The sequence below is a fragment of the Micromonospora sp. II genome (assembly GCF_001709195.1).
Lineage (GTDB): Bacteria > Actinomycetota > Actinomycetes > Mycobacteriales > Micromonosporaceae > Micromonospora > Micromonospora chalcea.
Window position 1 is genome coordinate 1 of record NZ_LYXF01000012.1, and the last position, 113,085, is coordinate 113,085.

At 73.1% G+C, this 113,085-nt stretch carries 114 protein-coding genes, 3 pseudogenes and 1 riboswitch (1 of these 118 only partly in view); of the genes and pseudogenes, 75 read left to right on the forward strand and 42 right to left on the reverse strand.

Annotated features, from left to right (window positions below):
* A partial coding sequence (locus tag A8711_RS07610; protein ID WP_141707650.1) for a DUF397 domain-containing protein occupies positions 1-110 on the forward strand: 110 nt, incomplete at its 5' end.
* Between the two features lie 16 nt (positions 111-126).
* Here the strand turns inward: A8711_RS07610 and A8711_RS32730 are convergent.
* On the reverse strand, positions 127-552 hold the full coding sequence (locus A8711_RS32730) for a nuclear transport factor 2 family protein (RefSeq protein WP_316250074.1): 426 nt from the start codon (positions 550-552) through the stop codon (positions 127-129).
* A pseudogene (locus A8711_RS32735) lies at positions 538-1,239 on the reverse strand (hypothetical protein); the annotation flags it as partial. The gene A8711_RS32730 and the pseudogene A8711_RS32735, both read right to left, overlap by 15 nt.
* On the opposite strand from A8711_RS32735, the gene A8711_RS07620 reads away from it, so the two are divergent.
* On the forward strand, positions 1,238-2,194 hold the full coding sequence (locus tag A8711_RS07620; protein ID WP_233607868.1) for a sulfotransferase: 957 nt from the start codon (positions 1,238-1,240) through the stop codon (positions 2,192-2,194). The pseudogene A8711_RS32735 and the gene A8711_RS07620 overlap by 2 nt on opposite strands.
* A gap of 70 nt (positions 2,195-2,264) precedes the next feature.
* On the opposite strand, the gene A8711_RS07625 is transcribed toward A8711_RS07620, so the two are convergent.
* Complete coding sequence (locus A8711_RS07625; RefSeq protein ID WP_069087827.1) at positions 2,265-2,789, reverse strand: hypothetical protein; 525 nt, start codon at positions 2,787-2,789, stop codon at positions 2,265-2,267.
* Positions 2,790-2,856: 67 nt separating this feature from the next.
* A complete protein-coding gene (locus tag A8711_RS07630) occupies positions 2,857-4,035 on the reverse strand; it encodes a Fic family protein (RefSeq protein WP_043327113.1) in 1,179 nt (392 codons plus the stop codon).
* A gap of 131 nt (positions 4,036-4,166) precedes the next feature.
* Here A8711_RS07630 and A8711_RS07635 point away from each other — a divergent pair, with 131 nt between their 5' ends.
* The 3 genes and pseudogenes from A8711_RS07635 to A8711_RS07645 all read left to right on the forward strand — a co-directional run bounded on the left by A8711_RS07635 (position 4,167) and on the right by A8711_RS07645 (position 7,800).
* Positions 4,167-4,634, forward strand: coding sequence for a DUF4442 domain-containing protein (locus A8711_RS07635; protein WP_030503534.1), 468 nt, complete (start codon positions 4,167-4,169; stop codon positions 4,632-4,634).
* Between the two features lie 46 nt (positions 4,635-4,680).
* On the forward strand, positions 4,681-5,433 hold the full coding sequence (locus tag A8711_RS07640) for an HAD family phosphatase (protein ID WP_043327111.1): 753 nt from the start codon (positions 4,681-4,683) through the stop codon (positions 5,431-5,433).
* Positions 5,430-7,800 (forward strand): annotated as a pseudogene (locus A8711_RS07645) (glycoside hydrolase family 65 protein). The gene A8711_RS07640 and the pseudogene A8711_RS07645 overlap by 4 nt, the downstream one beginning before the upstream one ends.
* A gap of 42 nt (positions 7,801-7,842) precedes the next feature.
* On the opposite strand, the gene A8711_RS07650 reads toward A8711_RS07645, so the two are convergent.
* From A8711_RS07650 to A8711_RS07660, 3 genes are all read right to left on the reverse strand, one after another.
* Entirely contained in the window at positions 7,843-8,022 is a 180-nt protein-coding gene (locus A8711_RS07650) for a hypothetical protein (RefSeq protein WP_030503531.1), read from the reverse strand.
* A gap of 61 nt (positions 8,023-8,083) precedes the next feature.
* Positions 8,084-8,431 (reverse strand): co-chaperone YbbN, encoded by a 348-nt coding sequence (locus A8711_RS07655; protein ID WP_064448789.1) that lies wholly within the window; start codon positions 8,429-8,431, stop codon positions 8,084-8,086.
* Positions 8,401-8,793, reverse strand: a complete 393-nt coding sequence (locus tag A8711_RS07660; protein ID WP_043327105.1) for a MerR family transcriptional regulator — start codon at positions 8,791-8,793, stop codon at positions 8,401-8,403. The genes A8711_RS07655 and A8711_RS07660 overlap by 31 nt, the downstream gene beginning before the upstream one ends.
* A 181-nt stretch (positions 8,794-8,974) precedes the next feature.
* Here A8711_RS07660 and A8711_RS07665 point away from each other — a divergent pair, with 181 nt between their 5' ends.
* Entirely contained in the window at positions 8,975-9,628 is a 654-nt protein-coding gene (locus A8711_RS07665; protein WP_043327103.1) for a dienelactone hydrolase family protein, read from the forward strand.
* An 11-nt stretch (positions 9,629-9,639) separates the two neighbouring features.
* Here the strand turns inward: A8711_RS07665 and A8711_RS07670 are convergent, their stop codons facing one another.
* Positions 9,640-10,773 carry an AI-2E family transporter gene (locus tag A8711_RS07670; protein WP_069087828.1) on the reverse strand — a complete coding sequence of 378 codons (1,134 nt, stop codon included), beginning with the start codon at positions 10,771-10,773 and terminating at the stop codon, positions 9,640-9,642.
* Between the two features lie 129 nt (positions 10,774-10,902).
* On the opposite strand from A8711_RS07670, the gene A8711_RS07675 reads away from it, so the two are divergent.
* A complete protein-coding gene (locus tag A8711_RS07675; RefSeq protein ID WP_069087829.1) occupies positions 10,903-11,085 on the forward strand; it encodes an antitoxin in 183 nt (60 codons plus the stop codon).
* Positions 11,086-11,162: 77 nt separating this feature from the next.
* Here A8711_RS07675 and A8711_RS07680 read toward each other — a convergent pair whose 3' ends face one another.
* The 8 genes from A8711_RS07680 to eccB all read right to left on the reverse strand — a co-directional run bounded on the left by A8711_RS07680 (position 11,163) and on the right by eccB (position 17,482).
* Positions 11,163-11,771, reverse strand: a complete 609-nt coding sequence (locus A8711_RS07680) for a C39 family peptidase (RefSeq protein WP_064448614.1) — start codon at positions 11,769-11,771, stop codon at positions 11,163-11,165.
* 146 nt (positions 11,772-11,917) lie between these two features.
* On the reverse strand, positions 11,918-12,331 hold the full coding sequence (locus tag A8711_RS07685; RefSeq protein ID WP_069087830.1) for a pyridoxamine 5'-phosphate oxidase family protein: 414 nt from the start codon (positions 12,329-12,331) through the stop codon (positions 11,918-11,920).
* Between the two features lie 22 nt (positions 12,332-12,353).
* Complete coding sequence (locus A8711_RS07690; protein WP_043327093.1) at positions 12,354-12,692, reverse strand: YkvA family protein; 339 nt, start codon at positions 12,690-12,692, stop codon at positions 12,354-12,356.
* 77 nt (positions 12,693-12,769) lie between these two features.
* Positions 12,770-13,603, reverse strand: a complete 834-nt coding sequence (locus tag A8711_RS07695) for a hypothetical protein (RefSeq protein ID WP_064448627.1) — start codon at positions 13,601-13,603, stop codon at positions 12,770-12,772.
* Positions 13,604-13,749: 146 nt separating this feature from the next.
* Entirely contained in the window at positions 13,750-14,145 is a 396-nt protein-coding gene (locus A8711_RS07700; RefSeq protein ID WP_064448612.1) for a hypothetical protein, read from the reverse strand.
* Between the two features lie 107 nt (positions 14,146-14,252).
* The gene (locus A8711_RS07705) at positions 14,253-15,533 is read right to left on the reverse strand and encodes a WXG100 family type VII secretion target (protein WP_069087831.1); all 1,281 of its coding nucleotides are present in this window, start codon (positions 15,531-15,533) and stop codon (positions 14,253-14,255) included.
* Entirely contained in the window at positions 15,526-15,897 is a 372-nt protein-coding gene (locus A8711_RS07710) for a hypothetical protein (protein WP_030503518.1), read from the reverse strand. The genes A8711_RS07705 and A8711_RS07710 overlap by 8 nt, the downstream gene beginning before the upstream one ends.
* Before the next feature lie 115 nt (positions 15,898-16,012).
* Positions 16,013-17,482, reverse strand: coding sequence for a type VII secretion protein EccB (eccB, locus tag A8711_RS07715; RefSeq protein ID WP_069087832.1), 1,470 nt, complete (start codon positions 17,480-17,482; stop codon positions 16,013-16,015).
* Positions 17,483-17,643: 161 nt separating this feature from the next.
* Here eccB and A8711_RS07720 point away from each other — a divergent pair, with 161 nt between their 5' ends.
* The gene (locus A8711_RS07720) at positions 17,644-18,816 is read left to right on the forward strand and encodes a type VII secretion protein EccE (protein ID WP_064448609.1); all 1,173 of its coding nucleotides are present in this window, start codon (positions 17,644-17,646) and stop codon (positions 18,814-18,816) included.
* Here the strand turns inward: A8711_RS07720 and eccD are convergent.
* A complete protein-coding gene (gene eccD / locus A8711_RS07725; protein ID WP_064448608.1) occupies positions 18,800-20,197 on the reverse strand; it encodes a type VII secretion integral membrane protein EccD in 1,398 nt (465 codons plus the stop codon). The genes A8711_RS07720 and eccD overlap by 17 nt on opposite strands.
* Before the next feature lie 170 nt (positions 20,198-20,367).
* Here eccD and eccCa point away from each other — a divergent pair, with 170 nt between their 5' ends.
* The 7 genes from eccCa (at position 20,368) to A8711_RS07760 (ending at position 27,000) form a co-directional block, all read left to right on the forward strand.
* On the forward strand, positions 20,368-24,333 hold the full coding sequence (eccCa, locus tag A8711_RS07730) for a type VII secretion protein EccCa (RefSeq protein ID WP_069087833.1): 3,966 nt from the start codon (positions 20,368-20,370) through the stop codon (positions 24,331-24,333).
* A gap of 73 nt (positions 24,334-24,406) precedes the next feature.
* On the forward strand, positions 24,407-24,817 hold the full coding sequence (locus A8711_RS07735; protein WP_069087834.1) for a YbaB/EbfC family nucleoid-associated protein: 411 nt from the start codon (positions 24,407-24,409) through the stop codon (positions 24,815-24,817).
* Positions 24,818-24,833: 16 nt separating this feature from the next.
* Complete coding sequence (locus A8711_RS07740) at positions 24,834-25,127, forward strand: hypothetical protein (protein ID WP_043327083.1); 294 nt, start codon at positions 24,834-24,836, stop codon at positions 25,125-25,127.
* Positions 25,128-25,158: 31 nt separating this feature from the next.
* A complete protein-coding gene (locus A8711_RS07745; protein WP_043327081.1) occupies positions 25,159-25,887 on the forward strand; it encodes a hypothetical protein in 729 nt (242 codons plus the stop codon).
* A 12-nt stretch (positions 25,888-25,899) separates the two neighbouring features.
* Positions 25,900-26,169 carry a hypothetical protein gene (locus A8711_RS07750; protein ID WP_043327079.1) on the forward strand — a complete coding sequence of 90 codons (270 nt, stop codon included), beginning with the start codon at positions 25,900-25,902 and terminating at the stop codon, positions 26,167-26,169.
* A gap of 212 nt (positions 26,170-26,381) precedes the next feature.
* Positions 26,382-26,690: a WXG100 family type VII secretion target gene (locus A8711_RS07755; RefSeq protein ID WP_043327078.1), complete on the forward strand. Its 309-nt coding sequence runs from the start codon at positions 26,382-26,384 to the stop codon at positions 26,688-26,690.
* Between the two features lie 28 nt (positions 26,691-26,718).
* Positions 26,719-27,000 (forward strand): WXG100 family type VII secretion target, encoded by a 282-nt coding sequence (locus A8711_RS07760; RefSeq protein ID WP_043327076.1) that lies wholly within the window; start codon positions 26,719-26,721, stop codon positions 26,998-27,000.
* A gap of 112 nt (positions 27,001-27,112) precedes the next feature.
* On the opposite strand, the gene mycP is transcribed toward A8711_RS07760, so the two are convergent.
* Together mycP and A8711_RS07770 are read right to left on the reverse strand one after the other, a co-directional pair.
* Positions 27,113-28,351 (reverse strand): type VII secretion-associated serine protease mycosin, encoded by a 1,239-nt coding sequence (gene mycP, locus A8711_RS07765; RefSeq protein ID WP_233607771.1) that lies wholly within the window; start codon positions 28,349-28,351, stop codon positions 27,113-27,115.
* 56 nt (positions 28,352-28,407) lie between these two features.
* Entirely contained in the window at positions 28,408-28,749 is a 342-nt protein-coding gene (locus A8711_RS07770) for a MarR family winged helix-turn-helix transcriptional regulator (RefSeq protein WP_043327074.1), read from the reverse strand.
* 159 nt (positions 28,750-28,908) lie between these two features.
* Here A8711_RS07770 and A8711_RS07775 point away from each other — a divergent pair, with 159 nt between their 5' ends.
* Positions 28,909-29,568: a carbonic anhydrase gene (locus A8711_RS07775; protein WP_043327072.1), complete on the forward strand. Its 660-nt coding sequence runs from the start codon at positions 28,909-28,911 to the stop codon at positions 29,566-29,568.
* 61 nt (positions 29,569-29,629) lie between these two features.
* Here the strand turns inward: A8711_RS07775 and A8711_RS07780 are convergent, their stop codons facing one another.
* The 4 genes from A8711_RS07780 to A8711_RS07795 form a co-directional block, all read right to left on the reverse strand.
* On the reverse strand, positions 29,630-30,655 hold the full coding sequence (locus A8711_RS07780) for a hypothetical protein (RefSeq protein WP_043327069.1): 1,026 nt from the start codon (positions 30,653-30,655) through the stop codon (positions 29,630-29,632).
* 3 nt (positions 30,656-30,658) lie between these two features.
* A riboswitch (cyclic di-AMP (ydaO/yuaA leader) is annotated at positions 30,659-30,790 on the reverse strand.
* A gap of 154 nt (positions 30,791-30,944) precedes the next feature.
* Positions 30,945-32,228, reverse strand: a complete 1,284-nt coding sequence (locus A8711_RS07785; protein WP_069087835.1) for a YibE/F family protein — start codon at positions 32,226-32,228, stop codon at positions 30,945-30,947.
* 164 nt (positions 32,229-32,392) lie between these two features.
* Positions 32,393-32,602, reverse strand: a complete 210-nt coding sequence (locus A8711_RS07790; protein WP_043327065.1) for an SHOCT domain-containing protein — start codon at positions 32,600-32,602, stop codon at positions 32,393-32,395.
* Between the two features lie 125 nt (positions 32,603-32,727).
* Positions 32,728-33,027 carry a metal-sensitive transcriptional regulator gene (locus A8711_RS07795; protein ID WP_013283780.1) on the reverse strand — a complete coding sequence of 100 codons (300 nt, stop codon included), beginning with the start codon at positions 33,025-33,027 and terminating at the stop codon, positions 32,728-32,730.
* 80 nt (positions 33,028-33,107) lie between these two features.
* Here A8711_RS07795 and A8711_RS07800 point away from each other — a divergent pair, with 80 nt between their 5' ends.
* The 4 genes from A8711_RS07800 to A8711_RS07815 all read left to right on the forward strand — a co-directional run bounded on the left by A8711_RS07800 (position 33,108) and on the right by A8711_RS07815 (position 36,817).
* Entirely contained in the window at positions 33,108-33,314 is a 207-nt protein-coding gene (locus tag A8711_RS07800) for a heavy-metal-associated domain-containing protein (RefSeq protein WP_064448625.1), read from the forward strand.
* 35 nt (positions 33,315-33,349) lie between these two features.
* Positions 33,350-34,306: a hypothetical protein gene (locus A8711_RS07805; RefSeq protein WP_043327063.1), complete on the forward strand. Its 957-nt coding sequence runs from the start codon at positions 33,350-33,352 to the stop codon at positions 34,304-34,306.
* Between the two features lie 17 nt (positions 34,307-34,323).
* Positions 34,324-36,576 (forward strand): cation-translocating P-type ATPase, encoded by a 2,253-nt coding sequence (locus tag A8711_RS07810; RefSeq protein ID WP_069087836.1) that lies wholly within the window; start codon positions 34,324-34,326, stop codon positions 36,574-36,576.
* A 67-nt stretch (positions 36,577-36,643) separates the two neighbouring features.
* Positions 36,644-36,817 (forward strand): CsbD family protein, encoded by a 174-nt coding sequence (locus A8711_RS07815; protein WP_043330702.1) that lies wholly within the window; start codon positions 36,644-36,646, stop codon positions 36,815-36,817.
* A gap of 64 nt (positions 36,818-36,881) precedes the next feature.
* Here A8711_RS07815 and A8711_RS07820 read toward each other — a convergent pair whose 3' ends face one another.
* The 3 genes from A8711_RS07820 to A8711_RS07830 all read right to left on the reverse strand — a co-directional run bounded on the left by A8711_RS07820 (position 36,882) and on the right by A8711_RS07830 (position 39,781).
* Positions 36,882-38,132, reverse strand: a complete 1,251-nt coding sequence (locus A8711_RS07820; RefSeq protein WP_064448603.1) for an RNA polymerase sigma factor — start codon at positions 38,130-38,132, stop codon at positions 36,882-36,884.
* Entirely contained in the window at positions 38,129-38,491 is a 363-nt protein-coding gene (locus A8711_RS07825) for a YciI family protein (protein ID WP_205796229.1), read from the reverse strand. The genes A8711_RS07820 and A8711_RS07825 overlap by 4 nt, the downstream gene beginning before the upstream one ends.
* Before the next feature lie 99 nt (positions 38,492-38,590).
* The gene (locus tag A8711_RS07830) at positions 38,591-39,781 is read right to left on the reverse strand and encodes a DUF2786 domain-containing protein (RefSeq protein WP_069087837.1); all 1,191 of its coding nucleotides are present in this window, start codon (positions 39,779-39,781) and stop codon (positions 38,591-38,593) included.
* A 138-nt stretch (positions 39,782-39,919) separates the two neighbouring features.
* On the opposite strand from A8711_RS07830, the gene A8711_RS07835 reads away from it, so the two are divergent.
* The gene (locus tag A8711_RS07835) at positions 39,920-40,762 is read left to right on the forward strand and encodes a DUF3152 domain-containing protein (RefSeq protein ID WP_051611270.1); all 843 of its coding nucleotides are present in this window, start codon (positions 39,920-39,922) and stop codon (positions 40,760-40,762) included.
* 15 nt (positions 40,763-40,777) lie between these two features.
* Here the strand turns inward: A8711_RS07835 and A8711_RS07840 are convergent, their stop codons facing one another.
* Positions 40,778-41,203: an ATP-binding protein gene (locus A8711_RS07840; protein ID WP_043327055.1), complete on the reverse strand. Its 426-nt coding sequence runs from the start codon at positions 41,201-41,203 to the stop codon at positions 40,778-40,780.
* 38 nt (positions 41,204-41,241) lie between these two features.
* Positions 41,242-41,997 carry a cyclopropane-fatty-acyl-phospholipid synthase family protein gene (locus A8711_RS07845; protein ID WP_064448601.1) on the reverse strand — a complete coding sequence of 252 codons (756 nt, stop codon included), beginning with the start codon at positions 41,995-41,997 and terminating at the stop codon, positions 41,242-41,244.
* 84 nt (positions 41,998-42,081) lie between these two features.
* Between A8711_RS07845 and A8711_RS07850 the strand changes: the two genes are divergently transcribed.
* Positions 42,082-42,300 carry a hypothetical protein gene (locus A8711_RS07850; protein ID WP_030503492.1) on the forward strand — a complete coding sequence of 73 codons (219 nt, stop codon included), beginning with the start codon at positions 42,082-42,084 and terminating at the stop codon, positions 42,298-42,300.
* 12 nt (positions 42,301-42,312) lie between these two features.
* Here the strand turns inward: A8711_RS07850 and A8711_RS07855 are convergent, their stop codons facing one another.
* A complete protein-coding gene (locus A8711_RS07855) occupies positions 42,313-42,564 on the reverse strand; it encodes a hypothetical protein (protein WP_124778899.1) in 252 nt (83 codons plus the stop codon).
* Between the two features lie 172 nt (positions 42,565-42,736).
* On the opposite strand from A8711_RS07855, the gene A8711_RS32740 reads away from it, so the two are divergent.
* The 10 genes from A8711_RS32740 (at position 42,737) to A8711_RS07905 (ending at position 54,069) form a co-directional block, all read left to right on the forward strand.
* The gene (locus tag A8711_RS32740; RefSeq protein WP_223201253.1) at positions 42,737-43,156 is read left to right on the forward strand and encodes a hypothetical protein; all 420 of its coding nucleotides are present in this window, start codon (positions 42,737-42,739) and stop codon (positions 43,154-43,156) included.
* A gap of 184 nt (positions 43,157-43,340) precedes the next feature.
* A complete protein-coding gene (gene kdpF / locus A8711_RS07865; RefSeq protein ID WP_036343797.1) occupies positions 43,341-43,430 on the forward strand; it encodes a K(+)-transporting ATPase subunit F in 90 nt (29 codons plus the stop codon).
* Complete coding sequence (gene kdpA / locus A8711_RS07870; protein ID WP_069087839.1) at positions 43,430-45,085, forward strand: potassium-transporting ATPase subunit KdpA; 1,656 nt, start codon at positions 43,430-43,432, stop codon at positions 45,083-45,085. The genes kdpF and kdpA overlap by 1 nt, the downstream gene beginning before the upstream one ends.
* 20 nt (positions 45,086-45,105) lie before the next feature.
* On the forward strand, positions 45,106-47,280 hold the full coding sequence (gene kdpB / locus A8711_RS07875; protein ID WP_069087840.1) for a potassium-transporting ATPase subunit KdpB: 2,175 nt from the start codon (positions 45,106-45,108) through the stop codon (positions 47,278-47,280).
* Positions 47,280-48,161 (forward strand): potassium-transporting ATPase subunit C, encoded by an 882-nt coding sequence (locus A8711_RS07880; RefSeq protein WP_069087841.1) that lies wholly within the window; start codon positions 47,280-47,282, stop codon positions 48,159-48,161. Before kdpB ends, A8711_RS07880 begins: the two co-directional genes overlap by 1 nt.
* A gap of 80 nt (positions 48,162-48,241) precedes the next feature.
* A complete protein-coding gene (locus tag A8711_RS07885; protein ID WP_069087842.1) occupies positions 48,242-50,788 on the forward strand; it encodes a DUF4118 domain-containing protein in 2,547 nt (848 codons plus the stop codon).
* Complete coding sequence (locus A8711_RS07890) at positions 50,785-51,465, forward strand: response regulator (RefSeq protein WP_064448596.1); 681 nt, start codon at positions 50,785-50,787, stop codon at positions 51,463-51,465. Before A8711_RS07885 ends, A8711_RS07890 begins: the two co-directional genes overlap by 4 nt.
* Before the next feature lie 58 nt (positions 51,466-51,523).
* On the forward strand, positions 51,524-52,630 hold the full coding sequence (locus A8711_RS07895) for a magnesium and cobalt transport protein CorA (RefSeq protein WP_064448595.1): 1,107 nt from the start codon (positions 51,524-51,526) through the stop codon (positions 52,628-52,630).
* A 132-nt stretch (positions 52,631-52,762) separates the two neighbouring features.
* The gene (locus A8711_RS07900; protein WP_043327039.1) at positions 52,763-53,689 is read left to right on the forward strand and encodes an ion transporter; all 927 of its coding nucleotides are present in this window, start codon (positions 52,763-52,765) and stop codon (positions 53,687-53,689) included.
* A gap of 110 nt (positions 53,690-53,799) precedes the next feature.
* Entirely contained in the window at positions 53,800-54,069 is a 270-nt protein-coding gene (locus A8711_RS07905) for a GlsB/YeaQ/YmgE family stress response membrane protein (RefSeq protein WP_043327037.1), read from the forward strand.
* A gap of 72 nt (positions 54,070-54,141) precedes the next feature.
* Here A8711_RS07905 and A8711_RS07910 read toward each other — a convergent pair whose 3' ends face one another.
* The 4 genes from A8711_RS07910 to A8711_RS07925 form a co-directional block, all read right to left on the reverse strand.
* Complete coding sequence (locus A8711_RS07910; protein ID WP_069087843.1) at positions 54,142-55,737, reverse strand: DUF4139 domain-containing protein; 1,596 nt, start codon at positions 55,735-55,737, stop codon at positions 54,142-54,144.
* 36 nt (positions 55,738-55,773) lie between these two features.
* The gene (locus A8711_RS07915; RefSeq protein ID WP_043327035.1) at positions 55,774-56,613 is read right to left on the reverse strand and encodes a hypothetical protein; all 840 of its coding nucleotides are present in this window, start codon (positions 56,611-56,613) and stop codon (positions 55,774-55,776) included.
* Positions 56,610-57,119, reverse strand: coding sequence for a SigE family RNA polymerase sigma factor (locus A8711_RS07920; RefSeq protein ID WP_043327033.1), 510 nt, complete (start codon positions 57,117-57,119; stop codon positions 56,610-56,612). The genes A8711_RS07915 and A8711_RS07920 overlap by 4 nt, the downstream gene beginning before the upstream one ends.
* Positions 57,120-57,206: 87 nt before the next feature.
* A complete protein-coding gene (locus A8711_RS07925) occupies positions 57,207-58,625 on the reverse strand; it encodes a PLP-dependent aminotransferase family protein (RefSeq protein WP_069087844.1) in 1,419 nt (472 codons plus the stop codon).
* 108 nt (positions 58,626-58,733) lie between these two features.
* On the opposite strand from A8711_RS07925, the gene A8711_RS07930 reads away from it, so the two are divergent.
* Complete coding sequence (locus tag A8711_RS07930) at positions 58,734-60,014, forward strand: MFS transporter (protein WP_069087845.1); 1,281 nt, start codon at positions 58,734-58,736, stop codon at positions 60,012-60,014.
* Positions 60,015-60,118: 104 nt separating this feature from the next.
* Positions 60,119-60,460: an STAS domain-containing protein gene (locus A8711_RS07935; protein ID WP_233607691.1), complete on the forward strand. Its 342-nt coding sequence runs from the start codon at positions 60,119-60,121 to the stop codon at positions 60,458-60,460.
* Positions 60,461-60,660: 200 nt separating this feature from the next.
* Here A8711_RS07935 and A8711_RS33125 read toward each other — a convergent pair.
* Positions 60,661-61,884, reverse strand: a pseudogene (locus A8711_RS33125) (PP2C family protein-serine/threonine phosphatase); the annotation flags it as partial.
* A 28-nt stretch (positions 61,885-61,912) separates the two neighbouring features.
* Here A8711_RS33125 and A8711_RS07945 point away from each other — a divergent pair.
* From A8711_RS07945 to A8711_RS07965, 5 genes are read left to right on the forward strand one after another with little or no spacing between them, the layout of a single operon-like run.
* A complete protein-coding gene (locus tag A8711_RS07945) occupies positions 61,913-63,511 on the forward strand; it encodes an ABC transporter substrate-binding protein (RefSeq protein ID WP_069087868.1) in 1,599 nt (532 codons plus the stop codon).
* A complete protein-coding gene (locus A8711_RS07950; protein ID WP_043327026.1) occupies positions 63,508-64,500 on the forward strand; it encodes an ABC transporter permease in 993 nt (330 codons plus the stop codon). The genes A8711_RS07945 and A8711_RS07950 overlap by 4 nt, the downstream gene beginning before the upstream one ends.
* Complete coding sequence (locus tag A8711_RS07955; RefSeq protein WP_043327024.1) at positions 64,493-65,359, forward strand: ABC transporter permease; 867 nt, start codon at positions 64,493-64,495, stop codon at positions 65,357-65,359. Before A8711_RS07950 ends, A8711_RS07955 begins: the two co-directional genes overlap by 8 nt.
* Positions 65,356-66,324 (forward strand): ABC transporter ATP-binding protein, encoded by a 969-nt coding sequence (locus A8711_RS07960; RefSeq protein ID WP_069087847.1) that lies wholly within the window; start codon positions 65,356-65,358, stop codon positions 66,322-66,324. Before A8711_RS07955 ends, A8711_RS07960 begins: the two co-directional genes overlap by 4 nt.
* Positions 66,321-67,031 carry an ABC transporter ATP-binding protein gene (locus A8711_RS07965; RefSeq protein WP_069087848.1) on the forward strand — a complete coding sequence of 237 codons (711 nt, stop codon included), beginning with the start codon at positions 66,321-66,323 and terminating at the stop codon, positions 67,029-67,031. Before A8711_RS07960 ends, A8711_RS07965 begins: the two co-directional genes overlap by 4 nt.
* A 7-nt stretch (positions 67,032-67,038) precedes the next feature.
* On the opposite strand, the gene A8711_RS07970 is transcribed toward A8711_RS07965, so the two are convergent.
* Together A8711_RS07970 and A8711_RS07975 are read right to left on the reverse strand one after the other, a co-directional pair.
* A complete protein-coding gene (locus tag A8711_RS07970; RefSeq protein ID WP_069087849.1) occupies positions 67,039-67,479 on the reverse strand; it encodes a hypothetical protein in 441 nt (146 codons plus the stop codon).
* A 39-nt stretch (positions 67,480-67,518) separates the two neighbouring features.
* Entirely contained in the window at positions 67,519-68,679 is a 1,161-nt protein-coding gene (locus tag A8711_RS07975) for a peptidoglycan DD-metalloendopeptidase family protein (RefSeq protein WP_069087850.1), read from the reverse strand.
* 493 nt (positions 68,680-69,172) lie between these two features.
* Here A8711_RS07975 and A8711_RS07980 point away from each other — a divergent pair, with 493 nt between their 5' ends.
* The 7 genes from A8711_RS07980 (at position 69,173) to A8711_RS32595 (ending at position 83,215) form a co-directional block, all read left to right on the forward strand.
* A complete protein-coding gene (locus A8711_RS07980; protein WP_083296949.1) occupies positions 69,173-72,037 on the forward strand; it encodes a LuxR family transcriptional regulator in 2,865 nt (954 codons plus the stop codon).
* Positions 72,038-72,188: 151 nt separating this feature from the next.
* The gene (locus A8711_RS07985; RefSeq protein WP_124778776.1) at positions 72,189-73,214 is read left to right on the forward strand and encodes a hypothetical protein; all 1,026 of its coding nucleotides are present in this window, start codon (positions 72,189-72,191) and stop codon (positions 73,212-73,214) included.
* Positions 73,215-73,354: 140 nt separating this feature from the next.
* On the forward strand, positions 73,355-75,631 hold the full coding sequence (locus A8711_RS07990; protein ID WP_069087853.1) for a TOMM precursor leader peptide-binding protein: 2,277 nt from the start codon (positions 73,355-73,357) through the stop codon (positions 75,629-75,631).
* 35 nt (positions 75,632-75,666) lie between these two features.
* Positions 75,667-77,172, forward strand: coding sequence for a SagB family peptide dehydrogenase (locus A8711_RS07995; RefSeq protein ID WP_069087854.1), 1,506 nt, complete (start codon positions 75,667-75,669; stop codon positions 77,170-77,172).
* Positions 77,169-77,978, forward strand: coding sequence for an HlyD family efflux transporter periplasmic adaptor subunit (locus A8711_RS08000; protein ID WP_069087855.1), 810 nt, complete (start codon positions 77,169-77,171; stop codon positions 77,976-77,978). Before A8711_RS07995 ends, A8711_RS08000 begins: the two co-directional genes overlap by 4 nt.
* Positions 77,975-80,158: an NHLP family bacteriocin export ABC transporter peptidase/permease/ATPase subunit gene (locus tag A8711_RS08005; protein ID WP_064448580.1), complete on the forward strand. Its 2,184-nt coding sequence runs from the start codon at positions 77,975-77,977 to the stop codon at positions 80,156-80,158. Before A8711_RS08000 ends, A8711_RS08005 begins: the two co-directional genes overlap by 4 nt.
* 24 nt (positions 80,159-80,182) lie before the next feature.
* The gene (locus A8711_RS32595; protein WP_218062392.1) at positions 80,183-83,215 is read left to right on the forward strand and encodes an ATP-binding cassette domain-containing protein; all 3,033 of its coding nucleotides are present in this window, start codon (positions 80,183-80,185) and stop codon (positions 83,213-83,215) included.
* Positions 83,216-83,222: 7 nt separating this feature from the next.
* Here the strand turns inward: A8711_RS32595 and A8711_RS08015 are convergent, their stop codons facing one another.
* A complete protein-coding gene (locus tag A8711_RS08015; protein WP_158629852.1) occupies positions 83,223-84,002 on the reverse strand; it encodes a MerR family transcriptional regulator in 780 nt (259 codons plus the stop codon).
* 334 nt (positions 84,003-84,336) lie between these two features.
* Between A8711_RS08015 and A8711_RS08020 the strand changes: the two genes are divergently transcribed.
* From A8711_RS08020 to A8711_RS08045, 6 genes are all read left to right on the forward strand, one after another.
* A complete protein-coding gene (locus A8711_RS08020; protein ID WP_124778775.1) occupies positions 84,337-84,699 on the forward strand; it encodes a hypothetical protein in 363 nt (120 codons plus the stop codon).
* A 144-nt stretch (positions 84,700-84,843) separates the two neighbouring features.
* Positions 84,844-85,218, forward strand: coding sequence for a hypothetical protein (locus tag A8711_RS08025; RefSeq protein ID WP_043327003.1), 375 nt, complete (start codon positions 84,844-84,846; stop codon positions 85,216-85,218).
* A 30-nt stretch (positions 85,219-85,248) separates the two neighbouring features.
* A complete protein-coding gene (locus tag A8711_RS08030) occupies positions 85,249-86,415 on the forward strand; it encodes a YcaO-like family protein (protein ID WP_043327001.1) in 1,167 nt (388 codons plus the stop codon).
* The gene (locus tag A8711_RS08035; RefSeq protein ID WP_069087856.1) at positions 86,408-87,805 is read left to right on the forward strand and encodes a TfuA-like protein; all 1,398 of its coding nucleotides are present in this window, start codon (positions 86,408-86,410) and stop codon (positions 87,803-87,805) included. The genes A8711_RS08030 and A8711_RS08035 overlap by 8 nt, the downstream gene beginning before the upstream one ends.
* Positions 87,806-87,815: 10 nt before the next feature.
* Positions 87,816-89,948, forward strand: coding sequence for a radical SAM protein (locus A8711_RS08040; RefSeq protein ID WP_083296950.1), 2,133 nt, complete (start codon positions 87,816-87,818; stop codon positions 89,946-89,948).
* Between the two features lie 94 nt (positions 89,949-90,042).
* Complete coding sequence (locus tag A8711_RS08045) at positions 90,043-91,110, forward strand: DUF2855 family protein (protein ID WP_069087858.1); 1,068 nt, start codon at positions 90,043-90,045, stop codon at positions 91,108-91,110.
* Positions 91,111-91,115: 5 nt separating this feature from the next.
* On the opposite strand, the gene A8711_RS08050 is transcribed toward A8711_RS08045, so the two are convergent.
* Positions 91,116-92,384: a GAF domain-containing protein gene (locus A8711_RS08050; RefSeq protein ID WP_064448575.1), complete on the reverse strand. Its 1,269-nt coding sequence runs from the start codon at positions 92,382-92,384 to the stop codon at positions 91,116-91,118.
* A gap of 154 nt (positions 92,385-92,538) precedes the next feature.
* Between A8711_RS08050 and A8711_RS08055 the strand changes: the two genes are divergently transcribed.
* Together A8711_RS08055 and A8711_RS08060 are read left to right on the forward strand one after the other, a co-directional pair.
* A complete protein-coding gene (locus A8711_RS08055; protein ID WP_069087859.1) occupies positions 92,539-93,924 on the forward strand; it encodes a glycoside hydrolase family 6 protein in 1,386 nt (461 codons plus the stop codon).
* 194 nt (positions 93,925-94,118) lie between these two features.
* Complete coding sequence (locus A8711_RS08060; protein WP_069087860.1) at positions 94,119-94,316, forward strand: hypothetical protein; 198 nt, start codon at positions 94,119-94,121, stop codon at positions 94,314-94,316.
* Between the two features lie 9 nt (positions 94,317-94,325).
* Here A8711_RS08060 and A8711_RS08065 read toward each other — a convergent pair whose 3' ends face one another.
* Together A8711_RS08065 and A8711_RS08070 are read right to left on the reverse strand one after the other, a co-directional pair.
* Positions 94,326-94,979: an NADPH-dependent F420 reductase gene (locus A8711_RS08065; RefSeq protein ID WP_069087861.1), complete on the reverse strand. Its 654-nt coding sequence runs from the start codon at positions 94,977-94,979 to the stop codon at positions 94,326-94,328.
* Positions 94,980-95,007: 28 nt separating this feature from the next.
* Positions 95,008-95,694, reverse strand: a complete 687-nt coding sequence (locus tag A8711_RS08070; protein ID WP_069087862.1) for an SDR family NAD(P)-dependent oxidoreductase — start codon at positions 95,692-95,694, stop codon at positions 95,008-95,010.
* A gap of 111 nt (positions 95,695-95,805) precedes the next feature.
* On the opposite strand from A8711_RS08070, the gene A8711_RS08075 reads away from it, so the two are divergent.
* Entirely contained in the window at positions 95,806-96,426 is a 621-nt protein-coding gene (locus A8711_RS08075; RefSeq protein ID WP_069087863.1) for a TetR/AcrR family transcriptional regulator, read from the forward strand.
* 14 nt (positions 96,427-96,440) lie between these two features.
* On the forward strand, positions 96,441-97,010 hold the full coding sequence (locus A8711_RS08080) for a nucleotidyltransferase family protein (RefSeq protein ID WP_069087864.1): 570 nt from the start codon (positions 96,441-96,443) through the stop codon (positions 97,008-97,010).
* Between the two features lie 17 nt (positions 97,011-97,027).
* Here A8711_RS08080 and A8711_RS08085 read toward each other — a convergent pair whose 3' ends face one another.
* A complete protein-coding gene (locus A8711_RS08085; RefSeq protein WP_199744079.1) occupies positions 97,028-97,519 on the reverse strand; it encodes a DinB family protein in 492 nt (163 codons plus the stop codon).
* 700 nt (positions 97,520-98,219) lie between these two features.
* On the opposite strand from A8711_RS08085, the gene A8711_RS08090 reads away from it, so the two are divergent.
* From A8711_RS08090 to A8711_RS08125, 9 genes are all read left to right on the forward strand, one after another.
* Entirely contained in the window at positions 98,220-98,516 is a 297-nt protein-coding gene (locus A8711_RS08090; protein ID WP_043326983.1) for a helix-turn-helix domain-containing protein, read from the forward strand.
* A gap of 394 nt (positions 98,517-98,910) precedes the next feature.
* A complete protein-coding gene (locus A8711_RS08095; RefSeq protein WP_043326981.1) occupies positions 98,911-99,114 on the forward strand; it encodes a cold-shock protein in 204 nt (67 codons plus the stop codon).
* Positions 99,115-99,340: 226 nt separating this feature from the next.
* Entirely contained in the window at positions 99,341-99,622 is a 282-nt protein-coding gene (locus A8711_RS08100; protein WP_043326979.1) for a hypothetical protein, read from the forward strand.
* An 84-nt stretch (positions 99,623-99,706) separates the two neighbouring features.
* Positions 99,707-99,841, forward strand: a complete 135-nt coding sequence (locus tag A8711_RS32750; RefSeq protein ID WP_255358612.1) for a hypothetical protein — start codon at positions 99,707-99,709, stop codon at positions 99,839-99,841.
* Complete coding sequence (locus A8711_RS32600) at positions 99,825-99,962, forward strand: hypothetical protein (protein ID WP_197494984.1); 138 nt, start codon at positions 99,825-99,827, stop codon at positions 99,960-99,962. The genes A8711_RS32750 and A8711_RS32600 overlap by 17 nt, the downstream gene beginning before the upstream one ends.
* 347 nt (positions 99,963-100,309) lie before the next feature.
* Positions 100,310-100,501: a hypothetical protein gene (locus A8711_RS08105; protein ID WP_043326977.1), complete on the forward strand. Its 192-nt coding sequence runs from the start codon at positions 100,310-100,312 to the stop codon at positions 100,499-100,501.
* 281 nt (positions 100,502-100,782) lie between these two features.
* Positions 100,783-101,340, forward strand: a complete 558-nt coding sequence (locus A8711_RS08115) for a DUF5994 family protein (protein WP_051611247.1) — start codon at positions 100,783-100,785, stop codon at positions 101,338-101,340.
* A gap of 360 nt (positions 101,341-101,700) precedes the next feature.
* On the forward strand, positions 101,701-102,762 hold the full coding sequence (locus A8711_RS08120) for an acyl-CoA desaturase (protein WP_043326973.1): 1,062 nt from the start codon (positions 101,701-101,703) through the stop codon (positions 102,760-102,762).
* A gap of 135 nt (positions 102,763-102,897) precedes the next feature.
* Entirely contained in the window at positions 102,898-103,326 is a 429-nt protein-coding gene (locus A8711_RS08125; protein WP_043326971.1) for an STAS domain-containing protein, read from the forward strand.
* Between the two features lie 80 nt (positions 103,327-103,406).
* Here the strand turns inward: A8711_RS08125 and A8711_RS08130 are convergent, their stop codons facing one another.
* Positions 103,407-103,709, reverse strand: coding sequence for a lipopolysaccharide assembly protein LapA domain-containing protein (locus tag A8711_RS08130; protein WP_197494980.1), 303 nt, complete (start codon positions 103,707-103,709; stop codon positions 103,407-103,409).
* Positions 103,710-103,989: 280 nt separating this feature from the next.
* On the opposite strand from A8711_RS08130, the gene A8711_RS08135 reads away from it, so the two are divergent.
* From A8711_RS08135 to A8711_RS08175, 10 genes are all read left to right on the forward strand, one after another.
* Positions 103,990-104,970, forward strand: coding sequence for a GAF and ANTAR domain-containing protein (locus A8711_RS08135; RefSeq protein WP_158629851.1), 981 nt, complete (start codon positions 103,990-103,992; stop codon positions 104,968-104,970).
* A gap of 97 nt (positions 104,971-105,067) precedes the next feature.
* Positions 105,068-105,799 carry a GAF and ANTAR domain-containing protein gene (locus A8711_RS08140; RefSeq protein WP_043330684.1) on the forward strand — a complete coding sequence of 244 codons (732 nt, stop codon included), beginning with the start codon at positions 105,068-105,070 and terminating at the stop codon, positions 105,797-105,799.
* A 128-nt stretch (positions 105,800-105,927) separates the two neighbouring features.
* Positions 105,928-106,728 (forward strand): SigB/SigF/SigG family RNA polymerase sigma factor, encoded by an 801-nt coding sequence (locus A8711_RS08145; protein WP_082931161.1) that lies wholly within the window; start codon positions 105,928-105,930, stop codon positions 106,726-106,728.
* Positions 106,729-106,779: 51 nt separating this feature from the next.
* On the forward strand, positions 106,780-106,953 hold the full coding sequence (locus A8711_RS32405; protein WP_176722769.1) for a hypothetical protein: 174 nt from the start codon (positions 106,780-106,782) through the stop codon (positions 106,951-106,953).
* Positions 106,950-107,963: a glycosyltransferase family 4 protein gene (locus A8711_RS08150; RefSeq protein WP_064448566.1), complete on the forward strand. Its 1,014-nt coding sequence runs from the start codon at positions 106,950-106,952 to the stop codon at positions 107,961-107,963. The genes A8711_RS32405 and A8711_RS08150 overlap by 4 nt, the downstream gene beginning before the upstream one ends.
* Before the next feature lie 119 nt (positions 107,964-108,082).
* Positions 108,083-109,219 (forward strand): glycosyltransferase, encoded by a 1,137-nt coding sequence (locus A8711_RS08155; RefSeq protein ID WP_064448565.1) that lies wholly within the window; start codon positions 108,083-108,085, stop codon positions 109,217-109,219.
* Between the two features lie 23 nt (positions 109,220-109,242).
* Positions 109,243-110,268, forward strand: coding sequence for a hypothetical protein (locus A8711_RS08160; RefSeq protein WP_043330681.1), 1,026 nt, complete (start codon positions 109,243-109,245; stop codon positions 110,266-110,268).
* Complete coding sequence (locus A8711_RS08165; RefSeq protein WP_064448617.1) at positions 110,265-111,752, forward strand: glycosylase; 1,488 nt, start codon at positions 110,265-110,267, stop codon at positions 111,750-111,752. Before A8711_RS08160 ends, A8711_RS08165 begins: the two co-directional genes overlap by 4 nt.
* Positions 111,753-111,989: 237 nt before the next feature.
* A complete protein-coding gene (locus tag A8711_RS08170; RefSeq protein ID WP_043330679.1) occupies positions 111,990-112,523 on the forward strand; it encodes a SigE family RNA polymerase sigma factor in 534 nt (177 codons plus the stop codon).
* Positions 112,510-113,085 carry the 5' portion of a hypothetical protein gene (locus tag A8711_RS08175; protein WP_064448564.1) on the forward strand. Its footprint extends 657 nt past the window's final position, so 576 of the gene's 1,233 nt are visible here — the first part of the coding sequence; the start codon lies at positions 112,510-112,512; its stop codon lies beyond the right edge, outside the window. Before A8711_RS08170 ends, A8711_RS08175 begins: the two co-directional genes overlap by 14 nt.

Sequence of the window (113,085 nt, forward strand, 5' to 3'; positions counted from 1 at the left end):
ATCTGCCCGGCGTGGTGGGGGTGCGGGACAGCAAGGACCGGCAGGGGCCGGCGCTGACGTTCACGTCGTCGAGCTGGGCGGCGTTCGTCGCGTACACGAAGCGGGGTTAGGCAGCGACCGCCGTCGTCACCCGGCGGCGGTGGTCCGCCGTTCCGGCGCGAACGGCCACTCCTCGAACGACTGGCAGCGGCCGTCCTCGGCGAACCGCATGATCCAGAGGTCGCGCCACTCCTGGTGGACCGGGTCGCCGTACCGGACCTGCACCCGGGCCACAGCGGTGTCGCCGTCGACCGCGACGACCTCCGAGGTCATCTGGAAGACCTCGTCGGGTCCGTCGCGTTCGCTGTCCCACATGCGGACGATGGCGGGCAGGCCGACCACCGGATCCCGGTACGGCCCCTGCTGGTAGGTCGCGTCGGGCGTGAACATCGTGCCGAGCGCCGCAGTGCCCGGTGTGCGCCACGCCTGCTCGTACGCCGCGATCCAGGCGGCCACCCGATTCCTGTCCATGGCTGCCAGCCTGCCATCCAAGGCCGCCCGGATCGCCCACATCGGCCGCCCGGGGTCGTCGTTGTGCACCACGACGTCGGCGTGCTCGGCCGGGCGGGCAGTGGCGAAGTAGAGCCGCTGGGCGGGAAGGTACCGCTCGTGCCAGCGCCGCTCGACGTCGGCTCTCGTTGACACGCGGCTCTCGCGGATCACGGCCCGGTCCACCGTCTTGTCGAGCGCGGTGGACACGAAGACGCGCAGCTCCCACCGGTCGACCAGTTCCGGGCGCAGCAGGAAGACGCCGTCGAAGACCAGCACGGCGTCGGCGGGAGCGGTCGTGGGCGGCGGGGACAGAACCGCGTCGGTGGCGTGGTCGTAGACCGTCGGCCGGAAGCGTCGATCTCCGCCCGGGCCGAGCGGATCGAGCAGCACCCGGTTCAGCGACCCGTGATCGTGGGTGTCGATGTAGCAGCCCTCGGCCGAGAACTCGCCGCGCCGGTAACGCCGGGCGCGGGGGAAGAGGAAGTCGTCCACCGTCGCGCGGATGACGTACCGGCCCCGGGCGCGCAGGACGGCGGCCAGCTCGTCGGCGAGCGTGGTCTTGCCGGCGGCGGGCGGCCCGTCGACCGCGACCCGGGTCGGGTGCGGCACGGTGACGGACCCGACCGCGTCGGCCAGGAGGCCGATCAGCTCCCGGCGGGGATAAATGGATTGCCCCTGCGCCCGGCCCGGAGTTTCACTGCCGCCCATGCCGTCCCCCTCACCGGTCTTCGTCGCGGGCACAGGTCGTTCGGGCACCTCGCGGATCGCCGACGTCATCGGCCAGCACCCGCTGATCCACCGGATCCCGATGGAAACCAAGTTCATCGTCGAACCCGGCGGCCTGCGGGACCTGGCCGACGCGCTCACCGAACGGTACGACCCCATCGTCGGCGAGGACGCCCTGCAGCGGCTCAGCGACTTCCTGACCGTACGGGTGCCCGGACGGCGTGACGATCGTGGCAAGACCGTGCCCGAGCTGGTCGGCGAACGGCGCTACCGGGACGCCGTACACCAGCTCTGGCCGCTGTTGATCGCGGACGCCTTCGAGGAGCCCGCGCCCGCGGCGGGCTTCGGCGACGGCGACCGGCCCGCCGGGCCGTTCGGGCCGACGGGCCGACGACGGGTCGTGCCGAGGTACTTCCGCGACCGGGCCGAGCTGATCGCCGTCCTGCGCGGTCTGGTCGAGACGCTGTTCGGCGGCGCGGCGGCCGACGCGGGCAAGCCGACGTGGTGCGAGAAGACGCCGTTCAACCTCTTCGCCATGGACTTCCTCTGGGAGCTGTTTCCCGAGGCGACGATCGTGCACATCACACGGCACCCGGTCTCCGTGCTCGCCTCCCACCTGGCCCAGCCGTGGGCGCCGTCCACAGTCGACGGGGCGCTCGCCTACCTCGTGCCGGTCTATCAACGATGGCTGGCCTGGAGGAACGCCGCCGACCTGACGACCCGGCGGTACGTCGAGGTGAAGGCGGAAGACCTCGCGGCCGACTGGGCCGGGCAGCGGCGCGCCCTGTTCGAACGGCTCGGCGTCGAGGACGCCGTCACCGCGTCGACGTTCCAGGCGGGCAGGCTCGCGCACCGCGACGACCAGTTCGACGCCGGCACCCGCGCGTACGTCGAGCGGGAACTGGGCGAGATCATCCCCGCCATGGGCTACGAGTGACGGCCGAGCTGTCGAGGGCCGGCCCCGCTGTGCGGAGCTGACCGGCCCGATCAGGTGATGCGGCTCCGGATCACGCCTTGCGGCGCAGTTCGCGGAGCACGCCGTGCCGGCGGAGCGCCCACGCCAGTCGCCGCGCGCTCGGGTGCCGGACGAACAGCACCGCCGCCCGGCGGACCAGCCCGAACCGGTTGTCGCTCACCTGGTCGTCGGCCGCCCGCCAGATCAGCTCGCGGACGCCGGGGCTGTCCAGCATCGCCCTTACCTCGTGGCGTACCCGGGGGTCCTCGGCCGCGGACGTGACGGCGGTGACCAGGCCGGGACGGTCGGCGAGCGGCTCCACCGCCGCGGCGACGAGCGGCCGGCGTACGGTGTCCCGCTCCAGCAGCAGCAACACCGCCTCCCGGACCTCGGTGCTGTCGAGCCCGGACCGCAGCAGGCCCAGCGCGCTGCGCTCGACCTCGCGGTCGCGGTCCGGAAGGGACAGTGCGGCCAGCAGCACTGTCACCTCGTCGAGGTCGACGAGGTGACGCAGCCCGTCGCGGAACTCCGGGAGCGCCCACGCCACCGTCAGCCCGCGCGCGAGATCGCGGTTCATGGGCCATTCGCTACCCGGAGTCGACAGCCGCCGAAACGCCGCGACAGCGCCGTGAAATAAGCCGTGGTTACAACCGTTCACCTGACCCGGTCGTATTGGCAGCCTCGGTTGCGAGAACGACCGGCATGGCCGGATAGGGGTCGCTGATCGGTTTGCGCTGAGCATGGACTCTTTCCCGCACCGTCACCAGCGTGGGGCCGGCGACGTAATGCCTGCCCCGCCGCTCACCTCGTGCTTCCAGAAGGCCCTGCTCGACAAGGCTGGCCAGATCCCGAGATGCGGTCCTGTCCTCGACATCGGCAAGTTTGACGTACCCGGAGCGACGGATGCGATAGCCCAGGACTGCCTCGTAGAGGAGATCGGTCACCCGCTCAGGGAGCCTGTTCTCGGCAACGATCGCGTCCAACTCCGACCAGATGCCGGACGCCTCCTCGAAGCGGCGAGCGACGGTCTGCGCCTGCATGTGATGGGCGCGCAGGTTGAACGACACCCAGAGGTGCGCCGAACCTTCGGGGTTCCAGCGGCCACGTCCGGTAACCGCCAACACCCGGTAGTAGTCCTCGGTGTTGCTGCCCAGCCATTCCTCGATGCTGGAGAAAGCAGGCTCGACGATCGCGCGTCGGGAGAGCACCAACGTCTGAAGGGCGCGTGCCATTCGCCCGTTGCCATCACGGAACGGATGGATCATCACCAGGTTCAGATGCGCCATGGCTGCTTTGACGAGCGGAGAGGCGGTGACATCCGACCGTAGATCTTCGGTTAGCTCCTCCATGAGGTGAGGCACGTGGTCGGCGTCCGCGCCCTCGTACACCCGCTCATCGGTTCGCTCATCGTGGACGTAGATCGGGCCCTTGCGATATTGCCCCGGGCTCTTGCCCAGATCGTGCGAGAGCATCATGTAGTGCATGCTGCGGATCACCGACGTGTCGAACCGGAAGTGCGGATCCCCGGCGGTTTGCAGCACGTACCCCAGAGCCTGTCGATAGCCCCGAATCTCGGCGAAGGTTCGGTCGTCGGCGCTCAGCGGCTCCTCGCCGTCCAGCGCGGCGGCGGCGTCGTCCTCGGCGACCACGTAGCCCTCGATGCTGTTGGAGCCGAGAATCGCGCGGGCCAACATCGTGCGCCGGAGGCCACCGGTCCACCGGCGAGGAGTGCGCAGGACATCAGCGAGCACGCGGCGCATGTCATGCACCTCGTCCAGCACGGTCTCGTCGTGATCGCTGAGTTCAGGGGTGGAGTAGATCATCTCATGTCCTAATGTCTCTTAATAAGAGACAAAGCTAGCTCCTTGTGGTGTGGATGTCACTTACTTAGTGACATTGGGTCGGCGCGTTCCGGCGTCTTGCCGGGTTGGTTACCGGCGAGTAGCGTTCGGGCATGAGCATCGACTCTCGCCAGGTCGCGGCCGGTCTCCTCGACGCCGTGCCGTTCGCCCGCACGCTCGGGATCGAGTTCGTCGAGGTGGCGCCCGAGGCCGAGGGCGGGGTCCGGGCCGTGGTCCGGCTCCCCGACGACCCGGCGCACCACAACCACGTGGGCGGCCCGCATGCCGGGGCCATGTTCACGCTGGGGGAGAGCGCCTCGGGCGCGGTTGTCCTGGCCGCGTTCGGGCAGGTGCTCGACCGGGCCGTACCCCTGGCCGTGACCGCGACCATCCGCTACCTCAAGGTGGCGGTGGGGCCGGTGCTGGCGACGGCGCGGCTCGGCGGTGTCCCCGCCGAGGTGCTGGCCGAGCTGGACGCCGGGCGACGGCCCGAGTTCCCGGTCGAGGTGGAGGTGCGCACCGAGGACGGCACGCTCACCTCCTCGCTCACCGTGATCTGGACGCTGCGCCCGAACCGCTGAGCCCTGAACGGGTTTGCCCGGGGCGAGCGCCGGATAGATTCAAGCGATGCTGGGCCTCCCCGCGCACGTGAGCGCGTGTCTCTTCGATCTGGACGGTGTGCTGACGCAGACCGCCAAGGTGCACAACGCCGCCTGGGCGGAGACGTTCGACGCCTACCTGCGGCGACGGTCCGTCGAAACCGGCGAGCCGTTCCAACCGTTCGACCCCGGACCGGACTACAACCGTTACGTGGACGGCAGACCGCGCGCCGACGGGGTGCGCACATTCCTGGCCTCGCGCGGCATCACCCTGCCCGAGGGCTCGCCCGACGACCCGCCCGAGGCGGACACGGTCAACGGCCTCGGCAACCGCAAGAACGTCGTCCTGCTCCAGCGGATCGAGCAGCACGGCGTCGAGGCGTACGAAGGTTCGGTTCGCTACCTGGAGGCCGCCACCGCGGCCGGGCTGCGGCGGGCGGTCGTCTCGGCCAGCGCCAACTGCGCCGCCGTGGTGCACGCCGCCGGGCTGGACCGCTGGCTGGAGGCGCGGGTCGACGGCGTGGTCGCCCGCGCGAACGGGCTGCGCGGCAAACCGGACCCGGACACGTTCCTGGAAGGCGCGCGGCTGCTCGGCGTCGAACCGGCGCAGGCCGCCGTCTTCGAGGACGCCCTCGCCGGCGTGGCCGCCGGACGGGCCGGCGGATTCGGGTACGTGATCGGCGTCGACCGGGTCGGCCAGGCCGACGAACTGCTGGCGCACGGCGCCGACGTGGTGGTCACCGACCTCGCCGAACTGCTCGCGGCGGAGCCGGCCGCGTGATCCGGGAACGGGCGTATCCGGTCGAGCCCTGGCATGTCCGGGAGGTACGCCTCGACATGGACGTGCTGGCCCAGTCCGAGTCGGTGTTCGCGCTCTCCAACGGGCACATCGGGCTGCGCGGCAACCTCGACGAGGGTGAGCCGCACGGCCTGCCCGGCACGTACCTGAACTCCTTCTACGAGCTGCGCCCGCTGCCGTACGCGGAAGCCGGCTTCGGCTTCCCCGAGTCGGGGCAGACCATCGTCAACGTCACCAACGGCAAACTGATCCGGCTGCTCGTGGACGACGAACCGCTCGACGTCCGCTACGGCGAGGTGCTCGCCCACGAGCGGGTCCTCGACATGCGCGCCGGGACGCTCCAACGCGACCTGCACTGGCGTTCCCCGGCCGGGCGCGAGGTCAAGGTCCGCACCACCCGGCTGGTGTCGTTCACCCAGCGCTCGGTCGCCGCCATCCACTACGAGGTGGAGCCGGTCGACGGGCCGCTGCGGCTGATCCTCCAGTCCGAGCTGGTCGCCAACGAGACGCTGCCGCCGCAGAGCCGCGACCCCCGGGTGGCCGCCGTACTGGAGTCACCGCTGCAGGCCGAGGAGGAACTCACCACCGACGACGGCGGCCTGCTCATCCACCGGACCAAGGTCAGCGGCCTGCGGGTCGCCGCCGCCATGGGCCACGACGTGCACGGCCCCGAACGCACCACGATCGAGAGCGAAGGGTACGAGGACTGGGTCCGCACCACCATCGGCTGCGTGCTCAAGCCCGGCGAGAAGCTGCACGTGATCAAGTACCTCACGTACGGCTGGTCCAGCCGCCGGTCGCTGCCGGCGCTGCGCGACCAGGTCGGCGCGGCGCTCGCCGCGGCCCGGCTCGACGGCTGGGACGGGCTGCGCCGGGCGCAGCGGGAATACCTCGACGCGTTCTGGGACGCCGCCGACGTGCGCGTCGAAGGCGACCCGGAGGTCCAGCAGGCCGTCCGCTTCGGCCTCTTCCACGTGCTCCAGGCCGGCGCCCGCGGGGAACGGCGGCCGATCTCCGCCAAGGGCCTCACCGGCCCCGGGTACGACGGCCACGCGTTCTGGGACACCGAGATGTTCGTGCTGCCGGTGCTCACGTACACCCAGCCCGGCGCGGTCCGCGACGCGCTGCAGTGGCGGCACGCCACGCTCGCCCAGGCCCAGGAGCGGGCCCGCACGCTGAACCTCGAAGGCGCCGCCTTCCCGTGGCGCACCATCGAAGGACCCGAGTCGTCGGCGTACTGGCCGGCCGGAACCGCCGCGTTCCACATCGCCGCCGACGTCGCCGACGCGCTGCGCCGCTACGTGCTGGTCACCGGCGACGAGACACTGGAACGCGAGATCGGACTGGAACTGCTTGTCGAGACCGCCCGGCTGTGGCGATCCCTCGGCCACCACGACCGGGCCGGGCAGTTCCACATCGACGGCGTGACCGGCCCCGACGAGTACACAGCCGTGAAGAACGACAACGTCTACACCAACCTGATGGCGCAGCGGAACCTGCGTACCGCCGCGGACTGCGCGATGCGCTACCGGGACCAGGCCCTCGACCTCGGCGTCACCGAGGAGGAAGCCGCCGCGTGGCGGGACGCCGCGAACGACATGCACGTCCCGTACGACGCCGAGACCGAGGTGCACGAGCAGGTCGAGGGGTTCACCCGGTTCCAGGAGTGGGACTTCGAGCACACGCCACCGGAGAAGTACCCGCTGCTGCTGCACTACCCGTACTTCGACCTCTACCGGAAGCAGGTCGTCAAGCAGGCCGACCTGGTGCTCGCCATGCACTGGCGGGGCGACGCGTTCAGCGCCGCCGAGAAACTGCGCAACTTCGTCTACTACGAGCGGCGCACCGTACGCGACTCGTCGTTGAGCGCCTGCACCCAGGCGGTGCTCGCGGCCGAGGTCGGCTTCCTCGAACTGGCCCACCGCTACCTGCGCGAGGCCGCGCTGATGGACCTGCACGACCTGAACGAGAACACCCGCGACGGCGTGCACATGGCGTCCCTGGCCGGCGCCTGGATCGCGCTCGTCGCCGGATTCGGCGGCCTGCGGGACCACGACGGGACGCTCTCCTTCGCGCCCCGGCTCTCCAGCCGCCTCAGCCGACTGGAGTTCTCGCTCCAGTGGCGCGGGATGCGACTGCGCGTCGACGTGCGGCCGCACCAGACCACGTACTCGCTGCGCAACGGCGGCCCGGACACGGTGGTGGAGCTGCGGCACCACGGCGAGCCGCTGCGGGTCACCTCGGCGCAGCCGGTCACCGTGCCGATCCCGCCCGAGCACCCGACCGAGCCGCAGCCGGAGCAGCCGCAGGGCCGCGCGCCGCTGGATGCACCTGCCGGAACGCATGTAGCGGTCCCGCCCCGAAGAGGCGGGACCGCTCGGTACGCGTACCTCAGAACTGGCGGCCGTTGGACGGGCGCCCGCCGGCGTCGCGCGGCGCCGTGGCCCGCGGATCGTCGGATGTCCGCGCCGTCGAGGCGCGGTCGGCCCAGTCCGGCGAGCCCTCAAGCTCCCGCTTGCGGCGCTCCTGGTCGGTGAGTTCCTGTTCCCGGGACCTGTCCTGTTTCGCCATGACGATCCTCGCGATCCGTCGGGGTCCGTGGTCACCCCGCGCGTTCCCGCCCGGCGGCGGCTCAACCGTCCAGGTGGCGGGCGAAGCTGCGCCGCAGGTGGTCCTTGGGGCGGGAGCCGACGATCGAGCCGACCACCTCGCCGTCCCGGAACACCAGCATGGTCGGCGCGGACATGATCCGGTGGGCGCGGGTGGTCGCCGGGTTCTCGTCGGTGTTGAGGGTGACGAAGCGCAGCGCGTCGCCGAACTCCTCGGCCAGCTCGGCCAGGTGCTTCGACACCACCCGGCACGGCGGGCACCACTCGGCCCAGAAGTCGACCACCACGGGCCGGTCGGCGGCCAGCACGGTGGCCGTAAAGGTGTCGTCGGTGACCGGGGTCAGCCGGCCGGTCCCCGTGTCCTGAGGCATGTTTCCTCCCGTTGGGCGATCGCGTGGGCGAGCTGGTCGTGCAGGCGGCGGCGGACGTCGCCGAGCCGGTCGAGGTAGTCGTCCACCTCGGCGAGCTTGCGCCGCAGCACCGCCACCGAATCGGGGCAGACGTCACCGGAGTCGTTCCCCGCGCGCAGGCAGGCGACGAACGGGCGGATGTCGTCCAGGCCGAACCCGATCGCCAGCAGGGAGCGGATCTCGCGGACGACGCGCAGTTCCGCCTCGTCGTAGATCCGGTACCCGTTGGCGGACCGGCCCGGCCGGACCAGGCCGTGGGTCTCGTAGTAGCGCAGGGTGCGGGTGCTCGTACCGGCCCGCCGCGCCAGCTCCCCGATCCGCATCCGCCGCCCCCGTCCCTGCCTGGTGAATCGACGCTAAACCTTGCCGCCGACGTCAACGCAACCCCGCACGCGCGGCCTCCCCGTCGATCATGAAGTTGACGGCGTGGGGAAGCGCTTTCTGGGCCGTCAACTTCATGATCGTGCGGTTGGGGGGTATCGGGTGGGCGGGGGGTGGAGGGATATGCGTGAGGTTTCGGTGCCTGTTGTCGACGGGGGGCTCGTCGGGGATGTCAGTGTGCCCGGCGGGGCCGGTGGGGTGGTGCTGTTCGCGCACGGGAGCGGCAGCTCGCGGCACAGCCCGCGCAACACGGCCGTCGGGCGCGCGCTCAACGACCGTGGGCTGGCCACCGTGCTGGTCGACCTGCTGACCGCCGACGAGGAGGCGCGGGACGAGGTCACCGCCGAACTGCGCTTCGACATCGGGATGCTGGCCGAGCGCCTGGCCGGAATCGTCGACTGGATGGGCGCCGACCCGGAGCTGGGGCGGCTCCCGATCGGGCTGTTCGGGGCCAGCACCGGCGCCGCCGCCGCCCTGGTCGCCGCGGCGGCCCGGCCGGACCGGGTGGCCGCGGTGGTCTCCCGGGGTGGCCGGCCCGACCTGGCCGGAAGCTCACTGACCGCGGTACGCGCACCGACGCTGCTGCTCGTCGGCGGCCTGGACGAGCAGGTGATCGTGCTCAACGAGCAGGCCCGGGACGCGCTCGGCGAGGTGGCGGAGCTGCGGATCGTGCCCGGCGCCACCCACCTGTTCGAGGAGCCCGGCACGCTGGAGCAGGTGGCCGACCAGGCTGGTACCTGGTTCACCACCCACCTGCGCCAGCCGCACCCCGCCTGAGCGGCAGCCCGTCAGCCCGCGGCTTCGATGGCCGGGTCCGGCCCGGCGGCGCGGCCGGTTTCGGCGCGGTGCCGCTGCACGGTGTCCAGCACCCGCCAGAGCACCGCCGCGATCGGCACCGACACGAACGCGCCGGCCACCCCGGCGACCAGCGTGCCGGCGGTGACCACCACCAGGATGACCGCCGGATGCAGTTGCACCTGCCGCCGCATCACCAGTGGCTCCAGCAGGTTGCCCTCGATCTGCTGGACGGCGATCACCGCGGCGAGCGTGAGCAGAGCCGTGGTGGGACCGTTCGCGGCGAGCGCGACAAGCACCGCCACCGCGCCGGCCACCGTGGCACCGATGATCGGCACGAAGCCGCCGAGGAACGTGATCAGGGCGAGCGGCAGGGCCAGCGGGACCCGCAACACGACAAGCGCCAGTCCGATGCCGATGGCGTCGATGGCCGCGATGATCATCGTGCCCCGGCTGTACGCGCCGAGCGTGCGCCAGCCGGCCCGGCCCGCCTCGGCGGTCAGCTCCCGGCGCGGACCGGTCAGCCGGCGCAACACCCAGTGCCACATCGAACGGCCGTCCTTGAGCAGGAAGAACAGCAGCACCAGCGCGAGCAGGATCGCGCCGGCCACCTCGGCTGCCTTGCGCGCCCCGGCCACCGGATCGGGCGTCCCGCTGCTCAGGCCCTGCCGGATCTGCTCCACCAGCCGGTCGAGCTGCTGATCGGTGACCGGCAGGCTGGAGGTGACGAAGTCGCGGGTGCGTTGCAGCCCCTCGTCGAGTTGCTGGCTCAGCTCGCCGAACTGGCTCGCGGTGAGATTCCAGACCAGGACGCCGGCGCCACCGAGGACGCCGAGCAGCAGCAGGACGGTGAGCAGCGCGGCGAGCCCGGCCGGCACCCGCAGCCGGCGCAGGCGTACCAGGACCGGATCGAGCAGCGCGGTGAGGAAGAGCGTGCCGGCCAGCGCCACCGCCAGCGGCGCGAGCAGCACCGCGATCTGCCCCAGCAGCCACAACCCGGCCGTCACCACGAGGAGACAGGCGCTCCAGGTGACAGCGGTCCGTACCGGCCAGGGCAGCCCGGCCCAGGTCTGCCGGGGGCCGGTCGTCGGTGCCGGCCGCGTCTGCTCGGATCCATCAGCGTCCACGTCGCCTCCTCGATCGTGGCCGTTGGTACCCGACGCACGTCGATCCGACACCCGGACGGGAATCGCCCACCCGGTGTTTGTGCCCCCAGCCCCAGGGAAGGCTTCCAACGTATCGAAGGGAGATCCGACATGAGCGACTTCATGGACAAGGCCAAGGACTTCGCCGACAAGCATGACAAGCAGGTCGACCAGGGCATCGAGAAGGCGGGTGACGCGACCGACAAGCGCACCGGCGGCAAGTACGACGCCCAGATCGACAAGGGCGTCGACATGGCGCAGCAGCGGACCGGCGAGGGTGACACCGGGCGCTGACCCCGTACACCCGCACCGGCGCCGGACACGACGGCGGCCACGCCCCCTCAGGGAGCGTGGCCGCCGTGGCGTCGGGGTCAGGAGCTGTAGCCGCGTCCGGCGATCCAGTTGGCCAGCTCGGTCACGTCCATCCAGTACGTCGGCGTGTCCGGCCGGGCCGGGTCGGCGATGAGGACGGTGTCGGCGTCGCCCTCGTACCGCACCACGGTCAGGTAGTGGCCGGGGTAGCTGTGCTCCACCCCGTCGATGTCCCGGGCGCCGCCCAGGATGTTCGCCACCACCGGCCGGTCGTCGTCCACGGCGGTCCGGATGTCCGCGCGCAGGCGTGCCACCTGCTCCGGGGTGGCCACGTCGTCGCGGATCTCGGTGGTCCGGTACTTGCCGCCGGTGTACTCGTTGAGCACGCGGGTGATGTCGATGGCGGAGTCGGTGCCGTTCTGGGTGGTGCCCAGCTTCGCGGCCAGCTCGTCCTGGCTCACGTCCTTGCCCTCGGCCGAGAGCGCGATGCGGGCCGAGGCGGGACCACAGTAGAAGAAGTTCGGCTGAGCCTGGTACTCGTAGTCGGCGGTGCGGTCACCCTTGCCCTTGACCGGAGCCGCGTGGGCGGCAGCCGGGCCGGCGACGGCGCCGCCGGCAGCGGCGAGACCGGCGACGGAGAGCAGGCACTTGCGGATGATCGGGTTCATGTCGAGGCTCCATTCGGGGGTCGACGGCTCCGTGCGGGAGACGCGGCACCAGGAGTGGCGCTCGGCGTACGGAGAGTTCAACCGCCCTGCTTCCGGGCCTCATTTCCGGGCGTGACCGGGGCCACCGCGAAACCGGACAGAGCGCCTCAGTCGGGCAGGCTGCCCAGGAGCCGGGTCACCGCGATCTCGATGACCACCCGCTCCGGATTCGGACGCGGGGTGCGATAACGCTCGGCGTACCGCCGTTCGGCCTCGGCCACCGAAGCCGGGTCGCGGCGCAGCGCCGCCCGGCCCTCCACGGTCAGCCACCAGCGGCCGTCGACCTGGCACACCGCCACCGGAGTGCCGTCCGGTCCGGCCGCGGCGACGTGCCGCGCCTTGGCCGACCCCGCCGAGGTGATCACCCGGGCCAGGCCGGCCTCCGGGTCGAAGGTCACCCCCACCGGTACGACGTGCGGGGTGCCGTCGGCGCGCAGCGTGGTCAGCGTGGCGAGATGCCGGTCCGCGAAGAAGCGGGCCACCCGCCCGTCGTGCGGATCCAACCGGTGCCGTCCCGCCATGCCGTCTCCTCGTTCGCGTGTCTCATCGGCGGGGCGCCGCGCCGGGCGGCAGCGCCGGGGACTTCCCGGTGGCCCGCTGTTCCACCTGGGCGGCACGATGCTTGACGGCCAGCCGGCCCAGGTAGAACAGCGCGCCGGCCAGCACGCCCATGTCGTCCAGGTAGATCGGGTCGGGCAGCAGGTCCACCGGCAGGATCGTGTAGATCAGCGCGCCGTAGAACGCGACCTTGCCGCCGGCGCCGAGCGCGCCGAGCATGCGGCGGGTGCGGACCAGCCGGACGGCGAGCACGACCGCCCCGGCCAGCATGGCCGCCGCGACGACGGCGGCGAGTACGACGAGCACCCAGGCCTCACGGGACACGCCCTCACGCTAGCCGAGCCGGGTCGATGCCGCCCGCGGGTCGTGGCCGTGACGCCCCGGGTCGTGGCCCGGGGCGCTCAGGCCGCCACGGCCGCCCGTCCCCGGGCAACCGGGGTCAGCTCGCGGGTGATGTCGACGGCGGCCGAACCGGTCGGCAGTTCCCGGGTGGTCTCCGGCCCGGCGAACCCGACGATGGACAGCTCCGCCTGCGGCTCAGGGGCCGGGTGCAGCGCCGCGAACGCCTCGTCGCGCAGGCTCTGCGCCGCCGCCGCGGCCCGCTCGGCGGCCTGCCAGGCGGCCTGTTCCCGCTGCGTGGCGGCCCGGTGCCGGGCGGCGAGGTTGTCCCGAACCAGCCGGCGCAGCAGCAGCTCCTGCTCCACCGGGTGCCGGCTCGGGTCCCAGCCGTTCCCGCCGAGGATGTCGCTGAGCTGCCGCACCGTGATCTCGTTGCGCCACTGGGCGTCCATCGCCGCCCGGTGCAGCCAGCGCTCCCGGTCCGCGTACTCGGCCGGGGTCCGGGCGGTCCGGGGCAGCGGCAGCGCCGCGGCGGCGGCCAGGCGCCGCACGTCGTCCTCCGCCGCCTGGTACGCCTGCCAGGCCGCCTCGGCCTCCTCCTGGGCGGTCAGCCACTCCGTCCGGCTCCGCTCGGCGGTGGCCGCCGCGCGGGCGGCGGCCACCGCCACCTCGTCGGCGTACCGGTCCCGCTCCCGATCCTGTACGCGGGCCCGCTCGGCCTGATCGATGCTGCTCGGCCGGGCGGCGTCACTGATCCGGTCGACAAGCTCCGAGCGGAACCGGGACGGGCGGACGATCAGGGCGGCGACCACTGTGGCGGCCACGGCGAGCAGAGCCAGCCAGATCACGGCGGCAGCGGGGACGTCGGGCAGGACGGTGGAGAAGACGGTCTGCATCACCAGCACCTCAAGGTGGAACGACTGACGAACAACGGTTTGTGGCCCGGTCATCCGGGTGGGGTGCGTCTCGCTACGGAGACGCGGCAGGGCGCGCGGGTGCGGCAGGTGGGGCCGCGCCGGGGCGTACCGGAAAGGTGGCCCGGTCAGGCGCGCGGCGGACCGCGGCGGGCGATGGCTGCCCGAGCCGGGTCGGCGACGGCGACGGCCTCGACGCCGGGCACCCGCCCGGCGGCTGTGGATTCGGTGCCGGCCGCGTCGGCGGCGGGACCGGAGGTGGATCGCGGCGCGCCGTCGGCCGTCGTGCCGCCCGCCGCGACCGTCGTCAGGCCGACCTCGGCCGGAACCGGAGACGCGATCACGCTCGGCGCGGCGGCGGAGGCGACAGTGACCGCGACGGACTGCTCGGTCACGGCGGCATGGGCGGGTGCGGCGGCGATGCCCTGGAGGCCGACGATCAGCACCAGGCCGGCCACGGCCGTGCGGGCGATCCGGCGCAGCGTCGCCGTCCAGGTGGACGGGGCGAACGCTACGGGCAGCACCAATTCAACCTATCGGTCAGCGGACGATTTCGCAGCTCAAAGATCTTGCTGGTTACGTGAGCCGTCCCACGGGTCGCTGTGGACGGACCGCTGCCTCGATGCCGCTGTCAGTTGCCGCCGAGCACCGGCGGCGGAGCGCCGTCGCCGTCGCCCCAGACCATCTCGTCCTCGGTGAGCCAGGTCAGCCGGCCGTCGGACTCGTCGTCGCCGTGGCTGCCGCGACCACCGAGCACGCCGCCACGGCCGGCCATCGCGGGCCGCCCGGTGCCGCCGGCCCGCTCGCCGGACCTGCCCCCGGCCTCGACCACCAGGCCGCGACCGGAGGTGAGCCGGCCGGTGCCGGCCGCCGCGCGGTTCTCCGCGCCGGGCGCGCCGCCGAACCGGGCCGAGGACGCAGAGTTGGGACCGGTGCCCGCGAGCGACCCGGTGCTGAGCACGCCGGGGGCGCCGTAGAGCCCGCCGCTGCCCCCGCCGGCCGTCATCGTGGCGGGGCCGCCGCCGGAGCCGAAGCCCGCGCTGCCGCCGATCGTCGGGCCGCCGGTGGTGCCGGTCAACGGGCCGGCGCCGGCCAGCGAGGTGCCGCCCGGGTCGACGGTTCCGCCGGTGGTGACCGAGCCCGGAGCGCCCGCGCCGGGGTTGCCGCCCGGTGTGCCCGCGCCCGGGGCGTCCGCACCGGGCGTGCCGCTGGTCGGCGCCGTGTGGTGCACGCCCGACGTGGTGGCGGTGGCGCTCGCTCCCGGGCCGAAACTGCCCAGGCTAGGGCCGGACGACGGCGTCTTGACCGAGGGGCCGTTCTGCAGCGTCGGGTCGCCGTTGCTGGTGTTGCCGGGCAGCTCGACCTCGGGCGGGTCCGGCACGACGATCCGGCCGTACGCCGAGAAGTCGTAGCCCTCGGCGAGCTTCGCCACGACCTGCACCATCCGCTGGTGCGCCTTCTCCTGCTCGGCCTTGTCCTGCTGGTGGCCGACGATCCCGCCGATCACCGCGCCGGGGGCGCCGCCGAGCAGGAAGCCCTTGCCGGCGCCGGAGAGCAGCTTGTCGTTGTCGTCGGTCTTCTCCGGGCTCTCCGCCTTGGACTGCGCGGCCCGCAGCTCGCTGGACATCATGTCGAGGCCCTGCCGGATGCCCGTCATGCCCTCGGCGAGGTTGCCGGAGTAGCGCACGACCATGTCCAGCCGCCTGGTGAACTCGCGCGCGKCGTCGCCGGTCCAGCTCTTGGACAGCGCCTCCAGGTCGGCGGTGAGGTCGCGGCCGAGGTCGTCGAGCGTGCTCTTGAGGGAGGTCCACTGGGCGCTGAGCGCCTCGATCTGCTTCGGGTCGCCGGCGTTGACGCCCTGGTAGAGCTCCTCGTGGCTGACGTGCTCGTAGCGCCGGGTGTACTCAGACACGCGGGTCCTCCTTCGGCTGCTTCATCGCCTCGTTCAGCCCCGAGAGGGCGGCGGCGATGTCGGCCGCGGCGGCGGCGTTGCGGGCCTCGGCGGTCTTGTAGTTCGTCATGATCTTGTGGGTCGCCTCGCGGGCGGCCAGGATCGCCCGGCGCAGCCGGTCGACGTGGTTGACGTAGCTCTGGTGCGTCTCGGAGTAGCGACGTGCGTTGTCGGTCGCGTCGGTGAACGTGCCGAGCGCGGGCGGGCGGCACTGCATCTGGGTGTTCAGCTTGCGCAACACCGACTCCGCCTCGTCCAGGCGCCGCTCAAGTCGCTGGTGGAAGTCCTCCAGGGACAGTACGTCTACTGTCGTGCGCCCCGTCATGGCTGCATCCCCGTAGTCATCGTCGATAACCTTCGCCGCACTCAGGTTAGTCGAAACGCGCCAACCCGGGCGACCCGTGACAGGCCCCATCCACATCGGACCCGGGCGGGGCCGGTCAACCGCCCTGGACCTGGGCCGCGGCGCCGCCGGTGGAGGGGGTCGCGGTGGGCGCCGCCGGGGTCGAGGCATCGAAGTACGCCATCGCGTCCTGGCGCGACAGCGTCGGGCCGGTCGGCACCAGCGCCAGCAGCGAGGCGGGTACGGCCAGCGGGGTCACGTCGCCGTACCCGAGGGCGCTCTTCGCGTCGCCCCCGGCGGTGCCGAGCGGAAAGCGGATGCCCTGGGCGGTGATCAGGTAGACCGTCGACCCGGCCGCCGGCTTGCCGCTCTCTCCGGCCGTGGCCTGCGCCAGCACGCCCTTGCCGCCGGGGAGCAGCACGTTCTCGGCGGTGCGTACCGCGTCCCGGCCGCCCTGCCGCGACGGCATCGCGGTCGCCTCGGTCAGCTCGGCCGGCGGGGAGTCGAAGACCTCAAGCGTGGTGGTCGGCGGCTGGCCGGCCGGGCCGGGCCGGTAGGTGGCGCAGAGCACCGTGCGCCCCGGGCGGACCTCGTGCGGCGTCGGCAGCCGGGCGGGCAGGCCGTCCGGCTCCAGCCGCTGGTCGGTGAGGAGCCGGCCCGCCTCGTCCGGCGTGATCTGCGCCACCTCGCCACCCCGGCCGAGCAGCAGCAGCGCGGTCACCTCCCGGACCGTGGCCAGGCCCTGCCGGGTGAGCACGTAGTACTGGCCGGCCGCCTGGTAGACCTGGCCGATCCGGGCCGGCCGGCCGCCCACCGTGAGCCCGCTCGCGCCGCCGTCCCCGTCGATCGTGGGCTTACGCAGCACCGGGCCCACCGGCACCGCGTTCAGCAGCTGCTGCCCGACGGTGAGGTTCGTGACGCCGGCCATCTTCAACGCCACCAGCGCCTGGTCGTCGCCGGCGACACGCAGCCGCGAGCCGCCGGTGAGCAGGTAGCGGGCGTCGCCGGTGCGCACCACGACGGCCCGGTCGGTGAGCGCGGTGCCGCCGGGCAGCGTCCGGTCGATCACCAGGTGCGTGGTGGAGCGCTGCGTGTCGTTCGGGTCGGGCACGTCGCACACCGACCAGGGGAGCCCGACCAGGGACTTGCGGTCCGGCAAGTCGTCGGGGGCGCCCACGATGCCGACCAGCCGGCCGCGCGGCCGGTCCTTGATGGACGCCTGGGACATGGTGCGGGGCTTCGCCGCCGCGTCGTTGACGATCAGCCGCGCCGAGGCGTAGTTGAGCGTCGGGCGCAGCACCCGGTCCTCGCCGAAGTAGTACGTCGCGCCGGTCTCCCGCTCGATCACCAGCGTGTTCGGCTCCAGCGGCGCCGAGTTGCTGGTGAGCTGCCCGTACGCGCCCACCCCGCCGAGCACCACGGCGGCCGCGATCACGCTGCCGAACACCGCCATGCCGAGGCGGCGCATCGGCAGTTCGTTGGTCTCCGGGTCGCCCGACAGCAGCGCCGAGACGATGCGGCGGGTGACGAAGCGGTACGCCTGGACCTGATCGCGGCGGGTCCGCATGACTAACCTCCGGCGGGGTGGGTCCAACGACGACAGGGCCGAGCGGCGTCGCGGGCTTCCCTACGATAAGGGGCCACCGGGGGTGCGCCGGACCCCGTCCGCCGCCCGAACGCCGCACCCCGCCGGCGGATGTCCAGGATGTCCAGAAGGGACGCTCACCGATGACGCAGCTGCAGGCGCCACCCGGTCGTACGGCCACCGCCCCCGCCGTACCGGTGGACCGGCCGGTCACCCCGGCCGACAAGCGCCGCCGGGGCCGGCTCGGCCCGGTCGTGGTCGGGCAGCTCGTCGTGGTGGAGTGCGCCGCGCTGGCGGTCTGGTTCGCCACCGCCGGCCCGCCCTGGCTGCTCGGGGTGGTGGGCGGGCTGGCGCTGCTGGCAGTGGTCGCCGCGTTCGCGCGCCGGGGCGGCCGATGGTGGTACGAGGACCTGATGCTCCGCCGCCGGCTGCGCCGCCGCCGCGACCGGGCCCGGGGCGCGACGCCGGGCGGCGACCCCCGGCTGGCCGCGCTCGCCCCGGAACTGACAGTGGTGGAGCTGACCGAGCGCGGCACCCGCCTTGGCATCGGGCAGGACGACCGGGGCTGGTTCGCCGCGCTGGCGCTCACCGGCCGGCCCGGCGCGCCCGCGGGCTCGATCGAGGCCGCCGTGGTGGACCGCGCGCTCGCCGTGCTCGCCGACTTCTCCGGCCCGGTCACCCAGACCCAGGTCGTCTCGCACACGCTGGTCTGGTACCCGGCCCCCGGCGCGCCGCCGTCGGCGTACCGGACCGTGTGGGTGGCGCTGCGACTGTCGGTGGCCGACGCGCGGGCCGAAACGGTGAGCCGGGGCGGCGGCCTGCGCGGCGTGCACCGGACGGTGGCGGCCGGGGTGGGCCGGCTCGGCAAGGCGCTCAACGCCGCCGGTCTCGGCCACCGCGTGCTCGGGCGGGACGAGCTGCACGCGGCGGTGGTGTCCGGCGCCGGGCTCGACCTGGCGCCGGAGGCGCCGGTGGAGACGTGGACCAGCGTGCGCGGGGGCGGCTGGACGCAGCGCTGCCTGGCCCTGCGGGTACGCCCCAACGGCTCGCTCGGCGCGCTCGTGGACGCGGTCACCGCCACCTCGGCGCCGTCGCACACGGTCGCCGCCGTGGTGCTCCCGGGCGGCCGGCGGGTTCCGCCGCTGCTGCGGGTGGCGGCCATGGACGGGCACGCCGAGGCGCTGGTGAAGGCGGTCCGGGACATGGCCGGGCGCGCGGGTGTGCCGGCCCGCCCGCTGGACGGCCAGCACGGTCCCGGCGTCTACGCCACCGCGCCGGTCGGCACCGCGATGGGGACCGTCACGGTCGAAGGTTGACGATCCAGCCGTACATGCCGCACACCCACACGGCGAGCGGCACCAGCGCGATGATCAGCAGGATCTCGACGATGTCCAGGGTCCGGCCCCAGACCGGCGAGATCCGCTTGCCGGCCACGGTCAGGCCGTAGACCAGGCTGATCACGGCCACCACGGCCAGGCCGCCGAGGACCAGCCCGAGCCGGACCGCCAGCGAGCCGGCGGCGAACGTGGCGGCGGCGACCAGTCCCAGGCCGACGGTGCCGGACAGCAGCACCGGCGTACGCTGGCCGCGGCCGAGGAACGGGCGCGCCCGCAGCAGCGACAGCAGCGCCAGGACCAGGCAGAGCAGGACCGCCGGCAGGCGGCCGTCCTCGGCCAGCACCACCTCGCCGCCGAGCACCAGCAGCGAGACGGTCCAGAGCAGGCCGGTGAGGAAACCGTCGGCGCGCTCGCTGTTGCGCAGCACCGACGGCCCGTCCACCGACTCGGTGTCGGTCTTCAGGTCGTCCGGCCCGGTGGGGATGGACGGCACCGGCAGCCGGGCGAGGCGGTAGGCGAGCATCGGCAGCGCCGGCAGCGCGCCGAAGGCGACTGTCGCCACCACTGCCGCCGACGCCGCCGCGCCGATGCCGAAGGCCAGGCTGAGCACCGCGCCGAGCCCGACCGCCGCCCCCACGCCGACCGCGCCGAGGAACAGCGGCAGGCGGTCGCCGACGGCGAGCGCGGCGATCGCGCCGAACACCACCACGGCGGTGCCGGCGAGCAGGACGTGCGGGGCGGCCAGCTCGCCGAGCGTCCGCTCACCGGCGAGCACCAGCAGGCCGCCGACGCCCGCGTAGCCGATCCCGACCAGGGCCAGCACCGCGCCGGTGCGACTGTCTCCGGCCGCCCGGGACAGCACCGCGGCGCCGACCAGCAGCGCCACCGCGACCACGAAGGCGGCCGCCGCGCCGGGCAGGTGCGGCGGGCCGGTGAACAGCGCCGCCACCGCGCCGCCGGCAAGCGCGGAGGCGGCCAGGAGGACCGCGAACGCCCGCGTGGTGCCCACCTGCCAGGCGCCCGCCCGCTGGGTGGTGGAGGTGGCGACCGCGTCCACCACGTCGTCGAAGACGATCTCCGGGGCGGTCGCGGCACGGGGGTTGAAGTAGAGCACCTCGCCGTCGCGGACCCCGAGCTGGGCGGCGGTACGGCCACCGTCGAGCGGCTGGCCGCCGAGCCGGGACAGGGCCCAGCCGCCGTGCCGCACACCTTCGTCGGCCAGGTCCTCGCCCGCGTAGCGCAGCAGCGTGGGCAGCAGGTCGGCGAGCGGCACGTCGGACGGCAGCGCCAGATCCATCCTGGTACGTGGCGCCACGATGGTGATCCGRCTCAGCCCACCGGTCGCCGTCTTCGTCGCCACAGTGGCCTCCTCGTTGCTCGCAAACGATCCGCTCGGCCCACGGCGTCGCCCCCACGGGTCCACGACGCCTCCGGGAGATTACCTACGATGGCGGTCGCACAGGTTGCCCACCCGACGCTCACCGGCGGTGGCAGACCACGATCAGGGCCGCTTCTGGGGAGGGGAGAGCCGTGAGTACGGTGGTGTTCCGCCGGCTTCCGCGTCAACCGGGGCCCGCGCTGCCGCGCGGCGAGGTGCTGCTGGAGTCCCCGCCCGAGTTGCCGRAGCCGAAGGCCAAGGGCATGGGGCAGGTGCTGATGATCCTGCCGATGCTCTGCGGCGTCGGCGCGATGGCCTTCCTCTACGCCGGCCGCGGCGGCGGCATGATGACGTACGTCGCGGGTGGCCTGTTCGGTGTGTCCATGTTGGGCATGGCCATCGGCACGCTCGGCAACGGCGGCAACGACAAGGCCGAGCTGAACGCGCAGCGGCGCGACTACATGCGCTACCTGGCGCAGATGCGCAAGCGCACCCGCCGGGCCGCCGAGCAGCAGCGCGCCGCGATGACCTGGCGGCACCCGGAGCCGGACGCGCTCTGGTCGATCGCCGCCTCCCGCCGGCTGTGGGAGCGGCGGATCACCGAGGACGACTTCGGCGAGGTGCGGATCGCGCTCGGCCCGCAGCGGCTGGCGGTGGAGATCGTGCCGCCGGAGACCAAGCCGGTGGAGGACCTGGAGCCGATGAGCGCGATCGCGCTGCGCCGGTTCGTCCGGGCCCACTCCAGCGTGCCGGATCTGCCGACCGCGTTGTCGCTGCGCGCGTTCAGCCGGATCGCGTTGCGCGGCGACCGGGAGCCGGTGCTCGACCTGGCCCGGGCCGCGCTGGGCCAGCTCGTCACGTTCCACGCCCCGGAGGACCTGCTGGTCGTCGTCGTGGCCGCGCCGGACCGGCAGCCGGTCTGGGACTGGGTGAAGTGGCTGCCGCACGCCCAGCACCCGGGGCGTACCGACGCGGCGGGCGCGCGCCGGATGGTGTTCGCCGCGCTGGACGAGGCGGAGACCGCGCTGGCCCAGGAGCTGGGCGGGCGGCCCCGGTTCGCGCCGGAGGCGAAGCCGCTGACCACCGCGCCGCACGTGGTGGTGGTGCTGGACGGCGGCGAGGTCTCGGCGACCTGCGCGCTGACCGGGCCGGGCCTGCTCGGCACCACGGTGGTCGACCTGTCCGGCACGGTGCCCCGCGACGCCGGGCGCTGGCTGCTCTGCCTGGACGCCGGCGACGGCACCGGCCTGGACCTGGTCCGCGGCACCGCCACGTCCCGGCTCGGCAGCCCGGACCGGCTGTCCCTGTCCGCCGCCGAGGGGCTGGCCCGGCAGATCGCCCCGTTCCGGCTCTCCCAGCAGCAGGGCGCGAGCACCGAGGAGCCGCTGGCCCGCAGCATGGAGCTGCCCGACCTGCTCGGTGTCGGCGACGCGGCCACCGTGGACGTCCGGCAGACCTGGCGGCCGCGCAGCCACCGCGACCGGCTGCGCATCCCGCTCGGCCTGGGCCCGGACGGCAACGTGGTCGAGCTGGACTTCAAGGAGTCCGCGCACGAGGGCATGGGCCCGCACGGCCTGGTGATCGGCGCGACCGGCTCCGGCAAGAGCGAACTGCTGCGTACGGTGGTCGCCGCGCTGGCCGTGACGCACTCCTCGGAGGAGCTGAACTTCGTCCTGGTCGACTTCAAGGGCGGTGCGACGTTCGCCTCGCTGGACGCGCTGCCGCACACCAGCGCGGTGATCACCAACCTCTCGGACGAGCTGCCGCTGGTGGACCGCATGCGGGACGCGCTGGCCGGTGAGATGAACCGCCGGCAGGAGGTGCTGCGGGCGGCCGGCAACTACGTCTCCCGTTACGACTACGAGAAGGCGCGGGCGGCCGGTGAGCCGCTGGAGCCGATGCCGAGCCTGCTGATCATCTGTGACGAGTTCTCCGAGCTGCTGGCCGCCAAGCCGGACTTCATCGACCTGTTCGTGATGATCGGCCGCCTCGGCCGGTCGCTCGGCGTGCACCTGCTGCTCGCCTCGCAGCGGCTGGAGGAGGGCAAGCTGCGCGGCCTGGACACGCACCTGTCGTACCGGATCGGCCTGCGCACGTTCTCGGCGGTGGAGAGCCGGATCGTGCTCGGCGTGCCGGACGCGTACGAGCTGCCCAGCGCGCCGGGTCACGGTTACCTGAAGACCGACACCGCCACGATGCTGCGGTTCCGTGCGGCGTACGTGTCCGGCCCGTACCAGGCGCCGGGGCAGGCGCAGCGCTCCACCCGGGCGCAGGTGCAGCGGCGGATCGTCCCGTACGGCATCGACTACGTACCGGCGCCGGCGCTGCCGAGTCCGGCGGAGGCCACGCCGGAGCCGGAGCAGTCGGGCGACGGCAAGGCGGTGGCCATGCTGGACGTGCTGATCGACCAGCTCAAGGGCCGCGGCAAGCCGGCACACCAGGTCTGGCTGCCGCCGCTGGCCGAGCCGTCCGGGCTGGCCGAGCTGCTGCCGAAGCTGAGCGTGCACCCGACGTACGGCCTGACCACCGCCGACTGGCCGGGCCGCGGCCGGCTCGCCGTGCCGGTCGGCATCGTGGACCGCCCGTACGAGCAGCGCCGCGACCCGATGATGGTCGACCTGGCCGGGGCCGGCGGCAACGTGGTGATCGTCGGCGCGTCGCTGAGCGGCAAGAGCACGATGTTGCGCTCGATGCTGGCCTCGCTGGCGCTCACCCACACGCCGCGCGAGGTGCAGTTCTTCTGCCTCGACTTCGGTGGTGGCGCGCTGCGCAGCCTGGACGGGCTGCCGCACACCTCGGGCGTGGCGGGGCGGCGGGACACCGAGGCGGTCCGGCGGACGGTCGCCGAGGTGGTCGCGGTGATCGACGAGCGGGAGAACCGGTTCACCCAGCACGGCATCGACTCGGTGGCCAGCTACCGGCGCCGCCGCGCGGCCGGTGAGTTCGCCGACGACCCGTTCGGTGACGTCTTCCTCGTGGTGGACGGCTGGAACACGCTGCGCCAGGAGTACGAGGAGCTGGAGCAGACCATCACCAACCTGGCCAACCGGGGCCTCGGCTTCGGCGTCCACGTGGTGATCACGGCGGTGCGCTGGGCGGAGATCCGGATCAACATGCGGGACCTGCTCGGCACCAAGCTGGAGCTGCGGCTCGGTGACCCGTCGGAGTCGGAGATCGACCGGCGGGCCGCGCAGAACGTGCCGGTCGGCGCGCCGGGTCGCGGCCTGACCCGGGACAAGCTGCACTTCCTGACCGCGATCTCGCGGATCGACGGCAAGCGCGACATCGAGGACCTGACCGAGGCGTCGGTGGCGCTGGCCGGGCACGTCGCGGCGAACTGGCCGGGCCGTCCGGCGCCGAAGGTCCGGCTGCTGCCGCGCAAGCTGGCGGTCACCGAGCTGGCGAAGGTGGTCGACCGGTCCGTCCCGGGCATCCCGATCGGCGTCAACGAGTCGGCGCTCGCCCCGGTCCACCTGGACCTGGCGAGCGAGCCGCACCTGACCGTGTTCGGCGACGCCGAGTGCGGCAAGACGAACCTGCTGCGGCTGATCGCCCGGGGGATCGCCGAGCGGTACACCCCGGCCCAGGCGCGGCTGGTCATCGCCGACTACCGGCGCGGCCTGCTCGGCGCGGTCGAGGGGGACCACCTGCTCGACTACGCGCCGTCGAACCAGGTGTTCAGCCAGGGTCTCGGCTCGATCCGCAGCGCGTTGCAGAACCGGCTGCCCGGCCCGGACGTGACCACCGCGCAGCTGCGCGACCGGAGCTGGTGGAAGGGGCCGGACCTCTACATCCTGGTGGACGACTACGACCTGGTCGCCTCCGGCGGCAGCAATCCGCTCAGCGCGCTGCACGAGCTGCTGCCGCAGGCGCGGGACATCGGCCTGCACCTGATCGTCACGCGGCGGGTCGGTGGTGTGGCCCGGGCGCTGTACGAGCCGGTGCTGCAGCGGCTGCGTGAGCTGGACTCGCCGGGACTGCTCATGTCCGGCAGCCGGGAGGAGGGCGCGGTCTTCGGCAACCTGCGGCCGACCCCGCAGCCGCCGGGCCGGGGCACGCTGGTGCGCCGCCGCGACGGCCAGCAGCTGATCCAGACCGCCTGGACGGAACCGGTCTGACGGGACGGACGGCGGGCGTCACTTCCGGTAGCGTCGGCCCGATCGATCGTCGCGATTACGGGGAGAGCCGGAGTTGAGCAGCCCGTCGGGTATCGGTGGAGCCCTGGAGGGCCTGTTGCGGCAGGCGCAGGAGCAGCAGCGGCGGCTGGCCGAGCTCCAGCGGCAGCGTGCGGAGCTGCGGGTCACCGGGGAGAGCCCGGACGGGCTGGTGCGGGTGACCGTGGACGGCGACATGAAGGTCGGCGGCATCGAGCTGAACGCGCGGGCCATGCGGCTGGACAGCTTCTCCCTGGCCGAGTCGATGCAGGCCGCGATCGACGCGGCCTACGCCGCCTTCGAGGAGCGGCAGCGGGAGATGCTGGGCGAGATGCTCGGCGACTCCGAGACGGTCCGCCGGGCGCAGGACGGCACGCTGACCCCGGAGGACTGGTTCCGTCAGTTCGGGGTGGATCTGTCCGACCCGACCCGCAATCTGCGGCGCTGAGCGAGAGGGGACGACGATGCCGAACACCGTCGACGTCGACGCGATCCGGAAGGCGAGCCGGATGCTCGACGCCCCGGACGGGCCGATCCAGTACCTGCGCAACGTCGAGGCGCTGCTGGCCGAGGTCAAGCTGCCCGGCGGCGCGCTGAGCTGGTTCGGCACCGGGGCGGTGGAGCGGCACAACGCGGCCGTGGACGGGCACCTCGACAACGTCCGCACCGGCGCGGAGCATCTGCGCAAGGCCGCCGCGCAGCTCGAACAGAGCGCGCAGAACTGGGAGAAGTCGGATCAGCCCTGGGTGGTCAAGTGACCGGCCGGGCCCGCCGGGGGAAGGACGCCTGATGCCACCGGAGATCCTCATCGCCAACGCCTCGGGGACGGTGACCGGCTCGGTGTCGGTCGCCCAGACCACGGCGCCGGTGCGGTCGGCCGCGGCCATCGCCCGGGGCAACCTGGTCTGGATCGCCGCCTCGGCGGCGCTGATCGGCACCATCCTCTACCTGGAGTCCTTCGACAACCAGCAGGTGAACGAGTCCATCAAGAAGTGGGACGAGGCGGCCCGCCTGCTCGGCGCGGACCAGTTCGGCGCGGCGATGGCGGCGGTCCCGCCGGAGGCGTCGGAGTGGGACTTCGACGACCGGGACGCGTTCGACCAGTTCATGCGCAAGCTCGGCGCGGAGATCAACTCGCTGGCCGAGGCGTTCGCCGCCAACCGGGACACGCTCACCGCGGCCCGGGACGCGTACAACGACGCGGTGTCCGGCCTGGCGCAGGCGCTCATGCCGATCCTGGTCGCGGTGATCGCCTCGATCGCGCTCCAGTTCTTCCCCGCGACCACCGCGCTGGCCCAGGCCATCGGCATCGCCGGCCTGGCCGCCACCGCCGCGATCCTGGTCCTGGTCTTCGGCGAGATCAGCGCGTTGCTGCACGCGCTGATGGCCGCGTTCCACACGGACAGCCGGTTCACGTTCACCGCGGACTCCCGGCCCGGCTGGGCGCCCGCCGGCTCCGACCCGGACATCAAGGACATCAAGATCGACTGGGTTCGGGACTCCGCGTTCTACAGGTGACGGGAGCGGGGCATGGACACTCTGATCTTCGTACTGTTCCTGTACGTCCTGCTGACCATTCCGGTCTTCGTGCTCCTGATGCTGTTCGCCGTGCTGACCCGCTCGGCGCGGCTGCGGCGGGCCGCCGAGGTGGTCTCGCTGAGCGCCTGCGCGGCGCTGCTGGTGCTGACGTTCGAGCGCGCGTTCGAGAAGCCGCTGCTGTGGATCGTGGTGGTACTGCTGGTCGCGGTGCTGGCCTTCGGTGTGTCGACGATCGTCAAAGCCGCACGTGAGCGGCCCTGACCTCGGGACGGACCGTCCAACTCGTACGGACAGCGCCGGATCGCCTTGCCGATTCCGGGCTGTCGGAGTACGTCGATGGGCCGGCAGGGCTGCGCGGGTTGGACATCGTCCGCTACGGTTCGGATGAAGTGTCCGTCGGTGGGGTGTGTTCGCCTTGCCGCGGGGGAGGGCGCGGCGGAACCGCCGCCACAAAAGACGGAAGGGTGTGAAGCATGGCGTTCGAGGTCAGTGCAGCGACTCTGCACACCGCCGCGAGTGACGTGCGGTCCACGCGCAGCGAGGTTGACGGTGAGCTCAAGAAGCTGTGGAACGTGGTCGACGACCTCGCGATGGCCTGGAAGGGCCAGGCGTCCACGGGCTTCCAGAGCCTGATGACTCGCTGGACCGAGGACACGAACAAGCTGCTGACCGCGATGGACAACATCGCGGACCTGCTCGACAAGTCGGGCACCACGCACCAGGTCAACGACGAAGAGCAGCAGCAGATGCTGGACAAGTTCCACGCTGCTCTCAACCCGTGATCCGCGAAGACAGGCAGAGGAGGAATCGATGAGCATCAAGGTTGACTACGCTGTTCTGGAGAGCAGCAACCAGCAGATGCAGGCCATCTCGCGGATCATCGACGAGAAGCTGGACACGCTGCGGGCGATGCTGACCAAGCTCGAGTGGGAGGGCCAGGACCGGGCCGCCTACCAGCAGCACCAGGCCCAGTGGGACGCCGCCGTGCGGGACATCAACAAGGTCCTGAACGAGATCGGCGGCGCGGTGGGCATCGCGCGCGAGAACTACATGACCACGGAGATGAGCAACTCCAAGGTCTGGGGCAGCTGACCCCCGACCGGTCCACGACGGCTCCGCTCCGGCTCGTGCCGGGCGGAGCCGTCGTGTATTCCGGCCCTGTCTCGTGTATTTCCGGCCCGGCCGTGCTGCGCGAGGCGGCCGGTCAGGCGTCCTGCGGGACGTCCCGCCGGCCGGGGCGCCATCCGCGTCGCCGGCCGCGGGTCAGGATCGGCCGCAGCGTCAGCAGGACCCCGGCGAGCAGCCCGCCGACGACGGCGACCCAGATCGCGACGGTGCGCTGCCAGGCCAGCGGATCGGTGGGCGGCGCCGGCGGCGGCATGGCGCCCAGCGGCGGGTCCGTGCGGGTGCCGAGCAGGCTGGTCACCGCCCGGTAGGGGTTGACCATCCCGTAGCCGACGTCGGCGTTGTGCCCGTCGGGCGGGTTGTCGGCGGTGCGGGTCAGCCGGTAGGCGACCTCGTCGGCGCTGATGTCGGGGTGCGCGGCCCGCACCAGCGCGGCGACACCGGAGACGTACGCGGTGGCGAAGCTCGTGCCGCCCTGCGGCTCGGCCCGGTAGCCGGACCCCTGCGGCGCGGGCCCGAGGATGTTCAGCCCGGGGCCGGCGATGTCCACATAGTCCCCGCTGACCGAGCTGCCGACGTGGCCGCCCTGCTCGTCCACACCGGCGACGGCGATGACCCCCGGGTACGCCGCCGGATAGGCCGGCCGGTCCTCCCGGTTCTCCTGCCGGTTGCCGGCGGAGGCGACGACCACCACGTCCTTGCCGAGCGCGTACTGCACCGCCGATTTCAGCTGCGGGTCGTCGAGCGTGACCAGGGACAGGTTGATCACGTCGGCGTCGTTGTCGACCGCCCAGCGGATCGCCTTGCCGATCTCGCCCGGCACGTCCGGGTCGAAGTTCTCCTTGTTCTCGGCCAGCACGCGCAGCGGCAGGATGCGGGCCTCCGGCGCGATGCCGGTGTACGGCGAGCCGGTGCCCTCCCGCCCGGCGATGATGCCGGCCACCATGGTGCCGTGCCCGACCAGGTCACACTGGCCCTGAAGCCGGACGAGCTGGTTGAAGTCCTCGCCGGGGAGCACCCGCCCGCGCAGCAGGGGATGCGACGGTGAGACCCCGGAGTCGATCACGGCGACGGTGATCCCCGCGCCCTTGCCGACCCGCCACGCGGAGGCCGGGTCGAGGCGGCTCAGCGCCCACGGCGTCTCGGTGGGCGCGGGGCCGCCGGTCGGCCCGCACTTCGGGGCGGCCACGGCGGGCGCGGGCACCGCCAGCGCGCCGCCGAGCAGAGCGGCTGCCGCCGCTGCCGAGAGGACGGTCCGGATCGGGTGTCCGGCCCGGGCGCGCCCTTTTGTCGCGCCCGGCCGCAAGCTGTCGCGCACGCGGTGAGATTACCGTCGCGCCGGCCCGCGCGGGCGCACGCGGTCGCGGGAACCGGTCACCGGTCGGCGGTGACGTCCCCGGCCGGCTCGGCGGCGAAGAGGGCCAGCAGGGCGCCGACCTGCTGGTCGGCCTCCGCCGGGTGCCGGAAGCGTCCCTTCGGGTTGATCGTGTACTCGTTGCGCCGCCCCACGCGGGTGCGCCGCAGGTATCCCCCGGCTTCCAGGTCGGCGACGATGGCCTGGGCCGCCCGCTCGGTGACGCCCACCTCGTCGGCCACGTCCCGCAGCCGCGCCGTGGGGTTGCGCGCGATCGCCAGCAGCACATGTCCGTGATTGGTGAGGAAGGTCCAGTTGCGGCGGCTCCCGTCCTCACCTGGTGTCGTCGCCATGGTGGCCATGCTATGGCCATCGACGCTGCCGACCCGAATCGGACGCGGGCAGGCACGGGAAAGTATGAAATGCGTATCACGAATCTTGACGTGCCCCTGACGCCGTGTGACCGTGAAGTCGCGAGGCCGTCCGGCCTGGTCGTTCCGCAGGTAGACGAGGTGAGGCAGATGACGCCGAGAAGCCCGGAGCAGGCGCTCGCCGAGCTGCGTGCCGGCAACCACCGGTTCGTCACCGGTGTGCCGCAGCATCCGAATCAGGACGCCGGGCACCGGGCGGCGGTGGCCGACGGCCAGCACCCCTTCGCGGTGATCGTCGGCTGCTCCGACTCGCGGCTCGCCGCGGAGATCATCTTCGATCGAGGTCTCGGTGACCTCTTCGTGGTGCGTACCGCCGGGCACACCGCCGGGCCCGAGGTGCTCGGCAGCGTCGAGTACGCGGTCACCGTGCTGGGCACGCCGCTCGTGGTGGTGCTCGGGCACGACTCCTGCGGCGCGGTCCAGGCCGCCCGGGAGGGGGTCCGGACCGGCGCCGCTCCGGCCGGGCACCTGGGAGCGGTGGTGGACGCGGTCTCGCCCAGCCTGCTGCGCGCCGCCCGGCAGGGCATCGACGACCTCGACGGCATCATCGACGTCCACATCGCGCAGACCGTGGAGACGCTGCTGGCCCGGTCCTCCGTGCTGGCCGAGCGGGTCGCGGCGGGCCGGTGCACGGTGGCGGGGATGTCGTACCGGCTCTCCGGCGGCGAGGTGCGGACAGTGGCGCAGGTCCCGGCGTCACTGCCCGCTCCCTCGTCGCCGGCGGACGCGGACGCGGCGCTGGCCGGCTGACCGGAGCGCCGGACGACGAAGGGGCCGCCCACGGGGGCGGCCCCTTCTTGCTGCGTCCAGGTCAGAGCATCGACATGTGGACGTGGTCGGTGTGGTTCGACGGCCCGCTGTACGACCTCCAGCCGGTGGCCGGGAACCAGATCTGCCGGTTCCAGATCACGTAGTAGATGCCCAGCCGGTCGGCGTTGCGGATGAGGAAGGCGGCCACGTCGTTGCCGTACTTGCGGGTGTCGTTGTTGTGCCAGGGTGAGAAGCCGCTGTTCTGCAGCGACCAGTCGCACGCCTTGCCCTTGGGGTGCTCCCACGGCCCGCCCGGCCGGTAACAGCCCACGAAGCGCGTGTAGCCGGCGCGCCGGACCTCCTTGTAGGCGTGCAGCGTCCGCGGCGTGATGCAGCCCGAGGTGGTCGGGTCGTTCTCGCTGCACGACTCGGCCTTCCAGCCGCCGTCGGCGGTGCGGCCGGGGCCGATCTTGGCGACCGGTGAGGTGGCGTCGACCAGGCCGCCGGTGAAGCCGAGGCCGCCGACGAGCTTGAGGGCGCGTTCGGCCTGCACCTTCTCGCGCTCCATCGCGTTCTTCTGCTTCTCCTGCTCGCGCACCTCGGCGTCGAGCGCGATCTTGGCCGTCTCGGCGCGGTTCTTGACCGCGTTGATGGCGGCCAGGCGCTGCGCGTTGAGGAGGTTCAGCTCGTCCAGGGCGTTGACGCGGCGGACGAACGAGTCGGGCGAGTTGCTCTCCAGCAGCATCGCCATCGCGCCCATCCGGCCGGTCCGGTAGGACTGGGCGGCGAGCTGGTTGACCTGCGGGCTGAGCGCCTCGAGTTCGGCCTGTGCCGCCTGTACCTCGGCGGCCAGCCGCCGCTGGCGGTCCTGCGACTTGGCCAGCTTCGCCTTCGCCTGGAGGAAGTTCCGGTTGGCGCTGTCGATCGCCTCGGTGATGAGCGGTGGTTCGCCGTCCTCCTCGTGCCCGGACGGCTTCGGGGCCGCCGCGGCGGGGGCCGCCGTCGCCGAGTTCGGCCCGGCCAGCACTGCCAGCGAGGCCAGCACGGCCACCAGGGGTGTCAGCCAGCGGCGCAGGGGTGGCGTCACAGTGTTCCCTTCCGTCGGCCGCCGACCGGGTTAGCTGACGGGTTCGGGACGGAAGTGGCCCCTACCGCTCGCGCGGATTCACCCCATGTACCTGGTTCCCCGGCTCGCCCGCAGGCGATTGGGCGGCGGCACCGCTGGCGCCGGTGCGCGCCTTCGGCGGTGACCGGCAGCGAGGTTACCCGACAGCACTCCTGCGGATCTACGTCCGGAAGCCGACCAATAGCGAGATTTCGCCGTGGCGCACCGTGACCAGCGTCGCGTTTGAAATCGATGGTCACCGTGCGGAGTGTCACCATGTCGCCTCCGTACTCTTTCCGCCGCCGAGCGCCTCCAGCGCGTCGTCGCGTCCGGTCGGCGGACGGGGCGGCGGGGGTACGGGCGACGCCGGCTCCGGACCGGGCGCGCGCCGTCCGGCGGTGGTCACGATCGCGGCCAGTGCGGTCGTCAGCGGTACGGCGGCGATCAGGCCGAGCGTGGCCACCGCGCTGCGGACGATCTCCTGGGCGAGGAACTCGCTGGTGAGGATCTGGCTCACCGGGCGGGAGTCGGCGACCAGCAGGAGCAGCAGTGGCAGCGACGCGCCCGCGTACGCCAGCACGATGGTGTTGACGGTGGACGCGATGTGGGCCCGGCCGACGCGGGTCGCCGCCCGGTAGAGCTGCCGCCGGGACAGCCCCGGGTTGGCGTGCGCGAGTTCGGTGACGGTGGCCGCCTGGGTGACGGTGACGTCGTCCAGCACGCCCAGCGAGCCGATGATGATGCCCGCCAGCAGCAGTCCGTGCAGGTCCACGTCGCCCTGGAACATGGACAGCGTGGTGGCGTCCTCGCTGCCGAAGCCGGTCAGGTGGGTGGCGGACGTGGCGAGCAGGCCGAGCACGCCGGTGACCACCAGGCTGCCGAGCGTGCCGAGCACCGCCACCGACGTCTGCGCGGTGATCCCGTGCGTCAGGTAGAGCACCACGAACATGATCAACGCGGCGCCCACGATCGCCACCAGCAGCGGCGGCTGGCCGCCACCGATGCCGGGCAGCACGAAGCCGAGCAGGATGGCGAAGCTGGCCGCCAGGCCGCCGAGCGCGGCGAGCCCGCGCCAGCGGCCGAACGCCACGATCGCGGCGGCGAAGAGCACCAGCAGCCAGATCAGCGGTGTGCCGCGCTGGTGCTCGGCGATGTTGTAGGACTTCACCGAAGGATCGGCCGGGTCGATCAGCTCGACCAGGACGATCTTGTCGCCGACCTCGACCCGTGGCGCGCCCGGTCCGGCCGGGAGCGGCGTCTCGACCTGCCGTCCCGCGTCCGGGCCCTGCTCGGCGGCGACGGTCGCGGTGCCGCAGGGGCCGCCCGCGCCCTCCGGGGCCTCCGGCGTCGGCGGGCAGGGTTCGGTGACCACCCGGGTCACGGTGCCGTGGTAGCGGGGGACGTCCGCGCCGCCGACCGGCTCCCGGTCCTGCCGGGGCCAGAGCACCAGCGCGGCGATCACGGTGAGCGCGAACAGCGGCACCACCACGGCGACGAGCAGCCGTCGTACGCCCGGTGGCGTGGGCGGTGCGGGGCGGGTGTGGTCGGCACCCAAGGCGTCTCTCCCAACGGTCGCGGCGACGCCTGGTCCGCCGGACCGGTCTGGTCACCGGGCCGGCGCGGACGTGTCGACCACGTCCGGGTCGTCGCCCCGACATGGTAGGCAGCCCGGCTGGGTGCTCCCGGACACCGTGACCGGTGACGCGCGCCCCGCGCGGGTCAGGCCAGTCCGGCCCGGCGTCGCCGGTACTCGTCCTCGTCGATCTCGCCGCGGGCGTACCGCTCGTCGAGGATGCGCCGGGCCGCCGTCGGCCCGGACCGCTGCGGGCCGGTCCACCGCACGGCCAGCCAGAGGAGCCCTGCCAGCACCGCCAGCACCGCCAGGGACCAGATCCACATCCAGCCCATCATCGGGCTCTGCCACATCATCGGGCCGCCCTCCGTCCGTCACCGCGGGTCCGCCGGGGCCGGCCTGCCCGCCACTTCGACGGTACGGCCGCACGGGCGCGTCGGCGCGGGTCGATGTGCCCTGCTCGGAGGGGCGGAGGTCCCGTTCAGCCGCGCTTCATCAGGCGGCCGACGGCGGCCATCATCTCGGTCGCCATCTCGTCGGCCCGGCCCTCGGCGGCGCCCTCGTGCATGCAGTGCCGCGCGTGCCCGTCGAGCAGGCCGAGGCCGACCTTGTCCAGCGCCGCCTGGATGGCCGAGATCTGGGTCAGCACGTCGATGCAGTAACGGTCGTCCTCGACCATCTTCTCGATGCCACGGACCTGACCCTCGATCCGGCGGAGCCGGGCGAGGAGCTGGTCCTTGCTGGCGGTGTAGCCCCGGGTCGGGCTGGACGGAGCGGTCATGAGAACGAGGATAGCGTACCCCTCGGGGGTATGCTAACGTTCCGGCTGTACCCCCAGGGGGTATGAGATCGGAGGGCGACATGGAGAGCACCTACCAGGTGAGCGGCATGACCTGCGGCCACTGCGTCAACTCGGTGAGCACCGAGCTGAGCGCGCTTCCGGGCGTCACCGGCGTCCAGGTCGACCTGGCCACCGGCCGGGTCACCGTCACCAGTCAGAACCCGCTGGACACGGACGCCGTCCGCGCGGCGGTCGACGAGGCCGGCTACGACCTCGTCGGTGCGTGACGGGTCCACGGGACCCGCAGAACCGAGGAGAAACCATGAACACGGCGACGAAGCTCAGCGGCTTCGCGCTCGGCCTCGTGGCGGTCTTCGGCGCGGCGTACGGGATCGGCAACCTGGCCGATCCCGTCGCCCCGGCCGCCGAGACCCGCCACGACGACAGCGGCAGCGACCACGGGACCGGCGACACCGGTCACGGTGACGAGAACGGCGCCGACGCGCACCTGCCCGGCGGGCTGCTCGTCTCCGAAGGCGGCTACACGCTCCAGCCCGCCACCGCGCCGGCCGGGCAGTTCGCCTTCCGGATCACCGGCCCGGACGGCACGCCGGTCACCCGCTTCGAGGTGGCCCACGACAAGCGCATGCACCTGATCGTCGCGCGCCGGGACCTGTCCGGCTTCCGGCACGTCCACCCGGAGATGGCCGGCGACGGCACCTGGCGGGTCGCCTCCCCGCTCGACGGCCCCGGGGTGTGGCGGGCGTTCGCCGACTTCACGCCCGAAGGCGGCGAGCCGCTGACCCTCGGCCTGGACGTCACGGTCCCCGGCGAGCTGGCCGCCCGGCCGCTGCCGGCGCCGGTGACCAGCACCACCGTCGACGGCTACACAGTCACCCTGACCGGCACGCCGGAGCCGGGCCGGACCAGCCGGCTCACGCTCTCCGTCAGCCGCGACGGGCGACCGGTCACCGACCTTCAGCCCTACCTCGGCGCGTACGGGCACCTGGTGGCGCTGCGGCAGGGCGACCTGGCGTACCTGCACGTGCACCCGGAGGGCACACCCGGCGACGGGCGCACGCCGGCCGGTCCGGCGATCACGTTCGCCGCCGAGGTGCCCTCGGCCGGGGCGTACCGTCTCTACCTGGACTTCCGGCACGGCGACGCGGTGCACACCGCCGAATTCACCGTCCTGGCCGGCGACCCGACCGCGCCGGTATCCACCACCGCACCGACCCCGGACGCCGGACACGGCACGCCGGGGCACGGGCACAGTTGAGCGCCGGAGGTGCCGCGATGACTGCCACGGGAAAGACGCTGCCCACCGCGCCGAACCTGATCGAACTGGCGATCGGCGGGATGACCTGCGCGTCCTGTGCCGCCCGGATCGAGAAGAAGCTCAACCGGATGGACGGCGTCGAGGCGACAGTGAACTACGCCACCGAGAAGGCCACCGTCCGGTACGCCGACGACATCGCGCCGGCCGACCTGATCGCCACCGTCGAGAAGACCGGTTACACCGCCGTGGTGCCGCCCCCGCCCGAGCAGGCGGCCGCAGCGGCCGGGGAGCCGGCGGACGAGCTGCGCGTCGCGCGTACCCGGCTCTGGGTCTCCGCCGTGCTCACGCTGCCGGTGATCGCGCTCGCCATGGTCCCGGCCTGGCAGTTCGACTACTGGCAGTGGGCCTCGCTCACGCTGGCCGCCCCCGTGGTGGTCTGGGGCGGGCTGCCGTTCCACCGCGCCGCGCTGGTCAACCTGCGGCACGGCGCGGCGACCATGGACACGCTCGTCTCGCTGGGCACGCTCGCCGCGTTCGGCTGGTCGCTCTGGGCGCTGTTCCTCGGCGACGCCGGCATGCCCGGGATGAAGCACCCGTTCAGCCTCGACATCACCCGGGGCGACGGCGCCGGCAACATCTACCTGGAGGCCGCCGCCGGGGTGACGGTGTTCATCCTGGCCGGGCGGTACTTCGAGGCCCGCTCCAAGCGCACCGCCGGGGCGGCGCTGCGCGCCCTGCTCGAACTCGGGGCCAAGGACGTCGCGGTGCTGCGCGGCGGCCAGGAGGTCCGGGTCCCGGTCGACCGGCTCGCGGTCGGCGACCGGTTCGTGGTCCGGCCCGGCGAGAAGATCGCCACCGACGGCGTGGTCGAGGAGGGCACCTCGGCCGTCGACGCCAGCATGCTCACCGGCGAGTCGGTGCCGGTGGAGGTGGGGACGGGCGACACCGTGACCGGCGCGACTGTGAACGCCGGTGGCCGGCTGGTCGTCCGGGCCACCCGGGTCGGCGGCGACACCCAGCTCGCCCAGATGGCACGGCTCGTGGAGCAGGCGCAGACCGGCAAGGCGGCCGTGCAGCGGCTCGCCGACCGGATCTCCGGCGTCTTCGTGCCGATCGTGATCGCGCTGGCCGCCGGCACGCTCGGCTGGTGGCTCGGCACCGGCTCCGGTACGACCGCCGCGTTCACCGCCGCGGTGGCCGTGCTGATCATCGCCTGCCCGTGCGCGCTCGGCCTGGCCACGCCGACCGCGCTGCTCGTCGGCACCGGACGCGGCGCGCAGCTCGGGGTGCTGATCAAGGGGCCGGAGATGCTGGAGTCCACCCGCCGGGTCGACACCGTGGTGCTGGACAAGACCGGCACCGTCACCACCGGCCGGATGGCGCTGGCCGAGGTGCTGCCCGCCGACGGCGAGGACGCCGACGAACTGCTCCGGGTGGCCGGCGCGCTGGAGGCCGCCTCCGAGCACCCGATCGCGCGGGCCGTCGCCGAGGCCGCGGCCGAAGCCGGACCGCTGCCGCCGGTCGGCGGGTTCGCCAACGCCGAAGGGCTGGGCGTGACCGGCACCGTGGACGGCCGGACCGTGGTGGTCGGCCGGGCACGGCTGCTGCGTGAGCGGGGTCTCGACGTACCCGAGGAGATCGCGCGGGCCGCGACCGGCGCGGAGGCCGCCGGCCGGACGGCGATCCTGGCCGGCTGGGACGGGCGGGCCCGGGGCGTGCTCGCGGTGGCCGACGCGGTGAAGCCGACCAGCCGGACGGCCGTCGCGCGGCTGCGCGAACTGGGGCTCACCCCGGTGCTGCTCACCGGCGACAACGCCACGGTGGCGAAGGCGGTGGCCGCCGAGGTCGGCATCGACGAGGTGATCGCGGAGGTGCTGCCCGCCGAGAAGGTCGCGGTGGTCGAGCGGCTGCAGGGCGAGGGCCGGGTGGTCGCGATGGTCGGCGACGGGGTCAACGACGCCGCCGCGCTGGCCCGGGCCGACCTCGGGCTGGCCATGGGCACCGGCACCGACGCGGCCATCGAGGCCGCCGACCTGACGCTGGTCCGGGGTGACCTGACCGCCGCCGCGGACGCCATCCGGCTCTCCCGGCGAACGCTGGCGATCATCAAGGGAAACCTGTTCTGGGCGTTCGCCTACAACGTCGCGGCGCTGCCGCTGGCGGCCGCCGGGCTGCTCAACCCGATGCTCGCCGGGGCGGCGATGGCCTTCTCGTCGGTCTTCGTGGTGGGTAACAGCCTGCGGCTGCGGCGCTTCCGCCCGATCGGGTGAGGGGATTGGGCGGGCGGTCGACGGGGTAACCAGTTGTCGTCAGGCAATCGCATCAGTGGAGGTCATCATGGGTCTCGACGACAAGATCGACAACACGTCGCAGGACGTCTCCGGCAAGGTCAAGGAGGGCGTCGGCCGCGCCACGGACAACGAGCGCCTGGAGGCCGAGGGCCGCAACGACCAGGCCGGCGCCAAGCTCAAGCAGGCCGCCGAGAAGATCAAGGACGCCTTCAAGAGCTGACGTACGCGACGCACACCCACCGGGTCGGCCCACGGGCCGGCCCGGCGTGCTGTCCGGGCGCGGATCAGCGCGGCCCGTCACCGGCCAGGCGGGCGGCGCGGGCCTGCAGGTACCGCCGTTCCGGCAGGCTCGTGGTGGCCCGGGCGGCGGCCAGGTACGCGGCCCGCGCGTCCGCCCGGTCCCCGGCCAGGTCGAGCAGATGCGCGCGGACAGCGGTGAGCCGGTGGTGGCCGGCGGTCCGGCCGTCGGCGTCGAGCGGCTCCAGCAGCGCGAGCCCGGCGCGCGGGCCGTCCACCATGGCCACCGCGACCGCCTGGTTCAGCGTGACCATCGGGTTCGGCGCGAGGTGGGCCAGCACCCGGTAGAGCGAGACGATCTGCGGCCAGTCGGTGGTCCCGGCGGTGGGTGCCTCCGCGTGCACCGCCGCGATGGCCGCCTGCACCTGGTACGGGCCCGGCGACGACCAGGTCAGCGCCTCGGTCACCAGCGCCACCCCCTCCTCGATCGCAGCCCGGTCCCACCGGCCGCGGTCCTGCTCGGCCAGCGGCACCAGCTCGCCGTCCGGCCCGGTCCGCGCCGCCCGGTGCGCGTCGGTGAGCAGCATCAGCGCCAGCAGCCCGGCCACCTCGCCGTCGTCCGGGAGCAGCCGGCGCAGCTCCCGGGCCAGCCGGATCGCCTCGGCGGTCAGCTCCGCCCGGTGCAGCGCCTCGCCGCTCGACGCCGCGTACCCCTCGTTGAAGACCAGGTAGAGCACGCGCAGCACCGCGCCCAGCCGCTCGTCCCGGTCGGCCGGCGAGGGCAGCGTGAAACGCGCGCCGGCCGCCTCGATCCGCTGCTTCGCGCGCCGGATCCGCTGGCTCATGGTCGCCTCCGGCACCAGGTACGCGCGGGCGATCTCGGCGGTGCTCAACCCGCCCACCGCACGCAGCGTGAGCGCCACCTGCGCGCTGACCGGCAGCGCCGGATGACAGCAGAGGAACAGCAGCCTCAGCGTGTCGTCCCCGCCGGGCGGCTCCTCGTCGGCGGGCGGCGCGACAGTCGCGTACGCGGGCTGCCGGACCGCCACCGCGACCTCGCGTGCCCGGCGGGCGTGCTCACCGCGCCACTCGTCGGTGAGCCGGCGGGTGGCGACGGTGACCAGCCACGCTCGGGGATGGTCCGGCAGGCCCTGCTCCGGCCACTGGACGGCGGCAGCCAGCAGCGCCTCCTGGACCGCGTCCTCGCAGGCGTAGAACTGGCCGTGCCGGCGCACGAGCACGCCGAGGACCTGCGGCGCGAGCGTGCGCAGCAGGTCCTCGACCGCAGGTGAGGTCACATCTCCGTCCCGGCCTGCTCCATCACCGCTCGCACCTCCAGCACGCCGAAACCGTGCCGCACGTCCGGCCAGCGCGCGGCGATCTCGGCAGCCCGCTCCGGGGTCTCGCAGTCGACGGTCAGGTAACCCGCGAACTGCTCCTTGCTCTCCACGAACGGCCCGTCGGTGATCTCGGTGCCGCCACCGGCGGCCGGACGGGCCGTACGGGCCTGCGACGGGTGCGCCAGCGCCTCACCGCCGACCAGCTCACCGGACTCGGACAGCTCCTTCATGATCTCGTCGACCTCGCCGAAGATCGCGTTGCGTTCCGCCTCGGACAGCTCCTCCACGAAGCCGGGCCGGTTCCAGATCAGCAGCATGTACTTCACCGTGCACTCCTCGGGTTCGGGCCACCGTCGGTGGCGCCTCGCAGACGGGTCGGAGCCGGTCCGCCCGAACCGACATCATCGGCCAGGAAGTCAGCGAGAACCGCGCACCGGGCGGCGCGCCGGGCGGCCCGGATCGAGCGAGGCGCGGTCGGCCGCGCTGGTGCCGGAGACCCAGCCCTGTTCGTCGCGCACCTGGAGCCGGTGCCRCGTGGTGCCGGGAAAGAGCTGGTCGACCCGCTCCCGGACGGCGTCCGAGCGGGCCGCGAGCACCGGCAGCAGTCGGTCGTCGTCGCTCTGTCCGGCCGCCGCCGCGCTGGCTTCCCGCAGCCGGTCGCCGATCCGCAGCGCGAACGCGTTGAGGAACGACTCGTCGTAGCCCTTGGTGCGCCGCCCGCCTGCCTTTCCGCGCTCGCGCCGGCCGCGCAGCATCGCGGCGGTGGCCTGCACCAGCAGCGAGGTGTGCAGCAACTCCACCGCCGCCAGGTCGGCCGGGAAGCCGAGCACTGTGGCGAAGCCCAGGTCGTCGGACCAGACCGACTCGCACCGGTTCGCCGCCGCCACCTCCTGGACCAGCAGCGCCTTCGCCGCCGCGTACGGGGCGTCGACCCCGATCCGGACGCCGCCCGGACCGCCGGAGCGCTCGGCGGCGGCGTCGAGCAGCGCCGCGTCGATGCTGTGCCGGGCCATCAACTCCTGCGCCTTGGCGGTGAACGCCTCCGCCTCGGCCGGGTAGGCGGTCGACTCGGCCTTGGCGAGCAGCGCGCGTACCCGGTCGAGCATCCGGGAGCCGCTCGGCGTCGCGGCGGCGAGTGCGGTGCCCGCCGAGCCGGGCGGCGGCCGGAGCGCCGCGATCGGCGGCAGCCCCGCCACCAGGACGAGCGCGTCGACCGCGTCGCGCAACGTGGTGATCCGGTCGCCGTCGGCGCGCCGGTCCAGCCAGCCCGCGTCGCCGTCCCAGGTCGCGCCCAGGTCGGTGAGCTGTGCGTCGAACCACTCCGGGACCGGCGCGGGCAGCGTGCGCCGCTGCGCGGCCATGGCGTCGCGCAGCAGGCGGGCACCGCGCGGGGTCAGCCGCCGGGTGGCGAGCCGGTCCAGGTCGGCGGGCTGCCAGCCGCGTGGCCAGAGCCGGCCCACGTCCCGGGTCAGCCGGGCCAGCAGCGCCGCGTCCACCGCCGCGCCGTCGGCCACCACCAGCCCGTCGAGGGCCCGCTCGGCGGCGCGTACGTCGGTGCCGCGCGCCGTCGCGACGGCGTCGTCGAGCAGTCGGTCGGCTGGTGACACGGGTGGCTCTCCCTGAACTCCGGCAGGCGGCCTCTCGCTCACCCCGGCACCGACGGTACCCGGCCGGCCCGTTCAACCGTCCGGGGCTGCCGTCCGTACTCCTGCCCGAGCGCGTGGGGGCGACGGACGGAGATCGACGTGGGCGGGTACGACCGAGGGCTGCACCGGCGACGGCGGAGGCCGCGATCACTGCGCATCCTGGCGGTGGTACTGGTCGGGGCCGCGCTCGCCGCCGGCGGGTACGCCGCCCGGCACCCGGACCTGCTGGACCGCGTGGACGTGCGGCGGACCGTGCAGGCGGCGGCACCGACCCCGCCGGACGCGCGTCCCGCGCCGACGACGGTGCCGACGCCGGTCCCGGCGGCCGGGCGGGTGGTACCCGGCATCGTCTACCCGACCCGGGGCGGCGGCACCTTCCGCACCGCCGACACCGTCGGCGCGGTGGCCGGGCGCTCCGGCGAGCTGCTGCGCTACCGGGTCGCCGTCGAGGACGGCATCCGCAACGTGGACGTGGAACGCTTCGCCAGTGAGGTGGCGGCGACGCTCGCCGACCGGCGGGGCTGGACCGGCGACGGCCGGTGGCGGCTGCAACGGGTGGGCCGCGACGACCGGGCCGACTTCACCGTGCTGCTCACCACGCCGGTGACCCGGGGACGGCTCTGCGGCGACCCGAGCGACACCTACACGTCCTGCCGCAACGGCGACCGGGTGGTGATCAACGTGGCCCGCTGGGTGTACGGGGTGCCGCACGTGGCCGACCTCTCCCGCTACCGGGAGTACCTGCTCAACCACGAGGTCGGCCACCGGCTGGGCCGGGGACACGAGCTGTGCCCCCGGGCCGGCGGTCCGGCGCCGGTGATGGTGCAGCAGACGCTCGGGCTGCACGGGTGCACGCCGAACCCGTGGCCGATCGTGGGCGCCGAACCGCTCACCGGACCGCCCGGCCAGTACGACGACCCCGTCCCGGCCGGCGACCGCTGAACCGGCGGCGGGCCGTCAGCGGGAGAACGCGGCCCAGATGTTCTTGGTGGCGTCGGTGGCGTACCAGCCGACGTCGAGCGAGACCGACTGGGCGAGGAACAGCCCTCGCCCGCCCGAGTCGGTCGGGCTGATGTCGGTCAGCTCCGGCACCGAGCTGACGTCGTGGTCGGCGACGTCCAGCAGGAACCGGTCGTCGGTGGCGAGCAGCGTGACGATGGTCGGCGGCCGTCCGTGCCGCAGCGCGTTGCTGGCCAGCTCGGTGGCGACCAGCACGACCAGGTGCGGCACCTCGTCCAGGTCCTCGCCCTGCACCAGCCCGTGCCGGTTCAGCGCGTCCCGCAGCGAGGCGCGCAGACCGCGTAGATCCTCGGGACTGTCCAGCACCCATTGCTCCAGCTCAGTGGCCTCCGGCGGCGGAGGCGAGGTGCGCAACTGTCCCATGATCTGTCTTTACCCTGCGTAGCCGTTCGTTAAGCAGCTCACCGGCGCAGCAGCGCGAACACTCCCCACCCCAGGTACTCGCGCTGGAAACGGACGTATCGCAGCGGATCCTCGGTCAGCTCCCGGCGCAGCTCCGGAGCCAGTTCGTCGTCCGGATTGGCGTCCAGCCAGCGACGCAGGTTCAGCCAGTGCGCGGCGGCGTACCGGTCCCAGCTGTCCTGGTCGGCGAGGACCATCTCGACCAGGTCCCAGCCGCACTCGCCGAAGAGCCGGACCAGACCGGGCAGATCCTGGAACTCGTCCCGGGACCGGGCGTGCGACCCGGTGACGGCCTCCTCGTCCGGCGGGTCACGCCGCCAGTAGGGCTCCCCGACGAGCGCCATGCCGCCCGGCCGCAGCGCCCGGCCGAGCAGCTCCAGCGTGCCCGGCACCCCGTCGCCGATCCAGGTGGCGCCGACGCAGGCGGCCACGTCGACCGGCCGCTCCGGCGAGTACGCAGCCGCGTCGCCGTGCACGAAACGTACCCGGTCGGTGACGCCGAGTTCGGCGGCGCGTTCCCGGGCGGCGGCGGTGAAGGCGCTGCTGATGTCGACGCCGGTGCCGGTGATCCCGTGGTCGCGGGCCCAGGTGCAGAGCAGCTCGCCCTTGCCGCTGCACAGATCGAGCAGCTCGTCACCGGGGCGCAGCCGGATCGCGCGGCCCAGCGTGGCCAGCTTGACGTCGTCGAACGGGTTGAGGATCCGCAGGTCGCCCTCGCGGATGGTGAACTGGCGCGGCAGGTCCGGTGCTGTCATCCGGGGAGCGTCCCGCCGTACGGCCGGCGGTGGCAACCAATTTGCGTCTGTGCTGCTCCGGGTCTCCTGCGGTACGGTCACGGCATGGTGGTCGAGGAACACTGGTGGAACGGCGTCAGCAACCCTCGCGGACGGCGCGACGTCTACATCCGCACCGACGGAAGCCAGTGGCAGGTCCAGGCGCAGATCGGTGGGGCCAGCGGCCGGTCCCGCATCCAGCAGTGCCCGAGCCGCGGCTCGGCGAGCATCCTCGCCGGGGCGTGGCGGGCGAGCGGCTCCGGCTGGCGGGCGATGCCCCGCTGACCGCGCGCTCAGTCACGAGGCCCGTGCACCGCGCGATCGACGGGTGGCCCGGCGGCGTGAAACCGTCGTGAAACCGCGCTGATCCCGCCGGCCGTCACGGGCTCCGCGACGCCTCGCACCACCCTGCTCGCAGTCGTCGAGCACCCGCAGCACCGCCTTCACGTCCACCTGCGCGTCGGTGAGCGGCAGCCGGTAACCGGTGGCGGTCCGGACGATCAGGTCGGCGCCCAGCTCGTCCGACAGCTCTGTCAGTTCGGTGGTCACCGGGCCAGCGTAGGCGGCGGACCGGCCCGTCACGGTCCCCGCGCCGGGCGGTCCGTGAAGGCGGCGTGAAAAGTCCCGGCCCGCCCGTACCGGATCCGTCAAAGCCGTCGACCGTGCCCACCCGGCCCGGCTGGTATGGCCCGCGAAGGACGTACCGACGCGGGAGGCGGACATGGGACGAGAACGGGCGGACGGGTGCACCGGGTTCCGGGTGGCCGCCGGCGCCGTCGTGGTGGTCGGCGCGGCGCTGGTGGCGGCCGGGGTGTTCACACCCGACGAGCGGCCCGGGCGGGTCCTGGTGATGGCGGGCGTCGTCGGGGCGTACGCCGCTGTGGTGGCCGATCTGCGCGCGGTCGCGGCGGTGGCCGCGCTGGGTGCGGCGGTCTTCGTCGGGTTCCTCGCCCACCGCTACGGCGAGCTGACCGGCCCGGGTGACGCCTGGTCCCAGGCCGTGCCGATCGGGTTCGCCGCGGTGCTCGGCACCGGCTACCGGCACCTCCGGTCGATCGGGGCCGAGGCCCGTCCGGTGACCCGGATCACCGCCCACGGAGGCGGCGTGAAAAGCGCGTCAAGAAACCGCCGTCGCGCGTGATGGTCGCGTCAAGACCCCTGTCGGTCCGGCGGATACGGCGTTGTGATTGCCCGGCGCGGCCGGGAGGCGGTCGCGAGGACATCTTCCGCTAGGAGAGATCAGCCGTGTCTGACGTGCTGTTCGTGTTGCTGACGGTGGGGCTGTTCGCGGCTCTCGCCCTCGTGGTGAGGGGCGTGGAGAAGCTGTGAGCGCCGTCAACGCCGTCGGCCTGGTGCTGGCGATCGGGTTGGGCGTGTTCCTGGTCGTCGCCCTGCTGTTCCCGGAGCGCTTCTGATGAGCATGACCACAGCCGGCGTGCTCTTCGTCCTGTCGCTGGTGGTGGCGCTGGTCGCCGTGCACCGGCCGTTCGGCGACCACATGTACCGCGTGGTGGCCGGAACCCGGTCGTCCCGCGTCGAGCGGGGGATCTACCGCCTGGTCGGGGTCGACCCGGCCGCCGAGCAGACCTGGGGCGTGTACGCCCGCTCGGTGCTGGCCTTCTCGGCCGTCTCCCTGCTGTTCCTGTACGCGTTCCAGCGGCTGCAGAACCACCTGTGGCTCTCGCTGGGTTTCGACCCGGTGGTGCCGCACGGCGCCTGGAACACCGCTGTGTCGTTCGTGACCAACACGAACTGGCAGTGGTACTCGGGCGAGTCGACGATGGGCCACCTGGTCCAGATGGCCGGGCTGGCGGTGCAGAACTTCGTCTCGGCCGCCGTCGGCATCGCCGTGGCGGTGGCGCTGGTCCGGGGCTTCGCCCGTAGCCGCACCGGCGAGCTGGGCAACTTCTGGGTCGACCTGACCCGGGTCACGCTGCGGATCCTGCTGCCGATCGCGGTGCTCGGCGCGCTCGCGCTGATGCTCGGCGGCGTGGTGCAGAACCTCTCCGGCGGCACCGACGTGACCACGCTGACCGGCGGCGCCCAGACCGTCACCGGCGGACCGGTGGCGAGCCAGGAGGTCATCAAGGAGCTGGGCACCAACGGCGGCGGCTTCTACAACGTCAACAGCTCCCACCCGTTCGAGAACCCGACCGCGTGGACGAACTGGCTGGAGATCTTCCTGATCCTGGTGATCCCGTTCAGCCTGCCCCGGGTCTTCGGCCGGATGGTGGGGCAGAAGCGGCAGGGCTACGCGATCGTCGCCGTGATGGCGATCCTGGCGCTCGCCAGCATCACGTTGACCAACGTCTTCGAGCTGACCGGCGACGGCACGGTGCCGCAGGCGGTCGGCGCGGCGATGGAGGGCAAGGAGGTGCGCTTCGACGTGTCGAATTCGGCCACGTTCGCGGCGGCCACCACGCTCACCTCGACCGGCGCCGTCAACTCGTTCCACGACTCGTACACCGCGCTGGGCGGCATGATGACGCTGGGCAACATGATGCTCGGCGAGGTCGCGCCCGGCGGCGTCGGCGCGGGCCTGTACGGGCTGCTGATCCTCGCGGTGATCACGGTGTTCGTGGCCGGGCTGATGGTCGGGCGCACCCCGGAGTACCTGGGCAAGAAGATCGGCTCGCGCGAGATCAAGTTCGCCTCGATGTACTTCCTGATCACCCCGGCGCTGGTGCTCACCGGCACCGCCGCAGCGTTCGCCACCGGCAACGCCTCGACAGCGCTGAACGTCGGGCCGCACGGGCTGTCCGAAGTGCTCTACGCGTTCACCTCGGCCAGCAACAACAACGGCTCCGCGTTCGCCGGCATCACCRTTAACACGCCGTGGTGGAACACCGCGCTCGGGCTCTGCATGCTGCTCGGCCGGTTCCTGCCGATCATCTTCGTGCTCGCGCTGGCCGGCTCGCTGGCCCGCCAGCAACCCACACCCGCCTCCGAGGGCACCCTGCCGACCCACCGGCCGCTGTTCGTCGGCATGGTCGTCGGCGTCACGGTGGTCCTCGTCGCGCTCACCTTCCTTCCCGCGCTCGCGCTCGGCCCGCTGGCCGAAGGGCTGTGACCACCATGAGAGACAAGGACATGACAGCACCTGTGCAGACCGTCGAAGCGCCGGTGGCAGGTACGCCGGGGCGCCGCGACGACCGGGTCGGCGGCGGGCTGCTCGACCCTCGCCAGCTGATCGCGTCGCTGCCGGACGCGCTGCGCAAGCTCGACCCGCGCACGCTGTGGCGCAACCCGGTGATGCTGATCGTGGAGATCGGCGCGCTGTTCACCACTGTGCTCGCGGTGACCGACCCGTCGGTGTTCGCCGTGGCGATCACGGTCTGGCTCTGGCTCACGGTGATCTTCGCGAACCTGGCCGAGGCGGTCGCCGAGGGGCGTGGCAAGGCGCAGGCCGACACGCTGCGCCGGGCCAAGCAGGACACCGTCGCCACCCGCCTGGTCGGCTGGACTCCCGGCGCCGCCGCGAACGCGTTCCGGGACGAGGCGGTGCCCGCGCCGCAACTGCGCCAGGGTGACGTCGTCCTGGTCGAGGCCGGGCAGGTCATTCCCGGTGACGGCGACGTGGTCGAGGGCATCGCCAGCGTCGACGAGTCGGCGATCACCGGCGAGTCCGCCCCGGTGATCCGGGAGTCCGGCGGCGACCGCAGCGCGGTCACCGGCGGCACCCGGGTGCTCTCCGACCGGATCGTCGTGCGGATCACCCAGAAGCCCGGCGAGAGCTTCATCGACCGGATGATCGCGCTGGTCGAGGGCGCCAACCGGCAGAAGACGCCGAACGAGATCGCGCTGAACATCCTGCTGGCCGCGCTGACGATCGTCTTCCTGCTCGCCGTCGTCACGCTCCAGCCCATGGCGATCTTCGCGAAGGGTTACCAGGCCGCCGCGCCGGACACCGCGGCGATCACCGACTCCGGCGTCACCGGCGTCGTCCTCGTATCGCTGCTGGTCTGTCTCATCCCGACCACCATCGGCGCGCTGCTGTCCGCTATCGGCATCGCCGGCATGGACCGGCTCGTGCAGCGCAACGTGCTGGCGATGAGCGGCCGGGCGGTCGAGGCGGCGGGCGACGTCAACACGCTGCTGCTGGACAAGACCGGCACGATCACGCTCGGCAACCGGCAGGCCGCCGAGTTCCTGCCGGTGACCGGGGTCGACGCGGCCACGCTCGCCGACGCGGCGCAGCTGTCCAGCCTGGCCGACGAGACCCCCGAGGGCCGCTCGGTGGTGGTGCTCGCGAAGAACGGGTACGGGCTGCGCGAGCGCGAGCCCGGCCTCATCCCGCACGCCACGTTCGTGCCGTTCACCGCGCAGACCCGGATGAGCGGCGTCGACCTCGACGCCGGCGGCGGCGTCCGGCACGTCCGCAAGGGCGCCGCCGCCGCGGTGATGAAGTGGGTACGCGACAACGGCGGCCACCCGACCGAACAGGTCGGTGAGCTGGTCGACGCGATCAGCGGCACCGGCGGTACGCCGCTGGTGGTGGCCGAGCACGTGGCGGGCGAACCGGCCCGGGCGCTCGGCGTCATCCACCTCAAGGACGTGGTGAAGGCCGGCATGCGGGAGCGCTTCGACGAGATGCGCCGGATGGGCATCCGCACCGTGATGATCACCGGCGACAACCCGCGTACCGCGAAGGCGATCGCCGACGAGGCGGGCGTGGACGACTTCCTCGCCGAGGCCACGCCGGAGGACAAGCTCGCCCTGATCAAGAAGGAGCAGGAGGGCGGCCGGCTGGTCGCGATGACCGGCGACGGCACGAACGACGCGCCCGCGCTGGCCCAGGCGGACGTCGGCGTGGCCATGAACACCGGCACGTCGGCGGCGAAGGAGGCCGGCAACATGGTCGACCTCGACTCCGACCCGACCAAGCTGATCGAGATCGTAGAGATCGGCAAGCAGTTGCTGATCACCCGGGGCGCGCTGACGACGTTCAGCATCGCCAACGACATCGCGAAGTACTTCGCGATCATCCCGGCCATGTTCGCCGGCATCTACCCGTCGCTGGACCGGCTGAACATCATGCGGCTGGCCAGCCCCGAGTCGGCGATCCTCTCCGCCGTCGTCTTCAACGCGATAGTCATCGTGGCGCTGATCCCGCTGGCCCTGCGCGGTGTGCGGTACCGCCCGGCCAGCGCGTCCGCGCTGCTGCGCCGCAACCTGTGGCTCTACGGCCTCGGCGGCATCGTGGTGCCGTTCGTCGGCATCAAGCTCATCGACCTGCTCGTCCAGTTCGTCCCGGGGATCTCGTGATGCGCCTTCCCAGTTGGCTCTCCCAGCACCTGGCCGCCCTGCGCGCGGTGCTCGTCTTCACCGTGCTGCTCGGCCTGCTCTACCCGCTCGCCCTGGTCGCCGCCGGCCGGCTCCCAGGCCTCGACGGCAGGGCCGACGGGTCACTGCTCACCGTCGACGGCCGTACCGTCGGCAGCTCGCTGATCGGCCAGTCGTTCACCGACGCGGACGGCAACCCGATCCCGCGCTACTTCCAGTCCCGCCCGTCGGCCGCCGGGGACGGCTACGACCCGACCGCCACCGCGGCCGGCAACCTCGGCCCGGAGAGCGTGGTGGACACGCTCTCCGCCGACCCCGCCGACTCCACGTCGAGCCTGCTCACCCAGGTCTGCGCCCGCAGCAAGGCGGTCGGCGAACTGGACGGCGTGGACGGGCGGCGCCCGTACTGCACGCCGGACGGGGTGGGCGCGGTGCTCGCCGTGTTCCGCGCCGACGGACTCACCGGCCGGATCACCCGCGTGGTGAGCGTCAACCAGGCCGCGCCCGCGACGCCGTTCGTCACCACCTGGCAGGGCGTACCGGTGGAGGCGGCGCAGCCCGGTCACGACTACGTGGCCGAGGGCGGCATCGTCACCCCGGTCCGCGGGGACGCCCCGGCCCGGCCCGCCGTACCGGCCGACGCGGTCACCGCCAGCGGCAGCGGCCTCGACCCGCACATCTCCCCGGCGTACGCCCGGAGGCAGGTGGCCCGGGTGGCGCGGGAGCGCGGCGCGGACCCGGCGGCGGTACGGCGGCTGGTCGCCGAGCACACCACCGGCCGGGCGCTGGGCTTCATGGGCGAGCCGGGGGTGAACGTGCTGGAACTCAACCTCGCGCTGGACGAGGCGTTCCCGGCGCGCTGACGGAAGTGTTAAGAAGGGCCCCCTTCACCTCGCGAGGCGTTAACAGGGGGCCCTTCCTTGCACTCAGGGAGGATGGGGGCGTGGGCAGGGGTGAACTGCGGATCTATCTCGGGGCCGCCCCGGGCGTCGGCAAGACGTACGCGATGCTGGAGGAGGCCCAGCGCCGGGCCGAGCGCGGCACCGACGTGGTGATCGGCCTGGTCGAGACGCACGGGCGCCGGCACACCGCCGAGATGATCGGCGACCTGGAGGTGGTGCCGCGCCGCCCGATGACGTACCGGGGCGTCGAGTTCACCGAGATGGACCTGGACGCCGTGCTGGCCCGGCGGCCCGAGGTCGTCGTGGTGGACGAGCTGGCCCACACCAACGTGCCCGGCTCCCGGCACGAGAAGCGCTGGCAGGACGTGCAGGAGCTGCTCGACGCCGGCATCAGCGTGCTGTCCACGGTCAACGTGCAGCACCTGGAGTCGCTCAACGACGTGGTCGCGCAGATCACCGGCACCACCCAGCGGGAGACCGTGCCGGACCAGGTGGTCCGCGCCGCCGAGCAGGTCGAGCTGGTGGACATGACGCCGGAGGCGCTGCGCCGCCGGATGGCGCACGGCAACATCTACCGGCCCGACAAGATCGACGCCGCGCTCGGCAACTACTTCCGGGTCGGCAACCTCACCGCGCTGCGCGAGCTGGCGCTGCTCTGGCTGGCCGGCAAGGTCGACGAGCAGCTCGACGCGTACCGGGCCCAGCAGGGCATCTCCGACACCTGGGAGACGCGGGAACGGGTGGTCGTCGCGCTGACCGGCGGCCCGGAGGGCGAGACGCTGATCCGCCGGGCGGCCCGGATCGCCGCCCGCAGCAAGGGCGCCGACCTGCTCGCCGTGCACGTCGCCCGCAGCGACGGGCTGGCCGGCGCCGACCCGGCCCAGCTGGCCCGGCAGCGGGTGCTGGTGGAGAGCCTCGGCGGCACGTACCACCAGGTGCTCGGCACCGACATCCCGGCGTCACTGCTGGACTTCGCCCGGGGCGTCAACGCCACCCAGCTCGTGCTCGGCGCGAGCCGCCGGGGCCGGTTCGCGCAGGTGTTCGCCCGGGGCGTCGGGGTGACCACCACCGCGCTGTCCGGCCCGATCGACGTGCATCTGGTCACCCACCCCGAGGCGGGCCGCGGGCGCCGGGGCACGTCGGTGCCCGCCGCGCTGTCGCGACGCCGGCGACTGATCGGGTACGCGCTCGCATTGCTCGGCATGCCCCTGCTCACGCTGCTGCTGCGGACGCTGCCCGACCTCACGCTCACAAACGACATCCTGCTGTTCCTCGCCGGTGTGGTGGGCGTGGCGCTGGTCGGCGGGCTCTGGCCGGCGCTGGTCGCCGCGCTCGGCGGCTCGCTGCTGCTCAACTGGTTCTTCACCCCGCCGTACCGGACGCTGACCATCGCCGAGGCGGACAACCTGCTCGCTCTCGGCGTGTTCGTCGGTGTCGCCATCGCGGTGAGCTGGGTGGTCGACGTGGCGGCCCGGCGTACCCGGGAGGCGGCCCGGGCCTCCGCCGACGCGCAGACCCTGGCCACCGTCGCGGGCAGCGTGCTGCGCGGCGAGCGGCCGCTGCCCGCCCTGCTGGACCGGCTGCGGGAGACGTTCGGGCTGCGGGCGGTGAGCGTGCTGGAGCTGACCGACGAGGCCGGCGGACGCCCGGCGCGCGCCCGGGACGCGGACGCCTGGCGGGTGGTGGCGAGCGTCGGCGAGCGGCCGCCCGGTAGCCCGGGCGCGGGCGAGACGGTGGTGCCGGTCGACGACCGGCTCAGCGTGGTGCTCGCCGGCCGGCGGCTGGAGGCGGCCGACCGCCGGGTGGTGGAGGCGTTCGCCGCGCAGGCCGCCGTCGCGCTGCGCCAGGAACGGCTGGCCGAGGAGGCCGCCACCGCCCGCCCGCTGGCCGCCGCCGACCGGATGCGCACCGCGCTGCTCGCGGCGGTCAGCCACGACCTGCGTACGCCGCTGGCGTCGGCCAAGGCCGCGGTGAGCAGCCTGCGCAGCCACGACGTCGAGTTCGACCCGGACGACCGGGAGGAACTGCTGGCCACCGCCGACGAGTCGCTGGACCGGCTGGGCCGGCTGGTGGCGAACCTGCTCGACATGAGCCGCCTGCAGGCCGGCGCGCTGGGCGTCACCACCACCGCGATCGGGCTGGAGGACGCCGTACCCCGGGCCCTCGACGAACTGGGCCCGGCGGCGGCCGAGGTGACCACGGACATCCCGGCCGACCTGCCGGCGGCGCTGGCCGACCCGGGCCTGCTGGAGCGCGTGCTCGTAAACGTGGTGTCGAACGCGCTGCGGCACAGCCCGCCCGGCCGCCCGCCGACGATCACCGGCAGCGCGCACGCCGGGCAGGTCGAGCTGCGGGTGATCGACACCGGGCCGGGCATCCCGGAGGACCAGTGGGAGCACGTCTTCCTGCCGTTCCAGCGCCTCGGCGACCGGGACAACCAGACCGGCGTCGGCCTCGGGCTGGCGCTGTCCCGGGGCCTCGCCGAGGCGATGGGTGGCAGCATCACCCCGGAGACCACGCCCGGCGGCGGGCTCACCATGGTGTTGCGGCTGCCGGCCGCCCCGCACGCGGAAGGGCCGCAGGAATGACCCGGATCCTGGTCGTCGACGACGAGCCGCAGATCCTGCGCGCCCTGCGGATCAACCTGCGCGCCCGGGGCTACGACGTGGAGGTCGCAGGCAGCGGCGCCGCCGCGCTCAAGGCCGCCGCCGGGCACCCGCCGGACCTGGTGGTGCTCGACCTGGGCCTGCCGGATCTGGACGGCACCGAGGTGATCCGGGGCCTGCGCGGCTGGACCACCGTGCCGATCATCGTGCTCTCCGGCCGGGCCGGCAGCGAGGACAAGGTGGCCGCGCTCGACGCGGGCGCCGACGACTACGTCACCAAGCCGTTCGGGGTCGACGAGCTGCTGGCCCGCATCCGGGCGGTGACCCGGCGGCTCGCCCCGGCCACGCCCGCCGTGCCAGCGCTGCGGATCGGCCGCAACACCGTCGACCTGGCCGACCGGACCGTCACCCGGGACGACGGCGTCGAGGTCAAGCTGACCCCCACCCAGTGGGCGATGCTGGAGAAGCTGCTGCGCAACCCGGGCAAGCTGGTCAGCCAGCGTCAGCTGCTGCACGACGTGTGGGGGCCGGAGTACCACCAGGAGACGAACTACCTGCGGCAGTACATGGCCCAGTTGCGGCGCAAGCTGGAGGACGATCCGGCCCGGCCCCGGCACCTGATCACCGAGCCGGGGATGGGCTACCGCTACCGCCCCTGACGTTTGCGACCGCCTCGGCGGGGGACTCGGCGAGCCGGTCGGGCTGCGGGGGAGGGGCATGGCGGGCAACCGGTCCTCGGAGGGGTTCGGCCGGCAACTGGACGAACACGCCATCGACGCCGGCGCGGCGGAGCCGGAGCGCCCCGACGGGCTGGTCGACAGCGGCGTCTACGTCGGCGGGGTACGGCGGGCGTCGCCGGTCAGCCTCGCCGACACGTACCGCTGCCTGCAGCAGCTCGACGACGCGATGGCCTGGATCGGGCTGCTCCGGCCGGGCCGCGAGCAGATCGCCTCGCTCGCCGCCGAGTTCCAGCTCCCCGACCTGGCCGTCGAGGACGCGATCAACGCCCATCAGCGCCCCAAGCTGGAACGCTACGGCGACACCCTGTTCGTGGTGCTGCGCGCCGCCCGCTACCTGGACGAGCGGGACGCGGTCGAGTTCGCCGAGCTGCACCTGTTCCTCGGGCCCGGATTCGTGATCACCGTGCGGCACGGCGGCACGCCCGACCTGGCCGGCGTACGACGGCGGCTGGAGGCCGAGCCGAACGTGCTCGCGCTCGGCCCGGAAGCGGTGCTCTACGCCGTGCTCGACCGGGTGGTGGACGGCTACGCGCCGGTGGTGGCCGGGCTGGAGAACGACATCGACGAGGTCGAGACCGAGGTGTTCGGCGGCGACCCGAACGCCAGCCGCCGCATCTACGAGCTGAGCCGCGAGGTGATCCAGTTCCAGCGGGCCGCCCGCCCGCTGCTGAAGGTGGTGGACGAGCTGGCACACGGGTTCGACAAGTACGGCACGGACGAGGAGCTGCGCCGTCGGCTGCGCGACGTGGCCGACCACCTCACCCAGGTGGTGGAGCGGGTGGACGGGTTCCGGCACCTGCTCCAGAACATCCTCACCGTCAACGCCACGCTGTTATCGCAGGCGCAGAACGAGGAGATGCGCAGCCTGACCGCCGCCAGCTTCGAGCAGAACGAGGAGGTCAAGCGGGTCTCCGCCTGGGCCGCCATCCTGTTCGCGCCGACCCTGATCGGCACCGTGTACGGGATGAACTTCGGGCACATGCCGGAGCTGGGCTGGCGGTACGGCTATCTGTTCGCGCTCGCCCTGATGCTCGCCGTCTGCGGCGCGCTCTATCTGCTGTTCAAGCGCCGCGGCTGGCTGTGAGCCGGGCCGGCCGGGCCTCGGCCGTGACCGCGCGCCGTCGGTGATCCACTAAAGTGTCCGGGTGACTACCCCCCGTCGTCCGTACGTTGCCCGGACCTCGTGTCGTGGAGGTAGGCGCTGATCGGGGACACGGTGCCGACCCCGCGCGGCGGTCGCCGGACGAGCACGGGGAGGCGAGGGCTGGCGGGCCACTGTGCCCGGCTCGTCGCGTCCCGGCCGTTCGAGGTGGCCATCGTGGTGCTCATCATGGCCAACGGAGTGGTGCTGGGTATCGAGACGTACCCGAACCTGGGCGCCGCCGGGCCGGTGCTGCGGTGGACGGAGCTGATGTTCCGGGCCGCCTTCGTCGTGGAGATCACCATCCGGATCCTCGCGTACGGCCGCCGTCCGCAGGACTTCTTCCGGCACGGCTGGAACGTCTTCGACCTGCTGGTCACCGCGGCCATCTTCATCCCGGGACTGCACGGCGACTCGGGCGTGCTGCGGTTCATCCGGGTCGCCCGGGTGCTGCGGCTGGTCCGCTTCTCGCCCGGCCTGCGGACCATCGTCACGGCGCTGTGGCGCAGCCTGCCCGGCGTCGCCGGGTTCCTCGCGCTCGCCGCCGTCACGCTCTACGTGTACGGCATGGCCGGCTGGCTGATCTTCGGCGACCGTTACCCCGAGCAGTACGGCGACATCGGCCGTTCCCTCGTCACGCTGTTCGTGCTGCTGTCCCTGGAGACGCTGCCGGACCTGCTGGAACAGGGCCTTGAGGTGTCACCGTGGACGCTTCTCTACTACGTCAGCTTCGTGATGATCGCGGTCAATCTGCTGCTGAACATCCTCATCGCGGTCATCGTCAACTCGATGGAGGAGGCGCGCCGGCTGGAGATGACCGAGGGGCTGGCGCCGGACTACGACGAAGACGGCGACGGGATACCGGACGAGGTGGACCGGATCGCGATCAGTCAGCGCCTGGACGACCTGCGCATGGTCATCGCCGAGTTGGAGCGGGAACTGCGCATCGACCGGGACGAGCCGCCCGGCGCGCCGCGCCGCCGCCAGCACTCGGAGCACTGACCGGCCCGGTCATGACAGTTCTGTGACGAAATCGGACCGTACGTTTGGCCGGACGGTTGATCGGGGCAACCAGCGAGGCGCCAACACATCCGAGGGAAGGGACGCCTCTCGTGGAGATCACGGGCTTCTTCACCGCGCTCATCATCGGCCTGGTCATCGGTGCGCTCGGGCGCCTGGTGGTGCCGGGCAAGCAGAACATCCCGATCTGGCTGACCCTGCTCATCGGTGTGGTCGCCGCGCTCGTCGGCACCCTGGTGGCCGGCGCGTTCGGCGTCGCCGACACTCCCGGCATCGACTGGATCGAGCTGGCGCTCCAGGTCGGCTTCGCGGCCATCGGCGTCGCGATCTTCGCCGGCCTGTACGGTCGTCGCCGCGTCTGACCGGACCGAAGGAAGGGCCCCTTCTTAACGCATTCTGCATAAGAAGGGGCCCTTCCTAACGCCTGCGTGCGGCTACTCCCGCCAGCCGGTCAGCTCGACGCCCTTGGCCAGCTCCACCCGGAAGCCCAGCGCGATCTCGCCGCTCTCGCCCGGCGCGAGCGACAGCCGCCAGGTCAGCTCGCCCAGCTCCGTACGCTCGGCGGGCGGCGGCGTCAGCGTCGTCTCGCGTACCACCACGGACTCGTCCCGGGAAACCGGCAACTGGTCGCGCACCTCGACAGTCGCCGGGCGGGGCGTGTGGTTCGCGACAGTCATCCGGTACTCCACCTCCCGCCGCCGCGTCGACCCGAGCGTCGCCCTGCTCTCGGTGCGCCGGTGCAGCTTCCGCTCCACCCGTACCCGGTCGTCGACCCCCAGCGCCAGCTCGGTCTCCTCGCCCGGCGCCCACATGGTCAACCGCGTCGCCGCGACGAAGTCCGCGCCATGGAACACCGACGCCGGGCCGGGCAGCAGCGTGTGGTCGGACGTGTTGCGTACCGTCGCCCGCAGGTGCGCCTCGGCGGCACGTACCGGCACGCTGACGTGGTCCAGCCGGGCCGGCAGCTCCAGCGCCGCGACCGTCACCCGGTGCGCGCTGCCGTCGGCCGGCACCGCCACCGGCCGGGCGGGCCGGTAGGTCGCCGCCGTGACGCCCTGCTCGACCTCGGCCACGCTCTCCCGCACGGCCGGCCGGACCGCCGCCGACCGGGCCGCGCCGGCCCGGCCCGGCGGCGGCGCCGCGCCGGGCGCCGGGGGCGGCAACGTCCCGTCGAACGACGCGGCCGACACGGCCACCGGCGGCTGCGGGCGGAGCCGGTCGAGATACCAGGGCGACAGTTCGGGTACGCCGCTCGCCGCCGCCGCCGGGCGGGCGGTGGAGAGCAGGAGTTCGCACTCCGGCCAGTCCTCCCCGGTGCCCTGGCTGACCAGCCCGAACCAGGTGACGGTCATGGTGTCGCCGACCAGCCGCAGGTCGTAGGAGGGGGTCCAGCGGGCGCCGTCCACCAGGTAGGTCAGCTCCAGCTCCACCTCGGCGTCGTCGGCGTCCACCGAGACCGACACCTCGGCGGCCAGCCGGTCCGGCGCCCGCTTGCCGCGCGCCGCCGCCAGCTCGCGGTCGACGGCGGCCAGCTCCTCCGCCAGGTCGGTGCGCCGCCGGGCCAGCCCGCGCCGCCGGGCCCGGGACTCGGCGAGCTGACCGGACACCGACTCGGTGAAGGCCGCGACGTCGGCGGGGGCCGCGTCGCCGGCGGCCAGGGCCCGGGCGTACGTGCCACCGGCGCGCTCGGCCAGCCGGGTGAGGAACTCGCCGCGCTGGGCCTCGATCGCGTCCGTGTCCTCGACCTCGGCCACCTCGTCGGCGAGTTCCCGCCGCCGCCGTTCCAGCTCGACGACCTGTGCGTCGGTGCTGCGGGCCTGCCGGTGGGCGGTCACGTCGACACCGAGCACGGTGGCCGGGCCGTGACCGCCCACCCGGATCGAGTCCCGCCGCAGGCCCAGCGGGAGCGGCGCGACGCGTACCCGATGTTCCCCCGCGGCGAGCCGGAGGCCACCCCGGCGGGTGACCCGCGCGCGGTCCGGGTAGACGGTCACACCGACGACTGGCGCATCGATCTCCACAGTGTTCACCGGCGCGAGGGTAGTTCAGCCGCGCCCACCTCGGGGCTACCCAAGGTGCAGCCGCTGGTCGACGGCGAGCGTCGCCAGTTCGCGCGCGGTGAACGGCAGCGGGGACGCGGATGTCTGCCTGTCGTACGCGCCCTGCGCCACGAAGACCACCATGCCGTCGGGGTGCCGGTAGGCCGCCCACTGGTCGAACCGGTCGTCCGCGCCGGGACGAACCACCACACCCACAGTCGCGTCGCCGACGGTCATCGGCTGGCACTCGCCCCCCATGCCCCCCATGCCCCAGAACGCGCGCGCCAGGCCACACGGTTCGGTCGGCAGCGGGTTCCCCGGTGTGTGCACCTCGGTGAGCAGGCGTCCCCTCCACGTCCCCTTCGCCACGTCGACCGAGGCCGTGTAGCTCCACAGCTCGGCGCCGTCGGCCCGTCCGATGAAGTTGGCCTCGTGCGTGCCCAGCGTCTCCTTCCCGGTCTTGCTGGAGACGGTCTTCTCAGCGGTGTAGCCGGCGGGCACCACTGTGACGAGCTGGTCGAGCAGCAGGACGGCCTTGTGGTACCGGGTGCCCGCCCGCGCGGTGCGGTCCTCCTGGGGCAGGCCGTCGGGCCCGGTCGGCATCGGCTCGGCGCTGTCGTCCGGCGACGGGGCGGTCTGCGGCAGCGCGGCGGGCGGGCGTCGGTCGCCGCCGTCCGGGGTGGCGAGGGCCACGACACCCGCGACGGCGATTACCGCCGTCGCCGATCCGGCACACGCCCGGATGACCCGGCGCCGGTTGCGTGCCCGGCGGGCGGAGCGCAGCATGCCGTCCGTGCTCGGTCGCGGCGGCGCGGCGACGCCGAGCATCTCGTCGCGAAGCGCCTCGCGCAGCTGGTCTCCGTTCATCGTTGCCCCTTCTCGCTCGATGAGTGCATGGGTGACAGGAGGCCGCGCAACGTGTCCAGGCCCCGGGCGGACTGGCTCTTCACCGTTCCCGGCGAGCAGTTCAGCAGCGCCGCCACCTCGTCGACCGGCAGGTCCTCCCAGTAGCGGAGGACCAGGACGGCGCGCTGCCGGGGCGGTACGGCGGCGAGCGCCTGGAGCACCACGAGCCGGTCCTCGGACGGACTCGCGGGCGCCGGTGGATCGGCGTCGGGCGTGCCCACCCGTTCCCGCCGCCACCAGCCCCGCCGCCGTTCGTCGAGGAAGGACCGGACGATGATCTGGCGCACGTAGGAGTCGAGCGCGTCGTGCCGGTCGACCCGGTTCCAGACCAGGTACAGCTTGGTGAACCCGGTCTGGACCAGGTCCTCCGCGCGGTGCCAGTCACCGCAGAGCAGATACGCGGTGGCGCGCATGGCGCGGTGCCTCGCCGAGAAGTACTCCGCGAACGCCGTGTCGCGATCACTCATCCGGACCTCCGATCAGATTCGGGATAGTCACGCCAGGTGAGGCTCCCGGGGTTGCTCGAAGCCCGGAGGAATCCGCGTCGCCGACGGTCAGCCGCGGAAGCTGCGCGCGAGCAACCGGAGCCCGTCGGGCACGTCGGCGGTGCCGACGGCGCCGTAGCCGAGCACCAGACCGGTCGGGCCGGGCGGGCCCGCCCGGTAACCGGCGATCTCGCGTACCGTGACGCCGACCTCCGCCGCCCGGGCGACGACTTCCGGCAGGTCGACGCCGGTCTCCGGGCGCAGCCGCGCGCACAGGTGCAGGCCCGCCGTCGACGGCACCGGGTCGAGCCAGTCGGCGAGGTCGGATCGCAACGCGGCGTCGATCAGGTCGCGCCGCTCGGCGTACACCCGGGTCGCCTTGCGGATGTGCCGGGCCAGTTCGCCGGAGTCGATGAACCGGGCCAGCGCGGCCTGAGTGGTGTGGTCGCCGTGCCAGTCGGTGAGCTGCCGGGCGGCCAGCAGCGCCGGGCGAAGCGACGCCGGGGCGACCAGGAAACCGAGGCGCAGCATGGGCAGCAGGGTCTTGGAGAACGTGCCGACGTAGACGACCTTCCCGGCCCGGTCCAGCGTCTGCAACGGGTCCAGCGGGCGGGCCGAGAAGCGGAACTCGGTGTCGTAGTCGTCCTCCACGACCACCGCGTCCCGGGCCGCCGCCCAGTCCAGCAGCGCCGCCCGGCGGGCCGGGGACATCCGGACGCCCAGCGGGAACTGGTGGGACGGGGTGACGTAGACCAGCCGCGCGTCGCCTGGTAGCGCGCGAACGTCGAGGCCCTGGTCGTCGACGGGCACCGGCACGACCCGCGCGCCGTGGCCGGCGAACAGCCGCCGGGCGGGGGGATAGCCGGGCTCCTCCACCGCCACCCGGTCGCCCGGTTCGAGCACCACCCGGGCGATCAGGTCCAGCGCCTGCTGGGCGCCGTGGGTGACGACGACGTCCTCGGGCGCGGCCCGTACCGCGCGGGCGAGTCCCACGTAACGGGCGACGGCGGTACGCAGGCCCTGGTGCCCGGCCGGGTCGGCGTATCCGCCCCGGATCGTCGCGGTGCGCAGTTCCCCGGCGACCAGCCGCCGCCAGGTGGCCAGCGGGAACAGCCCGGTGTCAGGGGTGCCGGCCCGGAAGTCGTGGCCCGGTCGGGGCGCGGCGGTGGGGGCCGGCGCGGCGGACGCCCAGAACGCGCGGGGGCGTACGCCACCGGCCGGTGCCGGACGGGGCCGGGCGCGGGCGACCGGCTCGCCTGCGACGAACGTGCCCGCGCCGACCCGGGCGGTGAGCAGGCCCTCGGCGGTCAGCCGCTCGTAGGCGACGGCGACCGTGTTGCGGGAGACGTCGAGCCGCCGGGCCAGCTCGCGGCTGGGTGGCAACCGTTCGCCGGGCCGCAGCCGGCCGTCCAGGATCGCCTCCAGCAACTGCCTGTGGATCCGGGTGGCGCGGTCGCCGGGGCCGGCCAGGCTCACGTGTACGTCCACCGCGACGACCCTACATTGGCCCAATCGAATCGCCTGGAATCGGTGCTTCTGTGAGCCAATCCGCAGGTCTTGGATGGAGGAAGGAGCACGGCGAACGGGGGACGAGCAATGACCGATGTCGACACCGGCCGCCGGGTCCGGGTGCTGGCCCTGGCCCAGCTCGCCAACTCGGTGGGTGACGGCGCGTTCTACGCCTGCTCGGCGCTGTTCTTCATCCGGGTGGTCGGGTTGTCCCCGGCGCAGGTCGGGATCGCCCTCACCGTGGGCTGGTCGACGGGCATCCTCGCCGGGGTGCCCGCCGGCCAGCTGGCAGACCGCTACGGCGCGCGGCGGATGACAGTCGTCTTCGCCGTCGCCACCGCCGCCGCACTCAGCGGCTTCCTCGTGATCCGTTCCTTCCCGCTGTTCGTGCTGCTCGCATGTTGCTACGCCGCCTGTCAGGCCGGGCTCACCGCCAGCCGGCAGGCGCTGCTGGTCGGGCTGATCGAGCCCGCGCGGCGCACCGCGGTACGGGCCCGGTTGCAGTCGGTCTCGAACGCCGGCCTGGCCGCCGGGGCCGGGCTGGGCGCGCTCGTGCTCTGGGCGGACAGCCGCCCGGCGTACCTGTCCGCCTTCGCGCTCGACGCGGCGAGCTTCCTGGCCGCGGCCCTGCTGGTGCGCCGGCTGCCCGAGGCGGCGGCGCCGGTCCCGGCCGGACCCGAGCCGGGCCGGCTGGCTGTGCTGCGCGACCGCCCGTACGCGCTGATCACCCTGCTGAACGCGGTGATGTGCCTGAACATGCCGCTGCTCAGCCTGGCGTTGCCACTGTGGATCGCGGAACGGACCGACGCCCCGGCGCCGATGGGCGCGATCGTGCTCACCGTGAACATGCTGTGCGTGGTGCTGTGGCAGGTCCGGGTGGCCCGCCGGGTGACCGATCCGGGCACGGCGGCGCGGGCCAGCGGGCACGCCGGTTGGGTGCTGCTTGTCGCTTGCGGCGCGTACGCGGTCTCCGGGATGGTCGGCGGCGCGTGGGTGGCCTCGGCGGTGCTGCTGGGCGCGGCACTGGTGCAGGTGTTCGGCGAGATGGTGCAGGCGGCCAGCGGCTGGGAGGTCGGCTTCACCCTGGCCCGACCCGACCGGCAGGGGCAGTACCAGGGCTTCTTCGGCATGGCGCCGCAGCTCGCCCGGATGCTCGGCCCGGTGCTGCTGACCTCGCTGCTGCTCGGCTGGGGCACCCCGGGCTGGCTGGTGCTCGGCGGGCTGTTCGTGCTCGCCGGCCTGGCGATGCGGCCGGCGGTACGCCTCGCCGAGCGCCGCCGGGCCGCCGCCGAGGTGTGGATCCCCGCTCCGGTACCGGGCTCGACCGGCACTGAGGTGTCCTCCACCACGTCGCGGCGAGGCCGCTGAGCCGTCGCGCACCTACGGGAGGCGATCAGGGCGCATTTCTGGCACGGTGGGTAGAAGTGTGGTGCCGTCGGCGGCGCGGTTGAGGGGGCGTGGTGGAGTTCTCGGTGACGACCCGGCAGGGGCGCGTCGGCCCGGTGATCGAGGTCGTCGGCGATCTGGACATGGCCAGCGCGCCTCAGCTGCGTGACCGGCTGCTCGAGGTGGTGGAGACCGGTGCGCGGACGGTGGTCGTCGACCTGACCCAGGTCGGATTCATGGATTCCAGCGGCTTGGGCGCGCTGGTGCTCGTCTACAAGAACCTGCGGGAGCGCGACGGCTGGCTCGGTCTGGCCGTCGTACGCCAGTCGATCCGCAACGTCTTCTCGATCACCTCGGTGGACCGCGTCGTCCCGCTCTTCGGCACGGTCCGCGAGGCCGAGGACGGCTCACCGACGGCGGTGCGCTGAGCGCTCCTCGTCCGGGCTGACGCGGGCGCTGTCCGCGCCGGCGGTGCTGCGGCGTGGCCCGTGGCCGCCGTACCAGTCGACGACGAGCAGCGTGGTGTCGTCGGCCAGAGCCGGCCCGGCGATCTCCAGCACCGCGTCGGCAGTGCCCGGACCGCCTCGCGGGGATGCAGGTGGGCGAGGCGGAGCAGGGCGGCGGCCAGGTCGAGGTCCGCGGCGTTGCGTTCGCGCATGCCGTCGGTGACCACCACCAGCCGGTCGCCGGGCAGCAGCGGTAGCTCCGCGCTGCGGTAGCTCTCGCCGGGGAACATCCCGAACGGAAAGTTGCCCGGCAGTTCCACGGGTACGACCCGGCCGTCCCGGACCAGCAGCGGCGGGACGTGCCCCGCATTCAGCAGCTCGCAGCGTCCGGTGGTCAGGTCGATACGGCCCAGCACGGCGGTGACGTACGCGCCGCGTACGTTGGCGTGCTCCGCGACCGCCCGGTTGGCCTCCTCGGCCTGCGCGACGAGACCGAGGCCGCGCCGGCGGGTGTTGCGCAGGCTGCCCACGCCGAGGGTGGCGGTGAGCGCGCTCGCCACGCCGTGGCCCATCGCGTCGGTGACGCTGAGGTGCAGCAGGTCCCGGGCCAGGCTGTAGTCGAAGGTGTCGCCGCCGACGCTCGCGGCGGGTTCCAGCCAGCCGGAGAGGGCGAAGGCGCCGGCCTCGCAGGTGAACGAGGCGGGCAGCAGCCGGCGCTGGATCTCGGCGGAGAGGGTGAACGGGGTGGTGCGCTGTCCCCACTCGAACAGGTCGGTGTGCCTGCGGTTGGCGATGACCACGAACGCCAGCGCGTGCGCGGTACGGGCGACCCAGTTCACCACGTCGCCGTCCGGCTCGTCGGGCAGGTCGATCTCCAGCAGGCCGATCGCCTCACCGCGGTCGGTGACCGGCGCCAGCACGGTCCACGTGCCGTCGCCGGGGACGACCTCGGGGGCCTGCTGACGGAGGGCGCGTTCGTAGGGCCCGCCGTCGAACGGGAGGACCTCGGCCTCCTCCTCGCCGTGGCGTCGCCCGGCGCCGCCGCCGTCCGGCTGGTGGGTCAGCCGGACCAGCGCGCGACCGCTGAGGTCGGCGATCAGCAGCGAGACGCCGCGCGCGTTCAGCGCCGTGGCGATGACGCCGGTGACGGCCTCGACCGCCTGCACCGGGGCGGCGTCCTCCGCCGACTGCAACATCCCGGTCAGCACCGCCTGCTCGCTGTCCTCCACCCCTTGAGCATATTCAGCGGGCAGCGCGGCCGCCTTGTGGGCGAGACCGGGGGCCGGCGGGTCACCGCCATCGACCGGCCGGTATTGCATATAGTTGGCAACTACAGAAGAGTGGCGGTAGCGGGCGCTCGGGCACGCGATGATCGATCCTCGCCGGAGCGCCCGCCCGGCTGCCATCCGCAGACGAGTGTTCGAGGGGTTGCCGGTGGCGATCAGACCCAAGCCCGTACGCGTGGCAGCGGTGCTCGCCGCCGCCCTGCTCGTCGCCGCCGGCTGCTCGTCACCCACGGCGTCGACCGGCGGCCCGGGCAACTCCGGCACGCTCGTGGTCGCCACCGCGGGCGAGCCGGACACGCTCAACCCGGTGCTCAACTACGGCGTCGACGGCGCGTCGCTGATCTTCGACGGGCTGGTCGCCCGGGACGCCCGCAACGACCTGGTGCCCGCCCTGGCCCGCGAGCTGCCCACCGTCTCGGCGGACGGGAAGACAGTCACCGCGAAGCTGCGCGAAGGCGTGCTGTTCCACGACGGCAGCCCGCTGACCGCGCAGGACGTGGTGTTCACCTACCAGGCGGTGCTCGACCCGGCCGTCGACTCCACGCTGCGGTCCGATCTGGACATGCTCGCCTCCGTCACCGCGCCCGACCCGGCGACGGTCGTGTTCACGCTGAAGTACGCGTACGCGCCGTTCCTGCAGCGGCTGGCGCTGGGGATCGTCCCGGCGAAGGCGTTCGCCGGGCAGGACATCAACAAGGCGACCTTCAACCGCAAGCCGGTCGGCACCGGCCCGTACCGGTTCACCTCCTGGACCCCGGGTGACCGGCTCGTGCTCGCGGCGAACGAGACGTACTGGGACGGCAAACCGGCGAACTCGGGCGTGGTGGTGGCGTTCGTCGCCGACGACAACGTCCGCGCCCAGCGGATGCGGGCCGGCGAGTTCGACGCGGCGGAGCTGGCGCCGAAGCTCGCCTCCGGCTTCGAGAGCCGCGACGGCTACCGGGTGCACAAGGTGCCGACCGCCGACTACCGGGGCGTCATGCTGCCGATGGGCAACCCGGTCACCGGCGACCCCGCGATCCGGAAGGCGCTGAACGTCGCGGTGGACCGGCAGGCCATGGTGACCGGCGTGCTCGGCGGCGCGGGGGAGCCCGCGTTCGGGCCGGTGCCGCCCACGTCGGAGTACGCCGAGCCGACGATCGCCGGCAAGCCCGGCGCCGACGTCGCCGCCGCCACGGCGGAGCTGGACGCCGCCGGGTGGAAGCCCGGCCCGGACGGCATCCGGGTCAAGGACGGGCGGCAGGCCGCGTTCACGATCCTGTACCCGGCCACCGACAGCCTGCGCAAGGAACTCGCACTGGCCGTCACCGCCGACGCGAAGAAGGTCGGCATCAAAGTCACGCCCGAGGGCCTGACCTGGGACGCGATCACGCCGCGGATGAAGCGCGACGCGCTGATCATGGGCTACGGCACGCCGTACGATCCGGACTTCGTCTCCTACAAGCTGTTCAGCTCGGCCTTCGCCGGGCAGGGCTTCTTCAACCCCGGCTCGTACCGCTCGGCGGTCACCGACGCCGCGTTGCAGGCCGGCCGGGACAACGCCGACCCGGCCGCCCGCAAGGCCGCGTACGCCACGTTCCAGAAGCAGCTCGCCGCCGACGTGCCGTGGGTGTTCCTCACCTACCTCCAGCACACCTACGTGCTGAAGGACGCCGTGACCGGGGTGACGCCGCGGGTCGAGCCGCACGAGCACGACGTCGCCAACAGCATCTGGTGGAACGTGCACACCTGGACGAGAGAATCGTGACCGGACGGCGGCGGCTGGCCGGGGCGGGCACAGTGGTCCGGCGGCGGCTGCTGGTCGCCGTGCCGGTGCTGGCCGCCACCAGCATGGGCATGTTCGCCCTCGGCGCCGCCTCCCCGATCGACCCGGCCCAGCAGTACGCGGGCGCGGCGGCGTTCACCACCAGCGAGGAGAACCTGGCGCAGATCCGCGCCAACTGGGGTGTCGACGACCCGCTGCCGGTGCAGTACGCCCGCTGGGTCGGCAACCTGCTGCGCGGCGACCTGGGCTGGTCGACGAGCCGGCACGAGCCGGTCACCTCGGTGCTGGCCTCCCGGGCCGGATGGACGCTGCTGCTCGTCGGCACCGCGCTGGCCCTGGTGCTGGTGGCGAGCGTGCTGCTGGGCACGCTGGCCGCGTACCGGCGTGGCGGCTGGTTCGACCGGGCGCTGCGCGCCGTCGCGTACGCCGTGCAGTCCATGCCGGTGTTCTGGATCGGCCTCGCGGCGATCGCCGTGTTCGCCCTCAGCCTCGGCTGGCTGCCCGCCGGCGGGCTCACCGACATCACCGCCACGAGCACCGACCCGGCCGACGTGGCCCGGCACCTGGTGCTGCCGGTGACGGTGCTGGCGATCTCCCAGGCCCCGTGGTTCGTCCTGTTCGTCCGTGACGCGGTCGCCGAGAGCCTGCGCGACGACCACGTCCTGGCCGCCCGCGCCCGGGGACTGCCCGGCCGGGTCGTCCTGTTCGGACACGCGCTGCGTACCGCGTTGCTGCCGTTCCTCACCCTGGTCGGCACGCACCTGCCCGAACTCGTCGGCGGCGCGGTCCTGGTGGAGACCGTGTTCTCGCTGCCCGGCCTCGGCGCGGTCACCGTCGAGGCGGCGCTGGGCGCCGACTTCCCGCTGCTCGCGGCCACCACCCTGGCCACCGCCGTCGTGGTGCTGACCGCGAACCTGCTCACCGACCTCGCCTACGCCGCCGCCGACCCCCGGGTACGCCTCGATGACTGACCTCGCCCTCCCCGCGCGCGTCCGGCGCCTGCGCCGCCCCGGCAGCGCGGGCACGACTGTCGCCGTCGTGGTGCTCGCCGGTGTGGTAGCCGCCGCGCTGCTCGCCCCGGTCCTGTGGCCGCTGGACCAGAGCGCGGTCGACCTCTCCCGTACCCGGCTCGCGCCGTCGGCCGACAACCTGGCCGGCACCGACGACCTCGGCCGCGACGTGGCGTTGCGCAGCCTCTACGGCCTGCGCGTCTCGCTGCTTGTCGGCGCGGTCGCGGCGCTCGTCGCCGCAGTCATCGGCGGGCTGGTCGGCGCGCTCGCCGGCAGCGTCGGCGGCTGGGTCGACCGGGCGCTCATGCGCGTCGTGGACACCGTCGCCGCGCTGCCGCACCTGCTGCTGGGCATCTTCATCGTGGCGATGCTGCGCCCCAGCCTGGGCGCGGTGATCGCGTCCATCGCGCTGACGCACTGGCTGTCCACCGCCCGGATCGTCCGCTCCGAGCTGCTCAGCCTGCGCAACCGGCCGTTCGTGGACGCCGCGATCTCCGGCGGCGCGAGCCGGGCCCGGGTGCTCACCCGGCACCTGCTGCCGCACGTGCTGCCGCGCCTGGCGCTGGCGACCACGCTCATGGTGCCGCACGCCGTCTGGCACGAGACCGCGCTGTCCTTCCTCGGCCTCGGCCTGCCGCCGCACCTCGCCTCGATCGGCAACATGATCAACGACGGGCAGCGGTCGCTGCTCACCGGCGCCTGGTGGGCCAGCATCGTGCCCGGCCTCCTGCTCGTGGCGGCCACGCTGGCGCTCGCCGTGCTCACCGGCCGGTGGCGCGACCGCCTCGACCCGCGCGTACGGGCGGAGCTGCAGCTGTGACCGCCCCGGCGCTGCTGACCGTCGACGGGCTGACCGTCCGCTTCCGGCTGCGTGACGCGCTCGTGCACGCCGTCACCGACCTCAGCCTCACGCTGCGGCCCGGCGAGCTGCTGGCGGTGGTCGGTGAGTCCGGGTGCGGCAAGTCCGTCCTCGCGCACGCCCTGCTCGGCCTGCTGCCACGCAACGCCGCAGTCACCGGGCACGCCCGCCTGCGCGCGCCGGGACGCGACGAGGTCGACCTGATCGGCGCGGGGGAGCGGCACCTCGCCCGGCACGTACGCGGCCGGGGCGTCGGGCTGGTCCCGCAGAGCCCCGCCACCGCGCTCACCCCGGTACGGACCGGGCGGAAGCTGCTGGAGGAGACGCTGCGCGCGCACGGGCACACCCGTCGCGACGCGCCGGCCGCCGCCGACCGGATCGCCGCCGACGTCGGCCTCGACCCGGCCGACCTGGACCGGTACCCGCACGAACTGTCCGGCGGCATGGCCCAGCGGCTCGCCACCGCGCTGGCGCTCGCGCCCGACCCGCCGGTGCTGCTCGCCGACGAACCCACCACCGGCCTGGACCGGCCGCTCGTCGACCACACGCTGGACCTGCTGCGCCGCCGCTGCGACACCGGCGCGGCCGTCCTGCTCATCACGCACGACCTGGCCGCCGCGCGCCGCGTCGCGGACACCGTGGCCGTGATGTACGCCAGCCGGATCGTCGAGCACCGCCCCACCGGGGCGCTGTTCGACGCCCCGGCCCACCCGTACACCGCCGGGCTGCTCGACGCGCTGCCCGATCGCGCGTTCGTGCCGGTACCCGGCCACCCGCCGGCGCTCACCGACCTGCCCGGCGGCTGCGCCTTCGCCCCGCGCTGCGCCCGCGCCACCGACACCTGCGCGACAGTGCCCCGCCTCGACGCCGAGGGCGCGGGCCGGGTCGCCTGCCACCATCCGCTGCGCGAGGAGGTACCGGCATGACGGTCACGGCTCCGGACGCCACCGACGCCGTCGCTCCGGGCGCCGCGCCGGCCGCCGGGCTCGCCGCRCACCAGGTCTCCGTCGCGTACGGCCGGCAGCGCGTCCTCGACCGGGTCGACCTGCGCATCGCCCCCGGCGAGACGGTCGGGCTACGTGGACCGTCTGGTAGCGGCAAGTCCACACTCGCCCGCGTCCTCGCCCTGCTGCACGCACCGGACAGCGGGCACCTCACGCTCGACGGGAGTCCCGTCCGGGGCGCCCGGCACCGGCTGCCCGCCTCGGTCCGCACGCGTGTCGCGATCCTGTTCCAGAGCCCGCGCGCCGCCACCGACCCGCGGCTCAGCCTCGCCGACATCGTCGCCGAGCCGCTACGTGCCACCGGCACGCCGCGCGAGCAGGCCGCCGCCCGTACGGCGGAACTGGCCGACCTGGTCGGGCTGACAACCGACCTGCTGACCCGCCGCCCGCACGCGGTCAGCGACGGGCAGCTGCAACGCGCCTGCCTCGCCCGGGCCCTGGTCCACCGGCCGGACTACCTGCTCTGCGACGAGGCCACCGCGATGCTCGACGCCTCCACGCAAGCGCACGTCGCCGCCGTGATCGGCGACTACCAGCGCCGGCAGGGCGCCGGGGTCCTGGTCATCACCCACGACCCGGCGCTGATGGCCCGCTGGGCCACCCGGGTGGTGGACCTGCCGGCGGCGTGACGTCGCGTCAATCCCGCACCGGGCGGCGTACCGTGCCCAGCGCCCCGGCGACGACGGTCCCGAATCCGACCGCCATGAGCGGCATCCCCATCTCGAACGGCAGCTCACCGACCCAGTTGATGCTGTCGCGCTCGGGCAGCGCGCCCAGGCTCACCGCGACCACCGCGCCGGCGAGGAACATCCCGGCCACCGCCGCGCCGACCGAGAGCTTGGCGCACGCCACGCTCCGCCCGGCCCAGAGGCCGGCCAGGACGGCAATCGCCAGGGACACCACGACCAGCCAGGTCCAGCCGCCCTCGGTCTCCAGATAGGCCCAGCCCGAGTACGACCACTGGTGCATGCGGCTGGCGCGGAACCACGGGATCAGGTAGCCGAGCAGCGCGGTGGCGCTGCCGACCAGGAGCAGCACGTCGGGGGCCGGGCGGTACCAGCGAGGGGAGTCGTCCATGCGTCCGGAAGGTAGCAGTGCCATGATCCACGCGCACGGTCAGCACCAGCCGTTTACCGGCCCGTTGACCCCGGTGGAGAGGTAGGCGTCGGACACCCAGCTGCCGTCACTGAGCCGGTCCCACAGCGCCGTGGTGCCGTAGCGGCCGGTGTGCGAGGTGCCGTTGGCGGAGCAGGAGACGGTGACGGTGGCGCCGTCGGCGACCGACCCGAGGACGCCGTACCCGGTGCCCGGTCCGGAGCGCCGGGTCAGCGTGCCGCCGCCGTTGGCGTCGACGACGCCCTGGTTGAAGCCGAGCGCGCCGTAGTTGTAGACGCCGCCGCCCGCGCCGACGTAGGCGGACCCGTGCCGGGCGCCGCCCTGGTACGCCGCCGCGCCGCTGACGAAGTCCCACTTGCCGATGCCGTGCCCGGCGATCGGGACGTACGCCGAGTTCTGTCGCAGTCCGAAGTGCACGTGCCGGCCGGTGGCGGAGCCGCCGCAGGTGACATCCGTGCCGGTGTTGCCCAGGAACGCGCCCTGGGCGACGCCCGCGCCGTTGACGGAGATGCTGTTCCACAGGTGGTAGTAGTCCGTCGAGTAGCCCCGGTCGTGGATGACCCGGATCCAGCCGGTGCACATCGTGTACGCGGTTCCGGCCCGGGCGGCGCGGACGACCTGGTCGCCACCGGCGAGGTCGACCGAACTCCACGGCGCGGCGGCGCCGCCCCAGCCGTGCGGCCCGGAGGTGAGCGTCCACGTCTGCCCGACCGCGAACGGCAGCGCCATGCCGGTGCGGAAGTCGCCGCCCGCGTACGTCGGTGTGACGGGCGTGGTGAAGACGGCCTTCTCGGTCTCGCTCACCAGCGGCGACGCGGCGGCCAGGTCGCCGAACGCGGCCTCCCCGTCGAACGCGACGGTCCAGCCCCTGGCGTCGGCCCGGGCGAGGAAGACCGAGCCGGTGGGGTGCGCGTCGGCGGACCGGTCCGCCGGCAGCACCGCGGTGCCGAAGGCCCACCGCCCGTTCGAGCGGGTGACGCTGATCCGGGCCTGCTGCGCGTCCGCCGTACGGGCGGCGGCGTCGGCCGAGCCGAGAAGCTTCGCGGTCACGGCGTCGGCGACGGGGCCGGGTGCCGGGCGGGGAGCGGCGGTCGCGGGTGCCGGGGCTGTTGCCCAGGCGCCGATGGCCGCCAGGGCGCAGGAGAGCATGAGCCGTCGCATGGAGCCTCCTTATCGACATGTGTCACTGAATGGAGGCTATCGACGGTGGTGAAAGTTGTCTACGACTATCGATGCGACGGTGAAGGATCTATGCATCGGGGCGTACCCGGAACTGGATCTTCCGGGTGGCGGGGTTCCGAGGCCGGCGCTGTCGCGCGCGGCTCGACGGCGCGGCATCCGTTTCCGGTCGCCATTTCTGATCCGCCTTCAAAGATTGGCGGAAGTGACAATGCCGGCCGACGGTTGAGTAGAGATTTGACCGCTTCGGGTGGTTCGCGCGGCCGCACGTAATCGTAGTGATGTCGGTATCGTTCCGCCATTGTGGTGACCAGTCCCTTTCTGTGGGTTGTGGTGCGATGTCGGAAAGAATCGGCGTTCCGACATCCGGTGAAACAAAGGCCTGCCGCATTCGAGATCTTCGACATCTCCCGATGCTCCGCCGGTATAGTGCGACCATCCCCTATGGAGTGCCGGAAAGCGTCTGATCTGCGTGATGACACCTGGGCTGGAAAATGCGCCAACGGGCCCGTGCTTCGTCGGGCGGGGAGCACAGTTGGCGCGTATCGGAAAAGCCCAGGCCGCCGCGCTCGGCCACGGCCGGCAGATGGTCTGCGAAGTGGTCGGAGAGCCGGGTATCGGCAAGACCCGCTTCGTCCGCGAGGCCCTGGAACGATGCGCCCCCACGGTCCCGTGGGCCGTCGGGACGTGCGCGCCGGACGAGCGAGGAGTTCCCTTCCATGTGTTCCGGCACGCCCTCACGAAGGGCCAGCCACCCCGCCGCGGACTGCGTGCCGGGCGACCCGCACCGACCTGGGCGGAGCCCGCGGGCGCGGTGCCACCGGCGTCGGACGCCCGGCGGTTCCGGACCTACCAGGCGGCCCGCCGGCTGATCGGCCTGGCCGCCCGGGACGGACTGGTGCTGGTCCTCGACGACCTGCACTGGGCGGACGCCCCCTCCACCGGCCTGATCGCCCACCTCCTGAGGTATCCGGTGCCCGCGCCGCTGCTGCTCGTGCTCGTCTACCGCCCGCGCCAGATGGCGACCCCGATGCCGTTCGGCCCACCGGAATCCGACGAGAACGCCGATCCGGAACCGACGTCCCGCGACCGGATCGAACTCCGCCCGCTCGGCCTCGCCGAGGTCGCGCTCCTGCACCCCCACGTCGACCAGGCGGAGCTGCGAGCCCGGTACGACCTGACCGGCGGCAACCCCGGTTACCTGGCGGCGCTCCCGGCCGGCCCCGCTCCGGCCGCCGCCGACCCGCTCCGGGAGGCGCCTGGTGTTCGGCTGCCCGACGCGGCGGTGGCCGTGCTGCGCCGCGAGTGGGCCGACCTGCCGTCCGTCGAACTGGCCTGCTTGCGAGCCGGAGCGATAGTGGATGCGCCCTTCGCCCCGGACCTGCTGGCCGAGGTCGCGCAGGTGCCGGCGGCACTGGCGGTCGCGGCCGGCTGGCGGTTGGCCCGGCTCGACCTGATCCGCCGCGTCCCCGGCACCGGACGCTTCGCCTTCCGGCACCCGGTGCTGCGGATGGCGGTCGCCCAGGACACCGACCCGGCGTGGCGGGTGGACGCCTGCGCGCGAGCGCTCACCGCGCTCGTCGACCTGGGCGCGCCAGCCGCGGACCGGGCCCGCTACGCCGAGCGCCTGCTTGCCCTGCCGAACGGCCGCTGGGCCGGACGTTGCGTCGACGTGCTCTCCCGGGCCGCCCAGGAGATCCGGCGCGAGACACCGGACCTGGCCATCCGCTGGCTGCGGCTGGCGTTGCGGGCGCTGCGGCCGACGGCCGGTGAAGCCCAACGTCGCCGCGACGTGTCACTCGCGCTGGCCCAGGTCACCGGCGAGGCGGGCGACCTGGCCGAGAGCCGGGCACTGCTCCAGGAGATCGTGCCGCTGTTCCCCGCCGACCCGGAGGGACGACGGGCCCAGGCGGTAGCCCTGTGGGCGCGCGTGGAACGCCTGCTCGGCAACTACGCGGAGGCGGTGGCGATCAGCCGGCGCGAGCTGGCCGCGCTGCCGGCCGGCACCGGGCCCGCCGGCGGCTACCGGCTCGCCACCGAGATCGGCGTCGCCGGCATCCTGGCCGGCCGCCCCGTGGCCGGGCTGCCCGACGCGTTCACCGCGGATCCCGGCGGCCCGGGCGTGGACCGGGCCGGCCTCCTGGCCGTACGCGGCCTGGCCGCCGTGCACGACGGCGCGCTCGACGACGCCCGTGGGCTGCTCGACGCCGGCGCCCGGATCGTCGACTCGCTGCCGGACCGGGACCTGCGGGACCACCCCGACTGCCTCACCGCGCTCGGCCTGACCGAGCTGTACCTCGAGCGGCAGGCCGACGCGGTGCGGCACCTCGACCGCGGGCTGACGCTCGTCCGCGCCTCGCACCGCGACGACGGGTTGTGTCAGCTTCTGCTCGCGCGCACCGAGGTGGCGTACCACGCCGGCCGGCTGAGCACGGCCATCGGACTGGCCACCGAGGCCGGCATCGTCGCCCGGCGCATCGGCAGCCGCCACCTGCTGAGCTTCGCCCTGGCGTTCGAGGCGGAGGCGACCGCCTGGCGTGGCGGTCCTCGGGACGACGACCGGGCGGTGGCGCTGGCCCGCAGCGCCGTCGGAATCGCCACCGACCCCGCCACCTGGTGCGGTCGTACCGCCGCGACCGCGCTGGCGACGGCGGCGCTGCTGGCCGGTGATCCGGCGACCTGTGCCGAACTGGTGCGCTCGGCCGGCGGCGACAGCCGGCTCAGCCGCCTCCAGACCACCCTCCGTCCGATGTGGCACGAGCTGCTCTGCGCCGCCGCGCTCGCCGCGGGCGAGGTGGACGACGCCGAGCGGCAGGCCCGGCAGGCGATGGCCGAGGCGGAGCAGGTGGGCCTGCCGGGGCAGCGGGGCTTCGCCGAGTCGGCGTACGGCGAGGTGCTGCTCGCCCGCGGCGAGGTCCCGGCGGCGCAGCTCCACCTGGAGGCCGCTGCCGACCTGTTCCGCTCCGGCGGCATGGCGCTGCGGCGCAGCCTCGCGCTGGCCTCCCTGGCCCGGGCGGCCGAAGCCGCGGACCAGCCCGGCCCGGCGGCGCGGGCCCGCCGCCGGGCGCTGGAACTGGCCGGGTGGTGCGGTACGGAACGGGTCGCCCTGCGACTGGCGCGTCCGGTCGGCCCGCGCGAGGCCGCCGCGCTGACCGACCGGGAATGGCACATCGCGCGGCTGGCGACGACCGGAGTCACCAGCCGGCTGATCGGGCGGCAGCTCAACATCAGCCCGCGCACGGTGGAAGCGCACCTGACCCGGATCTACCGCAAAGCGGGCGTCGCGTCCCGGTCGGGCCTGGTCGCCTGGGTCGCCCGGCTCGACGACACCGATCGGTGACCGCTGTCCGGGCCGGATGACATCGTTCCGTGCAACGCCCGCGGGCCGGGTAGCACGAGGCCGCGCCGCCACCGGCCCGGGCCGACGGTCGCTCACATACTCGACTGCATCGGGCGCGATTCCCGCGCACCGGCTGTGGATGGAGGACGAGATGCTGGGCAGAAGATCCGTCAGGAGCCCGCGTACCCTCGCCGCGCCGGTGCCGGCGATGCCGTTCGCCGCCGCCGCTGCGGCGCTGCTGATGCTGACCGGCTGTGGCGGCGAACCGGTGGACGCGGCCACCCCCGCGCCCGAGGGCTCGGCCGGCTTCGGCCGAGACCGGGCCGCGCTGGTGCTCACCGCCTTCGACCAGGCCGACTCGGCCGCCTCGGTGGCCGGCGACATCGAGACGCTGCGGACCCAGGAGGTTCCGCCCTCGCTGGACCTCAGCGTCGCCGCGGTCCGCCGGGCCGCCTACAACCAGCAGGCGCAACCGTCGTTCCAGCACATCAACCCGGCGTTCGCGGTGCCGCCCGGCGACCCGGCGTGCTTCCTCGTCACGGCCACCCTCAAGCTGGCCGGCTCAGAGCTGGCCCCCACCGACGTCAGCCAGTTCGTGCTCGGCACGGACGGCCAGTGGAAGCTCAGCCACAACGTCCAGGTCACCCAGCCTGCGCTGGTGGCCGCCCGGAGCATCGACGGCCGGCCGGCCACCGAGGGCGGCACCGCCCTGGACGAGACCAGCCGCCGGGCGCTCGCCGCCGAGGTGTTCGCCCGCAGCATCGGGTCGACCACCGGCAACCGGTCCCTGATCGCGTCCAGCCCGCTGCTCGACGGCCAGTTCGCCGGCGGCTGGGAGGTCTACGGGCAGCAACTCGCCGGCGTCGGCGCGGAGGTCCGGCGAACCCTGGACCGGGCGGAGTGGTCGGACTGCGCGGTCACGACGCCGACCGGCACGCTGACCTTCCTGACCGTCCACGCCACCGACACGCTGCGCCCGGCGCCCGGCGGTCCGGCCACCGTCCGGATGGTGCCGCAGAGCCCGGACCTGATCGCCACCGGTCATCGCACGGCGGTGAGCGGAAAATCCATCCGGGTCAACCGGGTGGAGACCTTCCTGCTGCTCGTACCGGAGCAGACCACCGGCACGTCGGTGCTGGGACTCAACGACACCGCGTTGACGGTCACCGCCGGCTGACCGCGCACCGACCCCGCCGACGGCAGAAACCGGTGGCATCACTCGGGATCGGAGGCCGCGGACCGCGACGATGACAGCAGCCGTGATCGCCGGCGGGGCCGGTGGTACCCGCGGCCCGGCCACCAGGCTCGGGAGGAACCATGTGGCGTCCGCGCTTCCGATCGGACTACGTGCCGGTGCGGCTGCCCGACGGCCCGCTCGTGGTGCTGGGGGAGACCCGCAGCCTGCTCGTCGACGATCCGGTCGCCGCGGACCTGGCCGACCAGCTCGACGGCGCCGCGCCGCTGGCCGACGTGGTGGCCCGGCTGGCCACCCGGCACCCGGTCGCCGCCGTCGCCACCGCCCTCGCCCGGCTGCGTGACCACGGCCTGCTCACGTCCGGCCCGGCGCACACCTCGCCGGCCGAGGCCGCCGGCTGGGACGCCCGGGGCGTCCCGCCCGAGGCGGGGCGGCGGTGGATGGCCGGTGGCCCGGTCACCGTCGTGGACCTCGGGGCGCCCCGGGTGGCCGAGACCGCCGACGCGCTGCGCGCCCTCGGACTCGCCGTGACAGTGGTCGGGCCGGACGGACCGGACCCCGGCCCGGACGACGCCCAGGTGCTGGTGCTGCCGTCGTCGATGCTCGACCCCCGGCTGGCGTCGATGAACGACCGCCACCTGGCCGCCGGTCGCGCCTGGACCCTGGCCCGGCCGCACGGCAACGTCGTCTTCCTCGGCCCGCACCTGGTGCCGGGCCGTACCGGCTGCTGGGCCTGCCTGCGGCAACGCTGGCAGGAGAACGAGCAGGTGAACGCGTTCCTCGGCGGGCAGGACCTGGCCGGTCCGCTGCCGCAGCCCGGACGGGCGGTCCTGCCCGGACTGGCCACCACCGCCGCCGGCCTGCTCGCCGCCGAACTCGCCGTGCTCGCCGTGCGGGGTACGTCGCCCCGCCTCACCGGCCGGATGGTGGCCCTGGACACCCGGGACCTGAGCACGGAGAGCCACCAGCTCGTACGCCAACCGCAGTGCCCCGCGTGCGGCGACCCGGACCTCGTCCGCAAGGCCGAGCCCCGGATCGACCTGCCACCGAGCGGCGCCCAGCCCAGCCGGGCCGGAGACTCCCGTACCCGGGAACCCGCCGAGACGTACGCGGCACTCGCCCACCACGTCAGCCGGTACCTGGGCGTGGTGAGCCGGCTGACCCCGCTGGAGGCGACCGACAACGGCGTCACCCACACCTACTCCGCCGGGCACAACTTCGCCCAGCCCCGCGAGCTCGCCGGGCTGCGCCGCAACCTGCGCGGGCAGAGCGGCGGCAAGGGCCGGACCGACCTCCAGGCCCGGATGAGCGCGATCGGGGAGGCGGTGGAGCGCTACTGCGGGGTGTGGCGTGGCGACCGACCGGTGCACCGGGCGACCTACCGGCAGCTCGGTCCGGACCGCGCGGTGCACCTGCGCGAGCTGCTGCTGTTCTCGGACCGCCAGTACGCCGACCGGGACCGGCTCAACCGCGACCTCGGCCATCTGCACCGCGTTCCCCGCCCGTTGCCGGACGACGTGGAGCTGGACTGGACGACGGGCTGGTCGCTGACCCGGCAGACGCCGCGCGAGCTGCCCGCCGCGTACTGCTGGTACGGCCACCCGGAGCTGACCGGGCTGGGGGTGTGCTCGGCCGACTCGAACGGCTGCGCGGCCGGCGGCAACCTGTCCGAGGCGATCCTGCAGGGCTTCTGCGAACTCGTGGAGCGGGACAGCGTCGCCCTGTGGTGGTACCACCGCTCCCGGATGCCCGGCGTGGACCTCGCCTCGTTCGCCGACCCGTGGATCACCGCCTGCGTCGACCACCACGCCACCGCCCTGAGCCGCGAGCTGTGGGCCCTCGATCTGACCGCCGACCTCGGCGTACCCACGTTCGCCGCGGTGTCCCGGCGGGCCGACGGCGGGACGGAGGACGTCCTGGTCGGCTTCGGCGCGCACCTGGACGCGCGGGTCGCGCTGACCCGGGCGCTCACCGAGGTGAACCAGTTCCTGCCCGCCGTGCCCGGACCCACCTCCGAGCGCAACCGGTACGGCGGCGACGACCCGGACACCGCGCGCTGGTTCGGCACGGTACGGGTCGCCGATCAGCAGTGGCTGTCCCCGGATCCGGCCCGGCCGCCGCGCACCGCCGCCGACCACCCGACGCTGACCACCGGCGACGTGGGCGACGACGTGCGCCGGTGCGTACGCCGGGCGGAGCGGGCCGGCCTGGAGGTGATCGTCGTCGACCAGTCCCGCCCGGACGTCGACCTGGCCGTGGTGAAGGTCGTCGTGCCGGGCCTGCGGCACTTCTGGCGCCGGCTCGGCCCCGGTCGGCTGTGGGACGTGCCGGGCCGCCTCGGCCGGGACCCGCTGGCCGCCGACGAGACGTCGGCCAACCCGCTGAACGTGTTCTTCTAGCCGGCGCTCCCGGCCCGCCGGTGAACGTGGAAGGGATGGTGGGGGATGACCACAGTGGCGGACCCGACCGGTCGGCGGCGGTCGTCGTGAACGGCACCGGCGGCGGTCCTCCGGTCCAGGAGTCGTACCGGCTGCGCCGTGACGCGGAGCTGCGACTCGGTGAGGACGGCTCGCTGCTGCTGCGGCAGACCCGTTTCCGGCTCACCCTGGAGCGACCCGGCATGGGCCGGCGGGCGCTGCTGCTGCGCCTCGCCGCCGACTGGGTCGGCGACGTCGAGGTCGGCCGGCTGATCAGCGGTCTGGAGGGGGAGAGCCGGGTGCTGCCGGCGCAGTTGCTGCTGCGCCGGCTGCTCGCCCACTCCTGGCTGGAGCGCCGCGTCCAGGTCGACGACCGGGCGCTGCTCGACCTCGTGCCCACCGGGCTGGGCCGGGGCAGCCTGCCGGAGAGCCGCCCGCACACCCCGGGGGTCCGCTACCGGCTCTCCCGCTTCGCCACCCTCCAGCACGATCGGGGGATGCTGGTGGCCGCGTCGTCGCTGAGCACCCTCACCGTCGGTTGCGCCGACGCCGCCGTCGGCGCGGTGCTGGCCGCCGCCGTGCCGGGCCTCGGACCCGACACGGTGGCCCGCATGCTCGGCGTGCCGCCGGAGGCCGCCGGGCGGGTGCTCGACGAGCTGGCCACCGCCCGGATCCTGGTCACCGACGCCGAGTACGAGGCGGAGCACGACGACGCGCCGCTCGCCTACTGGTCGCCGGAGGAGCTGCGGCTGCACCACCGCTCCCGGGCCGGCCGGCACGCGCTGCCGGTGGGCGGCACCTACCGGATGCGGGAACGCTTCGCGCCGCAGCCGCTGCGCCGCCCGTACGACGGGGGCCGGGCGGTCGAGCTGCCGCTGCCCGACCTGGCGACGATCGCCAAGGCGGATCCCGCGTTCAGCCAGGTCGTCGCGGACCGGCGCAGCGTGCGCGAACACGACGACACGGCGCCGCTGCCCCTGGAACGGCTGGCCGAGTTCCTGTACCGGTCGCAGCACACCACAGTCGTCGGCGAGGCCGGTGGACAGGAGGTGGGCCACCGGCCCTACCCGGGCGGCGGCGGTGTCTACGAGCTGGAGATCTATCCGCTTGTCGCACGCTGCGCCGGGCTCGACCCCGGGCTCTACCACTACGACGGCGTCGGGCACCGGCTGGAGCCGGTCGCCGGCTGGGGCGCGGCCGCCGACCGGCTGCTGGCGTACGCCCGGGCAGCCGGCGCCATGCCCCGGCCGCCGCAGACGGTCCTGGTGGTCACCGCCCGGGTCCAGCGGCTGATGTGGAAGTACGAAGGGATGAGCTACGCCATGATTCTCAAGGACGCGGGTGTGCTGACCCAGCAGATGTACCTCGTCGCCACCGCCATGGGGCTGGCGCCGTGCGCCCTCGGCGCCGGGGACTCCCAGGCTTTCGCCGAGTTGTCCGGGCTCGATCCGCTCGTCGAACCGAGCGTGGCCGACTTCCTGCTCGGCTCCCGCCGTCCCGCCGACACGGGGGCCCGGCCGTGAAGTTCCGGCGGCAGGCGCTGCGTCAGCTGGAGGCGCCCGAGCAGCTCGACCGCGCGGTCCGGCTGACCACGGTGCCGAACTGGCTGGCCACCGTGGCGCTGGTCATCGTCGTGGTGGCCGCCGGGGTCTGGTCGGTGCGCACCGTGGTGCCCCGGACCGTCGAGGCCGCCGGGGTGCTGATCCACTCCAACGGGATCTCCGCCCTCGACGCGCTCGACAGCGGCCAGGTCACCAAGGTGTGGGCGTCGCCGCACCAGCGGGTCACGAAGGGCACGCCCCTCTACAGCCTGCGCACCATGGACGGCAAGGTGCGGGTGGAGAACGCGCCGGGTGACGCGTACGTCGTGGCCTGGCTGGTCTCGGAGGGCGAGATCGTCACCCCCGGCACGCACCTGGCCGACCTGGAACGGCTCGACACCGCCGGGGACGCGTTGCAGGCCGTCGTCTACGCTCCCGCCGTCGCCGCGCCCCTGCTGCAACCGGGCGTACCCGTCGAGGTGGCCGCCGCGGCGGCGCCCCGCAACGTGTTCGGCACCCTGGCCGGCCGGGTGACCACCATCGGCGCCTTCCCGGAGACCGAGGCCTCGCTGCGCGCCTTCCTGGGCACCGGGCCGGACGTCCGGCGGCTGCTCGCCCGGGGCAGCGTGGTCCGGGTGACAGTCACCCTGGAGCCCGACCCGGCGGCCCCGGGTGGCCTGCGCTGGACCAAGTCCCCGCCGCCGTTCCAGCTCAACTCGGCCAGCGAGGTCACCGCCTGGTTCACAGTAAACCAGGAACACCCGATCGACTGGTTGCTGGGACGATGAGCGCGCCCCCGACCGCCGCCACCGGAACGCCGGAGCCTCCCCGCATCCGGCGTCGACGGGTCCGTACGCCCACCCTGATCCAGATGGAGGCGGTGGAGTGCGGCGCCGCCGCGCTCGGCATCCTGCTCGCCCACCACGGCCGGCACGTACCCCTGGAGGAGCTGCGCCGGGTGTGCGGGGTGAGCCGGGACGGCTCCACAGCGGCCACTGTGCTCCGGGGCGCCCGCCGGTACGGGATGGTGGCGAAGGGCTTCCAGATGGACCTGGCCGGCCTGGCCACGGTGGCGCTTCCGGCGGTGCTGTTCTGGCGGTTCGAGCACTTCGTGGTGCTGGAGGGGCTCGGCCGCAAGGTCTTCATAAACGATCCGGCCACCGGCCCCCGCGCGGTGAGCTGGGAGGAGTTCGACGGCGCCTTCACCGGCATCGCGCTCACCATGGAGCCCGGCCCGGAGTTCCGGCCGGGCGGCACCCGCTACCGGCTGGTGCGGGCGCTGGCCGAACGGTGGCGCGGCCCGGGCTCGGCGATCGCGCAGATGCTGCTGCTCGGCCTGCTGATCGCCGTGGTCGGCTTGACCATCCCGGTGATGGCGAAGGTCTTCGTCGACCGGGTGCTGCTCCAGGAGGACCGGGCCGCGTTCGCCGGCCTGGTGGCGGCGGTGGCGGTGGCCACCGTGCTGACCTTCCTGGCCAGCCTGCTCCAGCAACGCCTGACCGTACGCGCGGAGACGGCGCTCGCCCTGAGCAGCGCGGCCCGGTTCTTCCGACATCTGCTGCGGCTGCCGCCGGCCTTCTTCGACCAGCGGCAGGCCGCCGACCTCAGCCAGCGGGTCCGGGGCAACGAGGTGGTCGCCGAGGTGCTCACCCGCCGCGCGGCCACCACGGTGGTGGACACCGGCCTGGTGCTGGCGTACGGGGCGCTGCTCTGCCAGTACGACCTGCTGCTCGGACTCTGCGCGGCGGTCCTCGCCGGGCTGAACGTGAGCGTGCTGCGTTACGTCGCCTCGACCCGGTCGACAGCCGTCGCCGGGCTCCAGGCGGACCGCAGCAAGCTGGTGACCACCGTCTACACCACGGTCCAGATGATCGAGACGGTGAAGGCCGGCGGCGAGGAGGAACGCGCCGTGGCCCGGTTCGCGGCGCGCCACGCCACAGTCGCCACCCGCCAGCAGCGGCTGGGGGTGCCCACCGCTGTGCTCTCCGTCCTGCCCGCGTTCCTCGCCTCCGGGACCACCGCCGTGCTGCTGGGGCTGGGCAGCCGGCAGGTGGTGGCGGAGGCGATGAGCGTCGGCGTGCTGGTCGGCATGCAGAGCCTGGCCGCCGCGATGAACCGGCCGTTGGGCAACCTGACCGCGCTGGGCTCGCGGCTGCAGGACATGAGCGCCGACCTCAACCGGCTGCGGGACGTGGAGCGGTACCCGCTGCCGTCGGCCGGGGACCGGCCCGCCGGGCCGTTGGCGCCGATGGAGGGGCACCTGCGCATCGAGGACGTCACCTTCGGCTACAACCCGCTGGGCCGGCCGCTGCTGGAGAACTTCAGCCTGGACCTGCCGCCGGGTGCCCGGGTGGCGCTCGTCGGGCGGTCGGGCAGCGGCAAGTCGACAGTGGGCCGGCTGGTGGCCGGGCTCTACCGCCCGTGGACCGGGCGGGTCACCGTGGACGGCCTCGAACGGCCGGGGACCGACGACGGACTCTGGGCGGCCACGGTGGCCATGGTGGACCAGGACCAGCGGCTGTTCGAGGGCACGGTGCGGGACAACGTCACCATGTGGGACCTCACCGTCGCGGACGAGGACGTCGTCACCGCGCTGACCGACGCCTGCCTCTACGACGAGGTGGCGGCCCGGCCGGGCGGCCTGGCCAGCCCGGTACGGGAGAACGCCCGCAACTTCTCCGGCGGGCAGCGGCAGCGGCTCGAGATCGCCCGCGCGCTCGTCCGCAATCCCCGGGTTCTCGTGCTCGACGAGGCGACCAGCGCGCTGGACGCCGAGACCGAACGCCAGATCGACAGGCACCTGCGGCGGCGGGGGGCGACCTGCCTGATCGTGGCCCACCGCCTGTCCACGGTCCGCGACTGCGACCTGATCGTCGTGCTGGACGGCGGCCGGGAGGTGGAGCGCGGCACCCACGAGCAACTGGTCGCCCGCGACGGCGCGTACGCACGCCTGGTCCGGGACCACTGACCACGACGACCCGAGGAGACGCTGATGAGCGGCGCGGTGGAGAATCCCTCGCCCGGCAATCTGATCGGCTTCTGCGCCGACGGCGTACGCCAGGTCTGCCGGCTCGACGACACGGTGGCGGGCTGGCTGGTGACCGGCGGCGAGGCCGACCTGTTCGCGGTACGCCGGGCCGGGACGAACCCGTCGCGCCGGCACCACGTGGCCCGGCTGCCGGCGGGTGGCCTGGTGCCGACGTCCACCGCGATCGGTGTGTGGCAGCTGATCCTGGTGCCGCTGCCCGGCACGGACCTGCGCGGGCTGTCCCGGCCCCACCTGTCGCTGCTGGAGCGGCAGGTACGGCCCGGCCTCCCGGCGGACGAGGAGGTGTCGCCGCGGGCGCGGCGCGCCGCGGCGGAGCTGGTCGCGGCGGTGGACCTGGTGCTGGTGGCCGTCGCCGACGCGCTGCGCCGCGGGCAGGCGCCCCGGGAGGCGTCCACCCTGAGCGGGCGCGAGATCGTGTCGCTGGCGCAGGGGAGCGCCCTCGTCTCCACCGGCGGTGCCTGGTGGCTGCGCAGCGCCGGCGGGCAGTTGCGCCGCAACGACGGCGGTCCGGCGGAGATGTCGGGGGAGCGGGAGCTGTTGCTGGTCGCCGAGCGGGACTGGGTGGTGGCCGAGTCGCCGTGCGCGGTGGAGAGCCACGGCAGCTGGGACCTGCTGGTCAGCGGTCAGCTCCGGTCGGCGGTCGACCAGCACGTGGTGCGGCTGCTGCGGATGGTGGAGACCCGCGTCGAGGAGGCCGACGCGGCCCTGCTGAGCGGCGTGGAGCGGCGCCGGCAGATCGACGCCGAGGTGCTCGCCGCGGCGGCCCGCCGGTCGCTCGGGGTGATCGGCGCGGGCGGTTCGCTCCCGGTTCCGGACACCGAGGCCGGCTTCGACAGGTACGGGCGGGCGGCCTCGGTGGTCCGGGTGGTCACCGAGGGGATGGGCAGCCCGGTCAACGAGCCGGCCGACCGTAGCGGCGCGCCACTTGACGACCGGGTGGCGGTGCGTGCGGTGTCCCGGGCGTCCAGCCTGTTCCTGCGCGAGGTGCGGCTTCCGGACCGGTGGTGGCGGCGGGACCTGGGGCCGCTCGTGGGGTGGCGGACCGGCGACGACCCGTCCCGGGCCGTCGCGGTGCCGCTGGTGTTCCGCCGGGGCCGCTACCACCACGTCGACCCGGAGACCCGGGCGTACGGGCCCCTCGACGCGACGGTCGCCGCGACGTTCGCCGCCGAGGCGACCCAGGTGCAGGCGCCGCTGCCGCAGGCCGCCCGGATGCGCCACCTGCTGCGGGCCGGGCTCGTCGGTGCGGCCCGCGACCTGCGCGGGCTGCTCGTCGCCGCCGCCTGCGTGGCGCTGCTGGGCCTGGGCGTGCCGCTGGCCACCGGCGAGGTACTGGGCCAGTTGGCCCGGCAGGGCGAGGTGGACGGCCTGTTCGGTTTCCTCGCGCTGATGCTCAGCGCCGCTGTGGTCGCGGGACTGGTCGGCGTGGTGCAGAACCTGCGGTTGCTGCGGTTGGAGGGCCGGTTGCAGTCCGGCGCGCACCTGGCGCTCTGGGACCGGCTCATGCGGCTGCCCGCCCGGTTCTTCACCGGTCGCAGCAGTGGTGAGATCGCCAACTCGATGTTGGGGATCTCGTTCGTCGGCGAGGCGCTGAGCGCGCTGCTGCCGCAGCTCGTCTCCGCGGCCGCGACCGTCGCGGTGACCCTCGGCCTGCTCCTGGTGGTCGAGCCCGTGCTCGGGCTGTGGGGGGCGGGGATCGTCGCCGTCACCATGCTGGCCTTCGGCGCGTTCGCCGTCCTGATCGTCCGCCGGCAACGGATCGCGCTTCCGGCCGAGCACCGGGCGGCGGCGATGACCAACCAGTTGCTCGGGGGAATCGTCAAGATCAAGGTGGCGGCCGCCGAGGCCCGGGCGCACGCCCGCTGGTCGGAGGTGGCCGCGGTGGCCCGGGCGGCGCTGCAACGGGTCCGGCAGAGCCAGGCGGGCCTGGTCGCGTTCGCCACGGTGCTCCCGGTCGCCGGTCAACTGGTCCTGTTCGCCGTGCTGATGGGACCGCTCGCCGGCCGGGTCACGCCGGCCGACTTCTTCGTCCTCAACGTCAGCTTCGCGATGCTGCTCGGCGCGCTGCTCGTGCTGGTGTCGGCCGGGGTCGAAGTGATCGCGGCGGTGCCCCGCCTGGGCGGCCTGCGGGACATCCTGCGCGCCGACCCCGAGGCCCGGCCGGACCGGGTGGACCCGGGCGAGCTGCGCGGTGAGGTCGCACTGCACCGGGTCACCTTCGCCTACCAGCCGGACGAGCCGCCGGTGCTCGTCGACATCGACCTGCACGTGCGCCCGGGTGAGTTCGTCGCCATCGTCGGGCCGAGCGGCTGCGGGAAKTCCACACTGCTCCGGTTGCTGCTCGGTTTCGAACGCCAGCAGCAGGGCGCGGTGCTCTACGACGGCCAGGACCTCGCCGAACTCGACGTGCACGCGGTCCGCCGGCAGTGCGGGGTGGTCCTGCAGGACGGCCAGCTCTTCGCCGGCTCGGTGCGGGACAACATCTGCGGCGCCGGCAGCTTCCCGCTGGACCAGGTCTGGGAGGCGGCGCGGATGGCCGGCCTCGCCGACGACCTGGAGGCGCTGCCGATGGGGATGAGCACCATGGTGCCGTTCGGCGGCGGGACGCTCTCCGTCGGGCAGCGTCAGCGGGTGCTGATCGCCCGCGCGCTGGCTCCCCGGCCCCGGATCATCTTCCTCGACGAGGCGACGAGCGCGCTGGACAACCGGACCCAGGAGGTGGTCACCAGGAGCACCGCGGACCTGGCCGCGACCCGGCTGGTGATCGCCCACCGGCTGTCCACGGTCCGCGCGGCGGACACCATCGTGGTGCTCGAAGCGGGGCGGATCGTCCAGCGGGGCACCTACGACGAGTTGATGGACCAGCCCGACGGGCTGTTCCACCGGCTGGCGCGACGGCAACTCGTGGACCAGCCGGAACGGTCCGACGCCGTGGTGGAGAGCCGGCAGCCGGACGGGCAGCCCGCGACGGGCTGAGGGCCGGTCAGCCGTTGTCGATGACCGCGCCGTCCTCCACGCACACGTCCGTGCCGAGGTGGTTCTCCAGCAGTTCCGCGACGTGCGCCTCGGCCTGGTTCTCCACGGCCAGCCGGAACGCCTCGGTGAGCACGCCGACCACGCCCTGGGTCAACAGCAGGGTCTCCCGGTCGAGGTCGGCCCAGGACGATCGGTTGCCGCTGCGCACCAGCTCCGGCGCGAGGGCCAGCAGCCGGGCGGTGACGGCGGCGACCAGATCGTCGGCGACCGGCCGGAGGCTGTCCAGCACCTCGCTGAGGGTCTGCAACGCCGGCACCGTGCCCACCCGTACCCGATGCAGGTCCAGGGCGGCGCGCAGCGGACGTGGCCGGGAGGTGCGGACGGTGCCGTCGTCGGCTCGTCCGATCACGCCGTGCCGGGTCAGTGCATGGGCCAGCGCGGGACGGTCGGCGGCCAGGCGCTGCAGCATCGCGGTCAGCCCGTCCGGCGCCTCGTCACCGGCCCGGACCCCGAGCATGGCCTCGATGGAGACCAGGTTGAAGCCTTGCCGCTGCAGGGCGAGGATCGCGTCCAGCCGGCGGACGTGGGAGTCGTCGTAGAGCGCGGCCCGGCCGTGCCGAACCGGTGGGGGCAGCAGCCGCCGGGCCTGGTGGGCGCGGATGTTGCGCGGCGACATGCCGACCTTGCGGGCGAGTTCGTCCACGCTGTACCCGGCCGGGCCGCCGGGTGTCGTCGTCACCTCGTCGATGGTCACGGTGGCCTCCGGCAGCACTCGGTGACGGAACACGGCAGCCGCCGGACCGCTGTCACGGTGGGCGATCCGACGATCGCAGCGTAGGTGCGGGCGCCGCGCGGGTGACAGGCGAGGAATTACTACTTGTTCACACTGATGACAATCATTAGAATCGCCAATCCGCGTCACGCCGTTGATTTCCATTACCCGGCTTTCGCCGCGGCGCGGACCTGTCGCGGCCGCATTCGATGAAATTCCCACTCGTCGGGCGGGCCGGAACGGCCGGTGGCCCACGATGAATCGGAACCGGCGGCCCGGACCCTCCCGCGCTGCCTGTCGCCGCCCCCGGTGTCGTCGTGGGCGGCTGACCGTCGAAGGGAGCAGGGGTGTGACAAATGTCGATCGAGCGGTCTTCGTGGCCGCGTACAGCCGGCTGGTCGCCGACGTCTGGGCCGACCCGGCCAAGGAGCAGGCGCTCGACCGGGACCCGCGGGGGTTCCTCGCCGGCTATGGCCTTCACCTGCCCGAAGAGGTGCAGGTCCGGGTGGTCCGGGACGTCGCCGACGCCGATCCGGACCTCGAGGTGCAGGTCAAGTCGTGGGAGCTGGCGGAGTCCAGCGGCGCCTTCGTGCTCTTCGTGCCCTCGCTGCTGCCGGTGGCCGAGGCGGAGCTGGCCGAGGACGAGCTGGACAGCGTCGTCGCCGGCCTGGACTCCAGCTGCGCGTGCTGCTGCCCGTGCTGCTGCACCTGACACCGATGTCTGCCGCCCGCCGGCCGGCACGGCAGATTCTGATGGCAGTCAGCGGAAATCCTTGATTGCCGAACCTCGATCTTCCTAGCGTTCTCGCCACAGCAATTAACCGCCCGGCCCGCAGCCCCAGGAAAGGACCGAACGATGAGCAACGACGAGCAGGAATACGGCGCGAGATTCGTGACCAAGTACTCGGAACTGGTCACCGCGGTGTGGCGCAGCGACGAGGAACTGCAGCGGCTCCTCGCCGACCCGACCGGCTACGCGACGGCGGCCGGCCTGCCGGTCGCCCCCGGCGCCACCGTCGAGGTCGACCGCGCCCAGCCCGCCACGCTCTACACCAAGGAGCAGATCGTCGCCGACTGGTCCGGTACGCCCGGCCGGCACGTGCTGCACGTGCCCGAGGTGCCGCTGGTCGACCTCAACGAGCTGACCGAGGCCGAGCTGGAGACCGTCGCCGGTGGCGTGGCGCCGGCGGCCGACAACAACGTCAACATCATCGCCGTCCTCATCGTCTGAGTTCCCCTCCGCACCCCGCCGGGAGCCTCGATGACTGACACGACCGAGACCATCGCGTTCCGATCCGGCACCTACCGGACGGCCACTGTGGAGCAGACCTGGGCACGGGTCGGCGGCATGCTCGACCGGTTCCGGATCACCCGGGTCGCCGACATCACCCGGCTCGACGAGATCGGCCTACCGGTGCACGTCGCCTACCGGCCGGTCGGAGCCACCATGGCGGTGAGCGTCGGCACCGGCGCCACGGCGACGCAGTCCCGGGTCAGCGCGGTGATGGAGAGCATCGAGTCCTGGCATGCCGAGAACCTCCGGCCGGGGACCGCCGTCCGGTCCCCGGCCGAGGCGCTCGACCTGCCGTACGACGTCCGGTGGCTGCACCTGGCGGAGCGGTCGCCCCTGACCCCCGCCGTCGAACTCGACTGGGTGGCCGGCCGTGGGCTGGTGACCGGAGCGCCCTGCCTGGTGCCGCGCGCCACGATCGAACTCGACTTCACCGTCCGGCGGGGCTGGGACCGGGCCCTGTTCACCCCCAGCAGCAACGGGCTGGCCACCGGCAACACCTTCGCCGAGGCCAGCCTGCACGCCCTGCTGGAGGTCGTCGAGCGCGACTGCATCGCCCCGTACTGCACCTCGCCGCTCGCCGAGCGCACCTACACCGATCCGGGCACCGCCACGAACGCGATGACCCGCACCGTGCACGAGGCGCTGGTGCGGGCCGGCTGCTGGGTGGAGGTCTGCGACATCACGAACGCGGTCGGCGTGCCCTGCTACGCCGCCTCGATCTGGTCCCCCGACCTGCCGGTCACCTTCGGCGGCTTCGGCTGCCACGTGGATCCGGAGATCGCTGTCGGCCGGGCCATGTCGGAGGCGGCACAGTCGCGGCTGGTCATGGTCTCCGGGGCCCGGGACGACATCGACGCCACCGCGTACCACGACGTCGGCGCGCCGCCGGTGCCGCCACCCACCGTCGACCGGCCGGTCCGGCCGGTCCGCCGCGACCCCCCGCCCGCCGGGGACGTGACCCAGGTGCTGCGCGAGCTCGCGTCGCGGGTGCAGCGGATCACCGGCGTCGAGCCGTTCAGCGTCGACCTGACGCACGACGACATCGGCATCCCGGTGAGCAAGGTTTTCGCCCCCGGCCTGCGGATGTTCGACGAGCGGGCCCTGAGCACCCGACCAGGAGTGCCCCGTGACTGACGTCGTCTTCATCGGTCCGAGCCTGCCGGCCGACGAGGTCGGCCGGCTGCTGCCCGACGCGGTGGTGCTGCCGCCCGTCGCGCACGGCGACCTGCTCCGCCTGGACGTCGGCCCCGGCGACCGGGTCCTCGTCGTCGACGGGTTCTTCCTGCAACACCCGCCCGTACGCCACCGGGAGATCCTCGACCTGCTCGACCGCGGGGTGACAGTGGCCGGCGCGGCCAGCATGGGTGCGCTGCGCGCCGCCGAGCTGTGGCCATTCGGCATGCGTGGCGTGGGCGAGGTGTTCCAGCTCTACCGCGACGGTGTCGTCACCGGCGACGACGAGGTGGCGGTGGTGCACGGGCCCGCCGAGGAGGGCCACCGCACGTTGAGCGAGCCGCTCGTGAACATCCGGGTCGAGCTGCGTCGCGCCGTCGCCGCCGGGGTGCTCGGCCAGGCCGAGGCCACGCTGTTGCTGGACGTCGCCCGGGACCTGCCGTTCCGACGGCGGTCGTACCGCGCGCTGGAGCGCACCGCGCCACCCGGGGCCGCGGCCGTGGTGGACCGGTTCCTGACCTGGCGCCGGCACGACCCCTGGGACGCCAAGGGCGCCGATGCGCGGCTGCTGCTGTCGATGGCGGCGGCAGACGCGCCGGAGCTGTGCCCGGCGCACGCCGGCGACCAGCCGATCGACAACCTCCACACCCGCTTCCTCGACAGCTGGCGGTCGCGGTTCGCCGGGAAGCAGGTCGGTGGGCACTGGGTCAGCGACCGGGACGCCGCGGCGGTGCTGATGCTGCTGCACCCCGAGGCGCCGGCCTGGCACCGGCGTGGGGTGCTGGCCGGGCTGGCCGAGGTCGACATCGCCGACCCGGCGGTCGAGGAACGCGCCCACCAGGCGGCGCGCGAGCGCGGCCTGACCGGCACGGCGCCGGGTGGGTGGGACTGGCTCACCGACCGGGAACGGGGCATCGGCGACCGCGAGGCGGTGCTGCGGGTGCTGGTGCGGGCGTTCGGCACCACGCCGTACCGCAGCCTGGCGCTGTGGATGGTCGCGGCGCCGCTGCGTACCCCCGCGTTGCTCGCGGCGGCGCGGCAGGTCGCGGCGACCGCGGCGTCGCTGAACGAGACGCTCGTCCCGCGTACGACGGGACACCGCCGCCCGGGCGGCCGGCTCCACTTCCGCACCGAGGTGGTCGACGAGTGCTTCGCGCGGTTGTGGGGCTGCGACGCCGACGGGCTGGAGTCGGCGGCGTGGGACCGGGGCTTCGACGGCCTGGCGTCGTTCCGGTTCGCCGCCGAGCCGCTCGTGGCGTACGTCAAGGCGTTCGGCGCCCCGCGACTGCCGGCGGTGGCGCAGGGCGCGCAGGAGGACATTCCGGCCGGTTGCACGGCCCGGGTCGGCTGAGGAGGCGTCGATGAGCGGAACGGTGAAGGCGGCACTAATCTACCCCCCGCTGACCGACCCCACCTCGGGGTACCACTCCCTGAACTACCTCGACTCGTACGCCCGGGCACAGGGGCACCGGCCGGCGGAGATCATCGACGCCAACATCGAGGCGTTCCACCACTCGTACACGCCGTCGGCGTACGAGTGGCTGCGACGGGAGCTGTCCCGGTCCTCGACCGACGACCTCAGCGGCCCGGACGCGCTGATGGCCCGGGCGAACCACCTCGGCCTGCCCGACCCCGATCCGGAGCGGCTGCGCCGGTCGATCGGGGTGTTGCAGGATCCGAACCTGTTCTACGACTACCGGCACTACCAGGACGCGGTCGAAGGCGTGATCTCCTGGATGGACGCGCTCGGCGCGGTCGGGTTCCCCGGGCAGTTCCGCGCCGGCTTCCGGCTGCAGCCACCGCCGATGATCTCGATCGGCTCGGTGGCCGCGCTCACCGACGAGGCGCTGCTCGGTCGGCTCAACAAGCCCTTCCAGCCGTACTACGAGGACGTGCTGATCCCGCGGCTGGCCGCCGGTGGCCACCAGGTGATCGGGATCAGCGCCACCTATCAGTGGCAGCTTCCGTTCGCGCTCTGGATCGCCCGGCTCGTCCGCCGGGCCTGCCCGGACGTCTTCCTCGTCGCGGGTGGCACGGAGATCTCCGACGTCTGGAAGTGCGCCAGCAGACCCGAGTACGTCTTCCAGGTGCTCGCCGACTTCGACGCGATCGTGGTCGGGGAGGGGGAGAGCGCGTACACGGAGATCCTGGACGCGGTGGCGACCGGCACCCTGCCGGCCGGGCACCCCAACGTCCGCCTGCACCCCAAGTACGGCCGCCAGCGCCAGCTGCCCCTGCGCTACGAGCGTCTGGCGCAGGTGCCGGTCCCGGACTTCTCCGGTCTGCCCTGGGACCTCTACCTCAGCCCGGAACGGTTCGTCTACTACTCGCCGACCCGCGGCTGCTACTGGAACAAGTGCACGTTCTGCGACTACGGCCTGAACACCGACGGCCCGACGAGCCCGTGGCGGCAGGACACGGTCGGCAAGATGATCACGGACGTCACCGAGCTGTCGAAGTTCGCCAAGTTCATCTACTTCTCCGTGGACGTGCTCGCTCCCGCGACCATCCTGCGCTTCGCCGAGCAGGTCGTGGAGCGCGGGCTCGACTTCCGCTGGGGCGCCGAGATCCGGCTGGAGAAGTACTGGTCGGACGAGCGCTGCGAGCTGCTGCGGCGCAGCGGATGCGTGGCCGTGTCGGTCGGTTTCGAGTCCGGCAACCAGCGCATCCTCGACCTGATCGACAAGGGCACCAGACCGGAGCAGGTACGGCGCACCATGACCGCGATGACGAAGGCCAACATCGGCGTGCAGATGATGGGCTTCACCGGCTTTCCCACCGAGACCCGCGAGGAGGCGCTGGACAGCATCGCGTTCCTGCGCGACAACCCCGACCTGTGGACCCTCGGCGGGCTCGGCGACTTCATGCTGACCCCGGGCGCCATCGTCGCCAAGGAGCCGGACCGGTTCGGCATCACGAACGTACGGCCGGTGGAGGGTTCGGACATCGTCCGGATGCTCCGGTACGACGAGCCGGTGACCGAGGCGGCGCAGGCCGAGGTCGCCCGGGCCAAGGCCGACCTCAACCCGGGACACTTCCACCGTCCCTGGCTGGGCAGCACCGACACCCCGCACACGTTCTTCTACCACGACCGGTACGGCACCGCGGTACGTGGTGTGCTCGCCCACGACCGGGTGCGGCACGACACCGACGACCGGACCGAGTTCCTCGCCAACGGCGCGTTCGTGGACCGCGACGACGAGCAGGTCTGGGACGCGTACCGGCGGATCCGGTCCGACGAGCAGGAGGGTGTCCCCGGTGACCTGCCGGCGAACCGGCACCTGTTCCGCCGCACCGACGGCCAGGTGTTCGCGCTCAACCGCAGCAGCCGTCTGTTCCTGGACCTGTTCAGCACGCCGCTCACGCTCGCCGAGGCGCAGCGTCGGCTCTGGATCGTCGAACCGGCGGTCGCCGACCGGGTCTGGCGCACGTTCATCGGGCAGCGGCTGATCCGCCGGCACCAGCTCCCGGCCCCGGCGCGGCCGACGCGGTGACCCGAGCGCCGGTCGGGCCGGCGCACCCCGCCGAGTGGGATTTTGCACTCCCAGTGCACTTGTTTCCGGTTTCGCTGCTGCCTAGCGTCAGGCCATGGCTGACTCGTGGACGTTCGCTGTGGCCCGTGACGACCTCGCCCGCACCACGCTCGCCGACGGCGCGGCGCCCGCCCTCGCCGACGGGGAGGTGCTGCTGCGCGTGGACCGGGTCGGCCTGACCGCCAACAACGTGACGTACGCGGTGCTCGGCGAGGCGATGCGCTACTGGGAGTTCTTCCCGCCCGAGCCGCGCGGGCTCGACCGGCGGTGGGGACTGCCGCCGCTGTGGGGCTTCGCCGAGGTGGTTGCATCCACAGTGTCAGGAGTCGAGCCGGGCGTGCGGGTCTACGGCTACCTGCCGCCCGCCGGCCACCTCGTGGTACGCCCGGAGCGGGTGGACGGGACCGGCTTCCGGGACGCCAGCCCGCACCGGGCCGGGCTGCCCTCGCCGTACAACTCCTACCGGTCGACCACCGGCGACCCCGCGTACCGGGCGGAGCAGGAGGACCTGCTGATCCTGTTCCGGCCGCTGTTCTTCACCTCGTTCATGCTCGCCGACCAGGTCGTCGACAACGACTGGTACGGCGCGGAATCGCTGGTGCTGTCGTCGGCGTCGAGCAAGACGGCGTACGCCGCCGCGTTCGAGCTGCACGGCCGCGGCCATCGCCTGATCGGGCTCACCTCACCCGGCAACCTCGCCTTCACCAGGTCGCTCGGCTGCTACGACGATGTCCTCGCGTACGACGACATCGCGGCGCTCGACGTCGTGCCGACGGTCTACCTCGACCTGTCCGGCGCGCCCGCGCACCGGGCCGCCCTGCGGGCCCACCTCGGCGACCGGCTCGTCCGGGACATCGCCGTCGGCCTGACCCGGCAGACGCCGAACGCCGACGCCGCCGAGGAGGTCTTCTTCGCGCCGGTCCAGATGCGCAAGCGCAGCCGGGACTGGGGCCGCGACGGCCTCGACGCCCGGTTCGCCGACGCCTGGCAGCGGTTCTCGCAGGTGGTGAGCGGATGGCTCGACGTGCGGACCGGCGCCGGTCCGGAGGCGCTGCGGGACGCCTGGCTCGACGTCCTCGCCGGCCGTACGCCGCCCCGGGTGGGCCACGTCGTGCAGCTCTGAGAGCGTCAGCGGTCGAGGTAGGCGGACAGGCCGCCGAGCTCCTCGTTGGCGATGAAGACCGAACGGACGTTGATGACGGCTTCCTCGACGTGCACCGGGCAGCCCCACGCCGAGTCGCCCCACGAGTCGGCGACCTTGATCTCGGCGGGCGCGGCGCAGCCGTCGCTGCCGCCGAGCTGACACCGCTCGGGGCGGGGAGTGGCGGCCTGCGCGGCGGCGGCGGCGCGCAGCCGGGCGGTGAGTTCCGCCGCCGCGGCGGCGCGCTGTTCCGCCTCGGCCCGTAGCTCCCGCTCCGCCCGCACCACCCGGGCCAGCTCGTCGTGGGCGGCTCGCGCACGGGCGTCCGCTTCGGACTTCGCCTGTTCGATGTGGTGACGTTCGATGGCCAGGGCGGCGGTGCCGGTGAAGACCCGGGCGAGGGCCAGATCGGTGTCCCGCGGGACGCGCGGGGTGCGGTGGTACATGGCGAACGTGCCGAGCAGGCTGCCGTCGCGGGCCAGGATCGGCGTGGACCAGCAGGCGGCGAGTCCGGCCCGCTCGGCCAGATCGCGGAAGTCGGCCCAGAACGGGTCGGTGGCGATGTCGGTGACGACGACCGGCTCCCGCCGGTGCGCAGCGGTGCCGCACGATCCGACGCCCTCACCGGTGGCGATCCCGTCGATGGCCTCGTTGTAGAAGTCGGGCAGGCTGGGCGCGGCGCCGTGGCGCAGGTGCCGGCCGTCGGCGTCGGCGAGCAGGACGGAGACGAGCACCTCCTGCGGCGCGAGGTTCTCGATGCAGCGGGCCATCCCGTCGAGCACCTCGGTCAGGGGCGCCTGCCGGGCGATCTGCTCCAGCATGGCGCGGTGTTCGGCCATCAGCCGTTGCGCGTGCTTGACCTGCGTGGTCTCCACCCCGATCACGCGGATCCCGGTCACCGTGCCGGCGGGGTCGCGGCGCGCCTCGTAGGTGAAGTCGAAGAACGCCTCCCGCGCGTGCGAGCCGGTGCCCAGCATGATCCGGGCGTCGTGACCGGTGTAGGACTCGCCCGTCCGGTAGACCTCGTCCAGCAGGGCGATGAAGCCCTGGCCGTCCAGTTCCGGCATCAACTCGGCGAGCGGAACTCCGGTACGTGCGCGTTCCTCACCGATGGCGGCGAAGAATGCCGGGTTCGCCGCCTCCACCACGTGCGTCGGCCCGGCGAGCGCCGCGAAGACGGCGATGGACTTGCCGAACAGCGTCCGCAGATCCTCGTCCGCCGGCCTGGGCAGGTCCTGGCCTGATAGCGCCGTCATGCCTGGTCTTCCTCCCCGCCGCTTCGTCGACCGTCGCAAGATTACGGGTCAGTGACCGACGTTCACATCTTGGCATCGACGTCCGCCTCCGTTACCGTCGTGGGAACGCTCCCACGAACTTAGATACGTCGATGTGATCAGGAGGAAACACGTCGTGGCTATCCTCTCCGCCCGCCGCAGGTCAGCGGCCATCAGCGTGGCGGCCGTAGCGGGTCTCGCCGCCGCCGGCGTCGGCCTCGCCGTCGGCGGCGCGTCCGCCGGCACCGTGTCCGGATCGCTCTACCGCGACCCGTCCTCGGCGGTCGTCCGCTGGGTCGCCGCCAACCCGGGCGACTCCCGCGCCGCCGTCATCCGCGACAAGATCGCCAGCCAGCCGCAGGCCCGCTGGTACGCCAACTTCAACCCGTCGACCATCCAGTCCGAGGTCTCCGCGTTCATCGGCGCCGCCAACTCGGCGCAGCAGATCCCGGTGCTGTCGGTGTACGAGATCACCAACCGCGACTGCGGCGGCGCCAGCGCCGGTGGCGCGCCGGACCTCAACCAGTACCAGACCTGGGTGTCCAACTTCGCCCGCGGGCTCGGCAACCAGACGGTCCTGATCATCCTGGAGACCGACTCGCTGGCCCTGCAGACCTGCCTGAGCACCAGCGAGCTGAACGCCCGCAACCAGGCGCTCACCACGGCGACCCAGACCATCAAGTCGGGCAACCCCAACGCCAAGGTGTACCTCGACGGCGGCCACTCCACCTGGAACAGCGCGAACGACACGGCCAACCGGCTCCGCGCGGCCGGCGTGCAGTACGCCGACGGCTTCTTCACCAACGTGTCGAACTTCAACCCCACGTCCAGCGAGGCGAACTTCGGCCGGGCCGTCATCTCCGCCCTCAACGGCATGGGCATCTCCGGCAAGCGGCAGGTCATCGACACCAGCCGCAACGGCGGAGCGGCCGGGGACTGGTGCGCCGACGACAACACCGACCGGCGCATCGGGCAGTACCCCACGACGAACACCGGCGACGCCAACATCGATGCGTACCTCTGGGTGAAGCCGCCGGGTGAGGCGGACGGCTGCCGCTACACGGCCGGTTCGTTCCAGCCGGACCTGGCCTTCAGCCTGGCCAACGGCGCGCCCAACCCGCCCACCACCACGCCGCCGACGACCAACCCGCCGACCACTGCTCCGCCCACCACCGCGCCGCCGACGACCGCGCCGCCGACCACGGCGCCCCCGACCACGCCGCCGCCGGGCGGTAACGGCTGCTCCGCGTCGGTCGCGATCAACCAGTGGAACGGCGGCTTCACCGCGAGCGTGAACGTCACCGCCGGCTCGGCGAGCATCAACGGCTGGACCGTGACCGTCGCGCTGCCCGGCGGCGCGGCGATCACCGGCACCTGGAACGCCCAGGCCAGCGGCACCAGCGGCACCGTCCGGTTCACGAACGTCGGCTACAACGGCCAGGTCGGCGCCGGGCAGACGACCAACTTCGGCTTCCAGGGCACCGGCACCGGTCAGGGCGCGACGGCCACCTGCGCCGCCTGACCCGCACGACACCTGCGGGCCCGGCACGGAGGAACACTCCTCCGCGCCGGGCCCGTCCCCGTGCTCCTGGTCGACGCGGCTCGCCCAGGCGGCCGGCGAGGGTTAGGCTGTCGATGCGGGGTATCGACGGCTGATCGCCGACCCCCTGCCCTTCCCACGGTTTCCCAGCCGCGACGACTGAGTCGAGTGCTGCCGTGCAGATTCCCTTGGAGCACGACGTGCCCGACAAGACGTTCGCCCTGAACCCCTTCAGCATCGAGGGGGCCGAGGTCACCGACGAGGAGCGCAGTCCGGCCGCGGACATCAGCGCCGCCTCCATGACCCGCCTGCGCAGCCCGTTCGCCGCGGAGGAGCCCGCCCGCGAGCGGGGCCCGGAGTCCACCGCGCGCTGACGACGAGAGTCACGCCGGCGCGTGGCGCCGCGCTCTCCTCAGGTTGAGGGCCAGCTCCTCACGGTTCTGGTGCGCGTGCCGGATCCACGCGGGCTGACCCGGGCCGGTGCGCCACGACTCGCTCAGTGGGCTGTTGTCCACGGTGTCGAAGCCGAACTGGTCGTACAGCCGCGTCACCAGAGCAACCGCCTCCGGGAAGTTGCTGGAGACGGAGAGCGCCAGCCGGTCACTGGCGCCCGCGGGCCGGGCGGAGGTGAGCAGGCGGGGCGCCTGGATGTGGGTGAACGCCTTGGCGACCTTCGACGCGGGAAGCTGCTCCTGGCGTAGCTCGTGGACCGTCTTCTCGCCCGAGTCGAGGACCGGGATGTTCCCGTCGCGCCAGACCATGTAGTTGTTCGTGTCCAGGACGATCTTGCCCGCGAGTTCCTCGGCCGGCATGTCGTTGACGACCTTCAGAGGTACGGCGACGACGGCGAAGTCGCCCGCCGCCGCGGCCTCCCTGGCGTACGCCGCCCGCGCCGACGGACCCAGCTCGGTGACGAGGCCCGCCAACGTCTCGGGCCTGCGCGAGTTGGCGATGACGACCGAGTACCCGGCCGCGATCGCCGCCCGTGCGATCTGGCTGCCGACCTCGCCCGCGCCGATGATGCCGATGGTTGTCATGGGTTCCCCTCCCGGCTGTCGGTCGCGGCTACCAGTTCAGGTGCCCGAACTCGTCCTGGAGCGTCCCGGTCGGGCCGTCCGTGGGCAGCGTCGCCAGACGTACGACGATCCGGGCGCTCTCGGCCGGTGACCTGCCACCGCCGAGCGCGGCGGTCATGTCGGTGGCGGTGAAGCCCGGCTCGACCGCGTTGAACTTGATGCCCGGCTGGGACCGGGCGTACTTGACGGTGATCATGGTGGCGGCAGCCTTGGACGCCGAGTAGAGCGGGAACCCCAGATCGAACTCCGGCCGGTCCGGGTTGTTCGTCGCCCAGAAGGAGCCCGCGCTGCTCGACACCGTGACCACGGTGGGGTTGGCGGATCTGCGCAGCAGGGGCAGTGCCGCCTCGGTGACCCGGATGATCCCGACCACGTTGGTGTCGAACACCCGCAGCGCTGTGGGTCCGTCGACGGGGCCGCTCTCGACGATGCCCGCGTTGTTGACCAGGACGTCGAGCCGGCCGTGGGCCGCGTCGATGGTCGACAGGGCCTCGGTCACCGAGGCGTCGTCGGTCACGTCCAGGTGCAGGAACCGCGCGCCGAGCGTCGCTGCCGCCTCCTCGCCCTTGCGCTTGTCGCGCGCCCCGACGTAGACGATGTGCCCCAGGTCCAGAAGCTGCCCGGCGGTCGCGAAACCGATGCCCTTGTTCGCGCCGGTGATCAACGTGACGGTCATGCGTCTCCCTCGGTCTTTTGTACTGATCGGTTGTGACGTCACCGTAGCAAGGTTCTGTACCGATCGGTTGGTGCGCTGCGTCACTTCTGTACCGAGCGGTAGAGTAGGTGCATGGGCACTTCGACACCGGGACGGCCGCGAGCCTTCGACGAGCAGACGGTCCTCGACCGGGCCGCCGAGGTCTTCTGGCGGCACGGTTACGAAGGCGCGTCGCTCAGCTCCCTCACCAGCGCCATGGGCATCAACCGGCCGAGCCTGTACGCCACCTTCGGCAGCAAGGAGGAGCTGTTCCGGCGTGCCTTCGCCCGCTACCACGAGACCAACCTGGCCAACGCCCGCGCCGCACTAGAACAACCCACCGCGTACGCCGCCGTGGAGAGCTTCCTGCGCGCCAGCGCCGACGCGCTCACCGCCGACGACCACCCCGCCGGCTGCCTCTCCATCCAAGGAGGGCTCTCCTGTTCCCCGGAGAACACCCGCATCTCCGAGATGCTGGCCGCCGGCCGGGCCGCCACCGAGACCGCGCTGGAGGAACGGCTCTCCCGCGCGGCGAAGGAAGGCGACCTCCCGGAAGGCGTCGACAGCCGGGCGCTCGCCCGGTTCGTGATGGCGCTCAGCGAGGGCCACGCCGTGCACGCCGCAGCCGGCGCGAGCCGCGAAGACCTCCAGGCCTCGGTCGACGTCGCGCTGCGGGTGCTCAACCTCGTACCCGGCCCGGCGACCCCCACCTGATCTCAGGAGAACCGATGCGGGAGGACGAACTGCGGGACCTGGTGCGGCGCAGCCCCTGGCTGATCCGGGTGCTGGGCGTCGTTCGGGACTGCGGCCTCCCGGACGCCTGGATCGGCGCGGGCGTCATCCGCGACCTCGTCTGGGGCGAGCGGTACGGCCACGGGTTCGACCCCTCGTCCGTGCGCGACGTCGACGTGGTCTTCCTCGACCCGGCGGACCTGAGCCGTGACAACGACGACCGGGCCACCCGGCGACTGGTGGCGGGATGGTCGGATCCGCCGTGGGAGGCGAAGAACCAGGCCGCCGTGCACACCTGGTATCCCGCCAAGTTCGGCGGTGGCCCGGTGACACCGCTGCGCACCGTCGCCGACGCGGTCGCCACCTGGCCCGAGTACGCCACCGCCGTGGCTGTACGCCTCGACACGTACGAACAGATCGCGGTGTGTGCGCCGCACGGCCTCGACGACCTGCTCGACGGCGTGTGGCGACGCAACCCGACCAGGGTCAGCCCGGAGGTCTCCCGGCAACGACTGGCCCGTCACCGCCCCGCCGAACGCTGGCCCGGCGTCCGCGTCGTTACCTGAGCCGGTGCTCGCCCGGCTCAGCGCGGGCCCAGCCCGGTCCGCCCGTCGGCGAGTTCGCGCACGACATCCAGGTGGCCGGCATGTCGGGCGGTCTCCTCGATGACGTGCAGAACAATCCGGCGCAGGTCAGTGGTCTGCGAAGCCAGCGGCTCCTCCGGGTGCCGGCCGACAGGTTCCGCCGTCAACGGCGCCGCGGCGATGATCGCGTCCGAGATCCGGCACTGGTCGCGATAGAAGTCGAAGACCTGGTCCGGCGATCGAGACGTGCGCAGCGGTGTGTTCTCGTCCGGCCAGGGCAGTGGCTCCACCGAACCGCGAAAGACCTCCTGGAACCAGTGGCGCTCCGCGTGACCGAGGTGCTCCACCAGGCCGAGCGGCGACCATCCGGAGGGCAGGGCGGACGTCCGCAGCGCGGTCGGGTCCAGATCAGCCAGGATGGCTCGGACGCTGGCGCGCTGGTATTCGAGGAATTCGCACAGCGTGGCCTTCTCTGCATCGATCTTCGTCACGCCGGCAGGCTAGCGGCCGACGCCGACACTTTCGGGGCGTCATGATCTTCGATGAGGTGTGCGGTGGGGCTCAGCTGTCGGCGCGGCCCCGCACGTGCCTGCTGGGGTTCGCCGCTGACCCTGACGGCGGTCGACCAGAAAATCTGGGTCGGAACGACTAGACATCCTCGGCGGCGTGGAATAATCTTCTTCGAGTCGAGAGAGAAGATCCGTCAAGACGCAGACGGGGCCGCCCGGCCGTGAGGTCACGACGGACGGTGAAAAGCGGAATTCGTTCCGCGTAGAACGGCAGTAGGAGCACGTCAGCCTCAACGTGTGACGCACGATGGGGCACGCAGGTGGGGCCAAGGCTTGCTCAGGGCTCCAGCTGATGTTCGCCGCATGTGTCGGGGCCATGAAGTCGCGTGGGCTCCGGCGCCGGCGGACCGTACGACCGCAAGGGTGAGAAGTAGCAGAGGAAAGGGAGGGCCGTACACCGTTGGATCGCCCGCCAGCAGCCGTCATTCCAGGCTCGGCGGACACCGCAGTTTCCATCGAACGAGAGGTGGTCTCCGGTCACGCATATGCGATCCTCGCACCCGAAGCCTTCGATGGCTGGTGCGGATACGACAAGCCGACTTTCCTGTCGGTAGATGGTGTTCTGACCCGTTAACCCTGGGCCCCGGCGCTTATGCGCCGGGGCCCTCGATGTGGAGGTGACATGGGGCGAAACCCCGATGACATGTTCGGCGACGAGAACACTCCGGCCTACACCATCGGTCAGGCCGCAGAGATGCTCGGCACCACGCAGGACTTCCTGCGCCGCCTGGACGAGGCGAAACTGATCAACCCGCACCGCTCTGCCGGCGGGCACCGCCGCTACTCCCGCTACCAGTTGCGCCTGGCCGCCCGGGCCCGCGAGATGGTGGATCAGGGCACGGCGCTGGAAGCCGCCTGTCGGATCATCATCCTGGAAGACCAGCTCGAGGAAGCCCTGCGGCAGAACGAGAAGCAGTAGCGTGGGGCCACGGCGGCAGACTGGCCGGCCCGCTCCCGGCTCGGTCCTGGTAGCCCGTACTCCTGCTTGTCGCGCCTCTTCGCATCCCGGCGATCGGCCGGGATGTTGCTGTTCGTGACCTACGGCCCGAGGCGGGCCGTAGGCCGCCGGTGCCCGCGCGCGGCGGATCGGCGTGTGGCCAGACCCACTCACCGCCATCGGCTCCACGACGGATCATGTGCTACGGTGGCCGGGTTGCAGTTTTGATTTCCGTAGACGTTTTCCGGCGCCTGATGGGGCATCTGAAACCCATCCAGGCGCTTTTCGTTTTTCGTGTCGTTTCGACGCGGGTGATCAACGCGGCGGCGTAAGGGTCCGCACCGTGCGGTCTCTAACAGCCTGCGAAGGAGCAGACATGACTACAGGCACCGTGAAGTGGTTCAACGCCGACAAGGGCTTCGGCTTCATCAGCCCGGACGACGGCGGCGCCGACGTCTTCGCCCACTTCTCCGCGATCTCGGCGAGCGGCTTCCGCAGCCTCGACGAGAACCAGAAGGTGGAGTTCGACGTCACCCAGGGCCAGAAGGGCCCGCAGGCGGAGAACATCCGCCCGCTCTGATCCACACCCGCCGAACGGCGGCCCGACTGATTCAGCGGGCCGCCGTTCGGCGTCTCATGCGCTCACCACGGCCAAGCATCGACCCTTGTCCCTCACGAGCCGGATACCGCACTGCCGCCGCCCTGACGGTCGAGGCACGTACGGTCGCGGTCCAGTTGGAGCACGCCATGGTCGGACTCGACGCCTTCCTCTGTGCACGGCGCTACATTCTGAAGGGTTGATGACAATGACGACGACCTACTCCGGCCCTGCGAGGCTGATCCTGGTCGACGGCGCCTGCATCTCCGGCATGGCTTCCCTCAGTACCAACCAGCGCGGAGGACTCAACGGCTGGGGCGGCACGTTCCGTCCGGACGAGATCACGACAGACCTTCGCAACGCAGACCAGGGGCTGCAATTGGAGCTGCCCTATGATCGGGTAGGGACAGTCGCCGTCACCCGCATACGCAAGCTACTCGCCACGCAGGTATTGATGTCGCTGGCAGGCCGCGGACCCGCACCATTCTGATGGTACGCCGTACGGCCGCCGCTACATCGCGGCTCGACGCGTGCGCGCACCTGGCTCTGTCGGCTCCGCCTCAAAATGACCCCCGTGCGCCAGATGACGGCCGAGATCACCTCGGGGCAGGAGCCGGCCGCCAGGCCGGCGGATGCGGTCACGGACGAGCAGTTGATCGCGATGCTGGCCGATCGGGCTCGCGGTGACGGATTTGAAGCTGACCGATGAGGGTGGACTGCTGCAGCAGATGACGAAGCGGGTCCTCGAATCGGCACTGGGCGGCGAGATCACCGACCACGTCGGCTACGACAAGCACGCGGGGCGGACCCGACCCGGCTGGCGATCGTGAGTCGCGATGTCCCGCAGCCGTGCTGGCCTCGACCGTCCCACCGGCCAGGGCTGCCCTGACGAGAGCTCAACCTGCTCGCCGACCCGCGCCCCCGGGCTCGTCCGCGCCCAGGCCGGCACCCCGGGTGCCGCACCCGGTGACCGGGGGTGTGGAAGCACGCCGCGAGGCGTACGGTGAAGATGTCACCCGAGTCCCCGGTGGCCGCCAAGCCGTCGCCACCACTCTGCCCGGTCGGTCCCGACCGTCACTCTCATCGTGGCAAGCCTGTGGTGCGATCCAGACAGTGCTTTCGCACGGCCGCCCGTGAGTGCGATCCTCTCGGACGGCTCCGCAGGGGAGAGCGTCCTATGACCATCGCCAGACAGCGGATCGTCAGTCTTCTCCGCCGACGCGGCCAGCGGATCAGGGCCGACTGGGTCGAGCGGGAACTGCCGGAGCAGATAGACCCGGAGAAGCACGCCGGGCTGCTCGCCATCCTGCGCCTCGACCCGGCCGATCTCGTCGACCCGCCTCGTACTCCGCTCGGACCGTCCGCCTGACCGCCGAGAGCGATCTGACCAACCGGCCGGCCCGTCGACGCCCCCTGCTCCCTTCCCCAGGAGCCCACCACCATCGAAAGAGGTCCGCGCATGGTCAGGTTCGGTCCCGTCCCCACCGGTGTGCAGTCCGGCCCCGAGATCAACGATCGGCCACGGCCTACGCCGGACGGCCGTGCCGGGAGCCCGGTGACCCTCGTGCACCGCGTCACCCCCTGCACCACCACCCGTTCGGACCTTCCCGGCGCCCGCCCGGACGCCGGCGTACCGGAGAGGCGGATCTGATGGTCCGCTCTGCCAAGGACCGCATGACGTGGGTCTGCACCGGTGAGCCGCCGGTGGCACGCCTGCGGCTGGCCGACTCGCCGTCCAGCCGGTCGATGCTCGACGGCGGCTGGTGGCCGACGTCACGAGAACCGGTTGTCGAGTTGTGCAGCCTCGTCACAGCGCTCACCGCCCGGCGTGGCGGCGTGATCGAACGGATCATGCTTCAGCCCGATGCCTGGGACCGGCACCCCGGCCGGATCGGCGTCGGTGGTGCCGTGGTGAGGGTGGGTTGGTTCACCAGTCTCGCGGCCGAGCTGGTGATTCTTACAGGCCCACGGGATCTGCGAGTCGACCTGGCCGTGGTCGCACCTGGGGCCACCCATGCCGTGGCGACGGCGACCATGCTCGCGGCTTCGCGTCCCGCCGACAGCACGCGCGCCACTGGTGAGACGTCCATACCGTCCCACCCCCGCCAGGGACGGTCGGCGCGAGCCGACGACGACGTCGCCGGCTGGGAGACCGAAGGCGGCCACGTTCAGCGCGATCGCCCACCCACCGCGCCGGCCCGGACCTGAACGCTCCGACTCTGCCGAAGCCACCACTGACCGAATCCCGCCCGGGCACTTGCAGGTGACCATCAGATGCAGGCAGACGGGGGCGTCGATGGTGTTCGTGCCCACTGTGACGGCGCCGGTCCGGCCGGCGCGCGGCACCGATCCGGTACACGCCGGGAGTCGACGTGGTAACCCTGCTGGGTGAGACGATCCGTTTCCTACGTCGCCGACGAGGGTACTGACCTCAGGCTGCATCCGACGTCCTAGCCGGATCGCGGCGGTCGCCCGGACTCCCGCGGCCTGTCGTCCGCACCTCCCGCACACGCTTGCCGCACTCGGAGACGTGAACCTTCCTGTGCGGTGGGAGATCCGAGGAGTCCCATGTCGAGCTCGACTGCCTGTCCTCCCGTCACCGAATTCGCCGACACTTCACCTCCGCACCGGAAGCCCGCGGGCGGCAGTGACTTCGCCGTGCTCAACCGACGGGTCGTCCGGGCCGGTCTGCTCGAACGGCGTCCCACTTACTACGCCGTACGGATGGTCACGGTGGCATCGATGCTGGTGGCCGGATGGACAGCGTTGTGGTTGGTCGGAGCGTCCTGGTGGACCCTCGCCGTCGCCGCCTTCCTGGGTGTCGCGTTCTCGCATGCGGCTCTGGTGGCCCACGATCTGGCGCACCGGCAGGTGTTCCGCACCGGGAAGCTCAGCGAGCGGGCGGGCCGGATCGCGGCCAACATCGCGGTCGGGATGAGCTACGGCTGGTGGATGGAGAAGCACACCCGCCACCACAACAACCCCAACCATGACGATCTCGACCCGGATGTGGCGTCGGAGGTGCTGATCTGGGCCAGCGGGTCGGCCCGGGGGCGACGCGGGCTGAAGGGATACGTCACCCGTCACCAGGCCGGTCTGTTCTTCCCGCTGCTGACGCTGCTGAGCATCGGCCTGCGGGTGTCCAGCGTCAGGGCGTTGCTGGCCCCCGGGATGAAGCGCCGCGGTCTGGAGGCCGGCTTGATGGGCCTTCACCTCGCTGCCTACGTCGCCGCCCTGCTGTTGGTGCTCACCCCTTGGCAGGCACTGGCGTTCTTCGCCGTTCACCACGCGGTGTTCGGTGTCTACCTGGGGATGACGTTCGCGCCGAACCACAAGGGCATGCCGCATCCGGAGGGCACCGAGGACTACCTGCGCAAGCAGGTGCTGACCTCACGAAACGTGACCGGTGGCCGGCTGACCGACGCCGCGCTGGGCGGTCTGAACTATCAGATCGAGCATCACCTGTTCCCGGCGATGCCGACACCGAACCTTCGCCGGGCGCAACCGATGGTCGAGGCCTACTGCAGGGAGATCGGAGTCGCCTACGAGCAGGCCAGCCTGGTCCAGTCGTACCGGCAGGCGTTGCGGCACCTGCACGAGGTCGGTGCGCCGCTGCGCGACAACCGGTGAGGCGGAGGACCGCCGCGTCCCGCCCGGTCACATCGGCTGTCGGCATCGGGTCGCCGGGCGGTAGCATCAGGACACGGCCTGTTCAGGTCGTTGCCCCAGCCCTCGGCATCAGGTCGTTCATGCCGAGGTGAGGCTATGGCCCAGGTGTCCGGCGCGCATTTCGTCATCACCCTACTGATCTCGCCTCGACGTCCCAGCGCCCTGATCCGCCTGGCGGGTGAGATCGACATGGAGGCCGACCCGGCACTGTCGGGCGTGGTGGAGCGCCTGTCGATCATCGCGCCGACCGAGGTCGTCGTGGATCTGGCCGATGTCACCTTCGCCTCCTCCGCGCTGCCCAGTTTCCTCGCCCGGGCGCATATCGCGCTCGCGGCTGATTCCGCCCTCGTCGTCTGCCGGCCCGGGGGCAGCATCCTGCGGTTGCTGCGGATCACGAACATGGAAGAGCTGGTGACGCTGCGTCCTGACCTGCCGGTGGCCGAAGACTGGACGCCGAGCAGCGCCGCGTCGCTGATCGCCCCTTCTTCCGCGCCGACCGCGCCCGGCTCTACGTCACCATGCTGACCATCGGCTACCTGGTCAGCCGCGGCCTGGCCAAGGCCGGCAGCCGCTCCGCTCCCCACGCCTGATCCCGCGGACACGGCTCAGTCGTCCTGATCCGCTGCGCGGGGCGGCAGCGGGACTACCGTGATGCCGTTCACCGGCGGGGGAGTCGGACGATGCTCGGGCGCGCCGGCTTCCCGCATGCGACGGCGACCCAGCAATCTGAGTTGCACGATCCGGGCGGTGCCGGGGAGTGCGACGAGCAGGACCCCGGAGACCGCGGCCAGCAGCAGGGCCACCCCCATCGGCAGCGTGCCGTGCGCGCCGAGGAACGACACCTCGGCGGGTTGCCCGTTCTGCAGCACGAAGACGAGCAGCAGCAGGAGTACGACCGCGAACACCACGGCAGCGACCCACAGACCCCCGACCCGCGAGCGCTTCACCGCCGGTCGCGGGGGAATCGGGCGAGAGGCATCGGTGCCGCGGTGACCGTCGCGCGGGAAGAATCGAACATGACTGTTCCGGGGTGCGGTCATGAGAACCGCCGCCTTCCGAGGAGTATCCGGCCGGCCTGAGCGCGGTGGTGCGCCGGCGCGTCTGGTTGATTGCGGGCCTGTGACAGACCGTCGCGGTCCGACGTGCGGTGGACGGTGCCCTGCCGGGAGCGAGGGTAGGCCCCGCGACTTGACCGGTCGGGATGGCGTCGCGAACGGGGCGTCCGTCGGCGGCGGGCTGTCAGCCACCGGGGTCCCGAGCGACACTGCCAGCGTACGCTCCCTTGCCTCGATCGGCTCGGCGTCGTCGCGTCCGTTGCCGCCGGTAGCGCGGCGGCGTCATGCGGAGTACCGTTTGCCCTTCGCCCGGGTCCCTGGCGCTGTCCGTAACGTCCGCTTCGAGCGATCCGGGTCGGAGTCAGTGGTGGACACGGACAACCCCGGGCACGGCGATCCGACGACCTCCGATCGCCGGCTGCGGCTGTGGGCCGCTCTCGGCGCTGCCGCCCGAGGTGGCGCGGTCACGGTCGGTCATGTCTGCGCGGCTGCGGTCTCGGCCGCCGACGTCGACTCCGCGGCCGTCGCCGTCGTCCTCGATGCCACGCCGCGCGAACTGGTGCACGCGACGGATCGAAGCGCTGCGGATCTGGAAGACCTAAGCCTCACCCTCGGCGAGGGGCCGTGCGTGGACGCGACCACACACGGGCCTGTCCTTGCCGCCGATCTGACCCTGCCGGAATGCCGGAAGCGCTGGCCGGCGTTCGCGCCGGCCGCGGTGCGCGTCGGGGCCTGTGCGGTGTTCGCGTTGCCACTACGGGTGGGCGGGATCAACCTCGGTGTCCTGGACCTTTACCGGGCCCGCGCCGAGGACCTCGCGGCGGAGGAGCTGGCCGACGTGCTGATCCTGGCGGACACGGCATGCGCGGTGCTGCTGGACGGCGCGACGAGCCACGGCGCGGACCGGAACGATCGGTGGCCCGAGGGGACCGGCCTGCACCACCCCGAGGTGCACCAGGCTACCGGAATGATCATGGCCCAGCTGGAGGTGCCCGCGGCGGTGGCACTCGCCCGGATGCTGGCCCACGCGTACTCCCGGGACCGGCGGTTGCGGGACGTGGCGACCGACATCGTCGCCCGGCGCCTGCGTCTCGGCCCGGACCGGACACGGTGACCGGAAGGGGTGAACGGGGGATCGGCGCCAGGACGGGCGCCGCACGGACCGTCCCGTCGGGTGACCGGTGGAACCATTGATTGGCGAGGTGACCGACATGGCCGAAACCCAGCTGGCCGACGTTTTCGTGGAGATGGCCGACACTCTCGTCGACGACTTCGACGTGATCGAGTTCCTGCACGTGCTGACCGAGAGGTGCGTTGATCTGCTGGGTGTGTCGGCGGCCGGGCTGCTCCTGACCGACCAGCGGGACAGGCTGCAGGTGGTCGCCGCCTCCTCCGAACGCACCCGGCTGCTGGAGCTGTTCCAGCTTCAGACCGACCAGGGGCCCTGCCTCGACTGCTTCCGTACGGGCCGACCGGTGTCGGTCGCCGACCTGGGACTGACCACCGCACAGTGGCCGAGGTTCGCCGCCGCGGCGGCCGAGGTCGGCTTCGCCGCGGTGCACGCCCTGCCCATGCGCCTGCGCTCCGAGGTCATCGGCGCGCTTAACCTCTTCGATGTCCGGCCGGGAGCTGTCGACGAGGACAAGCTCCGCATCGGTCAGGCGCTCGCCGACGTGGCCACCATCGGGCTGCTGCAACAGCGCGCCATCCACCGGCGCGACATGCTCGCCGAGCAGCTGCAGACCGCCCTGAACAGCCGCGTTCTGATCGAACAGGCCAAGGGAGTCCTCGCCGAACGCCTCCAGGTGGACGTGGGTCAGGCCTTCGCGTTGCTGCGCGACGGCGCCCGCAGCCGCAACCGGCGGCTGTCCGACCTGTCCCAGGCGATCGTCGACGGCTCCGAGCAGATCACGCTGGGCCCGGTCGACCACGGGTCCGCCTGACGACCGGTTCGGCACCCGGAACCCGTTCGGGTGTCGGTCCTGGAGATGAAGGCGTACGGTGACGGTGTCGCCCGGGTCCCCGGTGGCGCCAGTCTTGCCGCCACCAGCCCGTTAGGGGCGTTGGAACAATGGTCACCTCCGCCGTGACACCCACAGCCACCTTCTCCCCTCCGACGCCGAACCCGGCCTCGGGGATCAATGAAGACATGTTGCGTCGACGCGCCGCCCTGACCGTCGACGATCCCGAGCGCGTACGGCTACGAAATCGGGTCATCGAGGCGAATCTGCCGATGGCGTGTCGGTTGGCCCGCCGGTACACCGGTCGCGGGGAGTCCTACGACGATCTGGCGCAGATCGGCGCGCTCGGCCTGATCAAGGCCGTCGACGGATACGACGGCGGTCGTGGCGTGCCGTTCGCCGCCTACGCCGTCCCGACCATCCTCGGCGGCATCCGGAAGCACTTCCGCGACTCGGCCTGGGCGATCCGGGTTCCGCGTCCGACCCAGGAACTGGGTGCACGGGTGCCCGAGGCCCGGGGCAGGCTGGCGCAGCAACACGGCCGCCAGCCGACCGATCGAGAGCTCGCCGACGACCTGGAGGTGACCGTCGCCCAGGTCCTGGCCGCCGTCGTCGCCCTCGGTGTCTATCGCCTGGCATCGCTGAACGAGCCACGACTCGCGGCCGACCGCATCGAACGCCACGCGCGCAGCGGCACCGTCGATGCGGGCTACGCGGCCGTCGACGACCACCTCACCCTCGGGCCGCTCCTCGCGGCGCTTCCCCCACGCGAACTCCGGATCCTGACCATGAGGTTCACCGGTGACCTGACCCAGGCGCAGATCGCCGCCCGGGTCGGGCTGTCCCAGATGCACGTCTCCCGGCTGCTGAAGCGCTCGCTGGCTCAACTGAGAACAGGGCTCCTCCGCTGACCCGGCGCCGGCACGCGGAACCACTCCGAACAGCTTCTCGAGAGGCAGATGATGGGGATCGCCAGAAACCGGATCGTCGCGGCGCTGCGCGAGCGCGGTCAGCACGCCAGGGCCGACTGGGTCGAGCGCGACCTACCGGAGCGGGTGGACCCCGCTAAGCACGTGGGGCTGCTCGCGACCCTGCGTCTCGATCCGGCCGACCTCGCCGACTCGCCGTCCCCGTGAGGGTCGCCCTGCTCGGGCCGGTCGCCTGGCGGACACCCCCGCACCACTACGGCCCCTGGGAGCAGGTGACCGGGCTGCTCGCGGAGGGGTTGGTCACCCGTGGCGTGGAGGTGACCCTGTTCGCGACGCTGGACTCCGTCACCTCCGCCGCCCTCGACGGTGTGTGCCCCCGCGGGTACGCCGACGACCCGGCCATGGACGGCCGGGTGTGGGAGGCGATGCACGTCTCCCACGCGATGGCCCGTTCGTCGGAGTTCGACCTGGTGCACAGCCACCTCGACTGGCTGCCGCTCGCCTTCGCCGAACACTGCCGCGCGCCGCTGCTCACCACCGTGCACGGTTTCTCCGGTGCGGGCATCCTCCCCGCGTACGCCCGGGCCCGCTCGTCCTACGTCTCGATCTCCGACGCCGACCGGAACGCGGACCTCGACTACGTCGCCACGGTGCACCACGGTGTCGACCTGACCGGGCTGCCGTTCACCCGCGACGCCGGCCCGGGACTGGCCGCCTTCGGCCGGATCCACCCCGACAAGGGCACCCACACCGCCATCGAGATCGCCCGCCGCGCCGGACGGCCGCTGACCATCTGCGGCATCGTTCAGGACGAGCGGTACTTCGCCGAGCAGGTGGCCCCCCACATCGACGGCGACCGGGTCGTCTTCCTCGGCTCGGTCGGCCCTCGGCGGCGTGCGGAGGTGCTGGGCGCGAGCGCCGCGCTGCTGCACCCGATCGCCTTCGACGAGCCGTTCGGGCTCTCGGTGGTGGAGTCGATGGCCTGCGGCACGCCGGTCGTCGCGTACGCGCGCGGGTCGATGCCGGAGGTCGTCGACGAAGGGGTGACGGGGTTCCTCGTGCGGACCGCCGAGCAGGCCGTCGACGCCGTCGGCCGGGCTGCCGCGCTGGACCGGGCCACCTGTCGGACCCGGGCCGGGCAACGCTTCGGCGCGGACCGCATGGTGACCGACTACCTGACCGTCTACGACCGCCTCACCCGTCGGTCGCACCGCTGAACCCCCGGCCACCACCGCCCGATCCGTTCCGCCGGCCACACACGCTGGCCGGCGTGCGCCGACACCGCGTGAGGCCGCCCCCACTCCGAGGCGGCCGACAACCGGAAGGCCCGACACCCATGCCCAGCTACGGCTTCCTCAGCACGCACCCACCGACCCGATGCGGACTGGCCACCTTCAACTCCGCCCTCGCCACCCACCTGACCGCCGACGGCACGCGCGGCGGCATCGTCCGGGTCACCGACCACGGCGACGACCTGCGGGCCGGACCCGGGGTCGTGCACACCTGGTCGGCCCGTACGCAGACCGGCTGGCGGGACGCCGCGGCCGTCCTCAACACCTTCGACGTGGCCGTCGTGCAGCACGAGTACGGCATCTACCCCGGCGCCGACGGCGAGGACGTCCTGCCGCTGCTGCGCCGGCTCACCGTGCCGAGCATCGTGGTCCTGCACACCGTGCTCCGCCGGCCCTCGCCCAGGCAGAAGTCCCTGCTGGAGCAGATCGTCACCGCCGCGGGAGCGGTCGTCACCATGACCCGCACGGCTCACGACCGGCTGCTCGTCGGCTACGCCGTACGTCCGGACAAGGTCACGGTCATCCCGCACGGCGCCGCCGAACACGTCCACGTGCCCGCCGACCGCCGTACCCGCCCGCACCTGCTGACCTGGGGACTGCTCGGCCCGGGCAAGGGCGTCGAGTGGTCGTTGCGGGCCCTCGCGCGGTTGCAGGACCTCGAACCGACCCCCACCTACACGATTGCCGGCCGGACCCATCCGAAGGTGGTCGAGCACCAGGGGGAGGCGTACCGGGCGGGACTGCACCAGCTCGGCGCCCAGCTGGGCATCGCCCACGCCGTGGACTACCAGAACGTCTACCACGACCAACCCGCGCTCGCCCGGTTGATCCGCTCCGCCGACGTGGTCGTGCTGCCCTACGACTCCCGCGAACAGGTCACCTCCGGCGTGCTCATCGAGGCGGTGGCCGCCGGGGTGCCCGTCGTGGCCACGGCCTTCCCGCATGCCGTCGAGCTGCTCAACGGCGGGCCCGGTCTGGTCGTACCCCACCAGGATTCGGCGGCGCTGGCCGCCGCGATCCGGCGGATCCTGACCGAGCCCGGCCTGGCCGCCCGGCTGGCGGGCCGCGTCCGGCCGCCGGCCGCGGACCTGCGCTGGCCGGCGGTGGCGGCCAGCTACGGCACGCTCGCCGAGCGGCTCGTCGCCGCCCGCCTCTCCGCGGTCAGCGCGGCGTCGGCGTGACCGCGACCACCGATCTGTCCAACATGTCAGGCAGCGGTGGCCGGCATCCGACGCCCCGGCCGAGCTTCGCGCACCTGAGCCGTTTGAGTGACGACACCGGCCTGTTCGAGCACGCCCGACACGCCATCGTCCGCCGCGAACACGGCTACTGCACCGATGACGCCGCGCGCGGGCTGGTCGTCACCAGCCGGGAGCCGGAGCCGACCCCGGAGGTGCTCGGGCTGGCGGAGCGCTACCTCGCGTTCCTCACCCACGCGCAGGACACCCGGGGCGCCTTCCGCAATCGGCTCGGCCACGACCGGCGGTGGACCGACGCCCCCGGGCTCGGCGACTGGTGGGGGCGGGCGCTGTGGGGGCTCGGCACCGCCGCCGCCCGCAGCCCCGCGCCCTGGATCCGGGAGGAGGCACTCGTCGCCTTCGGCCGGGGCGCCAGACGGCGCTCCCCGGCCCCGCACGCGATGGCCTTCGCCGGGCTCGGTGCCATCGAGGTGCTGCGCCGCCACCCGGGCCACGCCGATGCGGCCACACTGCTCATGGACGCGGCCGCCACGATCGGCGCCCCCGGCCCCGACCCGCTCTGGCCCTGGCCGCAGCCGTGCCTGACCTATGCCAACGCGGCCCTCGCGGAGGTCGTCATCGCGGCCAGTCAGCTACGCCACGACGGCCCGCCCCTCGACGACGGCCTGCGGATGCTGACCTGGCTGCGCGACGTCCAGCTCCGTGATGGACACCTGTCGGTCGTACCCGCCGGCGGGTGGCAGCGCGGCGCGGCGCGGCTGCGCCACGACCAGCAGGCGATCGAGGTAGCCGCGTTCGCCGACGCCTGCGCCACCGCCGCCGCCGTCACCGGCGACCCCGGCTGGGAGACCGGCGTCCGGCAGGCGGTGGGGTGGTTCCTCGGCGACAACGACGTCGGTACGCGGATGTGGGATCCGGCGACCGGCGGCGGCTACGACGGGCTGACCCCGCACGGACCCAACCTCAACCAGGGCGCCGAATCGACCCTCGCGCTGATCTCCACCGTGCAGCACGCCCGGCGGTGGTCGTGACCGACACCCTGGCCGTCCGGCACGGCGCCATCCTGGCCCCGGATCCACGCCGGGTCGTCGTCAAGCTCTTCGTCCCGGGTGAGGACGCCGCCCTGGTACGCAGCCGAGCGCGGGCGCTCATCGACCGCGTCGCGCACCTCGACGACGAGGAGACCGGCCGGCTGCTGAGGGAGACCTTCGACCGGTTCGGCACCCGGCACCGCGATCTGGACGCCACGTTCCACCACCACTACGACCTCGTCCGGCACCGCATCGCCCGGGGCCGGGACCTTTCCCCCACCACCCGGCTCCTGATCGGCGCCTACTTCAGCCACGAGTACGCGGTCGAGGCGGCGGCCCTGTGCAACCCGTCGATGGTTGCCCATCCGGACCAGACCGGCCTGATCGCCGGGCAACTGCGCGTCGCGATCAGCCTGCGCCAGATCGGCGAGGGGCACCTGTCGTCCATCGGGTTCGCCACCGCGGTCCTCGGACCCGGACTCCGGCTCACCGTCGCCGACCGGTCCGGGCCGCCGGTCGTCGGACAGCGGACGGCCGTACGACACCGCCGGGACCTCCTCGCCGCCGGCCTGACCGAGGTGGACTGCGACAACGAAATCACCGCCACCGTGCTGCACGCCCTGCCCGAACGCTACGACGAGGCGACCTTCGACCGGGTGATCGGCGATCTGCCACCGGACCTGCTCTCCCGCAGCACCGGACCGGACACCCTCGAACAGGTACGCCGCACCAACGCCGCCAGTTACGCCACGATCTTCCCCGCCGACACCGCCCTGCATCAACGAGTCCTCTGGCCGGCCGTTCCGGCGGAGGGCAACGGCATGGAGGACGCCCGGTTCGTCAGGTTCACCGGCGAGTCCGGACCCTTGTACCGGGCGACCTACACCGCCTACGACGGACGGCGCATCGCCACCCGCACGCTTGCCAGCGTGGACCTGCGCCGATTCGACAGCACCCCGATGCGCGGGCCGGGCGTCCGCAACAAGGGCGTCGCGCTGTTCCCCCGTACCGTGGCCGGACGGCACCTCGCCCTGTGCCGCGCGGACGGCGAGACCATCGGCCTGACCAGCCTGGACCGTGAGAACCGGTGGCGGAGGCCGGTGCCGCTGCACGCCCCCCGGGACAGCTGGGAACTGATCCAGGTCGGCAACTGCGGATCGCCCATCGAGACCGACGCCGGCTGGCTCGTGCTCACCCACGGCGTCGGCCCGATGCGCCGGTACGCCATCGGCGCGCTCCTGCTCGACCTGCGCCGGCCGGAACGGGTGATCGCGCGGCTGCCCGGCGCGCTCCTGTCACCCGACGAGGCCGAGCAGGACGGTTACGTCCCCAACGTCGTCTACTCCTGCGGCGCGCTCGTACACGACGGCGAGCTGTGGCTGCCGTACGGGGCCGGCGACAACCGGGTCGGGTTCGCCACCGTGCCGGTGGCCACGCTCCTCGCCGCGATGGTGGAATCCGCTCCGGGCGGCCGGGACGGATGAGCGGCCGCCGGTACGACGATCCGGACGGTCGGTGTCGGCCGAATCCTGCTCGGGTGTGGACGGCCTGGACCGGCGGGCGACCACTACCTGCTCGACCGCGACGATGATCTCTTCAGAGCGCGTCGGCGCGACCGTAGAACCCGCTCGATCATCCTGTTGATCCGCCAACTTCTTCGAGCGGTGCAACTTTCCGGGTGGGCGGTTCCGTTCTACCTCCGTCACGAGGAGGCAGGGCACTTGATAGCCGAAGACGAGCAAGCATTCCGCGAGTTCGTGACGTCAGAAATGGCGTCACTGCGCAAGCTGGCGTACGTGACCTGCGGCGACTGGCACGCGGCGGAGGACGCCGTGGCCAATGCTCTGGTCAAACTCTATCCCCGCTGGCGGAAGCTGGACCGGCCCGATCTCTACGTCAAGACCATGGTCTACCGGGCCGCGGTCGACGAGACCCGTCGGCCGTGGCGGCGCGAGCGGTCGGCCGGTGACGCCATGCCGGACATCGCGCTGCGCGACCCCGCCGGTGCGAGCGACGAGCGGATGCGCCTGCGGGCGGCGCTCGACTCGGTGCCACCCCGGCAGCGAGCCGCGGTCGTGCTCCGGCACTACCTGGATCTGAGCCTGGAGGACACCGCCAGCGTCCTGAACTGCACGGTGGGCACGGCCAAGAGTCAGGTGTCCCGTGGCCTGGCGAAGCTGCGCGAGTCACTCGGCGGCGACCGTACCGATCTCAACGGACCATCGATAAAGGAGTGGACCCATGCGGTTGCATGATCTCGTGGACGCGGTAACGGGCGATGAGCCGCCGATGTCCCGCACCGTCGACGACATCATCACGGCAGGGCGGCGGGCGCAGCGCCGCCGTCGGGCCGGATTCGCGTCAGCCGGCGCGGCGGGCCTCGTCGTGGCCGTGGTCGCCGGTGCGTTCGTGGTACCGGCTCTGGGTGCGCAGCAGAGCCCCCCGGCCGCGCCGTTCGTGGCCGGTGCGGCGGCGTCCGAGCCGGCCGGGGCCGAGTGGCCCGACGCCGCGTCGTTCACCTTCACCTTCACCGGGTACGACGCCGGCACGCTGCATGTGCAGGACCCGATCGTCGCGTCCACCGCGTACCAGATCGCTCCCGTCTACTCCGACGGTCACACCTCGAACGACAAGCCCATGACCCGCCAGGAGGTGGAGGAGCAGGGCGACGCGTTCTTGCGGAACAAGGAAAACGGGAAGCCGGCCCTCTTGGCGTACCTGACCGTCTACCGGCCCGGTGCCTTCGACCCGGCCGGGATCAAGGACGGCGCGAACGTCACCGTGGCCGGGCGCAGGGCCGTGCAGGCGACGCTGCCG

Coding starts and splice junctions, on each gene's coding strand:
- A8711_RS07650 (WP_030503531.1), bottom strand. CDS start 8,022: ATGGCGAAACAGGACAGGTCCCGGGAACAGGAACTCACCGACCAGGAG.
- A8711_RS08145 (WP_082931161.1), top strand. CDS start 105,928: ATGGTCACCTCCGCCGTGACACCCACAGCCACCTTCTCCCCTCCGACG.
- A8711_RS08115 (WP_051611247.1), top strand. CDS start 100,783: ATGGTCCGCTCTGCCAAGGACCGCATGACGTGGGTCTGCACCGGTGAG.
- A8711_RS07790 (WP_043327065.1), bottom strand. CDS start 32,602: ATGATGTGGCAGAGCCCGATGATGGGCTGGATGTGGATCTGGTCCCTG.
- A8711_RS07915 (WP_043327035.1), bottom strand. CDS start 56,613: ATGAACGGAGACCAGCTGCGCGAGGCGCTTCGCGACGAGATGCTCGGC.
- A8711_RS07745 (WP_043327081.1), top strand. CDS start 25,159: ATGCCACCGGAGATCCTCATCGCCAACGCCTCGGGGACGGTGACCGGC.
- A8711_RS08100 (WP_043326979.1), top strand. CDS start 99,341: ATGACGACGACCTACTCCGGCCCTGCGAGGCTGATCCTGGTCGACGGC.
- A8711_RS07750 (WP_043327079.1), top strand. CDS start 25,900: ATGGACACTCTGATCTTCGTACTGTTCCTGTACGTCCTGCTGACCATT.
- A8711_RS07680 (WP_064448614.1), bottom strand. CDS start 11,771: ATGAACCCGATCATCCGCAAGTGCCTGCTCTCCGTCGCCGGTCTCGCC.
- A8711_RS08090 (WP_043326983.1), top strand. CDS start 98,220: ATGGGGCGAAACCCCGATGACATGTTCGGCGACGAGAACACTCCGGCC.
- A8711_RS07920 (WP_043327033.1), bottom strand. CDS start 57,119: ATGAGTGATCGCGACACGGCGTTCGCGGAGTACTTCTCGGCGAGGCAC.
- A8711_RS08050 (WP_064448575.1), bottom strand. CDS start 92,384: ATGACGGCGCTATCAGGCCAGGACCTGCCCAGGCCGGCGGACGAGGAT.
- A8711_RS07985 (WP_124778776.1), top strand. CDS start 72,189: ATGCTGGGCAGAAGATCCGTCAGGAGCCCGCGTACCCTCGCCGCGCCG.
- A8711_RS07805 (WP_043327063.1), top strand. CDS start 33,350: ATGAACACGGCGACGAAGCTCAGCGGCTTCGCGCTCGGCCTCGTGGCG.
- A8711_RS07665 (WP_043327103.1), top strand. CDS start 8,975: ATGCGTGAGGTTTCGGTGCCTGTTGTCGACGGGGGGCTCGTCGGGGAT.
- A8711_RS07635 (WP_030503534.1), top strand. CDS start 4,167: ATGAGCATCGACTCTCGCCAGGTCGCGGCCGGTCTCCTCGACGCCGTG.
- A8711_RS08025 (WP_043327003.1), top strand. CDS start 84,844: ATGAGCAACGACGAGCAGGAATACGGCGCGAGATTCGTGACCAAGTAC.
- A8711_RS07625 (WP_069087827.1), bottom strand. CDS start 2,789: ATGAACCGCGATCTCGCGCGCGGGCTGACGGTGGCGTGGGCGCTCCCG.
- A8711_RS07800 (WP_064448625.1), top strand. CDS start 33,108: ATGGAGAGCACCTACCAGGTGAGCGGCATGACCTGCGGCCACTGCGTC.
- A8711_RS08075 (WP_069087863.1), top strand. CDS start 95,806: ATGGGCACTTCGACACCGGGACGGCCGCGAGCCTTCGACGAGCAGACG.
- A8711_RS07630 (WP_043327113.1), bottom strand. CDS start 4,035: ATGATCTACTCCACCCCTGAACTCAGCGATCACGACGAGACCGTGCTG.
- A8711_RS07845 (WP_064448601.1), bottom strand. CDS start 41,997: ATGACAGCACCGGACCTGCCGCGCCAGTTCACCATCCGCGAGGGCGAC.
- A8711_RS08155 (WP_064448565.1), top strand. CDS start 108,083: ATGCCCAGCTACGGCTTCCTCAGCACGCACCCACCGACCCGATGCGGA.
- eccB (WP_069087832.1), bottom strand. CDS start 17,482: ATGCGGACCCGCCGCGATCAGGTCCAGGCGTACCGCTTCGTCACCCGC.
- A8711_RS08140 (WP_043330684.1), top strand. CDS start 105,068: ATGGCCGAAACCCAGCTGGCCGACGTTTTCGTGGAGATGGCCGACACT.
- A8711_RS32730 (WP_316250074.1), bottom strand. CDS start 552: ATGTGGGCGATCCGGGCGGCCTTGGATGGCAGGCTGGCAGCCATGGAC.
- A8711_RS07975 (WP_069087850.1), bottom strand. CDS start 68,679: ATGCGACGGCTCATGCTCTCCTGCGCCCTGGCGGCCATCGGCGCCTGG.
- A8711_RS08070 (WP_069087862.1), bottom strand. CDS start 95,694: ATGACCGTCACGTTGATCACCGGCGCGAACAAGGGCATCGGTTTCGCG.
- A8711_RS07895 (WP_064448595.1), top strand. CDS start 51,524: ATGGCGGGCAACCGGTCCTCGGAGGGGTTCGGCCGGCAACTGGACGAA.
- A8711_RS08105 (WP_043326977.1), top strand. CDS start 100,310: ATGACCATCGCCAGACAGCGGATCGTCAGTCTTCTCCGCCGACGCGGC.
- A8711_RS07695 (WP_064448627.1), bottom strand. CDS start 13,603: ATGCAGACCGTCTTCTCCACCGTCCTGCCCGACGTCCCCGCTGCCGCC.
- A8711_RS08030 (WP_043327001.1), top strand. CDS start 85,249: ATGACTGACACGACCGAGACCATCGCGTTCCGATCCGGCACCTACCGG.
- A8711_RS08120 (WP_043326973.1), top strand. CDS start 101,701: ATGTCGAGCTCGACTGCCTGTCCTCCCGTCACCGAATTCGCCGACACT.
- A8711_RS07740 (WP_043327083.1), top strand. CDS start 24,834: ATGCCGAACACCGTCGACGTCGACGCGATCCGGAAGGCGAGCCGGATG.
- A8711_RS07930 (WP_069087845.1), top strand. CDS start 58,734: ATGACCGATGTCGACACCGGCCGCCGGGTCCGGGTGCTGGCCCTGGCC.
- A8711_RS08040 (WP_083296950.1), top strand. CDS start 87,816: ATGAGCGGAACGGTGAAGGCGGCACTAATCTACCCCCCGCTGACCGAC.
- A8711_RS07890 (WP_064448596.1), top strand. CDS start 50,785: ATGACCCGGATCCTGGTCGTCGACGACGAGCCGCAGATCCTGCGCGCC.
- A8711_RS08045 (WP_069087858.1), top strand. CDS start 90,043: ATGGCTGACTCGTGGACGTTCGCTGTGGCCCGTGACGACCTCGCCCGC.
- A8711_RS32405 (WP_176722769.1), top strand. CDS start 106,780: ATGGGGATCGCCAGAAACCGGATCGTCGCGGCGCTGCGCGAGCGCGGT.
- A8711_RS07710 (WP_030503518.1), bottom strand. CDS start 15,897: ATGACGGGGCGCACGACAGTAGACGTACTGTCCCTGGAGGACTTCCAC.
- A8711_RS07840 (WP_043327055.1), bottom strand. CDS start 41,203: ATGGGACAGTTGCGCACCTCGCCTCCGCCGCCGGAGGCCACTGAGCTG.
- A8711_RS07795 (WP_013283780.1), bottom strand. CDS start 33,027: ATGACCGCTCCGTCCAGCCCGACCCGGGGCTACACCGCCAGCAAGGAC.
- A8711_RS08125 (WP_043326971.1), top strand. CDS start 102,898: ATGGCCCAGGTGTCCGGCGCGCATTTCGTCATCACCCTACTGATCTCG.
- A8711_RS08160 (WP_043330681.1), top strand. CDS start 109,243: ATGTCAGGCAGCGGTGGCCGGCATCCGACGCCCCGGCCGAGCTTCGCG.
- A8711_RS07760 (WP_043327076.1), top strand. CDS start 26,719: ATGAGCATCAAGGTTGACTACGCTGTTCTGGAGAGCAGCAACCAGCAG.
- A8711_RS07675 (WP_069087829.1), top strand. CDS start 10,903: ATGAGCGACTTCATGGACAAGGCCAAGGACTTCGCCGACAAGCATGAC.
- A8711_RS08065 (WP_069087861.1), bottom strand. CDS start 94,979: ATGACAACCATCGGCATCATCGGCGCGGGCGAGGTCGGCAGCCAGATC.
- A8711_RS32740 (WP_223201253.1), top strand. CDS start 42,737: ATGGGACGAGAACGGGCGGACGGGTGCACCGGGTTCCGGGTGGCCGCC.
- A8711_RS08080 (WP_069087864.1), top strand. CDS start 96,441: ATGCGGGAGGACGAACTGCGGGACCTGGTGCGGCGCAGCCCCTGGCTG.
- A8711_RS07775 (WP_043327072.1), top strand. CDS start 28,909: ATGACGCCGAGAAGCCCGGAGCAGGCGCTCGCCGAGCTGCGTGCCGGC.
- A8711_RS07685 (WP_069087830.1), bottom strand. CDS start 12,331: ATGGCGGGACGGCACCGGTTGGATCCGCACGACGGGCGGGTGGCCCGC.
- kdpB (WP_069087840.1), top strand. CDS start 45,106: ATGACAGCACCTGTGCAGACCGTCGAAGCGCCGGTGGCAGGTACGCCG.
- A8711_RS07970 (WP_069087849.1), bottom strand. CDS start 67,479: ATGGACGACTCCCCTCGCTGGTACCGCCCGGCCCCCGACGTGCTGCTC.
- A8711_RS08005 (WP_064448580.1), top strand. CDS start 77,975: ATGAGCGCGCCCCCGACCGCCGCCACCGGAACGCCGGAGCCTCCCCGC.
- A8711_RS07810 (WP_069087836.1), top strand. CDS start 34,324: ATGACTGCCACGGGAAAGACGCTGCCCACCGCGCCGAACCTGATCGAA.
- A8711_RS07660 (WP_043327105.1), bottom strand. CDS start 8,793: ATGCGGATCGGGGAGCTGGCGCGGCGGGCCGGTACGAGCACCCGCACC.
- A8711_RS08095 (WP_043326981.1), top strand. CDS start 98,911: ATGACTACAGGCACCGTGAAGTGGTTCAACGCCGACAAGGGCTTCGGC.
- A8711_RS07955 (WP_043327024.1), top strand. CDS start 64,493: ATGACTGACCTCGCCCTCCCCGCGCGCGTCCGGCGCCTGCGCCGCCCC.
- A8711_RS07640 (WP_043327111.1), top strand. CDS start 4,681: ATGCTGGGCCTCCCCGCGCACGTGAGCGCGTGTCTCTTCGATCTGGAC.
- A8711_RS07755 (WP_043327078.1), top strand. CDS start 26,382: ATGGCGTTCGAGGTCAGTGCAGCGACTCTGCACACCGCCGCGAGTGAC.
- A8711_RS07825 (WP_205796229.1), bottom strand. CDS start 38,491: ATGCTGCTGATCTGGAACCGGCCCGGCTTCGTGGAGGAGCTGTCCGAG.
- A8711_RS07620 (WP_233607868.1), top strand. CDS start 1,238: ATGCCGTCCCCCTCACCGGTCTTCGTCGCGGGCACAGGTCGTTCGGGC.
- A8711_RS07770 (WP_043327074.1), bottom strand. CDS start 28,749: ATGGCCACCATGGCGACGACACCAGGTGAGGACGGGAGCCGCCGCAAC.
- A8711_RS07980 (WP_083296949.1), top strand. CDS start 69,173: ATGACACCTGGGCTGGAAAATGCGCCAACGGGCCCGTGCTTCGTCGGG.
- A8711_RS07850 (WP_030503492.1), top strand. CDS start 42,082: ATGGTGGTCGAGGAACACTGGTGGAACGGCGTCAGCAACCCTCGCGGA.
- A8711_RS07815 (WP_043330702.1), top strand. CDS start 36,644: ATGGGTCTCGACGACAAGATCGACAACACGTCGCAGGACGTCTCCGGC.
- A8711_RS07990 (WP_069087853.1), top strand. CDS start 73,355: ATGTGGCGTCCGCGCTTCCGATCGGACTACGTGCCGGTGCGGCTGCCC.
- A8711_RS07655 (WP_064448789.1), bottom strand. CDS start 8,431: ATGCCTCAGGACACGGGGACCGGCCGGCTGACCCCGGTCACCGACGAC.
- A8711_RS07880 (WP_069087841.1), top strand. CDS start 47,280: ATGCGCCTTCCCAGTTGGCTCTCCCAGCACCTGGCCGCCCTGCGCGCG.
- A8711_RS07720 (WP_064448609.1), top strand. CDS start 17,644: ATGACGCAGCTGCAGGCGCCACCCGGTCGTACGGCCACCGCCCCCGCC.
- A8711_RS07995 (WP_069087854.1), top strand. CDS start 75,667: ATGGTGGGGGATGACCACAGTGGCGGACCCGACCGGTCGGCGGCGGTC.